General features: G+C 72.8%; 87 protein-coding genes, 4 pseudogenes and 1 riboswitch. Of the genes and pseudogenes, 62 read left to right on the forward strand and 29 right to left on the reverse strand.

The window, feature by feature from the left end; translation table 11 throughout:
• Positions 1-208: 208 nt before the first annotated feature.
• Positions 209-889, reverse strand: coding sequence for a TrkA family potassium uptake protein (locus ACFV9J_RS28615; RefSeq protein ID WP_087806775.1), 681 nt, complete (start codon positions 887-889; stop codon positions 209-211).
• Positions 889-1,560: a TrkA family potassium uptake protein gene (locus ACFV9J_RS28620; protein ID WP_109029875.1), complete on the reverse strand. Its 672-nt coding sequence runs from the start codon at positions 1,558-1,560 to the stop codon at positions 889-891. The genes ACFV9J_RS28615 and ACFV9J_RS28620 overlap by 1 nt, the downstream gene beginning before the upstream one ends.
• Before the next feature lie 524 nt (positions 1,561-2,084).
• Here ACFV9J_RS28620 and ACFV9J_RS28625 point away from each other — a divergent pair.
• The 4 genes from ACFV9J_RS28625 to ACFV9J_RS28640 are packed head-to-tail and all read left to right on the forward strand — an operon-like array spanning position 2,085 to position 7,401.
• Positions 2,085-2,882 (forward strand): BTAD domain-containing putative transcriptional regulator, encoded by a 798-nt coding sequence (locus tag ACFV9J_RS28625; RefSeq protein WP_385358678.1) that lies wholly within the window; start codon positions 2,085-2,087, stop codon positions 2,880-2,882.
• Between the two features lie 31 nt (positions 2,883-2,913).
• Complete coding sequence (locus ACFV9J_RS28630; protein ID WP_385358680.1) at positions 2,914-5,883, forward strand: polyketide synthase; 2,970 nt, start codon at positions 2,914-2,916, stop codon at positions 5,881-5,883.
• Entirely contained in the window at positions 5,880-7,055 is a 1,176-nt protein-coding gene (gene redW / locus ACFV9J_RS28635; protein WP_385358683.1) for an L-prolyl-[peptidyl-carrier protein] dehydrogenase, read from the forward strand. The genes ACFV9J_RS28630 and redW overlap by 4 nt, the downstream gene beginning before the upstream one ends.
• Before the next feature lie 25 nt (positions 7,056-7,080).
• Positions 7,081-7,401, forward strand: coding sequence for a RedY protein (locus tag ACFV9J_RS28640; RefSeq protein ID WP_385358685.1), 321 nt, complete (start codon positions 7,081-7,083; stop codon positions 7,399-7,401).
• A gap of 76 nt (positions 7,402-7,477) precedes the next feature.
• On the opposite strand, the gene ACFV9J_RS28645 is transcribed toward ACFV9J_RS28640, so the two are convergent.
• The 7 genes from ACFV9J_RS28645 to ACFV9J_RS28675 form a co-directional block, all read right to left on the reverse strand.
• Positions 7,478-8,131 carry a DNA-binding response regulator gene (locus ACFV9J_RS28645; protein WP_385358687.1) on the reverse strand — a complete coding sequence of 218 codons (654 nt, stop codon included), beginning with the start codon at positions 8,129-8,131 and terminating at the stop codon, positions 7,478-7,480.
• Positions 8,132-8,410: 279 nt separating this feature from the next.
• Positions 8,411-9,598: a RedV protein gene (locus ACFV9J_RS28650; RefSeq protein WP_385358690.1), complete on the reverse strand. Its 1,188-nt coding sequence runs from the start codon at positions 9,596-9,598 to the stop codon at positions 8,411-8,413.
• 103 nt (positions 9,599-9,701) lie between these two features.
• A complete protein-coding gene (locus ACFV9J_RS28655; protein ID WP_385358692.1) occupies positions 9,702-10,487 on the reverse strand; it encodes a 4'-phosphopantetheinyl transferase family protein in 786 nt (261 codons plus the stop codon).
• A complete protein-coding gene (locus tag ACFV9J_RS28660; RefSeq protein WP_385358694.1) occupies positions 10,474-11,364 on the reverse strand; it encodes a DUF6206 family protein in 891 nt (296 codons plus the stop codon). The genes ACFV9J_RS28655 and ACFV9J_RS28660 overlap by 14 nt, the downstream gene beginning before the upstream one ends.
• Before the next feature lie 7 nt (positions 11,365-11,371).
• The gene (locus ACFV9J_RS28665; RefSeq protein ID WP_385358696.1) at positions 11,372-11,812 is read right to left on the reverse strand and encodes a DUF6041 domain-containing protein; all 441 of its coding nucleotides are present in this window, start codon (positions 11,810-11,812) and stop codon (positions 11,372-11,374) included.
• 151 nt (positions 11,813-11,963) lie between these two features.
• Positions 11,964-13,187: a beta-ketoacyl-[acyl-carrier-protein] synthase family protein gene (locus ACFV9J_RS28670; RefSeq protein WP_385358699.1), complete on the reverse strand. Its 1,224-nt coding sequence runs from the start codon at positions 13,185-13,187 to the stop codon at positions 11,964-11,966.
• Positions 13,184-13,429, reverse strand: coding sequence for an acyl carrier protein (locus ACFV9J_RS28675; protein ID WP_385358701.1), 246 nt, complete (start codon positions 13,427-13,429; stop codon positions 13,184-13,186). The genes ACFV9J_RS28670 and ACFV9J_RS28675 overlap by 4 nt, the downstream gene beginning before the upstream one ends.
• 368 nt (positions 13,430-13,797) lie before the next feature.
• Between ACFV9J_RS28675 and ACFV9J_RS28680 the strand changes: the two genes are divergently transcribed.
• The 15 genes and pseudogenes from ACFV9J_RS28680 to ACFV9J_RS28750 form a co-directional block, all read left to right on the forward strand.
• Positions 13,798-14,805 carry a beta-ketoacyl-ACP synthase III gene (locus ACFV9J_RS28680; RefSeq protein ID WP_385358702.1) on the forward strand — a complete coding sequence of 336 codons (1,008 nt, stop codon included), beginning with the start codon at positions 13,798-13,800 and terminating at the stop codon, positions 14,803-14,805.
• 59 nt (positions 14,806-14,864) lie between these two features.
• The gene (locus ACFV9J_RS28685; protein ID WP_385358704.1) at positions 14,865-15,128 is read left to right on the forward strand and encodes an acyl carrier protein; all 264 of its coding nucleotides are present in this window, start codon (positions 14,865-14,867) and stop codon (positions 15,126-15,128) included.
• Positions 15,125-17,059 (forward strand): aminotransferase class I/II-fold pyridoxal phosphate-dependent enzyme, encoded by a 1,935-nt coding sequence (locus ACFV9J_RS28690; protein ID WP_385358706.1) that lies wholly within the window; start codon positions 15,125-15,127, stop codon positions 17,057-17,059. Before ACFV9J_RS28685 ends, ACFV9J_RS28690 begins: the two co-directional genes overlap by 4 nt.
• Before the next feature lie 115 nt (positions 17,060-17,174).
• Entirely contained in the window at positions 17,175-18,773 is a 1,599-nt protein-coding gene (gene redM, locus ACFV9J_RS28695) for an L-proline--[L-prolyl-carrier protein] ligase RedM (RefSeq protein WP_385358708.1), read from the forward strand.
• 27 nt (positions 18,774-18,800) lie between these two features.
• Complete coding sequence (locus ACFV9J_RS28700) at positions 18,801-25,691, forward strand: aminotransferase class I/II-fold pyridoxal phosphate-dependent enzyme (protein ID WP_385358710.1); 6,891 nt, start codon at positions 18,801-18,803, stop codon at positions 25,689-25,691.
• Positions 25,692-25,694: 3 nt separating this feature from the next.
• Entirely contained in the window at positions 25,695-26,738 is a 1,044-nt protein-coding gene (locus ACFV9J_RS28705) for an NAD-dependent epimerase/dehydratase family protein (protein ID WP_385358713.1), read from the forward strand.
• The gene (locus ACFV9J_RS28710) at positions 26,725-27,567 is read left to right on the forward strand and encodes a thioesterase II family protein (protein WP_385358716.1); all 843 of its coding nucleotides are present in this window, start codon (positions 26,725-26,727) and stop codon (positions 27,565-27,567) included. Before ACFV9J_RS28705 ends, ACFV9J_RS28710 begins: the two co-directional genes overlap by 14 nt.
• Positions 27,555-28,643 carry an SAM-dependent methyltransferase gene (locus tag ACFV9J_RS28715; RefSeq protein ID WP_385358718.1) on the forward strand — a complete coding sequence of 363 codons (1,089 nt, stop codon included), beginning with the start codon at positions 27,555-27,557 and terminating at the stop codon, positions 28,641-28,643. Before ACFV9J_RS28710 ends, ACFV9J_RS28715 begins: the two co-directional genes overlap by 13 nt.
• Positions 28,644-28,665: 22 nt before the next feature.
• On the forward strand, positions 28,666-31,467 hold the full coding sequence (locus ACFV9J_RS28720; protein WP_385358720.1) for a PEP/pyruvate-binding domain-containing protein: 2,802 nt from the start codon (positions 28,666-28,668) through the stop codon (positions 31,465-31,467).
• 77 nt (positions 31,468-31,544) lie between these two features.
• Positions 31,545-32,732, forward strand: a complete 1,188-nt coding sequence (locus ACFV9J_RS28725) for a Rieske 2Fe-2S domain-containing protein (protein WP_385358723.1) — start codon at positions 31,545-31,547, stop codon at positions 32,730-32,732.
• Between the two features lie 41 nt (positions 32,733-32,773).
• A complete protein-coding gene (locus tag ACFV9J_RS28730) occupies positions 32,774-33,454 on the forward strand; it encodes a DUF1295 domain-containing protein (RefSeq protein ID WP_385358726.1) in 681 nt (226 codons plus the stop codon).
• Between the two features lie 100 nt (positions 33,455-33,554).
• Positions 33,555-34,442 (forward strand): lysophospholipid acyltransferase family protein, encoded by an 888-nt coding sequence (locus ACFV9J_RS28735; protein WP_385358729.1) that lies wholly within the window; start codon positions 33,555-33,557, stop codon positions 34,440-34,442.
• A 342-nt stretch (positions 34,443-34,784) separates the two neighbouring features.
• On the forward strand, positions 34,785-36,857 hold the full coding sequence (locus ACFV9J_RS28740) for an APC family permease (RefSeq protein WP_385358732.1): 2,073 nt from the start codon (positions 34,785-34,787) through the stop codon (positions 36,855-36,857).
• A gap of 51 nt (positions 36,858-36,908) precedes the next feature.
• Positions 36,909-38,285: a class I SAM-dependent RNA methyltransferase gene (locus tag ACFV9J_RS28745; protein ID WP_385358734.1), complete on the forward strand. Its 1,377-nt coding sequence runs from the start codon at positions 36,909-36,911 to the stop codon at positions 38,283-38,285.
• A 12-nt stretch (positions 38,286-38,297) separates the two neighbouring features.
• Positions 38,298-38,426 (forward strand): annotated as a pseudogene (locus ACFV9J_RS28750) (ribbon-helix-helix protein, CopG family); the annotation flags it as partial.
• 47 nt (positions 38,427-38,473) lie between these two features.
• Here ACFV9J_RS28750 and ACFV9J_RS28755 read toward each other — a convergent pair.
• On the reverse strand, positions 38,474-39,202 hold the full coding sequence (locus tag ACFV9J_RS28755) for an SDR family oxidoreductase (RefSeq protein ID WP_385358736.1): 729 nt from the start codon (positions 39,200-39,202) through the stop codon (positions 38,474-38,476).
• Between the two features lie 69 nt (positions 39,203-39,271).
• On the opposite strand from ACFV9J_RS28755, the pseudogene ACFV9J_RS28760 reads away from it, so the two are divergent.
• Positions 39,272-39,697, forward strand: a pseudogene (locus tag ACFV9J_RS28760) (NUDIX hydrolase); the annotation flags it as partial.
• A 39-nt stretch (positions 39,698-39,736) separates the two neighbouring features.
• Positions 39,737-40,420: an MSMEG_1061 family FMN-dependent PPOX-type flavoprotein gene (locus tag ACFV9J_RS28765; RefSeq protein ID WP_385358889.1), complete on the forward strand. Its 684-nt coding sequence runs from the start codon at positions 39,737-39,739 to the stop codon at positions 40,418-40,420.
• 86 nt (positions 40,421-40,506) lie between these two features.
• On the opposite strand, the pseudogene ACFV9J_RS28770 reads toward ACFV9J_RS28765, so the two are convergent.
• Positions 40,507-41,026 (reverse strand): annotated as a pseudogene (locus tag ACFV9J_RS28770) (endo-1,4-beta-xylanase); the annotation flags it as partial.
• Here ACFV9J_RS28770 and ACFV9J_RS28775 point away from each other — a divergent pair.
• Positions 40,946-41,169, forward strand: a pseudogene (locus ACFV9J_RS28775) (non-reducing end alpha-L-arabinofuranosidase family hydrolase); the annotation flags it as partial. The pseudogenes ACFV9J_RS28770 and ACFV9J_RS28775 overlap by 81 nt on opposite strands.
• Here ACFV9J_RS28775 and ACFV9J_RS28780 read toward each other — a convergent pair.
• From ACFV9J_RS28780 to ACFV9J_RS28790, 3 genes are all read right to left on the reverse strand, one after another.
• Positions 41,153-42,328, reverse strand: a complete 1,176-nt coding sequence (locus tag ACFV9J_RS28780) for a PP2C family protein-serine/threonine phosphatase (RefSeq protein ID WP_385358738.1) — start codon at positions 42,326-42,328, stop codon at positions 41,153-41,155. The pseudogene ACFV9J_RS28775 and the gene ACFV9J_RS28780 sit on opposite strands and share 17 nt — an antisense overlap.
• 259 nt (positions 42,329-42,587) lie before the next feature.
• Positions 42,588-45,977 (reverse strand): S8 family serine peptidase, encoded by a 3,390-nt coding sequence (locus ACFV9J_RS28785; RefSeq protein ID WP_385358741.1) that lies wholly within the window; start codon positions 45,975-45,977, stop codon positions 42,588-42,590.
• A 122-nt stretch (positions 45,978-46,099) separates the two neighbouring features.
• On the reverse strand, positions 46,100-47,128 hold the full coding sequence (locus ACFV9J_RS28790; protein WP_385358744.1) for a helix-turn-helix domain-containing protein: 1,029 nt from the start codon (positions 47,126-47,128) through the stop codon (positions 46,100-46,102).
• Between the two features lie 278 nt (positions 47,129-47,406).
• On the opposite strand from ACFV9J_RS28790, the gene ACFV9J_RS28795 reads away from it, so the two are divergent.
• The 18 genes from ACFV9J_RS28795 to ACFV9J_RS28880 all read left to right on the forward strand — a co-directional run bounded on the left by ACFV9J_RS28795 (position 47,407) and on the right by ACFV9J_RS28880 (position 69,583).
• Positions 47,407-48,060 carry an RNA polymerase sigma factor gene (locus ACFV9J_RS28795; protein WP_385358747.1) on the forward strand — a complete coding sequence of 218 codons (654 nt, stop codon included), beginning with the start codon at positions 47,407-47,409 and terminating at the stop codon, positions 48,058-48,060.
• Between the two features lie 77 nt (positions 48,061-48,137).
• Positions 48,138-48,965 carry a hypothetical protein gene (locus ACFV9J_RS28800; protein WP_385358749.1) on the forward strand — a complete coding sequence of 276 codons (828 nt, stop codon included), beginning with the start codon at positions 48,138-48,140 and terminating at the stop codon, positions 48,963-48,965.
• Between the two features lie 156 nt (positions 48,966-49,121).
• A complete protein-coding gene (locus ACFV9J_RS28805) occupies positions 49,122-49,781 on the forward strand; it encodes an RraA family protein (RefSeq protein WP_385358752.1) in 660 nt (219 codons plus the stop codon).
• Positions 49,778-50,926: a pyridoxal phosphate-dependent aminotransferase gene (locus ACFV9J_RS28810; protein ID WP_385358755.1), complete on the forward strand. Its 1,149-nt coding sequence runs from the start codon at positions 49,778-49,780 to the stop codon at positions 50,924-50,926. The genes ACFV9J_RS28805 and ACFV9J_RS28810 overlap by 4 nt, the downstream gene beginning before the upstream one ends.
• Before the next feature lie 82 nt (positions 50,927-51,008).
• Complete coding sequence (locus ACFV9J_RS28815) at positions 51,009-51,626, forward strand: TetR/AcrR family transcriptional regulator (RefSeq protein ID WP_385358758.1); 618 nt, start codon at positions 51,009-51,011, stop codon at positions 51,624-51,626.
• Positions 51,627-51,815: 189 nt separating this feature from the next.
• Complete coding sequence (locus ACFV9J_RS28820; protein ID WP_385358761.1) at positions 51,816-52,601, forward strand: alpha/beta fold hydrolase; 786 nt, start codon at positions 51,816-51,818, stop codon at positions 52,599-52,601.
• Positions 52,594-53,784 (forward strand): DUF3500 domain-containing protein, encoded by a 1,191-nt coding sequence (locus ACFV9J_RS28825; RefSeq protein ID WP_385358764.1) that lies wholly within the window; start codon positions 52,594-52,596, stop codon positions 53,782-53,784. The genes ACFV9J_RS28820 and ACFV9J_RS28825 overlap by 8 nt, the downstream gene beginning before the upstream one ends.
• A 5-nt stretch (positions 53,785-53,789) precedes the next feature.
• Positions 53,790-55,619, forward strand: coding sequence for a gamma-glutamyltransferase family protein (locus ACFV9J_RS28830; protein ID WP_385358766.1), 1,830 nt, complete (start codon positions 53,790-53,792; stop codon positions 55,617-55,619).
• Positions 55,620-55,651: 32 nt separating this feature from the next.
• A complete protein-coding gene (locus ACFV9J_RS28835) occupies positions 55,652-56,377 on the forward strand; it encodes a YoaK family protein (RefSeq protein WP_385358768.1) in 726 nt (241 codons plus the stop codon).
• A 14-nt stretch (positions 56,378-56,391) separates the two neighbouring features.
• Entirely contained in the window at positions 56,392-57,789 is a 1,398-nt protein-coding gene (locus tag ACFV9J_RS28840; protein ID WP_385358770.1) for an MFS transporter, read from the forward strand.
• A complete protein-coding gene (locus ACFV9J_RS28845) occupies positions 57,786-58,979 on the forward strand; it encodes an FAD-dependent monooxygenase (RefSeq protein WP_385358772.1) in 1,194 nt (397 codons plus the stop codon). The genes ACFV9J_RS28840 and ACFV9J_RS28845 overlap by 4 nt, the downstream gene beginning before the upstream one ends.
• A gap of 283 nt (positions 58,980-59,262) precedes the next feature.
• Positions 59,263-59,811 carry a DUF1062 domain-containing protein gene (locus tag ACFV9J_RS28850; protein ID WP_385358774.1) on the forward strand — a complete coding sequence of 183 codons (549 nt, stop codon included), beginning with the start codon at positions 59,263-59,265 and terminating at the stop codon, positions 59,809-59,811.
• A gap of 285 nt (positions 59,812-60,096) precedes the next feature.
• The gene (locus tag ACFV9J_RS28855) at positions 60,097-60,798 is read left to right on the forward strand and encodes a hypothetical protein (RefSeq protein ID WP_385358775.1); all 702 of its coding nucleotides are present in this window, start codon (positions 60,097-60,099) and stop codon (positions 60,796-60,798) included.
• Between the two features lie 2 nt (positions 60,799-60,800).
• Positions 60,801-63,542, forward strand: a complete 2,742-nt coding sequence (locus ACFV9J_RS28860; protein ID WP_385358778.1) for a TIR domain-containing protein — start codon at positions 60,801-60,803, stop codon at positions 63,540-63,542.
• Positions 63,543-63,640: 98 nt separating this feature from the next.
• Positions 63,641-65,938, forward strand: a complete 2,298-nt coding sequence (locus ACFV9J_RS28865; RefSeq protein ID WP_385358781.1) for a glycosyl hydrolase family 18 protein — start codon at positions 63,641-63,643, stop codon at positions 65,936-65,938.
• 166 nt (positions 65,939-66,104) lie between these two features.
• A complete protein-coding gene (locus ACFV9J_RS28870; RefSeq protein WP_385358783.1) occupies positions 66,105-66,752 on the forward strand; it encodes a TetR/AcrR family transcriptional regulator in 648 nt (215 codons plus the stop codon).
• A gap of 552 nt (positions 66,753-67,304) precedes the next feature.
• The gene (locus tag ACFV9J_RS28875; RefSeq protein WP_385358786.1) at positions 67,305-67,739 is read left to right on the forward strand and encodes a hypothetical protein; all 435 of its coding nucleotides are present in this window, start codon (positions 67,305-67,307) and stop codon (positions 67,737-67,739) included.
• Between the two features lie 239 nt (positions 67,740-67,978).
• Positions 67,979-69,583, forward strand: a complete 1,605-nt coding sequence (locus ACFV9J_RS28880) for an MFS transporter (RefSeq protein ID WP_385358789.1) — start codon at positions 67,979-67,981, stop codon at positions 69,581-69,583.
• 16 nt (positions 69,584-69,599) lie between these two features.
• On the opposite strand, the gene ACFV9J_RS28885 is transcribed toward ACFV9J_RS28880, so the two are convergent.
• From ACFV9J_RS28885 to ACFV9J_RS28915, 7 genes are all read right to left on the reverse strand, one after another.
• A complete protein-coding gene (locus tag ACFV9J_RS28885; protein ID WP_385358791.1) occupies positions 69,600-70,454 on the reverse strand; it encodes an ATP-binding cassette domain-containing protein in 855 nt (284 codons plus the stop codon).
• Positions 70,451-71,200 (reverse strand): cobalt ECF transporter T component CbiQ, encoded by a 750-nt coding sequence (cbiQ, locus tag ACFV9J_RS28890; protein WP_385358793.1) that lies wholly within the window; start codon positions 71,198-71,200, stop codon positions 70,451-70,453. The genes ACFV9J_RS28885 and cbiQ overlap by 4 nt, the downstream gene beginning before the upstream one ends.
• Positions 71,201-71,539: an energy-coupling factor ABC transporter substrate-binding protein gene (locus ACFV9J_RS28895; RefSeq protein ID WP_385358794.1), complete on the reverse strand. Its 339-nt coding sequence runs from the start codon at positions 71,537-71,539 to the stop codon at positions 71,201-71,203. It abuts the gene before it with no gap.
• Complete coding sequence (locus ACFV9J_RS28900; protein WP_385358796.1) at positions 71,536-72,243, reverse strand: energy-coupling factor ABC transporter permease; 708 nt, start codon at positions 72,241-72,243, stop codon at positions 71,536-71,538. Before ACFV9J_RS28900 ends, ACFV9J_RS28895 begins: the two co-directional genes overlap by 4 nt.
• A 29-nt stretch (positions 72,244-72,272) precedes the next feature.
• Positions 72,273-72,460: riboswitch (cobalamin riboswitch) on the reverse strand.
• A 70-nt stretch (positions 72,461-72,530) separates the two neighbouring features.
• Positions 72,531-73,124 (reverse strand): MerR family transcriptional regulator, encoded by a 594-nt coding sequence (locus tag ACFV9J_RS28905; RefSeq protein WP_385358798.1) that lies wholly within the window; start codon positions 73,122-73,124, stop codon positions 72,531-72,533.
• Between the two features lie 90 nt (positions 73,125-73,214).
• The gene (locus tag ACFV9J_RS28910; RefSeq protein WP_385358800.1) at positions 73,215-73,796 is read right to left on the reverse strand and encodes a potassium channel family protein; all 582 of its coding nucleotides are present in this window, start codon (positions 73,794-73,796) and stop codon (positions 73,215-73,217) included.
• On the reverse strand, positions 73,793-75,175 hold the full coding sequence (locus tag ACFV9J_RS28915) for a chloride channel protein (protein ID WP_385358802.1): 1,383 nt from the start codon (positions 75,173-75,175) through the stop codon (positions 73,793-73,795). The genes ACFV9J_RS28910 and ACFV9J_RS28915 overlap by 4 nt, the downstream gene beginning before the upstream one ends.
• 278 nt (positions 75,176-75,453) lie before the next feature.
• On the opposite strand from ACFV9J_RS28915, the gene ACFV9J_RS28920 reads away from it, so the two are divergent.
• Positions 75,454-75,921 (forward strand): hypothetical protein, encoded by a 468-nt coding sequence (locus tag ACFV9J_RS28920; RefSeq protein ID WP_385358804.1) that lies wholly within the window; start codon positions 75,454-75,456, stop codon positions 75,919-75,921.
• A 328-nt stretch (positions 75,922-76,249) separates the two neighbouring features.
• Here ACFV9J_RS28920 and ACFV9J_RS28925 read toward each other — a convergent pair whose 3' ends face one another.
• Positions 76,250-79,393: an FAD-binding and (Fe-S)-binding domain-containing protein gene (locus ACFV9J_RS28925; RefSeq protein ID WP_385358806.1), complete on the reverse strand. Its 3,144-nt coding sequence runs from the start codon at positions 79,391-79,393 to the stop codon at positions 76,250-76,252.
• Positions 79,394-79,617: 224 nt separating this feature from the next.
• Between ACFV9J_RS28925 and ACFV9J_RS28930 the strand changes: the two genes are divergently transcribed.
• From ACFV9J_RS28930 to ACFV9J_RS28960, 7 genes are all read left to right on the forward strand, one after another.
• Positions 79,618-80,010, forward strand: coding sequence for a cell division protein SepF (locus ACFV9J_RS28930; RefSeq protein ID WP_385358809.1), 393 nt, complete (start codon positions 79,618-79,620; stop codon positions 80,008-80,010).
• A gap of 95 nt (positions 80,011-80,105) precedes the next feature.
• Complete coding sequence (locus ACFV9J_RS28935) at positions 80,106-81,332, forward strand: ATP-binding protein (protein WP_385358810.1); 1,227 nt, start codon at positions 80,106-80,108, stop codon at positions 81,330-81,332.
• On the forward strand, positions 81,329-81,673 hold the full coding sequence (locus ACFV9J_RS28940; protein WP_385358812.1) for a nucleotide pyrophosphohydrolase: 345 nt from the start codon (positions 81,329-81,331) through the stop codon (positions 81,671-81,673). The genes ACFV9J_RS28935 and ACFV9J_RS28940 overlap by 4 nt, the downstream gene beginning before the upstream one ends.
• A 183-nt stretch (positions 81,674-81,856) precedes the next feature.
• On the forward strand, positions 81,857-82,327 hold the full coding sequence (locus ACFV9J_RS28945; RefSeq protein ID WP_385358815.1) for a DUF6099 family protein: 471 nt from the start codon (positions 81,857-81,859) through the stop codon (positions 82,325-82,327).
• Positions 82,328-82,410: 83 nt separating this feature from the next.
• The gene (locus tag ACFV9J_RS28950; protein ID WP_385358817.1) at positions 82,411-83,334 is read left to right on the forward strand and encodes an LLM class F420-dependent oxidoreductase; all 924 of its coding nucleotides are present in this window, start codon (positions 82,411-82,413) and stop codon (positions 83,332-83,334) included.
• 173 nt (positions 83,335-83,507) lie between these two features.
• The gene (locus ACFV9J_RS28955; RefSeq protein ID WP_385358819.1) at positions 83,508-84,998 is read left to right on the forward strand and encodes a 3' terminal RNA ribose 2'-O-methyltransferase Hen1; all 1,491 of its coding nucleotides are present in this window, start codon (positions 83,508-83,510) and stop codon (positions 84,996-84,998) included.
• Complete coding sequence (locus ACFV9J_RS28960; protein ID WP_385358821.1) at positions 84,995-87,547, forward strand: polynucleotide kinase-phosphatase; 2,553 nt, start codon at positions 84,995-84,997, stop codon at positions 87,545-87,547. The genes ACFV9J_RS28955 and ACFV9J_RS28960 overlap by 4 nt, the downstream gene beginning before the upstream one ends.
• Before the next feature lie 36 nt (positions 87,548-87,583).
• On the opposite strand, the gene ACFV9J_RS28965 is transcribed toward ACFV9J_RS28960, so the two are convergent.
• Positions 87,584-88,879 (reverse strand): cation:proton antiporter, encoded by a 1,296-nt coding sequence (locus ACFV9J_RS28965; protein ID WP_385358892.1) that lies wholly within the window; start codon positions 88,877-88,879, stop codon positions 87,584-87,586.
• A 225-nt stretch (positions 88,880-89,104) separates the two neighbouring features.
• On the opposite strand from ACFV9J_RS28965, the gene ACFV9J_RS28970 reads away from it, so the two are divergent.
• The 3 genes from ACFV9J_RS28970 to ACFV9J_RS28980 all read left to right on the forward strand — a co-directional run bounded on the left by ACFV9J_RS28970 (position 89,105) and on the right by ACFV9J_RS28980 (position 93,002).
• On the forward strand, positions 89,105-90,328 hold the full coding sequence (locus ACFV9J_RS28970) for an arginine deiminase (RefSeq protein WP_003973047.1): 1,224 nt from the start codon (positions 89,105-89,107) through the stop codon (positions 90,326-90,328).
• Positions 90,329-90,426: 98 nt separating this feature from the next.
• Positions 90,427-91,434 (forward strand): ornithine carbamoyltransferase, encoded by a 1,008-nt coding sequence (gene argF, locus ACFV9J_RS28975; RefSeq protein WP_385358823.1) that lies wholly within the window; start codon positions 90,427-90,429, stop codon positions 91,432-91,434.
• A 128-nt stretch (positions 91,435-91,562) separates the two neighbouring features.
• The gene (locus tag ACFV9J_RS28980) at positions 91,563-93,002 is read left to right on the forward strand and encodes an amino acid permease (RefSeq protein WP_385358827.1); all 1,440 of its coding nucleotides are present in this window, start codon (positions 91,563-91,565) and stop codon (positions 93,000-93,002) included.
• On the opposite strand, the gene ACFV9J_RS28985 is transcribed toward ACFV9J_RS28980, so the two are convergent.
• On the reverse strand, positions 92,962-93,402 hold the full coding sequence (locus ACFV9J_RS28985; protein ID WP_385358830.1) for an ATP-binding protein: 441 nt from the start codon (positions 93,400-93,402) through the stop codon (positions 92,962-92,964). The genes ACFV9J_RS28980 and ACFV9J_RS28985 overlap by 41 nt on opposite strands.
• A gap of 176 nt (positions 93,403-93,578) precedes the next feature.
• On the opposite strand from ACFV9J_RS28985, the gene ACFV9J_RS28990 reads away from it, so the two are divergent.
• Positions 93,579-94,406, forward strand: a complete 828-nt coding sequence (locus ACFV9J_RS28990; RefSeq protein ID WP_385358832.1) for an enoyl-CoA hydratase family protein — start codon at positions 93,579-93,581, stop codon at positions 94,404-94,406.
• A gap of 4 nt (positions 94,407-94,410) precedes the next feature.
• The gene (locus ACFV9J_RS28995) at positions 94,411-96,792 is read left to right on the forward strand and encodes a bifunctional salicylyl-CoA 5-hydroxylase/oxidoreductase (protein ID WP_385358833.1); all 2,382 of its coding nucleotides are present in this window, start codon (positions 94,411-94,413) and stop codon (positions 96,790-96,792) included.
• Here ACFV9J_RS28995 and ACFV9J_RS29000 read toward each other — a convergent pair.
• From ACFV9J_RS29000 to ambL, 3 genes are all read right to left on the reverse strand, one after another.
• Positions 96,780-97,691: a sulfotransferase family protein gene (locus ACFV9J_RS29000; RefSeq protein ID WP_385358836.1), complete on the reverse strand. Its 912-nt coding sequence runs from the start codon at positions 97,689-97,691 to the stop codon at positions 96,780-96,782. The two genes, ACFV9J_RS28995 and ACFV9J_RS29000, sit on opposite strands and share 13 nt — an antisense overlap.
• Before the next feature lie 83 nt (positions 97,692-97,774).
• Positions 97,775-98,620, reverse strand: coding sequence for a PaaX family transcriptional regulator C-terminal domain-containing protein (locus ACFV9J_RS29005; RefSeq protein WP_385358838.1), 846 nt, complete (start codon positions 98,618-98,620; stop codon positions 97,775-97,777).
• A 1-nt stretch (position 98,621) separates the two neighbouring features.
• Positions 98,622-100,376 carry an aminobenozate:CoA ligase AmbL gene (gene ambL / locus ACFV9J_RS29010; RefSeq protein ID WP_385358894.1) on the reverse strand — a complete coding sequence of 585 codons (1,755 nt, stop codon included), beginning with the start codon at positions 100,374-100,376 and terminating at the stop codon, positions 98,622-98,624.
• A gap of 101 nt (positions 100,377-100,477) precedes the next feature.
• On the opposite strand from ambL, the gene ACFV9J_RS29015 reads away from it, so the two are divergent.
• The 3 genes from ACFV9J_RS29015 to ACFV9J_RS29025 are packed head-to-tail and all read left to right on the forward strand — an operon-like array spanning position 100,478 to position 102,903.
• Positions 100,478-101,653 (forward strand): acyl-CoA dehydrogenase family protein, encoded by a 1,176-nt coding sequence (locus tag ACFV9J_RS29015; RefSeq protein WP_385358840.1) that lies wholly within the window; start codon positions 100,478-100,480, stop codon positions 101,651-101,653.
• The gene (locus tag ACFV9J_RS29020) at positions 101,650-102,048 is read left to right on the forward strand and encodes a RidA family protein (protein WP_127895884.1); all 399 of its coding nucleotides are present in this window, start codon (positions 101,650-101,652) and stop codon (positions 102,046-102,048) included. Before ACFV9J_RS29015 ends, ACFV9J_RS29020 begins: the two co-directional genes overlap by 4 nt.
• Positions 102,049-102,075: 27 nt before the next feature.
• A complete protein-coding gene (locus ACFV9J_RS29025; protein WP_385358843.1) occupies positions 102,076-102,903 on the forward strand; it encodes an alpha/beta fold hydrolase in 828 nt (275 codons plus the stop codon).
• Between the two features lie 16 nt (positions 102,904-102,919).
• Here the strand turns inward: ACFV9J_RS29025 and ACFV9J_RS29030 are convergent, their stop codons facing one another.
• Positions 102,920-103,129, reverse strand: a complete 210-nt coding sequence (locus ACFV9J_RS29030; protein WP_385358845.1) for a DUF5999 family protein — start codon at positions 103,127-103,129, stop codon at positions 102,920-102,922.
• A gap of 288 nt (positions 103,130-103,417) precedes the next feature.
• Between ACFV9J_RS29030 and ACFV9J_RS29035 the strand changes: the two genes are divergently transcribed.
• Positions 103,418-103,861: a DUF6299 family protein gene (locus tag ACFV9J_RS29035; protein WP_385358847.1), complete on the forward strand. Its 444-nt coding sequence runs from the start codon at positions 103,418-103,420 to the stop codon at positions 103,859-103,861.
• Positions 103,862-103,981: 120 nt separating this feature from the next.
• Here the strand turns inward: ACFV9J_RS29035 and ACFV9J_RS29040 are convergent, their stop codons facing one another.
• Positions 103,982-104,827 carry a DUF2637 domain-containing protein gene (locus ACFV9J_RS29040; RefSeq protein ID WP_385358849.1) on the reverse strand — a complete coding sequence of 282 codons (846 nt, stop codon included), beginning with the start codon at positions 104,825-104,827 and terminating at the stop codon, positions 103,982-103,984.
• Between the two features lie 520 nt (positions 104,828-105,347).
• Between ACFV9J_RS29040 and ACFV9J_RS29045 the strand changes: the two genes are divergently transcribed.
• From ACFV9J_RS29045 to ACFV9J_RS29065, 5 genes are all read left to right on the forward strand, one after another.
• Positions 105,348-105,731: a hypothetical protein gene (locus ACFV9J_RS29045; RefSeq protein WP_385358850.1), complete on the forward strand. Its 384-nt coding sequence runs from the start codon at positions 105,348-105,350 to the stop codon at positions 105,729-105,731.
• 51 nt (positions 105,732-105,782) lie between these two features.
• The gene (locus ACFV9J_RS29050; protein ID WP_385358852.1) at positions 105,783-106,277 is read left to right on the forward strand and encodes a hypothetical protein; all 495 of its coding nucleotides are present in this window, start codon (positions 105,783-105,785) and stop codon (positions 106,275-106,277) included.
• 70 nt (positions 106,278-106,347) lie between these two features.
• On the forward strand, positions 106,348-107,157 hold the full coding sequence (locus tag ACFV9J_RS29055) for a DsbA family protein (RefSeq protein ID WP_385358854.1): 810 nt from the start codon (positions 106,348-106,350) through the stop codon (positions 107,155-107,157).
• Positions 107,154-108,047 (forward strand): cytochrome c biogenesis CcdA family protein, encoded by an 894-nt coding sequence (locus ACFV9J_RS29060; protein WP_385358857.1) that lies wholly within the window; start codon positions 107,154-107,156, stop codon positions 108,045-108,047. Before ACFV9J_RS29055 ends, ACFV9J_RS29060 begins: the two co-directional genes overlap by 4 nt.
• A gap of 830 nt (positions 108,048-108,877) precedes the next feature.
• Positions 108,878-109,396, forward strand: a complete 519-nt coding sequence (locus ACFV9J_RS29065) for a transglycosylase SLT domain-containing protein (RefSeq protein WP_385358860.1) — start codon at positions 108,878-108,880, stop codon at positions 109,394-109,396.
• The last annotated feature ends 169 nt before the right edge of the window (positions 109,397-109,565 follow it).

Genomic DNA, 109,565 nt, shown 5'->3' on the forward strand with positions numbered 1-109,565 from the left:
CCAGGGGTTCCGCCCCGGCAGGCCAACGGGTGCGGACCCGGAACAGGATCACGTGGCCGCCGGAGCGGAACCGGTCGGCGACGCTCAAGACGGCGTTCAGGTGCTGCCCCTCGGCGTGGGGGGGGGGGGGCCCGCGCATTTGCCCGGCCCCCCCCACCACCGTAGGCCGTCCTGAGCCCCGTCGGACCGCCCCGTCGGACCGCGGCCGTCAGACCGCCCCGTCGGGCCGTCGGCGCGCCGACAGCAGGTCCTCCAGCTGCTCCTCACGGGCCTGCGCGGCGACGAAGAGCAGTTCGTCGCCCGCCTCCAGGGAGTCCTCCCGGGACGGCGTCAGCACCCGGGTGCCGCGGATGATCGTCACCAGTGAGGTGTCCTCGGGCCACTGGACGTCGCCGACCTGGGTACCGGCCAGGGCCGACTCCTCCGGCAGCGTCAGCTCGACCAGGTTCGCGTCGCCGTGGCTGAAGCGCAGCAGCCGGACCAGGTCGCCGACGCTCACCGCCTCCTCCACCAGGGCCGACATCAGCCGCGGGGTGGAGACGGCCACGTCCACGCCCCAGGACTCGTTGAAGAGCCACTCGTTCTTCGGGTTGTTCACCCGGGCGACGACGCGCGGAACGCCGTACTCCGTCTTGGCCAGCAGCGAGACGACGAGGTTGACCTTGTCGTCGCCGGTCGCGGCGATGACGACGTTGCAGCGCTGGAGCGCCGCCTCGTCCAGGGACGTGATCTCGCAGGCGTCGGCGAGCAGCCACTCCGCCATCGGGACGCGCTCGACCGAGATGGCGGTCGGCGCCTTGTCGATGAGCAGGACCTCGTGCCCGTTCTCCAGCAGCTCGCCCGCGATCGAACGGCCGACCGCGCCGGCTCCGGCAATGGCGACCCTCATCAGTGACCGCCCTCCTCTTCGGGACCCTTGGCGAACGCCGCCTCGACCTTGTGGACCTCGTCGGTGCGCATCATGACGTGCACGAGGTCACCCTCCTGAAGGACGGTCTGCGAGGACGGCAGGATCGCCTCCCCGAGCCGGGTGACGAAGGCCACCCGCACGCCCGTCTCCTCCTGGAGCCTGCTGATCTTGTGGCCCACCCAGGACGAGGACGTGTGCACCTCGGCCAGCTGGACGCCTCCGGTGGGGTCGCGCCACAGCGGCTCGGCGCCCGAGGGGAGCAGCCGGCGCAGCATCTGGTCGGCCGTCCAGCGGACGGTGGCCACGGTGGGGATGCCCAGGCGCTGGTAGACCTCGGCGCGGCGCGGGTCGTAGATGCGGGCGGCGACGTTCTCCACGCCGAACATCTCGCGGGCCACGCGGGCCGCGATGATGTTGGAGTTGTCGCCGCTGGAGACGGCGGCGAAGGCGCCGGCCTCCTCGATGCCCGCCTCGCGCAGGGTGTCCTGGTCGAAGCCGATGCCGGTGACCCGGCGGCCGCCGAAGGAGGAACCGAGGCGACGGAAGGAGGTGGGGTCCCGGTCGATCACGGCGACCGTGTGCCCCTGCTGCTCCAGGGTCTGGGCGAGCGCGGAGCCCACGCGCCCGCAGCCCATGATGACAATGTGCACGGCTTACACCACTCTTCTTCTCTGCCCTCTGACCGCGGTGAACATCCCGTTCATCTTCCTCTTTCGGCTCGACGGGCAAACATCTGCGGCCCCCACCGAGGGCCGCAGCCACCATCATGCCGGTCCACCGCCGTCGCATCCCGGTGGGGTGCTTCGTTTGCGTCGTTCACTTCCGTTGAACCGGAGCGCGGTACGGCCTCAACACATTGACGGTGGTGTCGGGAATCACCCGTCCTGTGTTGAGGGCGGAATCCGATCGTTCGGTGGATGACGGGTGGGGGAGTGCTTGCCACGATGGACCCGGTTCGAAAACTGGTCCGGAGCCAGCCAAAAGCCGGGCGGCACCCCGTCGGGGCCGGTCAGGACGGCCGCGACCGGCACCCCATCCGCTCATGGGAGTGCGGAGAACGCGCGCGAGGACGGCCCGGTCCGGCAGGACGGCCGGCCGCGCGGCCGGCTCCTCGGACCACGGACCCAGCCTGTACAACTTCGGGGGATGCGTGGAAATCAACATATTGGGACCCGTGTCGGTCAACACGTCGCACAGCGGCGGCGGCATCCGGGCCGGCAAGGTCCGTACGCTGGTGGCGACGCTCGCCATCGACGCGGGCCGGGCCGTGTCGCTCGCGGACCTGGTGGACGAACTGTGGGGCGCGACCCCGCCCGACAACGTCCTCAACGCCCTCCAGGCGCATGCCGCGCGGGCCCGGAAAGTGCTCAACGAGGGTGCCTGCCCCGAGCGGGCGGGCGGCATCCTGCGCTCCGTGCTCGGCGGCTACCTGCTGGAGATCGACCCGCAGTGCGTGGACGGCAACCGCTTCCTGCGACTCGTCTCGCAGGGCGCCGCCCTGCTCCCCGCCGACCCCGCGCGCGCCGTCGAACTGCTGGAGACCGGTCTGCGGCTGTGGCGCGGGCCCGCCCTCATCGACGCGGGTGAGGGCAGGCGCTGCCGGGGCGCCGCGGCCCTGTTCGAGGAACGCAGGCTCACGGCCCTGGAGGATCTGATGAGCGCGATGTGCCTGCACGGCGGCGAGGCCCAGGCGATCGCCATGCTCCAGCAGCTGGTGGCGCAGTACCCCCTGCGCGAGCGGTTCTGCGAGCTGCTGATGGTCGGCCTCTACCGGGTGGGACGTCAGGGAGACGCCCTGGAGTCGTACCGCCTGGCCAGGAAGCGGCTCGACGACGAACTGGGGGTCCAGCCGGGTGCGCTGCTGCGCCGGCGGCACGCCGAGATCCTCGCGCAGGACCCGGTCCTCAAGGTGCCCTCCGCGCTGTGGCGCGAGCCGTACGCGCCGGCCGACACCAGCCTGCTCACCGCCTGACGACCCGGGGCCGGCCGCGGGCGGTGCCCACGTGAACAGGAACGAGAAGTTGTCAGACAACGACACAGCCACAGCCACAGCCACGGACACACCCACACCCACACCCACACTCGCAGTCACGGAAACGGACACGGACACGGCGTCGGCTGCGCCGGACCCCGCTGAACCGATCGCCATCGTCGGGATGTCCGCCCTCTATCCGGGAGCCCACGGCGTCGAGGACCTGTGGCGGCTGCTGCTCGCCGACGGTTCGGCGCCCGCCGCCTCCGGCACCGGACCCGCGCCCGGCGGCCTCGGCGACATCGACATCGACGTGGCACGGTTCGGGATCCCGCCGGCCCAGGCCGCCTCCATGGCCCGCCTGCAACTGCTCATGGTGGAGGCGGCCCGCCAGTGCCTCGACGACGCCACCGGCTCCCGTGCCGACCGCGGGCGCACGGACGTCGTCGTGGGCACCTGCCTCGGCCTGGACCGGCAGTACGCCAACGCCCTGCGCGTCGACGGCGCCCGCTACGCCCGGGACCTGACGGAGGTCCTCGCGGACGGCGCCTGGCGCGACACCGGCATCGACGCGCGGGCCGCCGGGCAGGAACTCAACGACGCGCTGTCGCGCCGGCTGGGCGCCTCGCCGCACGACCGGGTGGGCGAGATGGCCAGTACGATCCCGGCCCGCATCGCGTCCGCCTTCAAGCTGCGCGGGCGTACCCTCGCCGTCGAGTCGGCGGACGCCACCTCGTACCTGGCTCTCGCGCACGCCGTGGACAGCCTGCGCGCGGGGCTCGCCGAGGCCGTCCTGGTCGTGGTGGGGCAGCGCGACGAGGGCCGTTTCGCGCGGCGGGCGCTGGCGGCCAAGGGGTTCGCCGCCCGGCCCTCCGAGGCGGGCCCCGGGGACGCTCCCGTCCTCACGGAGGGGCTCGGGGCGCTGCTGCTCAAGCGCCGGTCGACCGCGGAGCGGGACGGCGACCGCGTGTACGCGTCGGTCCTGGACTGCGCCCTGCGGCACGAGGCGCGGCCGGGGACCTTCCGCTACTCGCTGTCGGCCGCGCACCGCCGGGCCGCCGCCGAGGCCGCGCACCGTAGGGCGGACGTCGCGCCGGGGTCCGTACGGCTCGTCGAGTGCGCCGGATACGGCACGGCCGCCGTGGGGCGCGCCGAACAGGAGGCGATCGCCGGGATCCACGCCGGTGCGCCCCGGGGCTCGGTGGCCGTGACCACCGTGCGCGACCGGCTCGGCCACACCTTCGCCAACACCGGGCTCGCCGGTGTCACCAAGGCGGCGCTGGCCCTGCACCACCGCACCGTCCCCCCGGTGCTGCCCGGCACGGATCCCGCTCCGAGGACTGGTCCGTTCCGCGTCCCGCGCGCGGCCGAGCCCTGGGAGCCGTCCACCGACGGCACGCCCCGGCGCGCCGCGGTCCTGGGCGCCTCACTGACCGGCACCGTCTGCCACGTGCTCCTGGAGGAAGCCGCACCGGCCGGCTCCGTGCCCCAGGGGGCGGGCGCCGACGCGCACCTCGGCGGTGCGCGCGCCGCCGGTGCGGCCCGGCGGCGGTTCCCGGGCGGGGAGGCGTCCGCCGCGGGCCGGGAGACCGGGGCGTGGGAGGCGGAGCCCATCGCGATCGTCGGGTTCGGCGGTCGTTTCGCCGACTCGCCCGACGCGGACGGGTTCTGGCGGACCATGCTCTCCGGGCGGGACCGGATCGGGCCGTTGCCGGCCGAGTCGTTCGACCGGGACCTCTACCACGCTCCCGGCGCGCTCGCCCTCGGGCGCAGTTACACCGACCTGGGCGCGCCCGTCCCGGTGCCGACGCAGCCGCCCCCCGGGCTGCGCATCCCCCCGCACCGGTACGCGGCGACGGACGCGGCCCAGCGCCTCGGACTCGACGTGGCCGCCGAGATGTTCGCCCGCTACGGGCGTGGCCCGCACGCACTCGACGGCGCCGGGACCGTCGTCGTCGGCAGCAACCTGGGCCTGTCCAGGGAACGCCGGCTGCACACCGGTCTGTGCCTCGACGACCTGGAGGCGGACGTCCGCTCCCTGGCCGCGTTCGCCGCACTGGGGCCGGACGACGTCGAAGCGGTGACCAAGCTGGTGCGGGACCGGTTCGGCGAGCCCGGGCCCGACGACCTGCCGACCACCTGGGACGGCTGCGTCGCCAGCGGCATCGCGGCGCTCCTCGGCAACGAACACGGCCTGGACGCCGTACCGGTGGCGGTGGAGGCGGCCTGCGCCTCCTCGCTGGCCGCCGTCGACGTGGCCGTGGGACGGCTGCGCTCCGGCGGCGCCGACTACGCCGTGGCCGGTGGCGTGGAACTGCCCTGCAACGCGCGGGACATGGTGCTCTGCTCCTCGCTGGGCCTGCTGTCGCACAGCAGGATCACCCCCTTCGACGCCGGCGCCGACGGCTTCACTCCGGGCGACGGCTGCGCGCTCTTCCTGCTCAAGCGCCTGACGGACGCCCGCCGCGACGGTGACCGGGTGTTCGGCGTGCTCCGCGCGGTCGGCGCGTCCAACGACGCGAAGTCGCTGATCGCCCCCGACGCCGACGGCCAGGCACGGGCCGTACGGCAGGCCTTCGCCCAGGTCGACTTCGGCCCGGACGAGGTGGACTACCTGGAGGCCCACGGCACCGGCACCCGCCTGGGCGACCGCGTGGAGGTCGCCGCCGCCGCACAGGTCTACGGCACGGGACGGCGTACGGCACCGCTGCACATCGGATCCGCCAAGTCCTTCCTCGGCCACACCTTCGCGGCGGCCGGCGCGGCCGGACTGCTGCGCACACTCCAGGCGTTGCGGCAGGCCACCCTGCCGCCCAGCGTCAACCTGCACGAACTCAGCCCCGACCTCGCCCTGGACGCCATCCCCGCGCGGGTGGCCACCGAAGCCGGGCCCTGGCCCGCCGGGGCGGGCCGGCCGCGGCGCGCCGCGGTGAGCGCGTTCGGGACCGGCGGCATCAATTACCACCTGTTGATCGAGGAAGGCACGGACGCAACGCGATGAACTTCGACTTCGACGCCGGGTTCGACACCGAGACCAGGGAACTGCGCGACATGGTCGTGCGGTTCGCCCGGCGCGAGCTGGACTCCTCCGGCCGTTTCGACGATGCCGAGGACTTCCGGCGGCGCTGGCTGCTGGCCGGCAAGCAGGGCCTGACGGGCACCACCGTGCCCGGCGAGTACGGCGGCAGCGGTCTGGACGCGGTGTCCGCGGCCGCCACGATGGAGGCGCTCGGCTACGGCTGCGCGGACACCGGCTTCGCCTTCTCGGTCGCCGCGCACCTGTTCGCCGCCGTCATGCCGATCGTCGAGTTCGGCACCGCGGAACAGCGCGCCGCGTGGTTGCCGGCCCTGTGCTCCGGCGAGCGGATCGCCGCGCACGCCATCACCGAGCCGGAGGCCGGTTCGGACGCGCTGCACCTGCGCACCCGCGCCCGCGCCGTCGACGACGGCCATGTGCTCAGCGGCTCCAAGTGCTTCATCACCAACGCCCCCGTGGCCGACGTGTTCGTGGTGCAGGCCGCCACCGATCCACGGGGCGGCTACTTCGGACTGACCACCTTCCTGGTCGAGGCCTCCACCCCGGGACTCACGGTGGGCCGTCCGTACGACAAGGTGGGCCTGCGCGGCTCCCCCACCGCCGACGTCCACTTCGACGACTGCTTCGTCCCGGCCGGCGCGGTGCTGGGCGCGGAGGGCTCCGGGGCGAGCATCTTCTCCTCCTCGATGAAGTGGGAGCGCACCTGCCTCTTCGCGGCCTACCTCGGAGCGATGCGCCGGGTGCTGGAGTCCACGGTGGACCACGTCCGGGACCGCGAGCAGTTCGGCTCGCCCATCGGGGGCTTCCAGGCGGTCAGCCACCGCATCGTCGACATGCTGGGCCGCTACGAGGGGGCCCGGCTGCTCCTGTACCGCGCTGCCCGTTCCCTGTCCGACGGCACGGCGGACGAGATCGGCCCGGCTCTCGCGAAGATCGCGGTCAGTGAGGCGGCCGTGCAACTCGGTCTGGACGCCGTCCAGTTGAGAGGGGCGCTGGGCGTCATGGACGGGGAGGCGGAGACCCTGCTGCGGGACGCGCTGCCCGCCCGGATCTTCTCCGGCACCAACGAGATCCAGAAGAACAACGTCGCGCGAGCGCTGGGCCTCGGGCGCCGGCGTCCCGCGGCCCGCCGCTGAACGCACCGTCAGGGAGACCCGAGAGATGGACGTCATCATCCACCGCATTCGTCTGCACGACGGAGTGGACCCGGCCCGCTTCGAGGCCTGGGTCCGGGACGTCGACTACGCGACCTGTCCCCGGCTGCCGAGTGTGCGCGCCTTCGCCGTGCACCGGGTGAGCACCGAACAGGACGCTCCATTCCACTACTTCGAGAGCATCTCGGTGACCGGGCCGGACGAATTCTCCCGGGACATGAAAACGGAGGCCTTTCAGGACCTGGTCACCGTGTTCGACACGATGGCGACGGTCGTCGAGGAGATGAGCGGCGAACTCCTGGAACCCGGCTACCGGGCACGGCCCTGACAAAGGGCTGTGGTGCGGGATGCCCGGCCGGGCCGCCGCACGGAACGCGAAGCGGCACGGCCGGACGGGGGGGCATTCAGTGGGCCGGAGTGCCGTAACCCGAGCAGGTGCCCAGGAAACCCGACTCGTAGGCGATGGCGACGGCCTGCGCACGGGTCGCCGCGCCCAGTTTTCGCAGGATCCGGTGTACGTGGGACCTGACGGTGGTGGGCGAGACGGAGAGGGTCGCGGCCATCTCGGTGTTTGTCTTGCCCTGGGTCAGTAAGAGGAGAACTTCCGTTTCCCGAGGGGTCAGTTCGGGGCGGAGGTTCTTCGGGGCCTTGCTGCGCCAATAGCGCGTCAGGGCTTCCTGCGCCTCTTCCGGGGCGATTATGGCATTGACTTCGGTGATGGTTCTGATGACGTGCACCAGTTCTTCGACCGACGTTTCGGCCGACAATACGGCGCGTACTCCGACGCGGAGCGCCTCGAATGCGCGGTGGGTATTCTCGGGCTTGGTCAGCAAAATGGTCTTGCCGAGTCGCGCGAGTTCCGTGAGCTTGTCGATGCTGTCCATGGTGAACAGTGGGGCGACGCCGACCAGAATGTCGGGCCCGGTCTCCGCAGCCGTGGCCAGCGAGCCGCGCAGGGTCGTCTCCACCTGCACCTTCATGTCGTGGCGCTCCAGCAATGCGCGAATTCCCTCGCCCAGGATGACGCGGTCGCAGCACACCAGGACACGGGTCGTCATGCGCTGACTTTCGTCCAGGAAGGATGAGGACCGTACATGGCGTGCGGGTCGGCGCCGGCGGTGGCAAGTCGGTGCCGGACGCCTTTCTTTGCGATTCCCCCGATATGCGTCATGCGGCCAAACTTAGCACGCGTGTGCACCCGTGGAGAGGGACTTGCGAGGCCCTGGTGAGAGACTGATACGAAGTGGTTTCCACCTCAAGAAGATCTTGTCGCGAAACGTGTGAATGCCGCCGCTCTCGTACCAGCCCCTCGTACCCGCTCCTCGTACCCGCCCCGCTCAGAAGGACACGTGCCCGGCGGCGTCCGCGCGCCGGTGGGAGCGCGGCGCGGGCGAGCCGGCCACACCGACCCGGCTCACGAAGAAGGTGCGGCCGGGCAGGGAGAGTTCCCGCTCCAGCCGGCCGCGCAGGTCGTCGTGCTGGAGGACGATGCTGATGGGGTGCAGGGACAGACCGTGGCGGGTCGCCCGCCACCAGTAGTCGGCCAGTCGCGCCCCGCCCCCGAGCTGCTCCGCCCGCGTGGGCGCCTGCCCGGCGAAGCCCATGGTCACCACGGCCGGAGTGCGGCGCACGACGTCGGCGAGTCCGGCGGCCAGCACCCGGTGGTAGCCGACCTTGCCCAGCAGGTACATCGTCGTCGGGGCCAGCGCGAGGCGCATCGCCGCCCGGCGCGGCCGGGACATGGGCCCGAAGAGCTGCTCCAGCGTGAACCCGTCGCCCCGCGCGGTCGCGTCCGCGGTGTCCCGGCGGACGAAGGAGTGGGTCTCCCGCCAGGCGGCCCGGTGCCCGAAGTCGCGTCCCGCGTGCCGGGCCACGAACGCCGCGAAGGCCCGCAGGTCGCGCCGCTCGGTCAGGTGCCGGAGATGGACCGGGTGCGCCGCGGCTTCGGGTGTGGCGGGCTCCTCCAGGTCGCGCAGCAGCCCGGGGGCCACCGGCTCCCGCCCGTAGGGCCCGCGGTGGGTGCGGCGGGCCAGCGCGCTCTCGTGCAGGTCGGCCGGCCGTTCCCCGGAGAGCGGCCCGGGGCGCAGCGCCACCACGCACAGTGGCGTCCACGCCGTCGGCCATCCGGCACCGAACGGGCGGTCGCCGCCGGGCAGCCCCGCCGCACCGGGGTCCGCGTCGCCGTCCAGGACGCGCACCGCCGCCGTCGTCCAGCCCTGGGCCGCCAGAGTGCGGAGCAGGATCCGCCAGTAGACGCCGCAGCTGACCTCCATCTCCACCGCGTGCGCGGCCAGCGCCGTCAGCTCCCGCTCGCGGTCGAGGGCCAGGACCAGGTACTCGTCCGCCTCCGCACCGGTCAGGTCCGCCGCCGCCCGGCGGGCCGTCGTGCTCGTGGCACGGCCCAGGCCCCACGGCTGGCAGTTGTGGGAGGAGGGACTCAGCGCCGCCGCTTCGGCCGCCGTCTCCAGCGCCTGGGCGAACGTGGACACGGCTGCGGCCGTGCGGTCTGTCCTGCGGTCCGTCATGACGGTCTCCTCTTCCTCCTCTTCGCATGCCGTGCACGCGGTGAACCACCGGGGACGGTGCGCACGCCCGAAACGCCCGCAGCACCCGGAAGGCGGGCGCGGCTCAGCCGCCCAACGGCCTTTCCACCAGCGCCAGGTGGTGGCCGGCGACCACGCCGGCCCACCCGGCCGGCCGCCGCGTCTCGGCGACGGGGGCGTGGCGCAGCAGCCCGCCCCCGGGCCGCCAGGTGAAGCGGCCGTCCGGCAGCCAGCCGGTCAGCGCGACCTCACCGGCGTCGATCCGCAGTCCGAAGCCGTAGTACTTGAGCACGGCCTCCTTGCACGTCCAGCGCAGCGTGGCGGGCATGGCCGCCAGGCGCCGGGCGTCGGCGGACGGCGCCCCCGGGTCGCACTCCTCGTCGAGCACCCTGGCGAGGGTCGGCGGCATGGGACGGTCGTGTTCCAGGTCGACGCCGACCGCGTGCGGTCCGCACACGGCGACCGCGAAGTCCCCCGAGTGCGTCAGGCCCACCTCGACCGGTGCGTCCACGACCGGCCGGCCGCCCTGCAGCCCCCCGCTCACGGCGCGCACCTCGACGGTGCCGGGTTCCCGGGCCAGGCCCCAGTGCCGTCTGCCGTGGGCACTGACGGCGTGTTTGAGGGCGAGCCGTCCGGCCAGCCACTCGACGCGCCGGCGGGGGGCGCGCAGGGTCGCGGCCTGCTCCGTCTCGGCGACCGTCAGATACCGGGCCCGCAGGGCGGCAAGGCCGTGCGGGCCGCGCTCGCGCAGCCGGGCGATGGACACCACCGCGAGGGTGAGCCGCCGTGAGTGGGGCCTCAGGTGCGTGATCCACAGCGGACGCGACGCGTCGAGAACGACTTGGTCCGTCAGGGTCTCAACGCGCGACATGGCGGGGCAGCAGGAACGGATACGGGCGGCGCAGGATCTTGTTGTGCACGAAACGGTCCGCCTTGCGCAGCCGCTGGATGAGTTCCCACATCCGTGCGTCGTCCCGGTAGTAGGCCCCGACCTCCTCGGCGTCCAGCGGCCGGTCCAGGCGGGCGTTGGCCTGCTCCAGGAAACGGGGGACCAGGTGTTCCAGCCGCTCCTTGTGCAGGTTGCCGAGGAAGTCGAGGACCACACCGCGCGGCGTGTAGAACTTGTCGAAGATCGACTTCGTCATCGCCATCCGCACCACGTCCCGCACCAGCCACGGCAGCGAGGTGAAGAACAGCGGCACGTCGAGGAGTTCGCGCTCGCGCTCGTCGCGGATGAGCGGTGTCGTCACGTCCAGGTAGACCAACTCGCCGTCCACGTCGATCCAGTTGGAGGCCTGTCCGTCGAGCCCCAGACGCGGGGTGACGGTCGCCTCGACGCGGTCCAGGAACCGGGCGAAGAACCCCTCGCACCACGCCTCGTCCGCCGTGTGCAGCAACCGTGAGCACAGCCGGCTCTCGGGCAGCGCCTCCTGGACGCAGTAGGCGACGGCCCGGCCGCCCGGCAGCCGCCGGTGCCACATCCGGGTCTCGGCGACGGCCACGCCGCCCTTGTCCAGCCGCGTGATGTAGTCGTCGACCAGCGCGGAGTGCCGGTCCAGCCGTTCCCGGGAGGGGAAGACCGGCAGCCGCTTGCACGCGAACGCGCCCGCGTCGGTCTCCAGCCGCAGAACCAGCGTCACCTCGCCGTACCCGAGGATGGTCAGGGCCCGGTCGTCGGTGGTCCGCAGCGCCCGTACGACCTCGTCCTCCAGGGCGTCGAGCGCGTCGGCGGGTATCGAGAAGGTCATGTCCGGGTCACCGGCCTTCCGGGGCCGGGCCCGAGGGCGCGGCGGTCCGCGCGCCCGGTGACGTGTGGTACCGGTACAGGAGGTAGATCGCGGCGGCGAAGAAGGCCGCGTCCATCACCAGGATCTCGGGGACACTGCTCACGAGGATCACCACGAACAGCACCAGCATCAGCAACTGGCCGTAGAGGGCGGCGATCACGAGCCCCCGGCGGTTCCAGAGCAGGGCGAGGCCCGCCGCGACCATGGCCACGGCGACGAACCACATCACGCCGGTGGGGTGGCGGTCCAGCCAGTCGACGGGACCGGAGATCACGGTCCCGTCGTTGGCTTCCGAGGCGTCGTCGAGGCGCCCTTCCACCGACTCCAGCTGCGGGAAGAACTTGCCTATCCCCGCGAGGATGTACAGCGCGCCGACGACGCGCTGGAGGATCAGGTTTCGTCCGGTCACGAGCCAGCTTCTTCCGGAGGTCGACGGGAGGTGCCGCGAGCGGGGACGCCCGGGGCCGGGGGTGGAGCAGGGGTTTGAGGAGAGGCCGGGGGAGGGGCCAGGGGCCGCCGACGGGCCGTCAGCGGGCCGGGGCCGTCAACGGCCGGGGCCGTCACGGGGAGGCGAAGACCAGGACCGCGTTCTGCCCGCCGAAGCCGAAGGAGTTGCTCATCGCCAGCTCCACCTTCTGCTCCCGCGGAGCGTCGGCGACCACGTCCAGGTCGACGGCCGGGTCCCGCCGCCGCAGGTTCGCGGTCGGGGGAACGGTGGAGCGCTCGATGCTGAGCACGGTCAGCGCCGCCTCGATCGCACCGGCGGCGCCCAGCGTGTGCCCGAGGACGCCCTTGGCCGAGGTCACGGTCGCCCGGTCGCCCACCAGCCGGCCCAGCACCGCGGCCTCCACCGCGTCGTTGAGCGGGGTCGAGGTGCCGTGCGCGTTCACGTGGTCGATGTCGCGGCCGGTGACGCCCGCCTGGGCGAGGGCCGCCTCCATCGCCCGCAGGGCGCCGGCGCCCTCCGGGTCGGGCGCGGTGACGTGGTGGGCGTCCGCCGACGCGCCGTGGCCCACCAGCCGCGCGCGCACCGTCGCGCCGCGCGCCTCGGCGTCCGCCGCGCGCTCCAGGACGAGCATGCCGCTGCCCTCGCCGATCACGAAGCCGTCCCGGTCGGCGTCGAAGGGCCTGGACGCCGCCGCCGGATCGTCGACCCGGCGCGAGAGCGCACCCATCTGCGCGAAACCGGTGACCATGAGAGGACTGACGCCCGCCTCGGTGCCACCGGCCACGACGATGTCGCACGTCCCGTCCCGCAGCAGCCGGGCCGCGATGCCCAGCGCGGTGCCGCCCGAGGCGCAAGCGGTCGCCGTCACCAGGTTCGGGCCCAGCGCACGCAGGTCCATCGCGAGGTGCCCGGCCGCCATGTTGGGCACCAGCATCGGCACCAGGAGCGCGGACACCGCTTCGGGGCCGCGCTCCAGCAGACGCCGGTGCTGGGTCTCCCACGTCGTCACCCCGCCGAGCCCGCAGCCGACGACCACGCCCACCCGGGCGCCGTCCCAGGTCAGCGGATCGAGTCCGGCGTCGGCCACGGCCTCCCGGGCGGCCACGATCGCCAGCTGGACGAAGCGGTCGTGGATCAGGACGCTGCGCCGGTCCACGTGACGCGCCGGTTGCAGGCCCGGCACCGCACAGGCGATGTCCACGGGCAGTCCGGCGAGCCGCTCGTCCCTGGCGCCCGCCGACCGGCCGCGCAACACCCCCTCCCAGGTGGCGTCGACGCCCATGCCGGCCGCGGTCACCAGACCCAGCCCGGTCACGGCGAGGGAGGGGTCGGTCATGACGCGGTGGCCGCGATCTCGTTGTCGACCAGGGCCACCGCGTGGGCGATGGTGTCCGTGGGGACCGCGGCGTCGTCGTTGATCTTCACGCCGAACTCGGACTGGATGACGAGCAGCAGTTCCACGAGGAACAGCGAGTCCATCTCCAGCTCTTCGAAGGTCACATCCGGACGGATCGCAGCGCGGTCCACCGCGAAACCGTCGACCAGCAGATCAACGAGCTTGTCGTAGGTGGTGCTCATCAGTGTGGTCCGCCTTTCCTGGGTGGATCGTTCGCCCAACGCCGCCCCGGCCCGACGGTGTCGGTGTCGGTCAGGGGCGCGGCGGCGTTACGACGCTCCGCCAAGTCTGGGGCGGTGCGCTGACCGCCCGCTGACCGCTGGCTGACCCCAGGGGCCGGGCGCCCGCCGGGCGGGGCCGCGGTCAGTGAGCGGTCAGCGCCCGGTCAGGGGCCCCGGCCAGACTCGGTCCGGCCGGAGGGCCGGACTTAACTCCCCACGCCCACCGGCCGGCAAACCGTCCACCACGCGAGGAGCACACACGTGGTTTCCCGTCTCCGCCGCCGCACCAGGCCCACCGCACACCGCGGCCGCTCCGCGGGGGGTGCCCGGTGACCCGGTCGTCCGTGCTGGCCGGCCTCGGTTCCTGTCTGCCGTCCCGGTGCGTCACCAACGCGGAGCTGGAGCGGACGATGGACACCTCGGACGAGTGGATCCGGGCCCGTACGGGGATCGCCCAGCGCTACGTGGCCGAAGAGGGCACCCACACCTCCGACCTGGCGGTGGGCGCGGCCGAGCGGGCGCTGAAGTCCGCCCGCCTGACACCGGACGAGGTGGACGCGGTCATCGTGGCCACCACCACCCCGGACCGGCCCTGCCCGGCGACCGCGCCGACGGTGGCGGCCCGGCTGGGCACCGGCCCGGTCCCGGCGTTCGACGTGTCCGCGGTGTGCTCCGGCTTCCTCTACGGGCTCGCCACGGGGTCCGGTCTGATCGCGTCCGGAGCGGCGGAACGGGTCCTGGTCATCGGCGCGGAGACGTTCTCCCGCATCCTCAACCCGCAGGACCGCTCCACCTCGGTGATCTTCGGTGACGGCGCCGGCGCCGTGGTGCTGCGCGCCGGTGAGCCGGGGGAGACCGGTGCCCTCGGCCCGCTGCGGCTGGGCAGCGACGGCACCGGCGTGGACCTGATCACCGTGCCGGCCGGCGGACCGCCGCGGCCGGGCGCGGTGGCACCGGACGATCTCGCCGACCGCTACTTCACCATGGAGGGCAAGCGGGTCTTCTGGCTCGCCGTCCAGCGCATGGGCGAGTGCGCGGAGAGCGTGCTCGACCGGGCGGGCTGGCGGGTGGAGGACGTGGACTGGCTGGTCAGCCACCAGGCCAACCACCGCATCACCGCCCGGCTCGCCGACGAGATCGGCATCCCCCGCGAGCGCAGCGTCAGCAACATCGCCGAGGTGGGCAACACCGCCGCCGCCTCCATCCCCCTCGCGCTCGACCACGCGCACGCCCGGGGCACCCTCCGGCCCGGCGACCGGGTGCTCCTCACCGCCTTCGGCGGCGGCCTCACCTGGGGTGCCGCCGCCCTGACCTGGCCCGCCGTAGATCCGGTCTGAGGGCGGCCGGCCGGGCCCGGCCGAAGCGCGCGCAGACGACCGATGAACCAAGGACGACCATGACTCCTCGGAAACTGATCACCGACTACATCGCCGACGCCTGGATGGGCGGCGACGCCGAAGGCCTGGAGCCGGACACCCCCATCGCGGAGCTGAACATCATCGACTCCGCCGCCATCTTCGACCTCGTCCACTACCTGCAGGGCGAGTTCCGCGTCACGGTGCCGCTGCCGGAGGTCACCCTGCAGAACTTCAGGTCCGTCAACGCGATCTGCGCCCTGGTCGACCGGCTCAAGCAGAACGAGGGGGGAACCGCGGCATGACCGACTCCGTCGACGCACTCCCCGACACCGCGCGGATCCGCGAACGCGTCGTGCACGTCATCGCCGCCCGCACCCTGTACGACGAGAGCCACCTGCGGCCGGAGAGCCACTTCGAGGCCGACCTCGGCATCGACTCCGTCATCATGGAGTCCGTCCTGGTCTCCGTCCGTGAGCACTTCGGCCTGTCCGCCGCGCTGCCCACCGGCCCCACCACCATCGGCGAACTCGTCGACGCCGTGGGCGCCGCACTGGCCGGCACCGGCGACGACCGGCCCGCACCGGCCGCCGGCCCCCTGCCGGCGGCCGGTGCGGAAGGGACCGGCGACCCCGTCACCGAGGCCGTGGTCGCGGCAGCCATGCGGCAGACCCAGTACCAGCGCCACCAGCTCGACCTCGACGCCGACCTGGAGGGCGAACTGGGCGTCGACTCGGTCGTCCTGACCTCCGTCGTCGCCGAGGCCACCGAGCGGCTCGGGCTCACCGGCGCCGACCCGGACGCGGCCGGCGCCACGACCCTGCGCGCCCTGGCCGACGCCCTGCGCGGCCTCGTCGTCGCGGCCCCCGGGACGGCGGCCCCGGAGGCGGCACCGGCGACGGCACCGGCGACGGGCCCGGCGGCCCCGGCCCCCGGCCGGAGCGGGACGGCGCCCGCGCCCGGCGCGGACGGCTGGGACCACCGCTCCATGAAGGACTTCACCGAACAGCGCGACCCCGACCTGTTCGCCAAGACCCGCAGCTTCGCCGGCTATCTGCGCTCCCGCGAGAAGGACCGCCTGTACTGGTACGGCATGCCGCTGCACTCCCGGTGCGGGAGCCGCGCCGTCATCTTCGACGAACTGGAGGGCCGCAAGCGCGAGTTCCTCATGTTCGCCTCGAACAACTACCTCGGCCTCGCCAACCACCCCAGCGTGATCGAGGCCGTCGTCGACGCCACCCGCACCTACGGTGCCACCCACACCGGCTCCCGCTTCATCGGCGGCACCAACATGCTGCACAAGGAACTGGAGCGCCGCCTGGCGGCCTTCAAGCAGCGGCCCGCCTGCATCGTCTATCCCGGCGGCTACTCCGCGAACCTCGGTGCCATCTCGGCCCTGGTCAAGAGCTACGACACCCTCGTCGTCGACCGCCTCAACCACATGAGCATCGTCGACGGGGCACGGCTCTCCGGCGCCGTGCGCAAGATCTACCGGCACAACGACATGGCCGACCTGGAGCGGATCCTCAGCCGCAGCGCGGCGGAGGGCACCGGCGGCAGGCTCATCGTCGCGGACGGCGTCTTCAGCATGCACGGCGACGTGTGCGACCTGCCCGAGATCGTCCGGCTGGCCAAGGAGTACGACGCCCGCGTGATGATCGACGACGCCCACGCCACCGGTGTCCTCGGCGTACGCGGCTCCGGCACCGCCGAGCACTTCGGGCTCAAGGGCGAGGTCGACCTGGAGCTGGGCACCATGAGCAAGACGCTGGCCGGCATGGGCGGGTTCGTGGTCGGCGAGGAGGAGGTCGTCGAGTACCTGCGCTACTACTCCAACTCCTACGTCTTCGCCGCGAACATCCCCGCCGGGGTCGCGGCCGGACTGATCGCCTCCATCGACGTCATCGAGTCCGAGCCGGAACGCCTCAAGCGGCTGTGGACCAACATCGGCACGCTGCGGGACCGGCTCCTGGACGCCGGGTTCGATCTGGAGCACTCCGAGAGCGCCATCCTGCCCATCGTCATCGGCGACGAACGCCGGGCGATGGAGCTGGGCCGGGCGGTGCGCGCCCGCGGCCTGTTCTGCCAGACCGTGGTCTACCCCGGCGTGCCCCTCGGCGACGCCCGGCTGCGGGTCAGCGTCACCTGCGAACACACGCCGCAGGACCTGGAGCTGGCCGCGGAGATCTTCGTCGACGCCGCCCGCGAGACCGGCGTACTGCCGGGCACGCCCTGACCGCCCTCTGAGCCCCGCACCGTTTCGCGCCCGCACACCCCGGCCGGGCAGGCCCCCTCCCTGCCCGGCCGGACCCGAGCAACCCACGCACGTCAAGGAGAAGGGCCTGTACACCATGAGCGCCGCCACTCCCTCCGTGATACGCCTGCCACGGGACACGTCCGCGCAGCACGCGGCCCGGCCCGCCTTCGTAGGCGCCGACCCCCTGACGTACGGGGAGTTCACCGCCCGGGTCGAGGCCGTGGCCGCCCGCCTGCTCAGCCTGGGGACACGCACCGGCGACCGGATCGCCGTCTGGATGGACAAGCAGCCGCGCTACGCCGAGGCGATCGTCGCCGCCCTGGAGGCCGGGTGCGCCTACGTCCCCCTGGACGGCGGCCAGCCGGTGAGCAGGGTGCGGACCATCCTGGCGGACGCCGAACCCGTGGTCCTGTTCACCGACGCGCACCACGCCGCCCTGCTCGGGGACGAGGACCTGCCGGCGTCCGTCACCACGGTCGTGGCCCTCGGCGACGCACTGCCCGACACGGTGGGCGGCACCCCGGTCGCCCGCTGGGAGAGCTGGGAGCAGGGCCGCGCCGGGCGGGTCACCCTGCTTCCCTCCCTCACCCCCGGCGACCTCGCCGCCATCCTCTACACCTCGGGGTCCACCGGCACGCCCAAGGGGGTGCAGATCTCGCACGGCGCACTGGCCAACTTCGTGGCCTGGGCCCGCGACGAGCTGGACGTCGGCCCCGACGACGTGTTCGCGGGCCACGCCTCCTTCAACTTCGACCTGAGCACCTTCGACCTCTTCACCGCGCTGTCCTGCGGGGCCGCGGTGTGGATCGTCCCCGACGCCGCGACCAAGGACGTGACCGCGCTGGCCGAGGGCATCCGCCGGCACCGGATCACCGTCTGGTACTCCGTCCCCTCGGTCCTGCACCTGCTGACCACCTCCGCGGCGCTCACCCCCGAGCACGCCGCGAGCCTGCGCTACGTCCTGTTCGCCGGCGAGGTCTTCCCCGTCCCGCAGCTGCGCGCGCTCGGTGAACTGCTCCCGCCCGGCACCCCGCTCTACAACCTCTACGGCCCCACCGAGACCAACGTCTGCACCTACCACCGGGTGCGTCCCGAGGACCTGCACCGGGCCACCCCCGTGCCGATCGGACTCCCCATCACCGGCGCCGGGACCACCGTCGTGGACGACGCCGGACGCACCGTCCGGGAGCCCGGCGCGATCGGCGAACTCCACGTCTCCGGCGTGTGCGTGACCCCCGGCTACTGGCGGCGCGCCGAGGAGCCGGTCTCCACCGCCCACTGCCGGGGCGTGCACCCCACCGGCGACCTGGTCAGCTACGAGGAGGACGGCCGGCTGGTCTACCGGGGGCGCAAGGACCGCATGGTGAAGCTCTCCGGCTACCGGGTCGAGCTGGGGGAGATCGAGGCCGCCGCGCTGCGCCACCCCGGCATCGCCGAAGCCGCCGTCCTGCTCGACGGCTCGGGACCCAAGGCACGGCTGCGGCTCTACTACACCCTGTGCGAGGGCGCCGACCGGATCGGCCTGGTGGAGCTCAAGCAGCACTGCGCACGGCACCTGCCGACCTACATGGTGCCGCACGGCGCCGTCCGGCTGGACCGGATGCCGCTCAACCCCAACGGCAAGACCGACTACCGCCGCCTCGGTCTCGACGCCGCGCCCCGCCCGGCGGCGCCGCTCGGAACGGCCCGGTAGATGGCCCGGAACCGCAGGGAGAAGAACGTGAGTCACGGGCCGACGAGTCACGGGCCGACGGACCCGCTGCACGAGCACTGGCAGGGACCCGAACCGGAGACGGTCACGGCCCTGCTGCGGCACCGGGCGGAACACACCCCGGACGCCCTCGCCCACCGCTTCCTCACCGACACCGACGGCACCTCCGTCGCCTGGACCTACCGCGAACTCGACCTGCACGCCCGCGAGGTGGCCGCCCACCTGCGGGACGCCGGGGCGGGGCAGGGCCCGGTGCTGCTGCTGCACCCGCCGGGCCTCGACTACCTCGCCGCGTTCTTCGGCTGCCTGTACGCCGGTGCCGTGGCCGTCCCCGCCTACCCGCCGGACAACGCCCGGTTCGGCCAGACGGTGCCCCGGCTCGCGGCCATCGCCCGGGACTGCGCCGCCACCCACGCCCTCACCACCCGCCGGGTCCGCGAGGCCGTCGCCGCCGGCGGCACCGGCCGGGTCGGCACCGAACTCGACGGCGTGCGCTGGCTGGTGACCGAGGACCTCTACACCGGCGAGTCCACCGCCGCCTGGGAGGACCCCGCAGCCACGGCGCGGTCGCTGGCCTTCCTCCAGTACACCTCGGGTTCCACCGCCGCGCCCAAGGGCGTGATGGTCGAACACGGCAACCTGGTGCGCAACCTGCGCTCCATCCACCTCAGGCTCGGGCACGACGCGGACTCCGGCATGGTCTCCTGGCTGCCGCCGTACCACGACATGGGTCTCATCGGCGGCATCCTCACCCCGGTGTACGGCGGCTTCCCCGCGCACCTCATGGCGCCGATGACCTTCGTGCAGCGCCCGCTGCTGTGGCTGGAGACCCTCTCCCGCACCGGCGCCTCCACCAGCGTGGCACCCAACTTCGGCTTCGAGCAGTGCCTGCGCCGGATCACCCCCGGGCAGCGGGCCGGCCTGGACCTGAGCCGCTGGCGCCTGGCGCTGAACGGTGCCGAGCCGATCCGCCCCGACACCCTGGACCGGTTCGCCGAGTACTTCGCCCCGGCCGGCTTCGACCGCACCGCGCTGCTGCCCTGCTACGGCCTCGCCGAGGCGACCCTCATGGTCACCGGCGTGCAGCCGGCCGACCCGCCGGTGGTGGAGTCCTTCGACGCGGCGGCCCTGGAGGCGGGCACCGCGCGTCCCGCGGACCCCGGCAGCGTCCGCACCACCCGCGTCGTCGGCTGCGGAGCACCCGTCGCCGACGTCGAGGTCGCGGTGGTCGACGCCGCCACCGGCCGCCGGGTCCCCGACGGCACCGTCGCCGAGATCCGGGTCAGTGGACCCGGCGTCGCCCGCGGCTACTGGGGACGCCCCGAGGCCGCCGCCGAGGTCTTCGGCACCCCGGTCGACGGCGAACCGGGCAACGCCTGGCTGCGCACCGGCGACGTCGGGTTCCGCCACGACGGCCAGCTCTACGTGGTCGGCAGGACCAAGGACGTGATCATCGTCCAGGGCCGCAACATCCACCCCCAGGACGTGGAGCAGACGGCCGAACGGGTCGGCGCGGGACTGCGCGCCGGGTACGGCGCGGCGTTCGCCATCCCCACCGCCGACGGCGAACAACTCGCGCTCGCCTACGAGATCGGCGGCCCCGGCGCCGGGGACCCGCACGCCCTGCTCGCCCGGCTGCGCACCGCCATCGCCGACGAGCACCAGGTGACACCGCACACCGTCGTGCTGCTCAAACGCTCCTCGGTGCCGCGCACCACCAGCGGCAAGATCCAGCGCGGCGCCTGCCGGCAGCGCCTGCTCGACCTGGAACTGCCCGTGGTGGCCGCGAGCGTCGTCCAGGACGGTGCCCTGCCGGACGCCCCCGCCCCGCACGCCCCCGCCTCCCCGGACCGTACGGCCGCCCTCGTCGCCGACGCCCTCGACCGCGCCGCGACCCACGCGCCCGACGGCACCACCTCGCGCTACCCGCGGCTGCTGACCGCCGTACGGACGCTGTCCGAGCGCCTCGGCGTCGCCCTCGACGTCGGTGAACTCCTGTCCGGCCCCGAGCCGGACGGCGCCCCGTCCCTCACCGGGCTGTGCCGCGCCGCGCTCACCGACGCCGCACCCGCGCCCGCGGCCGCGCCGGAGCGGAGCAGGTCCCAGGCCGTGGACTGGCTGCGGCGGGCCGTCGCCGCCCGGCTGGGGCTGCGCCCCTCGGTGATCGACACGACGGCCCCCTTCACCTCACTGGGCCTGGACTCCAAGCAGGCAGTGGCCCTCACCGACCCGTTCGGCGACTGGCTCGGCACCCCCGTGACCCCGGCCACCCTCTACGACCACCCGACGGTCGAGTCCCTCGCGGCCCACGTCACCGGACCCGGCGCCGACGGCACCCCGCGTCCGCGCCCGCGGCGTCCCGCCCCCGAGCCCGCCCGCGGGCGCGCCGACGAGCCCGTCGCCGTGATCGGTATCGGCTGCCGGTTCCCCGGCGCACCCGACCCCGACAGCTACTGGCGGCTGCTGCGCGACGGCCGCGACGCCGTGGGCGAGGCACCCGCCGACCGCCACGGCGACTCCGGCGGCCGGCCGGGCGGCTTCCTGGAGCACGTGTACGACTTCGACGCCCGCTTCTTCGGCATCTCCGCCCGCGAGACCGAACGCATGGACCCCCAGCAGCGGCTGCTCCTGGAGGTCGCCTGGCAGACCTTCGAGGACGCGGGCATCGCGCCCTCCTCCCTGGCCGGCACGGACACCGGTGTCTTCGTCGGCATCAGCGGGCACGACTACGCCGATCTCCAGATGCCCCACCCCGACGTCGTCGACATGTACTCCGCCACCGGCAACGCCCAGTCCGTGGCGGCCGGCCGGCTCTCGTACTTCTTCGACCTGACCGGGCCCAGCCTCGCCCTCGACACCGCCTGCTCCTCCTCGCTCGCCGCCGTGCACACCGCGCTGCGCAGCCTGCGGGACGGCGAGTGCTCAGTCGCCCTCGCGGGCGGCGTCAACCTGATGCTGACACCGGGGCTCTCGCAGGCCCTGGCCCGGGGTGGCATGCTCGGCCCCGGCGGACGCTGCCGCACCTTCGACGACGGCGCCGACGGCTACGTCCGCGGCGAGGGCGCGGGTCTGGTGTGCCTCAAGCCGCTGTCCGCCGCGCTGGCCGACGGGGACCGCGTGCACGCCGTGCTCACCGGCTCCGCGCTCGGTCACGGCGGCCGGGCCAACGGCCTGACCGCCCCCCGCGGCACGGCCCAGCGTGCCGTGATGACCGGGGCACTCGAGCGGGCCGGAGTGGAGCCCGGACAGATCGACTACGTCGAGGCGCACGGCACCGGCACCGCCCTCGGCGACCCCATCGAGTGGGAGGCCCTGGCCGGCGTCTACGGCCGCGGCCGCCCAGCCGACGCCCCCTGCCCGGTCGGCTCGGTGAAGACCGGCATCGGCCACCTGGAGGCGGCCGCCGGCATCGCCGGGCTGATCAAGGCCGTGCTCGTGCTGCGGCAGCGGGAGGTACCGCCGCTGCTGCACCTGACCACCCCCAACCGCCACCTGGACTGGACGGGTTCGGGCCTGACCGTGCCCACCACCCGCCGGGCCCTGCCCGCCGAGGGCACCCTGCGCGCGGGCGTCAGCTCATTCGGTTTCGGCGGCACCAACGCCCACGTGATCGTCGAGTCCGCGCCCGAACCCCCGGCGCCCGCCGCCGGGTCCGGCGCCCCCGACGGCACGGTGCACGCCCTGTCCCTGTCCGCGCACACCGAGACCGCCCTGGCCACCCTGGCCGGCCGCTACCGCACCCACCTCGCGGCCCACCCCGGCGTGCCGCTCGCCGCCCTGTGCCACTCGGCCGGCGCGGGCCGTTCCCGGTTGTCCCACCGGGCGGTCCTCACCGCCGCGACCCGGGACGAACTGGACGCCGCGCTGGAGGCGCTGATCCGCCGCGAGCCCGCCGTCGACGTGGCCCGCGGCCAACCCGCGGACGGCACCGCGCCCACCGTCGCCTTCCTCTTCGGCGGCCAGGGAACCCAGTACCCGGGCATGGGCCGCGAGCTGTACGACGCCCACCCCGTCTTCGCCCGCACCCTGCGGCGCGCCGACGCGGTGCTGCGCGGCCTGGGGGAGATCCCGCTGCTCGACCTGCTCTTCGACCCGGACCGCGCCGAGGACCTGGCCCGCACCCGGTACTGCCAGCCCGCCCTGGTCGCCCTCGAAGTCGCCCTCGCCGACCTGTGGACGAGCTGCGGAGTACGTCCGGCGGCCGTGCTCGGGCACAGCGTCGGCGCCCTCGCCGCCGCGTGCGTCGCCGGTGTCCTCTCCCTGGAGGACGCCCTCACGCTGGCGGTCGTCCGCGGGCGTGCCATGGACGAACAGCCCGGCGAGGGCGCGATGATCGCCTGCGCCGGCGATCCGGAGACGGTGCGCGAGATCGCGGCCGGCCACGACCGGGTGGCCCTCGCCGCCGTCAACGCGCCCCGCAACCTGGTGTTCTCCGGCGCGGTCGACCGGATCGCGGCGCTCCGCGGCGACCTGGAGCGCGACGGGGTCACCGTCCGGCCGCTCGCCGTCTCGCACGCCTTCCACTCACCGCTGATGGCGGGCGCCGCCGAGCCGCTGCTGGAGGCCGCGCGCGCCGTCGAGTTCCACCCCCCGGCCATCCCGTGGATCTCCGACGCCACCGGCGAAGCCGTGACCCGGGTGGACGCCGAGTACTGGGTCCGCCACCTGCTCGGCACCGTGCGCTTCGCCGACGGCTTCGCCCGCCTGCGCGCGGGGGACGCCGAAGGCGGGCCGGGCTGCGACGCGTTCGTCGAGATCGGCCCGCACCCCACCCTGCTGAACCTCGGCCGGTCCGCCGTCGCCGACGGCCCCGAGAACGACGGACGCCCCACGCTGTGGCTGCCCTCACTGCGCCGCGGCGCACCCGACCGCCGCACCCTGCTGCGGTCGCTGGGCGGCTACCACTGCGCGGGCGGAAACGTCGACTGGTCCGCCCTGGACGGCGAACACCCGCCCGCCCGGGTCCCGTTGCCGCACACGCCCTTCGAACGCCGGACCTACCGGTTCCAGGCCCCCACTCCCGATCAGGAAGGCGATCCCATGCCGTCCCAGCCCACGGTGCCGGGCACCGCCCCGACGGGCCCCGCGGGCGAGGTCTCCCGCACCGTGCTCGACACCGTCGCCCGCGTCTGCGGCTTCCCCGTGGCCGACCTGCCGGTGCACGCCCGGCTCGGTCTCGAGCTGGGATTCGACTCCCTGATGCGGACCGACCTCCAGCGCCGTCTCACCGACCGCTTCCCCCAACGGATGCACACGCTCCAGGACCTGCCGGAGGACCCCACGGTGCAGGACATCATCGGCCGGCTCGCCGCCGGCGACGACCTCGACGGCGACCTCGCCGGCGGCGCACGTACCGCCCCGGCGGGCACCGTCGGCACCGGCCCGGGCGCGCCGCCGGTCCACCCCGCGGCCGTACCGGCGGCCCCGCCCGTCCCGGCCCCGCAGTACGGCCCGTACGGAGCCTTCCCGGCCCCGCCCCACGGCTACGCCGTCGCCGCCCCGGTCCCGCAGCCCGGAGTGCCGTACCCGTACCCGTACGGCTACCCGCCGCACGGTGCTCCCGCGTACGCCTACTACGTCCCCCAGCCGTACCCGGCGCAGGCGTTCCCGCCCCCGGCACCCCCCTCCCCGGTGCGGGCGGCCCCCGCCCCGATACCCGCCGCAGCCCCCGCCCCCGACCCCGTTCCCGACCCGGTTCCGGCGCCCGCCGCCGCCGTACGCCAGGAGCGCGCCTTCGAGGACTGGGCGGAGTACGCGGAACTCCAGGGCAGGCTCCGCCAGACCCGGACCAGCGGTTCGAACCCCTACGGCCGTACGCACGAGGGCTTCAACTCCGCGCTCGCCACCGTCGACGGCACCAAGGTCGTCAACTTCGCGGCCTTCAACTACCTGGCGCTCTCCCACCACCCCCGCGTGCGCCAGGCGGCCAAGGACGCCGTGGACCGCTACGGCACCTCCGCCTCCGCCACCCCGCTGCTGTTCGGCGAGACCCCGCTGCACCACGAACTCGAAGCCGAGATCGCCCAGTTCATCGGTGCCGAGGCGGCCATCGTGTTCGCCGGCGGCCACGCCACCAACGTCGCCACCGTCGGCCATCTGTTCGGCCCGGAGGACCTGGTCGTGCACGACGCCTGGATCCACGACAGCACCGTGCGCGGCTGCATCCTCTCGGGCGCCCGGCGCCGGTCCTTCCCGCACAACGACTGGGCCGCCCTCGACCGCATCCTGACCGGAGCACGGGCCTCGCACCGCAGGGCGCTCGTCGTCATCGAGGGCGCCTACAGCCAGGACGGCGACATCCCCGACCTGCCGCGCTTCATCGAGGTCAAGAAGCGCCACGGCGCCATGCTGATGATCGACGAGGCGCACTCCATCGGCGTCCTGGGCCGCACCGGCCGCGGCGTGGGCGAGCACTACGGCACCGACCCGGCCGACGTCGACCTGTGGATGGGCACCCTCAGCAAGGCGCTGGGCAGCCTCGGCGGGTACATCGCCGCCCGCCGCCCGATCATCGAGTACCTCAAGTTCACCGCGCCGCTGCACATCTTCTCCACCGGCATCTCCCCGGCCAACGCCGCCGCCGCGCTGGAGGCGCTGCGCGTCGTCCAGGACGAGCCCGAGCGGGTCGCACGGGTGCGGGAGCTGGCCGAGTTCTTCCGCGCAGGCGCCCGCTCCCGAGGCCTCGACGTCGGCGTCTCCCGCCTCTCCGCGGTGATCCCCGTGATCACCGGTGACTGGGAGAAGACGATGGCGCTCTCCAACTCGCTCCTTGAGCGCGGCGTCAACGTCATGCCGATCGGCTACCCCGCCGTCCCGCGCGACCAGTGCCGGCTCCGCTTCTTCATCAACGCGGACCACAGCGAAGCAGACCTCGAACACTCCCTCGACCTCCTGGTGTGATCCATGTCCTCACTCAGCCAAGACAGCCCGTCCGCCGCCGCCCCCGACATCCTGGTCACCGGCGCCAGCGGCTTCATCGGCGGTCACCTGGTGCACCGCCTGGCCGAGCGCGGGCACCGCGTCCGCGTCCTGGCGCGCTCCACGAGCGACCGTGCGGCCTTCGCCGGGGCCGCCGCCCAGATCACCGTCGGCGACCTCGGTGACACCGACAGCCTGCGCCGGGCCACCACGGGCATCCGCCACGTCTACAACTGCGCCGGACTCTCGGCCGACTGGGGCCCCTGGGACCGGTTCCGCGCGGTCAACGTGGACGGCGCGCGGAACCTCGTCGAGGCGGCCCACGAGGCCGGGACGGTCGAGCGCCTGGTCCACCTCAGCACCACCGACGTCTACGGCTACCCCGAGCGGCCCTGCGACGAGAGAACCGCCCCGCGCGACATCGGCCTGCCCTACAACCGCAGCAAGATGCTCGGCGAGGCCGCCGTGTGGGCCGCCGCCGAACGCACCGGCCAGCCGGTCACGGTGGTCCGTCCGGTCTCCGTCTACGGCCCCGGCAGCAAGGACTTCGTGATCGAGATCGCGAACCTGCTGCTGGGCAAGCAGATGGTCTACATCCGCGGCGGCCGGGTGCCGGCCGGGCTGCTCTACGTCTCCAACGCCGTGGACGGCATCATCGCCGCCGCGACCGGCGAGCACACCGCGGGCCGCGCCTACAACCTGCGCGACCCGCACGACACCACCTGGCGCGAGTACGTCGAGGCACTCGCCGACGGCATGGGCGTCAAGGCCCCCTGGCTGAGCCTGCCCACGCCCGTCGCCACCGCCGTCGCCACCGTCTCCGAGAAGCTGTGGGGCGCCCTGCGCGTCAACTCCCGGCCCGTGCTGACCCGGCACGCCGTCCACCTCTTCGACCGCGACCAGTCCTACCCGATCGGGCGGGCCCAGGAGGAGCTGGGCTTCAAGGGCGAGGTCGACTTCCAGGAGGGCATGCGGCGCACCGTCGCCTGGCTCGACTCGCCCGAGGGGCGCGCCCATGTCGCCCGCTGACCTGCTCTCCCAGCGGTCCGCCTGGTTCCCCCGCCCCGTCGCGGCACCGGCCGCCGAGCCGCCCGACCCGGCGGCCGCCCCGCTGCGCCTGGTCTGCTTCCCCTACGCCGGGGGGACGGTCTCCGCGTTCCGCGGCTGGCAGGAGCACCTGGGCGACGCCGTCGCCGTCATACCCGTACAACTGCCCGGCCGCGGACTGCGCCTGCGCGAGCGGCCGTACGACACCATGGAACCCCTGGCCGAAGCGGTCGCGGACGCCCTGGACGAGCACCGGCTCACCCACGACTACGCGCTGTTCGGGCACAGCATGGGTGCCCTGCTCGCCTACGAGGTGGCCTGCGTGCTGCGCCGGCGCGGGGCGCCGCGGCCCCGGCACCTGTTCGTCTCCGGCAGCCGGGCCCCGCACCTGTACGGCGACCGCGCCGACCACACCCTGTCCGACACCGCCCTGCGCGAGGTCATCCGGGACCTGGGCGGCCTCGACGACGCGGACACCCTGGGCGCCGCCTACTTCGACCGCAGGCTCCCGGTGCTCCGCGCCGACCTGCGCGCCTGCGAGCGCTACGACTGGCACCCACGGCCGCCGCTGGACTGCCCGACGACCGCGTTCTCCGCCGCCGCCGACCCCATCGCCACCCCGGAGATGGTCGAGGCCTGGCGGCCCTACACCACCGGCTCGTTCCTGCGGCGCCACCTGCCGGGCAACCACTTCTTCCTGAACGGCGGCCCGTCCCGCGACCGGCTGCTCGCCCACCTGGGCACCGAACTCGACGTCCTCGGCACCACCCCGCACAGGAAGGCAACTAGGGAAGCAACATGGACATTCTGAGCCTGGCCAAGAGCGTCGGCAGTCGCGTCGAGGCGCCGCTGACCGACCTGCGCACCGTGACCAAGGTGCTCGGCAACCCGCACATGCCGCTGCTCCTGGCCCTGTCCAAGGGCTTCGTCGAGCCGGTGTACCGGGCCGCCTTCCTGGCCTCGGCGGCGAGTTCGGGCGTGCTCGCCGCCCTCGCCGTACGCCCCTGCGACCTTCAGTCGCTGGCGGAACGGCTCGACATCGCCGACGAGGACCTGCCGCGCCTCAAGGAGTGGCTGGACATGGGCATCCGCCTCGGCGACCTCACCAGGCGCGAGGGCTGCTACAAGCTGCGCAGCCTGCCCGCCAAGGCGCTCGCCCAGCCCGGCAACGACGCGATCGCCGCCGCGCTGGAGGAGGTCCTGCGCTTCCACGTGCCCGCACTGCTGAACGGCCCCCGCATGCTGCGCGAGGGCCGCCGCTTCTCCCTGGACGACCAGGACGGCCTGGTCATCGCACGCTCCACCCGGGTGATCCAGCCGCTGGTCGAGGAGGCCATCGCCCGCACCCTGGACCGGAACGCGCCCGTACGGCTCCTGGAGGTCGGCTGCGGCAGCGGCACCTACGTCCGCTACGCCGCCGAGCTGAATCCCCGCCTGTCGGCGCTCGCCGTCGACCTCCAGCAGGACGTGGCCGACAGCGCCGCGGCGAACATGGCCGAGTGGGGGCTGACCGACCGGGTCGAGACCCGGCAGGCCGACCTGCGCACCCTCGACGCGCAGCCCCAGTTCGACCTGGTCACCCTGCACAACAACATCTACTACTTCCCCGAGGCCGAGCGGGTCGACGCCCTGCGCCGGGCCCACGACCTGCTGGCACCCGGGGGCAGGCTGCTGCTCACCACCTCGTGCAAGGGCGGGAACGTCGGCCTTGAGGCGCTCAACCTCTGGTTCACCTACGCCGACTTCGGCGGCCCGCTGCCGCAGGCCGACGCACTGGCGGACCAGCTCCGCCAGGCGGGGTTCGACGACGTCGAGGCCACCCGGATCGTCCCGGGCGAGCAGTTCCACGCCTTCACGGGCACCAGCAAGCGCGTCGCGCACGCCTGACCGCCGAGGAGACACACCCGCCATGGACACGCACGTCAGCGACTCGACGACCGCCGCCGGAGCAGGCGAACGCCCCGCGGGCCCGGTCGCCGGCCCGGCCGGACACGCCGCCTGTGTCGTCACCCTGGGCGCGGGCGGCCCGGCCGGAGACCACCGGGGGGAACTGGGCGGCAAGGGCACCCGCCTCGCCGAGCTCTTTGCGGCCGGGCTGCCCGTCCCGCCCGCCTTCTGCCTGACCACCGCCCTCTTCGACGCCTACCTGCGGGAGACCGGGATCGCCGCCGAGGCGGCGGGCGCCGACCCCGCCACCATGCGCGAACGCATCCTGGGTACCCGGATGCCCGCCGCGATCGCGGACGCCGTCCTCGACGCCTACGGCAGCATGGGCCGCCCCCGCGTGGCCGTGCGCTCCTCCGGACTGCGGGAGGACTCCGCCGCACAGTCCTTCGCCGGCCAGCACGACACGGTCCTCGACGTCAGCGGCGACGAGGACGTGCTGGACGCGGTGCTGCGCTGCTGGGCCTCCCTGTGGTCCGACCGCGCCACCGTCTACCGGGACACCGACGCCCCCGACTCCCTCGCCGTGGTCGTCCAGGAGATGATCCACACCGACGTCAGCGGCGTGATGTTCACCGTCGACCCGGTCAACCCCCGCCCGCACCGCCTCGTCGTGGAGGCCTGCCAGGGCCTGGGCGAAGGGCTGGTCTCCGGGCAGGTCTCCAGCGACTTCTTCGTCGTCGACGACGAGAAACTGGAGGTCGTCGAGGAACGGGTGCGCTACAAGGTCACCAAGTGCGCGCCGCTGGAGCCCGGCCGCATCGGCATGACGAAGGTCGACGCCGCATCCCGCAGCGTCCCCTGCCTCACCCACGACCAGCTGCGCGAACTCGGCGCCCTCGCCGTCCGCATCCGCGACCTGTACGGCAGCGAGCAGGACATCGAGTGGGGCGTGCGCGACGGCGTCTTCCACCTGTTCCAGACCCGGCCGATCACCACCCGGCCCGCCGCCCCCGCGGCCCCGTCCGGCGCGCTCAGCCCCTACGTCGCCCCGCAGCCGGAGCCGATCCTGAACGGCACCCTGTGGTCGCGCATGGACATCGGGGAGATCTTCGTCGGCCTGATGACCCCGCTCGGCCTCAGCTTCGCCCGCTACTACCAGCGCAACGTCCACACCGACTGCGCGGGCGCCCTCGGCGTGCGCGACACCGGCGACGCGGACCTGCACATGGGCTTCTACCAGGGCCACGTCTACCTCAACATCTCCTACAGCTCCTACCTGCTGGCCCAGTGCCTGCCCACCCGCGACCAGCGCCACTTCACCAGCCGCTTCGTCAGCGAGGAGGTCGACCTCGCCGACTACGAGAACCCGTTCGGCACCTTCCCCGGCGGCATGGAGGACCTGCTCTCCACCGTCCACTGGCTGCAGCACACGGCCCGTGAGATGACGCAGATGAAGTCCCGCTCCCAGCAGATGGTCGACGCCCGGCTCTACGAGTTCGACCGGGCCCGCGGCCTCGACCTGACCCGGATGAGCAGGCGCGAACTGCACGGCGAACTCCACCGCGACCTCGCCTGGTTCCACGACATGCACATCGGCTACATGCCGTACTACATCAACGCGTTCGCCTTCTACGGCCTGCTCACCGAGCTGTGCGCCCGCTGGCTCGGCAGCGACGGGGTGGGCCTGCAGAACCGCGTCAAGACCGACATGTCCAGCCTGCGCACCGTCGAGTCGGCCAAGGAGGTCTGGTCGGTCGCCCAGGCCGCCAAGAACGACCCGGCCGTCCTGCGGATCATCAAGGACGAACCGCTGGAGGACATCGCCCGGCTGCTGCGCGAGGACCCCGCGGGACAGCGCTTCTGGGACCGGCACATGGAGCCGTTCCTGCGCGCCAACGGCACCCGCGGCCACCAGGAGATGGAGATCACCCACCCGAGGTGGATCGACGACCCCTCCTACATCTTCCAGATGATCCGGCGCTACGTCGCCGACGGCTTCTCCATCGACGACATCCTCCGCCGCAGCAGCGGCTGGTCCGACGACTCCCGCGAGGTGCTGGACCGGCTGCCGATGCCCAAGCGCCAGGTCCTGGACACCGTCATCTCCCTGTACGCCCTGTGCAGCGAACTGCGGGAGACCACCCGGATGTCCATGATCACGTCCATCTGGCTGGTGCGGAACGTGGTCTACGAGGTCGGCCGGCGCCTGGTCGCCGACGGTGTCCTGCACTCCGCGGACGAGATAGCCCACCTGGACTTCGAGGACGTGCGCCGCTACCTCGCCGGCGACGAGGCCGCCGTACGGGTCTTCGACCGGGCCCGCATCGACGCCGCCCGCCGGCTGCACGAGCACAACAAGCGGCTCCCGGAACCTCCGTTGACCTTCGTCGGCGTGCACGACATCACCGCCTCGGTCCGGCCCGCCGCCGACGGCGCCCGGCTGGACGGTCTCGCCGCCAGCCCCGGACGGATCCTGGGCCGCGCCCGCATCGTCGAGGACCTGGTGTGGCAGGCCGACGAGTTCGAGGCCGGGGAGATCCTCGTGACCCGGTACACCGACGCCTCCTGGACGCCGCTGTTCGCCATCGCGGGCGGGGTCGTCACCGACATCGGGTCGATGCTCTCGCACAGTTCCATCGTGGCCCGCGAGTTCCACGTCCCGTCGGTGGTGAACACCAAGGACGCCACCCAGCGCATCAACACCGGCGACCTGATCGTGGTGGACGGCGACGCGGGCACGGTCGAGGTCGTCGAGAGCGCGGACACCGACCCGCAGGGCCCGCCCGGGGCCGCCGAGACCCCGGCCGCAGCCACCACCGACTGAGCCGGCCACCGCCGCAACACCGGACCGCGACCGCCCCCGCCGAGGGGCGGACCACACCCCAGACGGGAGACGACCCGATGATCCCCAACCAGTGGTATCCCATCGTCGAGGCGCAGGAGGTGGGCAACGACAAACCGCTCGGCCTGCGCCGCATGGGCCAGGACCTCGTGCTCTGGCGCGACATCGACGGCAACCTCGTCTGCCAGGGCGCCCGCTGCCCGCACAAGGGCGCCAACCTCGGCGACGGCCGCATGAAGGGCAACACCATCGAATGCCCGTACCACGGCTTCCGCTACGGAGCCGACGGTGCCTGCCGGGTGATCCCGGCGATGGGCTCCGAGGCCCGCATCCCCGGCTCGCTGCGGGTGCCCGCCTACCCGGTCCGGGAGCAGTTCGGCCTGGTGTGGATGTGGTGGGGCGACGAGCGCCCGGCGGCCGACCTGCCGCCGGTGGCGGCCCCGGCCGAGGTGACGGACAACCGCAAGCTGTACGCCACCAAGCGCTGGACCCGCCCGGTGCACTACACCCGTTACATCGAGAGCCTGCTCGAGTTCTACCACGTGACCTACGTGCACCGGGACCACTGGTTCAACTACATCGACTACCTGCTCCTGTACGGCACCCCGAGCAAGTTCGGCCTCGACGGCCGCGAGCGGTACCTGGCCGCCACCCGGATCACCAACCACCGGGTGGAGACGGAGGCGGAGGGGCAGACCATCCGCTACTCCTTCGACCACTGCCAGGAGGACGACCCCGCCAACACCACCCACTACGTCATCACGTTCACCTTCCCGTGCATGGTGCACGTGCAGACCGAGCAGTTCGAGACCACCTCCTGGCTGGTGCCCATCGACGACCAGAACACCGAGCACATCCTGCGCTGGTACGAGTACGAACAGGTCAAGCCCGTCCTGAGGTTCGAACCGCTGCGCCGTCTGCTGCCCTGGGCGTCCCTCTACATGGAGAAGTGGGTGCAGGACCCCCAGGACGTCCGCATCATGGAACACCAGGAACCCAAGATCAGCGCCGGTGGCGTGAACAAGTTCATCCCCGTCGACGAGATGAACGCCAAGTACATCTCGATGCGCGCCAAGCTGATCGCGGACGCCTCCGCCGCGCCCTCGTCACCGGCACGGGAGGCGGAGCCCGAGCCGGAGACGGCGGGGCGGGGCGGAACACCGGCCCGTGCCACGGGCAACGGCAGGGGCGCGGGCGGCACCCGACGCGGCACCAAGCCCAAGGAGGACGCCGCCGCGCGCCCGTAGGACCGAAGACGGGGGACGGACAAAGAGAGCGAGAGTGAGAGATGTACGGCGGATACGACGCGTCGACCGGACCCAAGGCCCTGGTGACGGCCTTCAACACCGTCGCCGTGGCCGGCGCCGTGTGGTTCCTGTTCGGCGGTGCGGACACCGTGGCCGACTGGTTCGGCACCGACTTCGACGAGGCGGCGACCCTGCGCCGGGTCCTGCTGGCGACCCTGTCGGTGCTCTACCTGCTGCGCTTCATCGCCACGAACTTCGTGATGCTCCAGCGCAAGATGGAGTGGTCGGAGTCGGCCACCATCGGGATCTGGGTCCTGGTGATCCACGGCACGATGGCGTACTTCGGCGGCACCAACGACGCCGGCGTGAGCGTGTTCACCTGGCTGGGCGTCGTGCTGTACTTCCTCGGGTCCTACCTGAACACGGGGTCGGAGTACCAGCGCAAACTCTGGAAGAAGCGCCCGGAGAACAAGGGCAAGCTCTACACCGAAGGCCTGTTCAAGCACTCGATGCACATCAACTACTTCGGTGACGCCGTGCTCTTCTCCGGGTTCGCGCTGGTCACGGGCACCCCGTGGGCCTTCGCCATCCCCCTGATCATGGTCTGCATGTTCGTCTTCCTGAACATCCCCATGCTCGACAAGTACCTCGCCGAGCGATACGGCGAGGCCTTCGACGAGTACGCGTCCCGGACGGCGAAGTTCGTCCCCTACGTGTACTGACCCAGCCCGCCACGCGCGTACGGCGGCCGCCCCGGGCGAGGGCGCCGCCGTACCGCGCGGCACCCACAGACCCCCTCCACAGATCCGAGACGAGGCACGTATGACCGGAGACATCCCCTTCGGAGAGGCCGAGGCGTCCCTGACCGCCGAGGTGCTGCGCGAGGTCCTGGCCGGCGGCGCCGAGGCGTTCGCCCGGCTGACCTCCGACGAGGGCGCCGTCGACGACTTCGGCTTCGACCCGGAGCTGACCGACGACTACCTGCTCCCCGCCCTGCGCCTGCTGTACGAGAGGTACTTCCGGGTCGACCTGGAGGGCCTGGAGAACGTGCCGGCCGAGGGGGGCGCACTGCTGGTCGCCAACCACTCCGGCACCCTGCCGCTCGACGCCCTGATGCTCCAGGTGGCGCTGCACGACCACCACAGCACGCACCGCAGGCTCCGGCTGCTCGCCGCCGACCTGGCCTTCGACCTCCCCGTCGTCCGCGACCTCGCCCGCAAGGCCGGCCACGTACGCGCCTGCCCCGAGAACGCGCTGCGGCTGCTCGGCTCCGGTGAACTGGTCGGCGTGATGCCGGAGGGCTACAAGGGGCTCGGCAAGCCCTTCGAGGAGCGCTACCGGCTGCAGCGCTTCGGCCGGGGAGGCTTCGCGGCGGTGGCGCTGCGGTCGCGGCGCCCCATGGTGCCGTGCTCGATCGTCGGCGCCGAGGAGATCTACCCGATGATCGGCTCGGCCCCCACCCTGGCCCGGATGCTGAAGCTGCCGTACTTCCCGATCACCCCGACCTTCCCGCTGCTGGGCGCGCTGGGCCTGATCCCGATGCCGACCAAGTGGACCATCCGCTTCGGTGCCCCGATCCACACGGACGGCTTCCCCGAGGACGCCGCGGAGGACCCGCTGGTGGTCGAGAAGCTCGCCGGCGAGGTGAAGGACACCATCCAGCACACGCTCAACGAGATGCTGGAGGGCCGCGGCTCCCCGTTCGTCTGAGGACCGCGGCTCCCGGTTCGCCCGAGGCCTGTCCCTCGCGTCCGGGGCCCGGCTCAGCCCCCCGCCGACGATCCCCGGCGGCAGATGCTGCGAACGCTGGCGAAGGCCAGAACGGCGAGGCCGACGAGCGTGACGCCGCCGCCGACCAGCTCCGCGGACAGATGCATGGGATCTCCCTCAGGGGGACGACGGACGGTGATGGTCATATAGCCATGCGAACCCCGCCGTCCGGGCGATCCGCAGCCGCACCGCCCCGCGAATTCACCCGTAGAGCAGACCGGGGAGGCCCGGGAGGGGTGGCGATTGGGTGGTCGCGCGTTCGAACGCTTACGATCCTCTGTTGTGTCCAAACTGACCGACGTGCCCAAGCGGATCCTCATCGGGCGCGCACTGCGCAGCGACCGGCTGGGCGAAACGCTCCTGCCGAAGCGCATCGCGCTTCCCGTGTTCGCGTCCGACCCGCTGTCCTCCGTGGCGTACGCGCCCGGCGAGGTGCTGCTCGTCCTGTCCATCGCGGGCGTGTCGGCCTACCACTTCAGCCCGTGGATCGCGGTCGCGGTCGTGGTCCTGATGTTCACCGTGGTCGCCTCCTACCGGCAGAACGTGCACGCCTACCCGAGCGGCGGCGGCGACTACGAGGTGGCCACCACGAACCTCGGGCCCAAGGCCGGTCTGACCGTCGCCAGCGCCCTGCTGGTCGACTACGTCCTGACCGTCGCGGTCTCCATCTCCTCCGGCATCGAGAACCTGGGCTCGGCGATCCCCTTCGTCGTCGAGCACAAGGTCCTGTGCGCGGTCGCCGTGATCCTGCTGCTCACGCTGATGAACCTGCGCGGGGTCAGGGAGTCGGGCACCCTGTTCGCGATTCCGACGTACGTCTTCGTCGCGGGCGTCTTCATCATGATCGTGTGGGGGGCGTTCCGCGGACTGGTCCTGGACGACACCATGCGCGCCCCGACCGCGGACTACCAGATCAAACCCGAGCACGGCGGCCTGGCCGGCTTCGCCCTGATCTTCCTGCTCCTGCGGGCCTTCTCCTCCGGCTGCGCCGCGCTCACCGGCGTCGAGGCGATCTCCAACGGCGTCCCGGCCTTCCGCAAGCCCAAGTCCAAGAACGCGGGGAACACCCTCGCGATGATGGGCCTGCTGGCCGTCACCATGTTCTGCGGCATCATCGCGCTGGCCTCCGCGACCGACGTGCGGATGTCGGAGAACCCGGCCACCGAGCTCTTCCACAACGGCGTCGCGGTCGGCGCGGACTACGTCCAGCACCCGGTGATCTCGCAGGTCGCCGAGGCGGTCTTCGGCGAGGGCAGCTTCCTGTTCATCGTGCTGGCCGCCGCCACCGCGCTGGTCCTCTTCCTCGCCGCCAACACCGCGTACAACGGCTTCCCGCTGCTCGGCTCGATCCTCGCCCAGGACCGCTACCTGCCGCGCCAGCTGCACACCCGCGGCGACCGCCTGGCCTTCTCCAACGGCATCGTGCTCCTGGCCGGGGCCGCCATGCTCCTGGTCGTCGTCTACGGCGCCGACTCGACCCGGCTGATCCAGCTCTACATCGTCGGCGTCTTCGTGTCCTTCACGCTCAGCCAGATCGGCATGGTCCGCCACTGGAACCGCAACCTGGCCGCCGAGCGCGACCAGGCCGCCCGGCGCCGCATGATCCGCTCCCGCGCGATCAACACCTTCGGCGCCTTCTTCACCGGCCTCGTCCTGGTGGTGGTCCTGGCGACCAAGTTCACGCACGGCGCCTGGGTCGCGCTGCTCGGCATGTGCATCTTCTTCGCGACGATGACGGCGATCCGCAAGCACTACGACCGGGTCGCCGAGGAGATCGCGGCCCCGGAGGACCCCGAGGAGGCACAGAGCGACGACATGGTGCGCCCCTCACGCGTCCACTCGGTGGTCCTGATCTCCAAGATCCACCGCCCCACGCTCCGTGCCCTCGCCTACGCCAAGCTCATGCGCTCCGACAGCCTGGAGGCGCTCAGCGTCAACGTCGACCCGGCCGAGACGAAGGCGCTGCGCGAGGAGTGGGAGCGCCGGGGCATCGCCGTACCGCTGAAGGTCCTGGACTCGCCGTACCGCGAGATCACGCGGCCGGTCATCGAGTACGTCAAGAGCCTGCGCAAGGAGTCCCCGCGCGACGCGGTCGCGGTGATCATACCCGAGTACGTGGTCGGCCACTGGTACGAGCACCTGCTGCACAACCAGAGCGCCCTGCGCCTCAAGGGCCGCCTGCTGTTCACCCCCGGCGTCATGGTCACCTCCGTCCCCTACCAGCTGGAGTCCTCCGAGGCCGCCAGGCGCCGGGCCCGCAAGCGCCAGGACTGGAGCGCGCCGGGTGCGGTGCGGCGCGGACCGGCCCAGCACCCCCACCAGGACCGTCCGAAGGACTCCTCCTCGTCCACGTAGACTGGTCGGCTGTTGTCCTTTGTCGCCCCCGTTCTCTGGAGTCACCCCGCCATGCAGGCAGAACCGAAGAAGTCGCAGGCGGAGTCGCGAGCGGGCGGGCAGCCGGCCCCCCAGGCGGTCTCGCTGGTGGGCGAGGAGTACGAGGTCGAGGTCGGCCCCGTCGCCCACGGCGGCCACTGCATCGCCCGCACGTCCGAGGGCCAGGTGCTGTTCGTCCGGCACACGCTGCCGGGCGAGCGGGTCGTGGCCCGGGTGACGGAGGGCGAGGAGGGTGCCCGCTTCCTGCGGGCGGACGCGGTCGAGATCCTGGACCCCTCCAAGGACCGCATCGAGGCCCCCTGCCCCTTCGCCGGCCCCGGCCGCTGCGGCGGCTGCGACTGGCAGCACGCCAAGCCGGGCGCCCAGCGCCGTCTGAAGGGCGAGGTCGTCGCCGAGCAGCTGCAGCGCCTGGCGGGCCTCACTCCGGAGGAGGCCGGCTGGGACGGCACGGTGATGCCGGCCGAGGGCGACAAGCTGCCCGCCGGCCAGGTCCCGTCGTGGCGCACGCGGGTGCAGTACGCGGTGGACGCCGACGGTCGCGCCGGTCTGCGCCGCCACCGCTCCCACGAGGTCGAGCCGATCGACCACTGCATGATCGCGGCGGAGGGCGTCAGCGAGCTGGGCATCGAGGCGCGTGACTGGCCCGGCATGGCGTCCATCGAGGCGATCGCGGCGACGGGCTCCCAGGACCGCCAGGTCATCCTGACCCCGCGCCCCGGCGCCCGCCTCCCCATCGTCGAGCTGGACCGCCCGGTCTCGGTCATGCGCGTCGGCGAGAAGGACGGCGGCGTCCACCGCGTCCACGGCCGCCCCTTCGTCCGCGAGCGCGCCGACGACCGCACCTACCGCGTCGGCTCCGGCGGCTTCTGGCAGGTCCACCCGAAGGCCGCCGACACCCTGGTGACCGCGGTCATGCAGGGCCTGCTGCCCCGCAAGGGCGACATGGCCCTGGACCTCTACTGCGGCGTCGGCCTCTTCGCCGGCGCCCTGGCCGACCGCGTCGGGGACCAGGGAGCGGTCCTCGGCATCGAGTCGGGCAAGCGCGCCGTCGAGGACGCCCGCCACAACCTCGCCGCCTTCGACCGCGTCCGCATCGAGCAGGGCAAGGTCGAGTCCGTCCTCCCCCGCACGGGCATCGACGAGGTCGACCTGATCGTCCTGGACCCGCCCCGCGCGGGGGCGGGCCGCAAGACGGTCCAGCACCTCGCGTCCCTGGGGGCGCGACGCATCGCCTACGTGGCGTGCGACCCGGCGGCGCTGGCCCGGGACCTGGGGTACTTCCGGGACGGGGGGTACCGGGTGCGGATGCTGCGGGTGTTCGATCTGTTTCCGATGACCCATCATGTGGAGTGCGTGGCGATCCTGGAGCCTGCGGGCAAGGGTGCCTGACCGGCGGAATCGATGACACCTCGACTTCCCGACGACCTCGACGCGAAGCTCACCGAGCGGGCTCGCCGGGAGGGGCGGAGCAAGCAGGAACTCGCCATTGAGGCCATCCGTGACGCGCAGCAGCGTACGTACTGCTCGGTGCTCGGAGCGCGTAGCTCCGTGCCCGGCGCCTCGCTCGCGAAGGTCGGTCAGAGCTGTTCGAATTGGAATGCCTTGATGAAGCAGTCCCGAGGTTGGGCGACGGCGAAGAGGACGCACTCCACGAGCGACTGCGCGGTGAGGGCGTCCTCGGCTCCGCGCGAAGTCGTCTCCCACTCCGCGGAGAGCGGGTCGGCGTTGTCGAAGTCGGGCGGGTAGAGCGAGATCACCCGGACTCCTTGGGAGCGCAGGCGCTTGGAGAGGATCTCGGTGAACCCTGCCTGGGCGCTCTTGGCCGCGTAGAAGGCGTCGTGCGCGTCCGAGCGGTGGTGGCCCGGTGCTCCGCAGGCGGAGACCATCGTCACGACGTCGGGTGTGTCCGAGTTGCGCAGGAGGGGGAGGAAGCTCCTCGTGGTCAGGACCGTGCCGGTGGCGCCGGAGGCGATGGTGTCGACGACGTCGGCGTCGGTTGCCGACAGCAGGTCCGGACCCGTGAGGTAGCGGGAGCCGTTGTTGACGAGTACGTCGACGCGGTCGGTGTGTTCCGCGACGCCGGAGGCGAAGTCGCGGATCGAGGCGGGATCGGTCAGGTCGCAGGCGAAGGCGTGCACCCGCTGGTGTCCGCGGTCGCGGATCTCGTCGCGGACCCGTTGGGCGGCGGCGAGTTGGCGTGCCGAGAGGAAGACCTCGGCGCCGAGGTCCGCGAGGCGGATGGCCAGGGTTCGTCCGAAGTCCCGGCCGGCGGCCGTGATGACGACGCGGTGGTTGTCCCATCTCATGGTGTCGTTCCCCAGTCGCCGGTTCGTGGATCGGGTGGTGCGGTCCGTCGCGGCTCTACGCTATCGGTCATGCTCGCTCACGAACGGTCGTTCACGGTCAATGATGATGTTGAGGTGCCCAGCCCCGGTGCGGACGAGGTCTGGACCGTCGGCGCTGTCATCCTCAATCGGAAGGGTCACGCCTTTGCGCAGAAGCGGAGCCGGGACCGTCGCCTGTTCCCCGGGGCCTGGGACATCGTGGGCGGTCATGTCGAGGAGGGCGAAACGCTTCTGGAGGCACTCGCACGTGAAGTCGAGGAGGAGACCGGCTGGCGCCTGACCCACGTGCGGCGGTTCCTCGGCACCACGACCTGGACGGGGGACGACGGCGGCGGCCTGCGCCACGAGGCCGACTACCTGGTCGAGGTGGACGGCGACCTGGACCACCCGAGGCTGGAATGGTCCAAGCACTCCGCCTACGACTGGTTCGGCCCCGGCGATCTCGCCCGCCTCAAGGAGAACCGCGGACCGGGGGAGTACCTGATCCACGACCTCATCGCGCGGGCCGTCGAAGACCGCCCGGACGACGCTGCCGCCGGCTCGCTCTTCGACTTCCTCCGGGCGGACGCCCTCACCGGCCCGGACCAGCTGCGTGAGCTCTACCCGCAGCCGAACCCGAACGCGCTGCGCAAGGAGACCGACCGCCTGACCGAGGAGACCCGGGCACTGATCGGCTGCTCCTCACTGGTGTTCATCGGCAGTGCGGACCGCGAGGGCCGGGCCGACGTGACGCCACGTGGCGGCCCGGCCGGGTTCGTCTCGGTGCTGGACGAGCAGACCCTGGTGATCCCCGACGCGACCGGCAACAAACGGCTCGACGCCATGCGCAACGTGCTGGAGACCGGGCGCCTTGGGCTGCTCTTCCTCGTCCCCGGGCGCCCGACCACACTGCGGGTCAACGGACTCGCCTGTGTTTCGGCACGCCCGGAACTGCTCGCCCGCCTCACTCCCGTAGGAAAGCCGCCGGTCACCGTGCTGGTGGTGCGGGTCGAGCAAGTCTATCCGCACTGTCCGAAGTCACTGATGCGCGCCGACGCCTGGCGACCGGAACGGTGGGCGTCCGCCGACGCCCAGCCGTCCAGCGCCGAGGTGGCCCTGGCGCAGCTGAACCTGCCCGGCCTGACCCTGGACCAGATCGAGGAGGCCGAACGGGAGTCACTGCGCCTGCGATACGAATGACGACCACGAGTCGATGAGCGCCGACGAGCGCCGATGAGCCCATGGCCGCGGCGGCGACCCCGGGGATCGTCGGCGCCGTCCCGTCAGGTGCGGGTCCAGTGTTGGTTGGCGCCGTTCGAGCAGGAGTAGAGCTGGATCAGGGTTCCGTTGGCGGTGCCGGCTCCGACGGCGTCGAGGCAGCGGCCCGAACCGACGCCCTTGATCTGTCCCCCGTCCGCGGGGGGCTCCGAGGAGTCGCCGTCGCGCACACCTCAGACGGTGATGCCGAGGCAGCGTGGGACGGCCAGGCAGTCGTTGGTCACGTCGGCGTAGGTCGAGGCCGGGGCGCCCTGGATGTCGAGTTCGGTGACGGCCACGTCGACGCCGAGGGCGGCGCAGTTCTGCAGGGTGGTGCGGAAGTTGCTGTTGTAGGGGCTGCCGCTGTTGAAGTGCGACTGGAAGCCGACGCAGTCGATCGGCACGCCGCGCTGCTTGAAGTCACGCACCATCACGCACCATGTTGTACATGGCCTGGGTCTTGGCCCAGGTCCAGTCGTTGCCGCTGCGTTGCAGGTTGGAGTCCCGCCGCGCTCCCCCGTTGATGTGGTCGATCATCGCTTGGCGCACCTGTTCGAAGGCGTACAGGTATACAAGGTTCAGGGCCAGAACCAGTACCTCGTGATCGTCGAGGCGATGGGCGTCCCCCGAACGCGGGCGGGGACTACAACTCGCTGCCGTGGCGGCCGGGAGTCCTCACCCTGCGGCGCTGACCTTCCCGACGGACGGTGACGGCATGCGGTGCGGTGAGCGGCGTACGGCCAGTACCGCCAAGTCGTCCTGCTGCGCGCCCTCGGTGAAAGCATGGACATCGTCGACGAGTGCGTCGGTGAGCCGGCCCGCGGTGATGTCGACGTGGCCGTCGAGGCGTGTCTCCAGCGGGTAGAAGGCGCCTGTGGGGGAGCGGGCCTCGGTGAGACCGTCGGTGCACAGCAGCAGCGTCGCCCCGGCGGGGAAGGGGAACCAGGAGACCGTGCGCGGCTCGTCGACGAGGTCTGCCAGGCCGAGCGGCGCATGCTCCGTCCCCGCGCCCACGGCGGTGACGGTCCCGTCGTGCAGCAGGTAGGGCGGGATGTGGCCGCAGGTGACGAGCTGGGTCTCGGTACCGGCGTCCACGCCCAGGACGACGGCGGTGACGAACCGTTCCGGGTCACCGCGCTGTTCCGCGTAACCGTTGTGGCGGACCACCGCCGCCTCGAGCGAGTCCACGAGCGCGGTGACCGTGGGTTCGCGGTGGGCGGCCTCACGGAAGGCGCCGACCACGTCGATGGCCATGCCGATGGCCGGCAGCCCCTTGCCCTGGACGTCGCCGATCAGGACCCGGGTGCCCCAGGGGGTGGCCGCCACGTCGTAGATGTCGCCCCCGACGAGCTTGTCCTGCTGCACCGGCTCGTACACGCCGTCCACCAGCACGTCGTCGGTGAGCAGCGGCAGCGGACGCAGGATCTGCCGCTGCATCGCGGCGGCGGTCGACCGCAGACGCACCAGTGCCCCCTCGCGCGTGATGCGCAGCCAGGATCCGTAGACGGCCAGCGCGCCGAAGCCGAGGGCGAACAGGGCCAGGGTCACCCGGTCGGCGAGCTGCTCGGTGGACAGGGCCACGGGCACGATGACGACGACGCTCACCCAGGCGGAGACGAGCGCCGTCTGACGTGGGGTGCACAGCGCGGAGGCGAACGCCGGGAGGAACACCAGCAGCCCGATCAGCAGCACGGCGGTCTCGGTCACCGCGCCCAGGACGACCGTCACCACCGTCGCCGCGACCGTCACCAGTGCGACAGCACGCGTGGGGGGCGTGCGGATCGAAATGCCGTCGTCCGGGTCCGCACGGCTCCCCGCGGGGACCGGCGCCGCACGCAACGAACGGAACATGCGGGCATCCTCCAGTGGCGGTGTGATCGGACGGGCGAATGCCGCCTGTCGCGACAGACGGGCGGCCTCGATCATCCAATCTGCTGGACATGCCGGAGGGAGGCTGGCCGTACCGCACCGAAGTGCGTCCAACCGGGTGATTCGGGAATCGCTGCCACCCGGGACCGCTCACGTGCCACCGCCGCGCAGCCGAGGGTATGCGTCCGGCCGGGCGGCAACCCCTTGCGGGAGACCGTCCGGCCGGACTGGGTGGGTGAGGTTACCGGACGTCGTAGGCGCGGGTGATGGTCTGGGTGACCGCGTTGCCGTTGGCGTCGGTGAGGGCGGCCTTGGTCATGACCTGCTTGCCGGTGGCGCCGGTGTGGTCGAGGACGGCCGTCCACCTGCCGTTTCGCTGCTCGGTCGGCGCCTTGGTCCAGGTGTCGCCGCCGTCGTAGGAGTAGGACAGCGAGGCGGCCCTGATCGCGCCCGGGGTGTATCCGGCGTGGCCCTCGACCGACAGGCCGATCTCGATGCCGCTCTTGGCCGGCAGGGTGTTCATGCCGTCCACCGGCACGTCGTACCTCGGGAAGAGGATCGGCAGTCCGCGCGAGTAGACGTCGGGCTCTCGGTGGGAGCGGAAGCTCCACGTGGTGGCGACGGCCGTGGAGCGCAGCCAGTTCCTGTCCGAGGACGCGATCTTCTGCAGGCGCTGCGTGAGCTCGTACGCGGAGTCCTCGTCCGGCACCTTGAACGCGTCGTAGGGCCAGGCGCTGGTGGCGATCTGCTCGCCGTTGCGCTTCAGAGTCAGGTTGCCGAGGTCGCCGAACGATCCGCCGAAGGACCAGTGGGCGTCGGATCCGTCGGCCCAGAGCGCCGTCTGGATGCCGATCATGTCGCCCTGCCGTTCGGCGGCCAGCACCGGCTTGCCCGCGTCGTCCCGGGGGGCGACCGGGCTCATCGGGCCGCCGTACCACTCCTCGCTGCTCCGCTGTCCGGCCCGGTAGGTGCGCGGCTGGTCGCTCATGAATGCGGCGAACGGGAAGCTGGTCATCGCGCCGTGCAGCCAGGCGTCGTCGCCGGTGGTGTAGTAGGCGGTCCGGGTGGTGGGCACGTGGATCTCGCCGTACGGGCTGACGGGGATGTGGGAGGCGGGGCTCCCGGAGGGCCGCAGGAACATGGCGTCGAGGTAGTCGCCCTCCTTGCCCATGGCCTTCCACGTCTCGCGGACCTGGGCCAGCCGGGAGTCCTTCGGCCGGTAGACCCGGTCGGAGCCGAGCGGGCCCGCGGTCGGGAACGACAGGTTGTAGACGTACGGCGAGCCGTCCCCGGAGCCGGCCGCACGCCAGGTGGGCCGGAACTCGAAGGTGCCGTCCTTCGCTCGTCCGTCGACGTCCGCGTAGAACTCGTGGACGGACTCGTCCGCCGTGATCGATCCCGAGAGCTGCCAGGTGTCGTCCCACGTGCGGGCGTAGCTGAACGTGGTGTTCTCCACCGTCGAGGGACGGTCGGTGCGCAGGCTCAGCCGGTGCGCCTCGCGGGCGTCGAGGACGACGGTGGTGTCGTCGGTGATCCGCAGCTGCGGCTTGGCCAGGTAGCTGACCGATTCGGGTGCGTTGTCCGCGTCGTACGACGCCACGAAGGCGCTGAGGCTGTAGTCGCCCGGGCGGACGCGGTACGTCTGGTCGGTCGCCCCCGAGTTGCTCCGGCGCTCGCCCGTGTCGGCGTCGAGGCTGACCAGGTCCAGGGAGGAAGGGCCTGCCGCGGGTTCGCCGTCGCGGTCGACGACCTTGACCCGGAGGGTGACCGTCTCCGGCTGGACGTAGAGCGTGACGGGCACGGAGACGTGCACTCCGCGGCCGGTGGCCATGATCCGGCCGGTGACCGCGCCGTACTGGGCGTCCTTGAGGCGGGCGGTGGGGTCGATCCGGAGCGGCACTTCGACGGTGGCCCCGGCGGGGACTCTCACCTTGCCGTTCGCCGGCCTGATCACACCGGAGCGGACATCGCTGCCGTCGTTGCCGTGCACGCCGCTGACCTTCAGCTTCAGGGTGATGTCACGGTCGCCGGTGTTGGTGAAGGGCACCTTCACGGTGGTGCGGTCCGAGGTGTCCTGCGGCCAGTTGTAGCTGCCGGCCTGGACGGCGGGCGCGGAGAGCACCTCCTGGTTCACCGCGCCGAACACGTCGAGGACTCCGGCGCCGGTCTCGTCGGCGCCGGCGACCTTGCCGCCGGTGCGGGCGGACGCGACCAGGGCGGCCTTGATCTGCTGCGCGGTCCAGTCCGGGTGGGCCTGGCGGACGACGGCGGCGGCGCCCGCGACGTGCGGGGTGGCCATGGAGGTGCCGGACATGGTCCGGTAGGCGTAGACGCCGCGACCGCCCGCGCTGGCCGCCGAGATGTCGACGCCGGGGGCGGCGATCTCGGGCTTGAGGGTGTGGGTGACGGCCACGGGACCGCGGCTGGAGAAGGACGCGGTGGTGTCGTCGCGGTCGACGGCGCCGACCGTCAGTACGCCCGGCACGCAGCCGGGGGACGAGACGGTCTCGCTCTTCGGCCCCGTGTTGCCGGCGGCGACGACGAACAGCGTGTGCTTGTTCCGCGCGAGCTGCGCGGTGGCCTGGGCCACCGGGTCGGTGCAGTCGCCCACCGCGGGGTTGCCCAGACTCATGGAGACGACGTCGGCCTTCTGGTCCACGGCCCACTGCATACCCGCGATGATCCAGGAATCCAGGCCGTAGCCCTGGTCGTTGAGGACCTTGCCGACGAGCAGGGAAGCCCCGGGTGCGACCCCCCTGTTGCGGCCGTCGCTGGCCGCTCCGGTCCCGCCGGCCGTCGAGGCGGTGTGGGTGCCGTGGCCCACCAGGTCGTTCGTGCTCGCCGCGTCCGTGAAGTTCTTGGTCGCCGCGATCTGCTTCACCAGGTCCGGGTGTTCGGCGTCGACGCCCGTGTCCAGCACGGCGACCTTGGTGCCCTCGCCGTCGTAGCCGGCCGCCCATGCCTCCGGCGCGTGCACCTGGGCGGTGGACCGGTCCAGCGTGGCCTCGACCTTGCCGTCCAGCCACAGCTTCTCGAGCGCGGAACCGGAACGTGAGCGGGGGTTGCTGATGTCCTGCCAGAAGCCGGCCGCCGTGTCCTTGTCCGCCTTCAGCGCGACGCCGTCCACCGCGGGAAGGCTCAGGCCCCGTTCGGAACCGCGAGGGGCCGCCGGTGCGCCGTCGGCGACGTTCACCCGCTCGTCGTAGGTGGCGATGAGCGGCAGCGAGTCGGTGTGTGCGTCGTCGTAGCCCTGGCGGATGAGGCCCGTGACGTTGAACAGCTGTTCGTCGACCTTGCCCTCGGCGATCGCCCCGGAGGCGGACTCGGGGTAGACGTAGAGGTCCTCGCCCAGCTGCCGGGTCTGGAACATCGGCCGGGTGCCGTCCTCGCGGGGCAGCACGGCCGCCGAGCTGCGGCCCGAGGAGTCCGTGATCACCATCACCTTGTCACCGGTGACGAGGGTGACCGTGGTGCGCTTGCCGTCCTTCGCGGCGGCCTCGCTGCCGACGAGGGGGCGTTGGTCCGAGGTACCGTCGGGCGGCGCGTCCGCTGCCCCGGAAGGTGTCACCGCGGTGACGGCCAGGGCGGCGGCGCTCGCCGCTCCCCAGGCCATACGCGTTATGGAACGCATGAATCTCCCCATCTGATCCCGTGGACAGGCTGTGCTGCGCCGCAGCCTGGCAGACACGTGGACGTCGCAGGGGCGCCGAGCGTGGCGGGTTCGCCGCATGGCGGATACCCGTCACGCGGACTTCAGAGCCAGCCCGCGCGTGCCGCGTGCCAGCCGAGTTGGAGGCGGGAGTCCGCTCCCGCGAGATCCATCAGACGGCGTGTCCGACGCTCCACGGTGCGTATGGAGAGGCCGAGTTGAGAGGCGGCGCGACGGTCCGAGATCCCTGCCAGGAGCAGCGAGAGGACCTCCAGTTCGCCCTGGGTCGGCTGCGGATCGGCTGCCGCCTCGACGCGCACACCCGTGGGCGTCGCGTACAGCGGCCTGGCGTGGACCCATTCCCTCTCGAAGAGATGAACCAGCGCCGTCAGCAACCCGCTGCGGTGCACCACGATGGCGCTCGGCTCGCCGTCGGAGTCCGCCACGTCCAGTGGCACCATGGCACGGTCCCGGTCCGACACGACCATCTTCAGCGGCAACGAGTCGATCACGCGAAGCCGGAGGCCCGCCGAGATGGCCCCCCGCAGGTCCCTTGCCACGTCGAGGTCGTCCAGGTAGTCCTTGGCGGCCACGACGCGGAAGTCGACGTCGCGGTCCAGTGCGGAGCTCTCCGACGGGTCGGCGTCCTCGCGAGGCACCGCGGTGGGCGCGCCCTTGAGAAGGACGAGCAACTCCTGCTGGGCGCCCCGCTGCAGTTGGTGGAACCGGTGCGCGACCTGCTCCACGCCGACGACCACCTCCACGACGCTGCCCGCGGCATGCGCCGCCGTACTGCGGTACTGCTCCGTCAGCATCGAATACGCGGCCTCGGCCCGGTGCAGCGCGTTGCGTTGCTCGACGAGGAACGGGGCCAGGGCCACCGAGGGAGGCGTGAGCCGGTAGCGTTCGGACGGGTGTCCGGCCGCGCAGCCGGACGGTTCGCAGGTCCCGCTCTCGGCCTCGGTGACCGGCGCGACCAGGCCACGTGCCGTCAGGTCGAGCAGGATGCGGGTGCTCTCTGCCTGCTCCAGCCCGGTCTGCCGCGCGAGATCCTGCGCGGAGGCCGTGGGGCGGGCCAGAAGCGCACTGTAGACGGCCTCCTCGGCCGGCCCGAGTCCCAGTACCTCCAGCATTCGGTTCCCCCTCGATCGACCGCCGGGATCCGTCCCGCCCGTTCGGCGGTCTCAGCGATCCGGGGTCTGTTCGTTCCGACCTGAGTTCGATCGATGCAGGATAGGAGCCGCAGGCAGGTCCGTGGGGCTGCGGGCCGCGTCGACTCCGTTCGCCGGCCCGGGAGACGGCGACCCAGGAGACGGAGACCCGGGAGACCGAGACCCGGGAGACGGCGACCCGGGAGACGGAGACCCGGGTCGCCGGGAACCTTCGGCCGGCTGCCGGACACGGACAGGGTATGGAACTGAACGACGCCGGTCCCGCCGTACCGGTCGGCGGGGCGTCCGACCGGGAGCTGTGGGCGAGGGCCGTCGACGGCGATCGCGAGGCCTTCGGCCGGATCTTCGACCGTCACGGGAAGGCCGTCTACAACCATCTCTTCCGGCGGACGGCCGACTGGTCCGAGGCCGAGGACCTCACGTCCGCGGTGTTCCTGCACGCCTGGCGGCGGCGGTCACAGACGGTGCTCGACCGCGACTCGGCGCTGCCGTGGCTGCTGGGCATCGCCAACGGCCAGTTGTCGAACACCAGGCGGCGGTTGAGACGGGCCGAGGCGCTGCTGCACCGGCTCGTCTCGCACGAGGAGCACGAGGAGTCGGTGGGCGACCACGCGGACCGCGTCGCCGGGCTGGTCGACGACGAGCGCCGTATGTCCGAGATCCACCGGGCGCTGGCCCGGCTGCCGCGGCACGAACGCGAGGTCGTCGAACTCTGTGTCTGGTCGGGCCTCGACCAGCAGGCGGCCGCGGCGGTGCTGAAGGTGGCGGTGGGAACCGTGAAGTCCCGACTGCACCGGGCGCGGCGCAGGCTCGGGGCGGACCTCGGCTCAGCCGCGGCCCCGCCGCCGTTCGGTTCCAGGAATCCCGTCAACGAGAAGGAGGTCGCACGATGAACGACCCGAAGGGCGTTCCCGCGGCTCCTTGCGATCGTGATCTGCCGAACCACCGGCGGACCCGAGAGGAACTACTGATGAAGATCGGTCCGGAGAACAACGGGGCCCCGTCGCCGCGCAGATGGGGACTCCGGTGGGGTGTGCCGCTCGGTGTCGCCACCGGCGTGACGGCGGTGAGCGTCGCGGCCGTGGTCGTCCTCGGCGGATCGGGGAGCACCGGACCGAGTGCCGCCGACCCCGCGCACGGCGGCACGGGCCCGGCCAACTCCACTCCGGCACCGAGTCCGAGCGCGTCGTCCTCGCCCGGAGGGACCTCGCCCGGCGGGACCTCGCCCGAGGCCGGCTTCACCGTCACCGACGCGACCACGACCCCGATCGACGCCGGTACCGCCACCCGGATCCTCTCCTCCTGCCTCGGGGCGGACGCGTCGAGGTACCACGCCGCCGTCGCGGTCCGTACGCCCCTCGCCACCGAGGACTGGGACGGCGTGGTCGTCGCCGTCGACTCCGCCGGCCAGTACGTGCAGTGCCAGTCGAAGGGCGACAAGGGCACCAGCCAGGACTCCCCGCCCACCTTCATCAACGACCGCCTGTGGGGCACCGGCCGGATCGTCGAGTACTTCGACTCCATGCTCGTGCCCGCCGGGGAGGGGAAGTACCTCACGCTGGGCGCCGGGCACTACTCGTCCGACGTCGCCAGGATCACCATCAGCTACGGGGAGGACCCGAAGCAGTACCCCGCCCGCATGGCCGACGGCGCGTTCGTCTACGGGGCCGCGCTCTCCCCGGACACGCCCCCCGGCCCGCGCTACACGGGCCCGAGCCCCTACGTCCACGCCTACGACGCGTCGGGCCGGGAGATCTACAACCAGGCCGAGGACCCGAAGTTCACCGACGAGCAGTAGGTCCCCCGTCTCGGGGGGCGCCGGGATCGACGACCAGAGCACACTCCGACGGCGCCGACCATTGTGGCCGGGCGTCGGGGCGGCTATGGTCCCCCTTATGTGAGAGAGCTACCTCATTTAAGAGGTGGATCAGCATCAGGGGAATGGAGTGTCATCATGTTCATTGCTGCGGCGACGGACGGCGTGTCCGTCGCTCCGAGCTGGGACCGCGCTGCCGCGGCCGACACGCGCCGACTGGGGGAGGTGCCGGCCGCCCACGTCGGCGACGCGCTGGAGCGGATGACCGTCATGGACGGCGGCATCCGGCTGCTCACCGGGCGCGCCGTCCTCCTGGGGAACGCCCTCACGGTGGACGTGCGCTCCGGCGACAACCTCGCCGTCCACCGGGCGCTCGACGAGGCCGGGCCGGGCGACGTCCTGGTCGTCAACGGCCACGGGGACACGACCCGCGCGCTGGTCGGCGACCTCATCGGCGAGATCATGGTGAACACCGGTGTCACCGGCGCCGTGGTCGACGGCGCGGTCCGTGACGTACAGGCACTGTCCGGGATGGGGCTGGCCGTCTACGCCCGGGCGATCACCCCCGCCGGGCCCTTCAAGGACGGGCCCGGCGCCGTCGGATGCCCGGTGGCGGTCGGCGGCATGGTCGTGGCGCCGGGTGACGTGCTCGTCGGTGACGCCGACGGCGTCGTCGTCGTTCCCCGGCGGCGGGTGGCGGAGGTCGTGGCCGCGGTCGACGGGATCGCCGAGAAGGAGGACGCGCTGCGCGGGCGCATCCTCGCCGCCCGCCCCGACCGCGCGGTGGTGGCCCGATGACCGCCGCGTCGCCCGCCGCCCGGATCGCGGAACTGCGCCGCCTCTCGCGCCGCCCGGCCCTCGCTCCGGCCCCGCCGGGGGCCGTCTCCCTGGCCATGGGGGAGCCGGACTTCCCGACCCCGCCGACGGTGGTCCAGGCCGCGGTGTCCGCCCTGCGCGAGGGGCACACCCACTACGCCGACCAGCGGGGCCTGCGGGAGCTGCGCGCCGCGCTCGCGGCGGGACTGCCGGAGCGTCCCGGCCGGGCGTGGGACGCGGACGACGTCCTGGTCACCCACGGCGCCACCGCCGCGCTGGCGGCGGTGGTGCTCGCGACGATCGGCCCCGGCGACCGGGTGGTGGTCCCGGAGCCCGCCTACTCGCTCTACGCCGACCTGGTCGTCCTCGCCGGCGGCACCGTGGACTTCGTCCCGCTCGCCCCGGACCTGCACTGGGACCTCGACGCACTGGCCGCCGCGCTCCCCGGCGCCGCGATGATGATCTTCTCGAACCCGTCGAACCCGACCGGCATCGTGCACCGCGGGGAGGAACTCGAGGCGCTCGGCAAGCTCCTCGACGGCACCGACGTCCTGGTCGTCAGCGACGAGGCGTACCACCGGCTGACCCACCCGGGCCACGAACCGGTCTCGGCGCTGGAGATCGAGTCGCTGCGCGACCGGACGGTGTACGTGCAGACGTTCTCCAAGACGTACGCGATGACCGGCTGGCGGGTGGGGTACGCGACCGGGCCGCGGGCGGTGCTGGACGCGGCGGCCCAGGTGCACCGGACCTGGAACGGCTCGCTGAACACGGCGGTCCAGCACGCCGCCCTGGCCGCCCTGGAACTGCCGGACGGCGTCGTCGAGGCGATGGCCGACCGGTACCGGCAGCGCCGCGACCTGGTCGTCGGGCGGCTGTCCGGCGTGCCCGGTCTGCACCTGGTGCCGCCGGAGGGGGCCTTCTACGGGTTCCTGCGCTACGACTCGGGCCTGCCCTCGGAGGTGGTCGCGCGCGAACTCGCCGCGCGCCAGGTGCTCGTCCGGGCCGGTGCCGAATACGGGCCCTCGGGCGAGGGGCACCTGCGGATCTCGTTCGCGGCCTCCGAGGACGACCTGTGGGTCGGGCTGGAACGGCTCGTCCGCTACTTCGGCGAGGCGCGCTCCTGAGGGCCCCGCACGGCACCTCGGCCGGGGCCGCCACCCCAAGGCGATACCCTTTGCCTGCACTTCTGTGAGGCGGAGGACGCCCGTGACCGATCAGCAGGCCGCCCCGCGCGGGCGGCGCAAGCCGCGCAGCGACACCCGGCGCAACCACCGCCGCCTCCTCCAGGCCGTCGGCGAGCTGGCCCGGGAGGCGCCCGACCGGCTGACCATGCAGGCGGTCGCGTCCCGCGCGGAGATCGGTCCGGCCACCGCGTACCGCTACTACTCCTCGGTGGACGACGTGCTGGCGGCCTATGTGCTCAGCGTCGTCGAGCAGCTGCGCGACTTCAGCCTCGCCTGTGCCGCGCAGGGGCGGCCCCTGTTCGACGCCCTCGTGGACAAGTGGGTGGACCTGCTCGCCGAGCACGGCCCGGCGCTGGTGCAGCTGCGGTCCCGCCGGGGCTACCTGGAGCGGCTGCACGACGGCAACGAGATCATCGTCGCGCTGCGGGACGCCTGGAGCGAGCCCGTACGCGGACTGCTCGACGACATCGGCGTGCCGGACGGGATGCTCGAACACGCCCTGTTCCTCAGCAACATGATCTTCGACCCCCGGGAGATCCAGGACCTGCTGCGCGAGACGGGTCTGTCCCGCCGTGAGGTCATCGCCCGGCTGACCGAGGCGTACTGCGGCGCGCTGCGCGGGTGGGTGCGCGCGGGCTGACCGCCCCACCCCCTACCCCGGTATCACTCCACATCGGCTCCCGGGTATGACGCCCGGCGCACAGCCGTCCGCCCACTCTGGACCTCGTCGTCAGGCACCACCGCACCCGCGTTGGAGCCTTCCTTCAGGCGGCCCATGAAGTGATAGAAGAATCTCAAATAAGATGACTCTACCCAATGGAGGTCAGTGATGACCAAGCACCGGCAAGAGACCGTACGAGCGGGCGAACTCGACGTCGGGTTTCTCGACAGCGGCGACGGCGTGCCGCTCCTGCTCGTCCACGGCGGGGAGAGCGACCGCACCCAGTTCGCCACGCTCCGCGCGGGGCTCGGCACGGGGATCAGGGCGATCTCGTACGACCAGCGCGACTCCGGGATCACCGTGAACCCGCCGGTCCCCTACACGCCCGAGGTCCTCGCCGACGACCTCGTCGCCCTGCTCGACGCGCTGGGGCTCGCGCGGGCGCACCTGCTGGGCACCTCCTTCGGCGGCGCCGTCGCCCAGCACGCCGCACGCCGGCACCCCGAACGGGTGGCGTCCCTCGTCCTGGTCGCCACCACGCCGAGCTACGCGATGGGCAGCGCGGCGATCGACGAACTCCTGGAGATGTCCCACGAGGACCGGCAGAAGGCGGCCGCGGACTTCTTCTTCACGCCCGAGGGCCAGGCCGAGCAGCGTGCCCGGCCGGCCCGGACGCTCACCCGCCGCACCCCCGAGCAGAGCGTCCGCCGCCACGACGCCGCCCGCCGGCACGAGATACGGGAAGGCCTCGGGGAGATCACCGCACCCACCCTGATCGTGCACGGCACGCAGGACCGGCTGGCGCCCTACGAAGGCGCCCTCCTGATGGAACGACGCATCCCGAACGCCGAGCTGCGCCCGATCGAGGGCGGACGCCACGGGATCGCGGTGGAGTTCGCGGACACGGTCGCCCACCGGGTGCGCGAGTTCCTCGGGGTCAACGGACATGGCTGACGCCGCCCGCGAGGTCGCGGACCGGATGGCCGAGGCCGCCCGGGCGTGGCTGGACTCCCTGGACTGCCTGGACTCCCTGGACGACGGGCGGCGCGGGGCCGCGGTCGGACCGGCACCGGCCCCGGGCACCCCGGGCGAGGCCGAGGACGAACGCACCCGCTGGTACTACACGCCCACGGACCACGGCGGCCTGACCCTCCACCAGCAGCGCCCGGCCCAGCAGCGCCTGGCCATGCGACTGGTCGCCAGCGGGCTGTCCGAGGCCGGATACGTCACCGTCGCCACCGTGCTCGGCCTGGAGAACGTGCTCGACCACGTCGAGGGCTTCTCGGTGAACTGGGGCCGGGAGCGGACCCGCGACCCCGGCATGTACTACCTGCGCGTCTTCGGCGAGCCCGGCGGGCCGCGGCCGTGGGGCTGGCGGTTCGGCGGCCACCACGTCTCGCTCAACAACCTCGTCGTGGACGGGCGCGTCGTCGCCACCACCCCCTGCTTCCTGGGCGCCGACCCCGCCGCCTCGCCCCTGCTGGGCGGCTCGACGCTGCGCCCGCTGGGGACGGCCGAGGACCTGGCGCGCGAACTGGTCCGTTCCCTGCGCCCCGAGGCCGCCGCCCGCGCGGTCCTGCTGCCCCGCGCCCCGAACGACATCGTGGCGGGCAACAGCGCCCGCCTAGGCGACCGCGTGATCAGACGCGGCGAACTCTGGCGCCCCGGCACCCACACCCCGGACCGCGCCGAGCAGCCGTCCACCGCACTCGACGGTGACGAACGGCGGGCGCTGGCCCTCACCCCGGCGCCCAGGGGTGTGCCGGGCGCGGAACTCGACGCGGCGCAGCGGGAGTTGCTGCGCTCCCTGCTCGGCGCCTATCTCGGCCGCGTCCCGGACGGGGTGTCGCCCCTGCCCCGCTACGACGACCCCGCGGCACTGGACGCCGTACACCTCGCCTGGGCGGGTCCGACCGCGCCGGGCGAGCCGCACTACTACCGGCTGCAGGGCCCCCGGCTGCTCATCGAGTGGACCAACGTCCACCGCGGCGTCAACCACGCGCACGCCGTGTGGCGGGACCCGGAAACCGACTTCGGCGGCGACGTCCTGGCCGCCCACCACGCGGCCCACCATGCCGCCCATCACGCAGCCGACCACGCCGCCCACCACGCCGCCCACCACCCGAACGGAAGGTGACTGACATGGCCGGTCGACCGCCGTCACCGTCCGACGCCCCTGCGCACACCACCCGCCCCACCCTCCGCGGCTCCTTCGGCATGTGCGCGTCGACGCACTGGCTGGCGACCGCGACCGCCCAGTCCGTACTGGAGCGGGGCGGCAACGCCTTCGACGCCGCCGTGGCCGGTGGCTTCGTGCTGCACGTCGCCGAACCCCACCTCAACGGCCCAGGCGGTGACCTCGTCGCCGTGCTCGCGACCGCCGCGGACCCGTCGCCGCGGGTGCTGGCGGGCCAGGGACACGCGCCGCGCGGAGCCACGATCGAGCACTTCCGGGCCGAGGGGCTCGACCACGTCCCGGGCGCGGGAGCGCTCGCCGCCGCCGTCCCGGGCGCCGTCGACTCCTGGCTCTGGCTGCTCGCCGAGTTCGGCACCTGGGAACTCGCCGACGTCCTGGCCCACGCCATCGACTACGCGGAGCACGGGGTGCCGGTCGTACCGCAGTTGGCACGCGTCCTGGCCACGGTCGAGGAGCTCTTCCGCACGCACTGGCCGACGTCGTACGCGCTGTGGATGCCCGAGGGCCGCGTCCCCGCGCCGTACGCCACTCTCGTCAACCCCGTCTACGCCCGCACCCTGCGCCGGCTGGCCACGGCGGCCACGGCGGCCACGGCGGCTTCCGGCGGGACGCGGACCGCCCGGATCGACGCCGCGCGGCGCGCCTGGCGCACCGGGTTCGTGGCGGCGGCCGTCGCCGAGTTCGCGGCCGTGCCGCACCGGCACTCCTCGGGCGGCGACCACGCCGGAGTCATCACCGCGGCCGACTTCACCGACTTCCACCCGTCCCTGGAACCCGCGGTCACCGCACGCTTCAGGGGGACCACGGTGGCCAAGGCGGGCCTGTGGTCCCAGGGACCGGTGCTGCTGCAGGCCCTCACCATGCTGGACCACTTCGACGACGCGCGGCTCGACCCGTCGACCGCCGAGGGCGTCCACACCCTCACCGAGGCCCTGAAGCTGGCCATGGCCGACCGGGAGGCGTACTACGGCCACCTCGACCCGGCGGAGGCGGAGGCCGTGCTGCGCCGGCTGCTGTCCCCCCGCTACGGCAAGGAGCGCGCGAGTCTGATCCGGCCGATCGCCTCCACCGCCTTCCGGCCCGGCCGCATCGGCGTCCCGCCGTACACCCCGCCGCTCGTCACCCGGGGGACCGCCCAGCAGGCCGACGGCGTGGGTGAACCCACCGTGCAGCAGACCGGGGAGACCCGGGGCGACACCTGCCACATCGACGTCGTCGACCGCTGGGGGAACATCGTCTCCGCCACACCGTCGGGAGGGTGGCTCCAGTCCTCGCCCGCCGTGCCGGAACTGGGCTTCGCGCTCGGCACCCGGCTCCAGATGACCTGGCTGGACCCGGCCGCCCCCTCCCGTCTGACCCCGGGCCGACGGCCGCGTACGACGCTGACACCGACCCTGCTGCTCCGCGACGGCAACCCGGTGGCCGCCCTCGGCACACCCGGCGGCGACCAGCAGGACCAGTGGCAACTGATCTACCTGGTACGCACGCTGGCCCTGGGCATGGACCCGCAGGAGGCGATCGACGCACCCGCCTTCCACACCACCGCCGTACCGAGTTCGTTCTGGCCGCGGACCTGGACGCCCGGGGGACTGGTGATCGAGGAGCGCGCGGGCGGGGCGGTCGTCGAGGAACTGCGCGCACGCGGCCACCAGGTGACCGTCTCCGGGCCCTGGAGCCAGGGCCGGCTGTCCGTCGTCACACGTGATCCGGACAGCGGCGTACTCCGGGCGGCCGCGAACCCGCGCGGCGCCCAGGGCTACGCGGCCGGACGATGAACGTGCGGCGGCGGGCGACACAACCCGCTCTGATGCTCGCCCTCACCTTCGCGACCGGCGTCGTCGACGCCGTCGGCTACCTGCGCCTCGACCAGGTGTTCGCGGGCAACATGACGGGCAACGTGGTCATCCTCGGCATGGCGGCCACGGGCGGCGGTACGGGACTGCCGGTGCTCGGACCGGTCGTGGCGCTCGCCTCCTTCCTCGCCGGCGCGGCGACGGCCGGGCGGGCCCTGCGCACCGCCGCCCCGGGCTGGACCAGCCGGTGCGCGGCGCTGCTGGGCGGCGTCGGACTGGTCCTGACCGCGACGGCTCTCGGCCTGGCCGTCGTCGGCGCCGACACCTCCGGCGCCCGCGCGGGCATGGCGTCGTCACTCGCCCTGGCCATGGGGGCGCAGGCGGCGACCGCCCGTCACCTGGCCGTCAAGGACGTCACCACCGTGGTCGTGACCTCCACGCTGACCGGCCTCGCGGCCGACTCCCGGCTGGGCGCGGCCCGCGGCCGGGGCGCCCGGCGCCGGACCGCCGCCGTCGCGCTCATCGTCGCCGGAGCGGCGGCCGGCGCGCTGCTGTGCCAGGTGCACGAGGGCCTCGCGGTGGCGGCGGCGGCCTGCGTCGTCCTGGCCGTGCCGGCTCTCGGCAGCCGGGCGGCACCGGCCACGACCGGAACTCCCTCGACCGCTCCCTCCACCGCTCCACCGACCGCTTCCGCAACGGCTCCTTCGACCGCTCCATCAACGGCCCTCCTGAGGCCATGACGGAAAGGACGCTCATGACCACGACCCTGGCTCCCCCGGTCCCCATCGGGAAGGCCGCCGTCGGCGCCCTCGGCATACTGGCACTGTCCACCGGTGCCCTGGAGTCGGTGGTGTCACCGACGATCCCGCTCCTGGAACGCGAACTGGACATGAGCCAGTCCGAGGGAGCACTGCTCAGCATCGTCCTCCTCATCACCGGCGCGCTCATCACCCCGCTGGCGGGCAAGTTCGGCGACCGCTACGGCGGGAAGAAGGTCCTGATCCGCCTGATGGCGGTGGTCTCGCTCGGCGGCACGGTGTCCGCCCTGGCGCCGAACCTGCCCGTGCTGCTGGTCGGACAGGTGTTGCAGGGCGCGATGATCGGCGCGCTGCCCCTGTCGTTCATCGTGGTCCGCAAACACCTGCCCGCCGGCGAGTCCAAGGTGGCCATCGGGGTGGTCAGCGGACTCTTCGTCGGCGGGTCGATGGTCGGCATGCTGTCGGCCGGCCCGGTGGCGGAACAGCTCTCCCGGCACTGGATGTTCGCGCTGCCGACGCTCGCGGTCGTCGGGTCCACCCTGCTCGTCAACAGGCTGATGCCGGCCGATCCGCCGGGCCGGTCGGACGACGCCGGGATCGACTGGCCCGGCCTGCTGCTCCTGAGCGGCACGCTGGTCACCCTCATGCTCGTCCTCGCGCTGGCGCCCGAAGCCGGCTCGGCGCCACTGGTGCTCCTCGCCCTGGTCGTACTGCTGGCCGTCTTCGTCACCGGATGGGTGCGGGTCGAACGGCGGGCGGCCGCGCCGATGATCGACCTGAACATGCTGGCACGGCCCGCGATATGGAAGGCGTGCGTGCTGACCTTCGTGATCTGCCTCGGCACCACGATGGCGGTCTACCTCGTTCCGCAACTGCTCGACGAGCGCGGCGACGGCTACGGATTCCGGGCCAGCGCCACCGAGATCGGGTTCTACCTGCTGCCCGGCGCCATCGCCGCGACGCTGGCCGGGCCGCTCGGCGGGCTCGGGGACCGGCGCTTCGGTTCGCGCGCCGTGGTCAACACCGGCGTCGTCATGATGGCCGTCGGACTGCTCGCCGTGGCGGCCGTCCACACCGAGATCTGGCACCTCGTCGTCGGCAAGGTGCTGATCGCGCTGGCCAACGGCCTGTGCGTCACGGCGATGATGACCAGCACCGCCACCGCCGTCGACCCGAACGACACCGGCATCGCCACCAGTCTGATCCTGGTGAGCCGCGTGCTCGGCTCCGCGGTCGGCGGCCAGCTCGGCGGTGCTCTCCTCACCGCCGGAACCCCCTCCGGGTCGGAGGTCGCGGCCGAATCGGCCTACGTCACCGGCTTCGTCATCGCCGGCGTCGTCGTGTCGCTGGCCCTGTTCGTCACCCGCACCATGAGCAAAGGAGTCAAAGCATGACCCGCACCGCACCGAGGCGCAGCGTCCTGATCTCCGGGGCCAGCATCGCCGGTCCCGCCCTGGCCTTCTGGCTCAACCGCCACGGATACGAGGTCACCGTGGTGGAGAAGGCCGGGACCCTCCGCAGCGGCGGCTACCCCATCGACGTACGCGGCACCGCACTCGACGTCGTGGAGCGGATGGGGATCCTGCCGCGACTGCGCGACGCGCACATCGACCTGCGCCGGATCACCTTCCTCGACGGGGACGGCGACGAGGTGACCTCGCTCCACCCGCACGCCGTCACCGGCGGGGTGACCGGACGGGACCTGGAGATACGGCGCGGGGACCTGACCGACGCGCTGTACACGGCGGTCAGGGACGACGTGGAGTTCCTCTTCAACGACTCCATAGACACCCTCGACCAGTCCGGGCCCGGAGTCGACGTCACCTTCCACGGCGGCAGCAGTCGTCGGTTCGACATGGTCTTCGGCGCGGACGGCATGCACTCGCGCACCCGCGAGACGCTGTTCGGCCCCGAGGAGCAGTTCCACCGCCATCTCGGCTACTGCTTCGCCGTGTTCACCATGCCCAACACCCTCGGCCTCTCCCACGAGACGGTGATGTGGAACACCCCCGGCAGGGCGGCGGCCGTCTACGCCGTGGGCGACGACGAGGAGGTGCACGCCTTCCTCAACTTCGCCCAGCCCCACCCGCCCTACGACGCCTTCGGCGACCCGAAGGCCCAACGGGCCCTGCTCGCCGACGTCTTCGCCGACGCCGGCTGGGAGGTCCCCGGCATCCTGGGCGCCCTCCACGACGCGGACGACGTGTTCTTCGACGCGGTCGGCCAGATCCGGATGCCGCGCTGGACCGAGGGCAGGGTCGCGCTGCTGGGCGACGCCGCGTACGCGCCCTCGTTCCTCACCGGCCAGGGCACCAGCCTCGCCCTCGTCGGCGCCTACATGCTCGCCGGGTCCCTCGCCGACCGGGACCACGCCGAGGGCTTCGCAGCGTACGAGCAGGCCACCCGTGACTTCGTGACCCTGAACCAGGACCTGGTCGGCGAGGGCGGCGCCACCCTCTTCCCGACCACCGCCCAGGCCCTGGCGCAGCGCAACGCCCGACTGCGCGCCCTCAGCGCCATGCCCGCCCCGGAACCCCGGCCGGCCCACTCGGCCCTGACGCTGCCGTCCTTCGGCACCCGCTGACTCCGCTCGGTTCCACAGCGCCGTTGCCCGAGCGGAAGGGCCCCGGTCACCCCACGAGGATGGCCGGGGCCGCCCCGACGGACCCGGCCCGCGGTGAGGCGCGCGAAAACCGCTGGAACAGCGCCGCCGTGTGTCACTACCGTGCTGCCGGACCAAGTCGCCCAGGCAAGGACGTGCCGTTGTACACCCTGTGAGACCTCCCGAGTGCTGATCTGTCGCGCGTCGCACATGTGCCACGCGCTCCTTTCCGCTGCGGTCTTCTCACTGGAACCGGTGTACCTCTGTGCTCGACAACTGGGTCGTCATGCCCACCTGCCTGCCTCTCGTCCTGCGCCGTTGCCACACGTGTGCGTCCGGGCACTTCCGGGCGAACGGCAAGTTCCGCGTCAACGCGCACCACAAGCTCCTCGACGCCTGGCTCCTCGTGCTCTGCACCGCTTGCGGGGACACGGCGAAGCTCACGGTCCTGGAGCGGATGAACGTGCGCTCCGTACGGCCCGAGCTGCTGGACCGCCTGCACGCGAACGATCCCGGCCTGGCGGCCGAGTTGCTGCAGGATCCGGTCGTGCGGCGCCGCAATCGCATCGCCCTCGACTGGGCCGACGCCTGGCGCCTCGACACCGGCGGATCGGATCACCTGGACCGCGAGGTGATCGACGTCTCGGTCCGCTTCGCGGCGCGGATTCCGGTCCGGCCGGTGCGACTGATCGCTGAAGGGTGCGGTCTTTCGCGGGCCGGGGCCGAGAGGCTGATCACCGAGGGCAGACTCGTTTCGGCAGTCCGGCTGAGCGACAAGCTGTCCGGCGACTTCACCTTCACGCTCAAGCGCTGAGCCCTCCTCGGCACCAGGGGCCTGAAGAGCGCGGCGACGCTCCTACGCCGTACGCGTCGGAGGAGCCTGAGAATTGAGTTCGCGTCAAGTATGCGGACACGAAGGGGCGTTGCCGTAACACGTCCGGTCCGCCGCGATCGGGCCGGAATCCCGTGTTCGACTTCGCCCGGCCGCTCCGGGGCGATATCTTCTCCCCGTCCGGACATTCGAGGGGGGCGGGTGAGGAAGCTGTCTGTGCGGCCTGGTGACCGACCGCGCTGGGAGGTCAGAGTCGTCCGCCGGGCGGTGCTCCGCCTGTTGCTGGCCTCGGCCACCGGCGGGATCGCCGGTCTGGTCCTCTACAGCCTCACCCGGGTGACCAGCCGCAGCCTGTTCGCCGTCACCGGGGCCCTCGCGGCCGTGGTGGCGCTGCTGGCCAGCGAGTGGTACCGGAAGGCGGCGCGCCTGACCGAGGTGAAGGTCACCATCCCGCAGTTGAGCGAGCTGACCTTCGCGGTCAACAACGACTCGCGTCAGGTCGCCTGGCACATGTTCGTCGAGACGGTGACGCGGGTGTCCACCCAGCCTCTCGCCGACGACGAGGGCGTCGTACGCGAGGCCCTCACCTCGATGTACGGGCTGTTCGCCACGACCCGGGAGACGCTGAAGGTGACCCGTCCCTCGCCCGTCGTGCCCAGTGGCCAGACGGTGGAGTACCTGGCGATCACCATGCTCAACCGCGAGTTGAGGCCGTTCCTGTCCAAGTGGCACCCCCGGCTGCGCGAGTTCGAACTGGCCTATCCGGACGGCTCGGAGTCCACCTGGTCGGACAACGCGGCCTGCCGCGCCGAACTCCAGCGTGTGCAGCAGCACATCCACGGCTACGCGGCCGGCTTCGCCCGCCTGGCCGGCGTCCGCGAGGCCGACGCGCTGATCGGGCAGGTGCCCGGGCCCCGCGACGAGTCCGGCGACCTGCGGAGCGACGCCGGGCGGACGGCCCGCCCGTAGGGATGGGCGGCGGCGACGGCAGGCGGATCGACGCCTTCGTGTCGTACAGCCGGGCAGCCGACTCCCGGCTCGCGCCGTCGATCCAACGCGGACTCACCCGGCTCGCCAGGAAGTGGTACCGCATCCGGGCGCTGCACGTCTTCCGGGACCAGACGGACCTGTCCGCGTCCCACGCCCTCGGCGCCTCGATCGAGCGGGCGCTCGCCGACGCGCGATTCTTCGTGCTGCTCGCCTCGCCGGCCGCCGCGGAGTCGAAGTGGGTGGCCAAGGAGATCGAGTTCTGGCAGCGCAACAGGACGAGCGACACCTTCCTCATCGCACTGACCGACGGGACCATCAGGTGGGACGACGCGGCGGGGGACTTCGACTGGTCGGCGACCGATGCCCTGCCGCGGAGTCTGTCGGGGTACTTCGAGGCGGAACCGCTGTGGCAGGACCTCACCTGGTCCCGTGACGCGGACCGCCTCTCCCTGTGGCACGCGGGTTTCCGCGACGCGGTGGCGACACTGGCGGCTCCGATCCACGGATCCACGAAACGTGACCTGGACAACGCCGAGGTCAAGGAGCACCGGGCACTGCTGCTCGTGGGCGCGCTGGCCACGGCACTGATCCTCACCCTGGCCGTTTCCTTCGGGATCCAGTACTGGTTCGCGACGGCCGAAAGGGACCGGGCGAACGCGAACGCCCGTGACGCCACGGTGATGAGCGCGATCCAGCGGGCACAGGTCGAGTTGGCCAACGCCGAGACGGGCTACGACGTCAGAGCCTATGGACGGCTGATGGCGGCACGCTCCCTCGCCGGGAAACCGTCGGTGGAGGGCGCCGCCTACGACGCCGCGCTCGACGCCGCCTACTCCCGCCCCAACCTGCTGCGGGTCACCGAAGTCGACAGCGGTGCCGACAGCCGAGCCGCCATGACGGTCGACGGCGGGCGGGTCGCCTTCGGGGGAAAGGAGCAGCCGACGCTCTGGAGTCCCGGCACCGGCCGCCCTTCCGGACCCGACCTGGAAGCCGCGGACACCACGGATTCCAGGGTGCTCGCCCTCGCGTTCTCGCGCGACGGGAAACGTCTTGCCGCGGCCTATCAAACGGCCGTCGTGCTCTGGGACATGGCGTCCGGGAAGAAGATCAACGAATTCGCCAAGGACCGCCGCACCACCGCATCCCTTGCGCTCAGTCCCGACGGGACGACCGTCGCCGTGGCCGGGGGAGGCCTGCGGATCTGGGACGCCGACAGCGGAAGGAGCCTCGGAGAACCCCTGGGCGTGACGGGCGACCGGGTCGTCTTCAGCCCCGACGGCCGAAAGCTCGCCTTCGACGCGCTCAACAACGGGGGTTCCGAGGTCCACGTCCGGGGTCTCGACGCGGAGGGTGCCGATGAGGTCGTCATTCCGTACCCGCACGACATGATCAGCACCATCGCCTTCGCGCCGGACGGAGATTCCCTCGCCGTCGGTACCGAGGACGGCCGACTGCAACTCCGGGACCCGGACTCCGGTGAGGCGGCGGGCCGGGCCGTGTCCGGTCACCAAGGCGCGATCCGGGCCGTCGCCTTCGCCGCCGACGGCTCCCGCATCGCCACGGCGGGGGCCGACAGGACGATCCGCCAGTGGAACGCGCAGACCGGGTCCCCGATCGGCTTTCCGCTCACCGGCCACGCGGGTCCCGTCGACTTCGTCGCGTTCTCGCGCGACGGAAGTGAACTGGTCTCGCTCGGGGAGGACGCGACACTGCGTCGCTGGGACGCGCGGAACGCTCTCCTGCGAACCGGGCCCGACGACGCGAGCGCCCCGGACGCCCTCGCCGTCGACCCTCGCGGGCAGAAGGTGGCGGTCGGCAGCCGAGAAGGGGTGCGCGTCTTCGACCAGGAGACCGGCGCCCAAGTGGCGGCACTGGACCTCCCGCAGGGTGCCCGAAGCCTGTCCTACTCGCCCGACGGCACCTCCCTGCTGATCGTGAGCGCCGACGGTCTCCGGCTGTGGGAGGAGGGGGCCGAGCCACGCACGGTCACCCTCGACTCCTCCGTCGGCCCGGTCGCCGGCGCGGCCTTCATGCCCTACGGCCGGCAGATCGTGGTCGGCTCGTACGCGGGGAAGCTCCTCTTCGAAGACCTCGACGCCAAGGCCGCCGGTACGCCCAGCGCCTCGATCGACATCACGTGCGCGGCGGGGCACCTCGCCGTCAGCAAGGACGGGATGCAGGTCGCGTACGCCTGCGACGACACAGGAGGTGTCGCCGACGCCGAGGCCGGAAAGGTGCGGACCTTCGAGGCCCAGGACCGGGTCACCGCCCTGGCGATCAGCCCGGACGGGCGCACCCTGATCCTCGGAACCCTGGACGGCACGGTCTGGCGGCTGGAGCACGGTGCCGAAGCCCTCGTAGGAGTCGGGGTGCACCGGGGGGCGGTGCATTCGGTCGCCTACGGTCCCGACGGCCGCTGGTTCGCCTCGGCGGGCGAGGACGGCTCCGTCGTCGTCCATCCGCACGGAGCCAGAGAGATCTCCGCCCGCATCCCCGCCCACACCGGTCCCGTCGAGGCCGTCGCCTTCAGCCGGGACGGCGGTCGTCTCATCTCCCTGGGGGCCGACAAGACGGCCCGGGTCTGGCACACGTTCCGGGACCCGGCGGGCGCTCTGTGCGAGCGGATCACCTACAACATGTCCGAGTCCGACTGGAAGAAGTGGATCTCGGACAGCTTCGGCTACCGGGACCAGTGCGCGGGCAAGCCCCGAGCGCACGGTTGACGCATTGGTCCAGACCTTCTACGTTGTGGGCGCTCGACTCCCTCACGCGCGCACGGTTCACCTCACCCCTGTACCACCCCACCACCACAGGGAGAGCCATGTTCCACAGGCGCAGACCACCGAACAGGATCAGAGCGCGGATCGCCGCACTGGTGACCGCGTTGCTGCTGCCGCTCGCGGCGCTCACCGCGCTCGCGGCACCCGCCCAGGCGGCCGGAACGCTGACGGCGACCTTCACCTCCCAGAGCAACGGGTCCGGATGGACGGGCAAATACGTCGTCCACAACAACGGCACGGCTGCCTCCGACGGCTGGACCCTGGAGTTCGACCTGCCACCGGGCGTGTCCGTGAGCGGGCACCTCTACGGCGAAGCCACGGTCTCCGGCCGGCACGTGACCGTCGAGAACGCCTACTACAACGGCAGGGTCCCGGCGGGCGGCACCACCGAGCCCTACAGCTACCAGTTCTCGGCGACCGGCCCGGTCGGCACCCCGACCGGCTGCACCGTCAACGGCGACAAGTGCGACGGCACCCCCGACGTGCCGCCGGCCGCCCCCGGCACGCCGGAGGCGACCGCGGTCACCGCGCACACGGTGGCCTTGAGCTGGGCCGCGGCCGAGCCCGGTGACCACCCCGTCACCTCCTACGAGGTGGTGCAGGGCACCGAGACGGTCGCCACCACCAGCGGCACCTCCGCGACCGTCACCGACCTGACCCCGGCGACGAGTTACACCTTCACCGTCCGGGCCACCGACAAGCGCGGCAACGTCGGACCGGCCAGTGAACCGCTCACCGTCGAGACGGTGGACCCGGCGACCGACCCGACGCCGCCGACCGCGCCGGGCAACCCGCGCGCCACCGGCAAGACGGCCACCACCGTAGGCCTGGCCTGGGCCAAGTCCACCGACAACGTGGCCGTGGCCGCCTACGACGTCTACCGCGGCGACACTCTGGCAAAGACGGTCGGCGCGGACACCACCACGACGACGGTGGACGGCCTCTCCCCGGCCACCGCCTACACCTTCACCGTCAAGGCCCGGGACACCGCCGACAACTCCTCGGCGCCCTCCGCGGCCGTGCAGGTGACCACCGACGACGTGGCCGGCGAGGGCAAGCAGCTCAAGGTCGGGTACTTCGTGCAGTGGGGCATCTACGGACGCCAGTACTTCGTGAAGAACCTCGACACCTCCGGCGCCGCCAAGCAACTGGACGTCATCAACTACGCGTTCGAGAACCTCGACCCGACCAACCTCACCTGCCAGGCGGGCGTCACCAAGGGCACCTCCGGCAACCCGCAGGACCCGGACGAGGGCACCGGCGCCGGTGACGCGGACGCCGACTACGCGCGGCCCATGTCCGCCGCCCAGTCCGTCGACGGGGTCGCCGACGACGGCTGGGGCAAGCTGCGCGGCAACCTCAACCAGCTCAAGAAGCTCAAGGCCAAGTACCCGCACCTCAAGGTCGTCGTGTCGCTCGGCGGCTGGACGTACTCCAAGTTCTTCTCGGACGCCGCCGCCACGCCCGAGTCCCGGCAGAAGTTCGTCGAGTCCTGCATCGACGTGTGGATCAAGGGCAACCTGCCCGTCTACAACGGCGCGGGCGGACCGGGCACGGGGGCCGGCATCTTCGACGGCATCGACATCGACTGGGAGTGGCCGGGCTCCGAGGGCCACCCGGGCAACCACTACGGCGCCCAGGACAAGGACAACCTGACCGCCCTGCTCGCCGAGTTCCGCAAGCAGCTCGACGCGCTCGGCGGCGAGCACAAGCTGCTCACCGCGTTCACCCCGGCCGACCCGGCGAAGATCGAGGCAGGCTGGGACCTGACCAGGATCTTCGACTCCCTCGACTACGCCAACGTCCAGGGGTACGACTTCCACGGCTCGGGCAGCGACAACTCCTGGGAGCCCAACCGCACCGGGCACGCCTCCAACCTCTACACCGACGCGGAGGACCCCTACCCCTTCCACTTCAGCATCGAGAACGCGATCCAGACGTATCTCGACGCCGGCGTCAACCCGCGCAAACTGACGGTCGGCTTCCCCTTCTACGGGCGCGGCTGGCAGGGCGTCACCGAGGGCGGCGTCGCCGGTGAGTGGCAGGACGCGAACGGCGCGGCACCCGGCCAGTTCCCCGCCGAGGCCGGGGTCCGCGGCTACAGCAACCTGATCAGCAGCTACCCGTCCATGACCGTCCACCACGACGAGGAGTCGGTGTCCACCTTCGGCTACACCGGTCCGGGCGGCCAGTGGTGGTCCTTCGACGACACCTGGTCGATCGGGAAGAAGACCGACTGGGTCAAGTCCAAGGGCCTGCTGGGCGGCTTCGTCTGGGAGATGTCCGGTGACACGGCCGACGGCCGCCTCATGACCGCGCTGGACAACGGACTGGAGTGACGCCGGGCGACGGATTGGAGTGACGCAGGGCGTGCCCGCCCTCCCTGCCCCCCTCGCCGGGACGGCAGAGAGGGCGGGCGCGGTCGGCCCTCGCGCCCTCCGTCCCAGACCCTCCGTGCCAGAATGGACACCCCGCACCCGCACGCCGTACCGCCCCGAGGTTCCCGTGACCAAGCCCGTCGCCCGTGAGCCGCAGCGCCGCAACGCGCGGTCGAACCGGGCGCGCATCCTGGCCACCGCCCGCCGGGAGCTGGGGCGGGACCCGGACACCACGCTGGAGGAGCTGGCCCGCGCCGCCGGTGTCGTACGGCGGACCCTCTTCGGCCACTTCCCGGGGCGCGCGGCGCTGCTCGAGGCCCTCGCCGAGGAGGCGTCCGAGGTGCTGCGCGGCGCGATGGCCGATGCGGCGGGACCGGACGAACCGGCCGACCGGGCGCTCGCCCACTTCACGCTGCTGATGTGGTCCGTGGGCGACCGCTACCGCATGCTGCTGGCCCTGGCCCGGCACGACCTGGGCGTGGAGCGCGTGGCCGAGATCCTGGCCCCGGCCCGCGCCGAGGTCACCGCCATCCTGGAGCGCGGCCGGCACGACGGCTCCTTCCCGGCCCACCTGCCGCCCGCCGCGCTGAGCGCCGGGCTTGAGGCGATGATCGTCGCCTTGCTGGAGCAGGTCAACGAAGGCGCCCTGAAGGACGACGGCACCCGAGCCACGGTCGCCACCCTCATCGCGGCCGGCGTACCGGAGCACCGGGCCCGGACCGTGGTCGAGGACGTGGGCCGGGCGACGCCCGGAAGGCCCGTCGGGGCCGAGTAGACCCCGCGATCCCTCGGGACGAGTCTGCGGCTTCTGCCCGACCGCACAACCCGCGGCAGCGACGTCGCGCCGCCCGGCTTCGCACGGTCCGTGCCGGATCTTTGGCCGGAGACGTCCTGGTGGCGCAGGGCACTAGGTACGGATACTCAGGGGCGGTTTGAGTGATCACGCGGACGTGAGGCAGCGCGCCCGATCCATAGGGTTCGTCGAGGCAGCCTCATCGACTACCGCGGGGAACCGCAATTTTCCTCAGGCAATGCCTGTGCAAGGGGGAGGACACGCGCATGGCGTGGGACGAGTGGGAACAGCTGAAGACGGATGTGGCCACGCGTGGTGGTCCGGCACATATGCAGATCAATCACGTCGCCGAGGCGACGGGGGATGCCTGACCGTCGGTGCTCAGCAGGAGGTGTACGGCTCCTGGGACCGCTACGTAAAGTCGGTCAACAAGGTATGGAGATGTCAAGCTGGAATAGGTGGCTCGGTGTGCAGCGAGGCTGGATGGTTACTGCATCCGTGACATCACTACTTCTTCTCATTGCAGGGTGCTCAATGGACAAGGAAAACGGCAAGCCTCTCCCCTCTCGCGCGTCGTCCGCAGTGGAAGACGAGGTGTCGTCACTCTCCAGTCGAGTGTTGGACATGCTCAAAGTGAAGGGAAAAGTGACAGAGCCCGGGGCGTACACCTCCTCCTGTGCCGAAGATGGCAGCAAGGGTGTCTGGGTGAGGCACCCCTGGTCCATGTATGGAATTGACAACAGTGAACTCGGTGAGGGATTCGCCAATCTGAAGCGTTCGCTTCCCGGTGACGGTTGGGAAATCGTGAAGGAAGGCGACGACGGCAGTCGGGACAAGAATCCTGAAATTCGGGCCGTCCACCAAAGGACGCACAGTCAGCTCGAGGCCAGATGGCTCAAGGGCCTCGACGGCAACACGCCCCTGATTGACGTGACTCTCTACTCGCAGTGCTTCAAGGAGGCTGAGTAGTCAATTCGCCGACGGCGAGGTTGCCCCATGATGCAGTAGGGCCGGCTCCCGGCGCGAGCGCCCCATGCAGTCGCTCAGCCTGCGCACGAGCGTCGCCTGTGTCTGCTGCAACCCGCGCAGCGTCGTGCTCACCGGACGTCGAGGCACCTTATTTGCACGTCCATGTGCAACAAACTACGCTGCTCTTGTCTGCTCGCCCATGGGCAATTAACTCGCCCTCGCTTGTCTCCGGAGCCCCCATGCCCCTACTGGCCACCACCCCCGTCGAGAAGATGCCGGGGCCCTACGCCCGGCGCTGGTGGGCTCTGCTGGTGCTCTGCCTGAGTCTGCTGATCGTCGTCATGGCCAACACGTCCCTGATCGTGGCCGCCCCGGACATGACCACCGACCTGGGCCTGAGCAGCAGCGACCTGCAGTGGGTCATCGACGGCTACGCCGTCCCGTACGCCGCGCTGATGCTGGTGCTCGGCGCGATCGGCGACAAGTACAGCCGGCGCGGCGCCCTGGTCACCGGTCTGGTGATCTTCGCGGGCGGTTCGGTGATGGGCAGCCTGGTGCACGAGACGGGGCTGGTCGTCGCGGCCCGGGCGGTCATGGGCGTCGGTGCCGCCGTCGTCATGCCGGCTACGCTGTCCCTGCTGGTCGCGGTCTTTCCGAAGGGGGAGCGGGCCCGTGCCATCACGGCCTGGACCGCCACCTCGGGACTCGCCATCGCGGTCGGGCCGCTGGTCGCCGGGTGGCTTCTGGAGGACCACGCCTGGGGGTCGACCTTCCTGGTCAACGTCCCCGTCGCGGTCCTCGCCGTCGTCGGCGCGCTGATCCTCGTACCGCCGTCCAGGGCGGCCGGCGCGGGTCGCGTCGACTACGTCGGCGGGCTGCTCTCCATCGTCTCCGTCGGCAGCCTGGTCTACGCGACCATCGAGGGCCCGCACTTCGGCTGGGGCGCCGGGCCGGTTGCCGCGGCCGTCGTCGCCGGGGCCGGTCTGATCGCCTTCGTGGCCTGGGAGCTGCGCCATCCGCACCCCATGCTGGACGTGCGCAGGTTCCTGCTGCGGCCCTTCAGCGGCTCGATGCTCGCGGTGCTGTTCTTCTTCTTCGGCACCTACGGCGCCATCTACTACGCCACGCAGTTCCTGCAGTTCGTGCTCGGCTACGGCGCGCTGGAGACCGGCGTACGGCTGCTGCCGCTGGCCGGGGCCGTGTTCGTCGGCGCGGCGGCGACCGGGCGGCTGACCCCGAAGCTGGGCGTGCGGGTCACGGTCGGCTCCGGCATGGCGATCGGCACGGTCGGTGTCTTCCTGCTCGTCCTGATCGACCAGGGCTCCACCTACGCCGACTTCCTCGCCCCGATGCTGCTGCTCGGTCTCGCCATCGGCCTCAGCGTCTCCCCGGCCACCGACACCATCATGGGCTCCTTCCCGGAGAGCGAACTGGGCGTCGGCGGCGGCGCCAACGACACCGCGCTGGAGCTGGGCGGTTCGCTGGGCATCGCCGTCCTGGGCTCCCTGCTCGGCACCTCCTATCGGGACGAACTGGCCGGCCTGGTGGGCGACCGGCTCCCGGCCGCCGCACTGGACACCGCCCAGGACTCGGTGGGCGGCGGACTCGCCGTCGCCGAGCGGCTCGCCACCAACCCGGCCGCCGGACCCGAGCAGGCGCAGGCCCTCGCCGACGCCGTGAACCGGGCCTTCGCCCACGGCGTCGCCACGACCAGCCTCGTCGGCGGCGTCATCATGGCGGCCGGCACCCTGATCGTCCTCGCCGTCCTGCCCGGCCGCCGCGCCCGCGCCGCCCAGCAGGCGGAGGAAGCCCGGGAACCGGAGTACAGCGGCTCGGCGAGCTGACCCCGGGCAGCCCCCGTCACTCGGCCAGCGCCGCCAGCTCCTCCGCCGTACGCGGGCCCGACGCCGAGTCCGCGAGCAGCCCCCGCGCCCGCAGCAGTCCGGTCGCCGCGACGCCCCAGGGGAGCCGCAGCCCGGCCTGCCGCAGCAGCTCGGTGCGGGCCAGCGTCGGGGCGGCCGGGCCGGTGCGCACACCGTCCGGGGTGAGCAGGGCGGCGTCGTCGGACCAGCGCAGGGCGAGGTCGACGTCGTGGGTGGCCATCACCACGGTGGTGCCGCCCGCGCGCAGCCCGTCCAGGGTGGCGAGCAGCCGCTCCTGCCCGTCCGGGTCGAGCCCGGCGGTCGGCTCGTCGAGGATCAGCACCCGGGGCCGCATCGCGACCGCCCCCGCGATCGCGGTCCGCTTGCGCTGCCCGTACGACAGCAGGTGCGTGGGCCGCTCGGCCAGCGCCGCGATGTCCAGCGCGGCGAGTGCCTCCGCGACCCGGGTCCTGACCTCCGCGTCGGGCAGTCCGAGGTTCAGCGGACCGAAGGACACGTCCTGGCCGACCGAGGCCGCGAAGAGCTGGTCGTCCGGGTCCTGGACCACCAACTGCACGGTGGTCCGCAGCCGGGTCAGCCCCCTGCGGTCGTACGTCACCGGCTCCCCGTCGACCGTCAACGCCCCCGCGCGCGGCCTCAGTCCGCCGCTGAGCAGCCGCATCAGCGTGGTCTTGCCGCTGCCGTTGCGGCCCAGCAGCGCCAGCGCGCGCCCCTCGCGCACCGCGAAGTCCAGGCCCGTCAGCACGTCCGGGCCCTCCTCGTACGCGAACGACGCGCCCCGCAGGGCGACCAGGTCCGGGGTCGGTTCGGGTGACCGCACCGGTTCGCTCACGACAGGGGTCCTTCCAGTACGAGGGTGAGGCCGGCCAGCGCCGCAAGGAGCGCGACGCTCGCCGCCGTGAACGGCACCGAGACGCGCGCCTCGGGCACCAGTACGCGCAGGGTGCCGTCGTAACCGCGCCCGGCGAGCCCCGACTGGAGCCGCGCCGCCCGGTCGAAGGCCCGCACGAACGCGGTGGCGCCGAGCCCGCCGAGCGAACGCCAGGTCGCGGCCCGGGTGGTGTGGCCGAGCCGCGCCGCCTGCGCCTGACGGATCCGGCGTACGGAGTCCAGCAGCAGGAAACTCATCCGGTACGTCACCAGCGCCACGTCCACCACCGGCGCGGGCACCCCGGCCCGCACCAGGCGCGGCAACAGGTCCGACATCGGCGTGGTGAACGCGAACAGCAGCACCCCCAGCGAGGCCGCCGAGGTGCGCAGCAGCAGCTCACCGGCGCGCGCCGCGCCGCCGTCGGCCGCCGACAGGAACCCGTCGGGACCCCCGACCTGCACCAGCAGCGGCAGCGCGCCCGTCACACAGAATCCCAGCGGCACCCGGTAGGCCCGCCACAGCCGCCGCCCCGGCACGCCCGCCGGGCCCAGCAGTACCGTCAGCGCCGCCACCAGCACCAGCGCCGCACCCGGCCAGGGCGGCAGCGAGATCGCGAGCACGGTCAGGCCGAGACCAAGCACCGCCTTGTCCACGGGATGACGGCGGCGCCAGCGGCTGCTGTGCGCCGCCGCGTCGATCGGCAGCACTCAGTCGCCCGCGGGGGCGTCCCGCAGCGCCGCCGCCGTCCGCTCCTCGCCCTGCCGCCGCCCCCGGCGCAGACCGAAGTAGTACGCCAGCACCCCCGCGCCGAGCGCGGCCTGCACCGCGAACAGCGCCGACTCGATCTCCCCGGACGGCGGTTCGTACAGCGGCGAGAACCACGGCTCGTAGTCCGGCTCGATCTCGGTGATCGCCGTCTCGGCCTCCGCGTCGGCACCGGCGAACGGCTCCTCCTTGTGGTCGCCGAGCCCCAGCACCAGCGGCAGCGCCGCGAGCGCGGCCACGGCGAGCAGCAGCAGAGCGTTGATCTTCGCGTTGCGGGTCATCGGGCCACCGCCTCCGGCTCGTCGGACGTGGTCTTCCCGGACCGGGTCAGCAGCACGCCCAGCCGGGTCAGTTCGCCCTTGCTGGACTGCACGAGCAGCCGCATCACGATCACCGTGAGCAGGCCCTCGCTCACCGCGAGCGGGATCTGGGTCACCGCGAAGATGGACCCGAACTTGCCGAGCGCGCCCAGGAATCCGCTGCTCGGGTCCGGGAAGGCCAGCGCCAGCTGCACGCTGGTGACGCAGTAGGTGGACAGGTCGGCGACGAACGCGCCGAAGAACACGGTGACCATGAGCGGCACGTCGAAGCGGCGCAGCAGTCTGTAGACCCCGTACCCGGCCCAGGGACCGACGATCGCCATCGAGAAGACGTTGGCGCCGAGCGTGGTCAGCCCGCCGTGGGCGAGCAGCAGCGCCTGGAAGAGCAGGGTGATGGTCCCCAGGACCGCCATGATCGGCGGCCGGAACAGGATGGCGCCCAGCCCGGTGCCGGTCGGGTGCGAACAACTCCCGGTGACGGACGGCAGTTTCAGGGCCGACAGCACGAACGTGAAGGCTCCGGAGGCGCCGAGGAGCAGCGTGCTCTCCGGGTGCTCCCTGACCTCACGGGTGAGTGACCGGACTCCGTGGACGACGAACGGCGCGGACGCGACACCCCAGGCGATCGCGTGCGCCGGTGGCAGAAAGCCCTCGGCTATGTGCATGGCTCAGCAGACCCTCTCCAGCACCTCGTGGATGGACGACGCGCCTTGGCCGGTCTCCTGGCTTACGGGTACCACCGCCCGTGCTCCGCCTTCCCGGATCGCAAGCGATCCAGTGGCTGCCCGTGAGGGCCGGAGCCGGACTTTCCCGATTCACAGTGGCGAGGGCCGCACCGGCATCACACCGGATTTCCCGTTCACCAAGGCGTGGCGACAGTAGTGCTCCCACGGGGGTGGGCACAAGCAGGCCTCGGGCCCGGCACCCGCCCCGCCGGACCGCCGCACACGCCTCAGGGCTGCGCAAACGCCCGGCGCCGCCGCTCCGTCAGCCGCCGCCGCTCGTCCTCGCCCAGCGTGGCGAAGATCTCCGCGCGCCTGTGGTGCAGGGCACGCAACTCCTCCTCGCCGAGCGACTCGGCCCAGCGGCGGCGCGCCTCGCTCAGGCGGGCGACTTCTTCCGGCGTCAGGGGACGTTCCATGGCGGTCATCTCCTCGATCACGTTCAGATAGGTCTCGGTCGAGCCGTCGGCCGAGGCGTCCAGCGCGTCCAGCACGCCGAGCAGCCGGATCCGCAGCTCGGCCGTCTGCCGCAGCCGCTCCTCGACGACGCCGAGCTGCCGCCGGATCAGCTCCGCCGGATCGTGGTCCGGCTCGGCGTCCAGCAGCGCGCGGATCTGCGCCAGGGGGAGCCCGAAGCTGCGCAGCGCCAGCACGCGGTGCAGGCGCCGGACGTCGTCGGCGTCGTAGCAGCGGTGGCCGCCCTCGGTGCGGGCGGACGGGGTGAGCAGACCGAGCCGGTCGTAGTAGCGCAGGGTGCGGATGCTCAGCCCGGTCTCCCGCGCGAGTTCGCCGATGCGCCGGGTGCCGTCGGTCGCGTACGTCATGGGGCTCCTCCTCGGTGTGCGACCGAGGCTAGAAGGTGACGCGGCGGCAGTTTCAAACCCCGTCCGGGACGGGACGTGAAACCGCCGCCGTCAGCGCGAGCGGCCGCGCTGGGGCCGCCGGGCCACCATGTCCCGCATGCGGGTGGTCAGCGCGGTGGCGGCGGCGGTGAGGAAGACGAAGCTGTACGTGATCTGCAGGATGGTCACGACCCGCGCGGCCTGGCCCCGCGGGGTGATGTCCCCGTACCCGACGGTGGCCAGCGTCACCACGGTGAAGTACAGCGCGTCGATCCGGGTGTGCAGCCCGCTGAACTGGCCCGGCGCCTTGGCCAGGGCGTAGTACGTCGCCGAGAAGACGTGCACCGACAGCACGATCAGCAGCGAGATGACCACCCCGGGGCGGCTGTCCGGATGGTCGAGGAGGACGTGCCGGATCTGCCGGAGCAGCAGCACGGCCACGACGGTCAGCAGCACCGCGAACAGCGTCCAGCTCAGCACCGGCCGCTGCGGGCCGAGGTGGTCGAGGGGGAGCAGGAAGTAGGCCACCACCACGGCGGCCGCGATCCCGACCCGTACGAGCCAGGGCCGGACGGCGTCCCAGCCGGTGCGGGTGCGGGTGCGGGTGCGGGGGCGTGGGCTCGGGCGCGGGTCTGCGGTCCGGCGGGTCCTCACCGTGCCGCTCCCGTCGTCGGCGCCCCGCCCGTCTCTCCGCCCGACTCCCCGCCGGGTGCCCGGCCCGCCTCCGGCCCGCTCCCGCGCACCAGCTGGGCGACGATGAACGCGACGACCGAGGCCGTCACGATCAGCGGCATCTGGTCGTGGGCGTCCCGGCCCAACAGCAGCACCGCCAGGACCGCGCTGGCCAGTGGCAGCCCCGTCACCGCGGCCGCCGCGGCGGCGATGCCGAGGGCGAGCGCCGGGGTGGCGCCGAAGCCGGGCAGCCCGGAGCAGGCCAGGCCCGTCGCCGCGCCCAGCAGGACGGCCGGGAAGATCGGGCCGCCGCGCAGCGCGCCCAGCGCGATGCCCCAGGCCAGTCCCTTGCACGCGACCAGCGCCACCAGCGCGCCCACGGACCAGGCGTGCGGCTGCGCGGCGAGCTGGGCGAGGGCGGCCTGACCGGACAGCGCCGCCTCGGCCGGGGAGCGGCCGGTGATCAGCGCGTACGCGGCGACACAGACGCCGACCGCGGTGGCGCAGGCGACGGTGCGCGCGGCCGTGTGGCGCCGGGTCCAGGTGACCGTGCGGCGGCCCAGCTCGCGGGCCAGCGTGACCAGTACGGCGATCAGGGCCGCGGTGGGCAGGCCCCACAGGAAGTCGCCCGCGTCCGGATTGGCCTGCGGCGGCAGGTCGGGCAGGCTCAGCGCGCCGATCTCCAGCCCCGTCCACTGCCCGAAGCCGGTGAAGACCAGGGCGCCGGTCGCGCTGGCCAGCAGGCAGGGCAGCAGCAGGGCGACCAGCTGGGTGCCGGCCAGCCCCGCCCCCTCGATGAGCAGGACCGCCGCCGCGATCGGGCCGCCGAGGATGGTGGAGATCGCGGCGGTGGAGCCGGCCGTGGCGAGGATCGCGCTCGCCCGCTGGTCGCCGCCCGCGCCCGCCCGCCGCACCGCCAGCAGGGCCAGCCCGCTGCCGACGGCCATGAGCGGGGCCTCGGGACCCAGCACCACGCCGAGCGGCAGCGTGGCCAGCGCGGCCAGCACCGCGCCGGGCAGCGCCCGGGGGCCCACGGGTGCGCCGCCCAGGCCGTTCACCGGCAGATGGCCGCCGCCGCCCGGCATCCGGGTCACGATCGGCGCCAGGATCAGCCCGGCGAGCACCAGCGCGGGCAGTGGCCACCACCAGGGCGGGGTGTCGTATCCGGCCGCCTCGGGCAGCGACGTCCACACCCAGTGCTGCACCTCGTGCTGCAGTCCGACGAAGAAGAAGCAGGCCAGCGCGATGGGCACGCCCAGCAGCACGCACAGCAGCAACAGCCGCCGGTAGCCGGGGCTGAGCAGGGTCTGCCGCAGGGACCGCTCCGCCCGGTCCGGGACGGCGTTCGCCGGCGCGGTCACGGAACCCGTCCGCGCGGACCCCGCCGGGGCAGCGGCCGACTCGTCACACGCCCTCCTTCGTCCCGCCCGGGTCCGTCGGTCGCCGGGGCCGCGGGTGCCGCTCAGTTAACGCGAGGCCGGGGGCGTCCGCATGCGCACGCCCGGCGCGCGATTCACCCGTCCGGCGGACCCGCCTGGCCGGGGAGCGCGGCCACCCGCAGGCTCTGAATGACCTGTCGGTGCCGTCGGGCACCGGTGGGCAGCTGCCCCGTACGGGGGACACAGAAAGGACTCCGCTCATGAGCCAGCACGCCGAACCCACCCCCGGCCGGCCGTCCCACGGCGGCGACGCCTCCTGGGCCCAGCGCTCGGGCGACCGCACCAGCGGCTGGGTGACCGGCGGTGTCGTCTTCGCGGGCGTACTGCTGCTGCTGAACGGCGCGCTCGCCGTTCTCCAGGGCATCGCGGCCATCGCCGAGGACGACGTGTACGCCCGTATCGGCACCTACGTCTACGAGATGAGCCTGACCGGCTGGGGGATCGTGCACGTCATCCTGGGCGCCCTCGTGTTCGTCACCGGGTTCGGTCTGCTCAAGGACATGGCCTGGGCGCGGGTGGCGGGCATCGTCCTCGCCTCGCTGAGCCTGATCGCCCAGTTCCTGTTCCTGCCGTACGCGCCCGTCTGGTCCGTGATCATGATGGCGATCGACGTGTTCGTGATCTGGGCCCTGGCGAGCCGCCAGGACGCCGCCTCGTCCCGGGCCTGAGACTCCACGCCCGGGCACAGACTCCACGCCCGGACACCACCTCCCTCCACGCCCGGAACGACGGACGGTCACCCCGCACCCTCGGGGGTGACCGTCCGTCGTGTCCGGGCTCAGTGTCGGCGCAGGCTCCGGGCCAGGGCCGTTGCCGCCGCCGCGGTGCCCAGGGCGGCGGCCGTCGTGGCTGTCGGGGCCAGGGCCAGGGCCAGGGCCGGGGCCGGGGCCTGTGCGCGGGGTGCGGGGGCGGCCGGGCGTCCGCCGGGCGTCCGCCGGGTGGGGTGCCGTATGTGCTGCTCCGGGGCTGGCAGGGAGGGGGCGAGGTCCGTCGGGTTCAGTGTCGGCGCAGGCTCCGGGCCAGGGCCGTTGCCGCCGCCGCGGTGCCCAGGGCGGCGGCCGTCGTGGCCGCCAGGGCCAGGGTCCGGGCGCGGGGGCCGGGGGCGGACGGACGGGCGCCCGGGGCGGTGCCGTACGCGCTGCCCGGAGTCCCCGGGTCGGTCGCGGGGCCGGGCGGCAGGGCCGAGGCCAGCAGTTCCGCCAGGTGCACGCCCTCGTGGCCGCCGCTGTCGAACTCGTGGATCTGGGTGCGGCAGCTGAAGCCGTCGGCGAGGACGACGGTCGACTCGTCCTCCTCCCGCAGCCGCGGCAGCAGCACCCGCTCCGCGCACGCCTCGCTGACGTCCAGGTGACCGCGCTCGAAGCCGAAGTTGCCGGCCAGCCCGCAGCAGCCGGAGTCCAGTCGTTCCGCGTCCACCCCGGCCCGGCGCAGCAGTTCCTGGTCGGCCTCCCAGCCCAGTACCGCGTGCTGGTGGCAGTGCACCTGGGCCAGCGCACGCGCGGAGCGGTCGGGCACCCGCGGCGGCTCGTAGCCGGGGGAGTGCCCGGTGAGCAGCTCCGACAGCGTCACCGTCTGCTCGGCCAGCCGCCGCACGTCCTGGTCGCCGGGGAACAGCTCGGCCGCGTCCGCCCGGAAGACGGCCGTGCAGCTCGGCTCCAGCGCCACGACCAGGCCGCCCGCCCGGACATGCTTGGCCAGGGCGCGCACCGTACGGGTGAGGACCTTCTCTGCCGTGCCGAGCTGCCCGGTGGAGATCCAGGTCAGCCCGCAGCACAGCGGCTCGCGCGGCAGCTCCACCCGCCAGCCGGCGTGTTCGAGGACCCGTACCGCCGCCCGGCCGATGTGCGGGTGGAAGTGGTTGGTGAAGGTGTCCGGCCACAGCAGCACGGACCCGCGGTGCCCGTCGCCCTCCGGCTCGCGCTCCGCGAACCACTGTTCGAAGGTCCGTTCCGCGAACAGCGGCACCTCCCGGTCCGCCACCCCCGCCACCCGCACCGCCGCCCTCGACAGCAGCGGCGCGTGGGTGAGCGCGTTGACGACCGGCGCGAGCCGGGTGCGGCCCACCACCCGCGCGAGCGCCGGGAGCCAGCCCATCGACCAGTCCGAGCGCGGCCGGCGCCACGGCCGGCCCTCGTAGTGGTGGGAGAGGAACTCCGCCTTGTACGTGGCCATGTCCACGTCCGCCGGACAGTCCTTCTTGCAGCCCTTGCAGGCCAGGCAGAGATCGAGGGCGTCCTTGACCTCCTCCGAGCGCCAGCCGTCCCGGATCGCGCCGTCCCCGTGCCCGTCGAGCATCTCGAACAGCAGCCGGGCCCGGCCCCGCGTCGAGTGCTCCTCCTCCCGGGTCACCTGGTACGACGGGCACATCACCGTGCCGTCGCTGGTGTGCTGCCGGCACTTGCCGACGCCGACGCAGCGGTTCGCCGCCTGGGAGAACGAACCCCCGTCGTGCGGGAAGCGGAAGTGCAGGTCGCGGGGCTCGAACGGGGCCCAGCCACCGCCGAGCCGCAGGTTGTCGTCCAGCCCGTACGGCGCGACGACCTTCCCCGGGTTCATCCGGTCCAGCGGGTCGAACACGGCCTTCAGCCGCCCGAACGCCTCCACCAGCCGGTCCCCGAACATCCGCCCCAGCAGCTCGCCCCGGCTCTGCCCGTCCCCGTGCTCCCCGGACAGCGAGCCGCCGAACTCGACCACGAGATCGGCCGCCCGCTCCATGAACCTCCGGTACGCCGCCACCCCGTCCGCGGTGTACAGGTCGAACGGGATCCGGGTGTGCACGCAGCCCTGCCCGAAGTGGCCGTACAGGCTCGGACCCGTGTCGCTCAGGTACCCGAACTCCTCGAACAGCCCGCGCAGCCGCCGCAGGTAGTCGCCCAGCTTCTCGGGGGAGACCGCCGAGTCCTCCCAGCCCTCGAAGGTGTCGGGCTTGCCGGGGATGTGCGCGGTGGCGCCGAGCCCGGCCTCGCGGACCTGCCACAGGTCCTCCTCGTGCGACGGGTCGTCCAGGAACGCGCAGTCGGCGTCGCGTTCGGAGCGGTGCACGGCCTGGAGCATCCGGTGCGCCCGTGCGTCGGCCTCCTCGACGGTGTCCCCGCCGAACTGCACCATCAGGTAGGCGTTGCCCTCGGGCATCTCGGCCAGCGCCTCGGGGTTCAGGTGCTTGATCCGCTCGTCGCGCACCAGCCGGGCGTCGACGCCCTCCAGGGCGATCGGCTCGTGCGGCAGGATGCCGGGCACCGCGTCGGCGGCCTTGTCGATGCTGTCGAACCCGAGCACGAGCAGGGAGCGTTCCTTCACCACCGGCACCAGCTTCAGCTCCGCCCGCACCACCGTGACCAGCGTCGACTCGCTGCCCACCAGCAGCCCCGCCACGTCGAAGCCGAACTCCGGCAGCAGGGAGTCCAGGTTGTAGCCGGAGACCCGGCGCGGGACGTCCGGAAACCGGCGGCGGACCTCGTCCCCGTAGGTGTCCCGCAGCGCCCGCAGCCGCCGGTAGACGGTCGCCCGCAGATCGCCCTGCCGCTCGATCTCGGCGAACTCCTCGTCGTCCGTCCGGCCGCACCAGAAGCGGGTGCCGTCGTACAGCAGCACCTCCAGGCGGGCGATGTTGTCCACGACCTTGCCGTGCGCCTGCGCGGTGGCGCCGCAGGAGTTGTTGCCGATCATGCCGCCGATGGTGCAGTTGGGGTGGGTGGCGGGCTCGGGTCCGTAGCGCAGGCCGTGCGGCGCGAGTTGCCGGTTGAGGTCGTCGAGCACGATCCCGGGCTGGACGACGCAGGTGCGGGCGCCGGGGTCCACCGACTCCACCCGGGTGCAGTACTTCGACCAGTCGAGGACCACGCCCGCGTTGGTGCACTGCCCGGCCAGGCTGGTCCCGCCACCGCGCGAGAGCACGGGCGCGCCGAACTCCCGGGCCACGGCCACCGCCTCCACCCCGGCCTCCGGGGTACGTGGGACGACCACGCCGAGGGGGGTCTGCCGGAAGTTCGACGCGTCCGTGGAGTAGGCGGCCCGGCTCCCGGCGTCGAAGCGGACCTCACCGTCCACCCGCTCGCACAGGGCGTCCCGGAGGGCGTCGGTGTCGACCTTCGGCGGTGCCCCCTCGCGTGTGACGGGATCGGGCAGGTCCAGCGCACCCATGGGCACTCCTTCGTGTGACGGCGTACGTCCGTCGGCGCGGCGGCGGCTTTCCCGCTCGCGGGCTCCCGCCCGGGCGCGACGGCTGTCGCTGAGTACCCGGCCCGGCGCCGGACAATCACCGGACACGGAGCGTCGCCAACCGTGTCGCTGTTGGGCCGAACGGGTGACTTGGCGTAAGAATTGGCTGGTGCAGGCAATGAAGGCGAGTGAAATCGGGGGAGCCGGTGAACAGCCACGACGTCACCGATGAACAGTGGGAAGGGCTCGCCCAGGTAGTTCCGCTGCGGGGGCGCGACGCCTGGCCGTCCGCGGTCGGTCACCGGGCGATGCCCGAGGCGGAGACGGAGCGGCGCCGCCGTTTCGTGGTCCTGAGGATCAACGTGTTCGCGGACGCCCGCGAGGTCGCCGAGACGCTGATGGCGGGGATCCCGGTGCTCCTGGACCTGACCAGCGCCGAGGGCGACGTCGCCAAGCGGGTCCTGGACTTCAGTACCGGCGTCGTCTTCGGCCTGGCCAGCGGGATGCACCGGGTGGACCGCAACGTCTTCCTGCTGACCCCGGCGGGCACCGAGGTGAACGGGCTGATGGAGAGTGCGGCTGGGGTGCCGGGAGTGTGACGGTCCGCTGCGGCCCTGACCGTCCGGTCCCCCGATCGTAGGAAAGCCGTCCGGGCAAAACGGTTCGCCGTCCGGCGGAGTCCTACGGTCCGCATATGGCAGCGTCACCTGCGTCCTCCGCGTCACCTGCGTCCTCCGCGTTACCGGCGTCCGTCGCGCCGGCTCCCGACCGCCCCCGCGTCACCCAGCTGCGGCTGTCCGCCTTCGCCGGGCACCGGCGCGCCGTGCTGCGGCTCGGGCCGCTCACCGTGCTCGCCGGGCCCAGCGGCAGCGGCAAGACCAGTGCGCTCAGGGCGTACGACGCCCTGGCCCGGCTCGGCGGCGGCGCGGAACTCGGCGCGGTGTTCCCGGACCCGGGCGCCTGCGTGCCCGAGCGGGCCCGGCCCGACGCGCAGCACCGCCGGGGCTTTCGCATCGGCTGCACGGCCGACGGCGCGGAGGGACCGGTGCACCTGGACGTCGCCGTGCAGGCCGAGCCCGAACTGCGCATCGTCGGGGAGCGGCTGACGGCGGACGGCGTCGTGCTGCTGGAAACGGCCCTGCGCGATCCCGGCCGCCGTGCCGTGCAGGCGGCCTGGCACACGGCCGGGTCGGCGCCCGTGACCCGTGCTCCGCTGCCCGACGACCGGCTCGGCACCCCGCTGCTGCCGCTGCGGGTGGCCGGCAAGACGGACGGGCAGCGCAGGGTGCTCGCGGCGGCCGAACAGATGGTGGTCGCGCTGCGCTCCGTCTTCGCCTGCGATCCGCGGCCGGGCCGGATGCGGGAGCCCGTACCCACCGGCTCGGGGCGCCTGCTCGGCGGCTGCGACAACCTCGCCGACGTGCTGTGGCGCACCCGCGCCGAGTGCGGTCGGCGGCACGCGCAGTTCGTCGCGGCGGTACGGGCCGGCTGCGCGGGCCCGGTCGAGGACGTCCTGGCCGAACCGGCCCTCGGCGGTGTGGTCCGCGCGCTGCTCGACCGGGGCGACGGGGTCCGCACCGGCCTCGGCCGCCTCGGCTACGGCGAGCTGCGCTACCTCGCCCTCGCCCTGGTGCTGTTCACCGGACCCGGCGTCCTGGAGGTCGACCCGGCCGGCGAGGTGCCCGCCGCGCTGCAGACGCTCACCGTCCTCGCCGACGGCTTCGACCGCGGCCTGGACGTGCGCCAGCGCGCCGAACTGCTCCGGCTGGCGGCGCGGATGTGCGACCGGGGACACATCCGCCTCGTCGGAGCGGTCGCCGACGCGTCGTGGGCGGTCGAGGCGGTCGAGGCGGTGGGGGAGGCGGGGCGGGCAGGGGTGGCCGCGGCGGGCGGCCTCACGGTGGTACACCTGAACCCGTGACCGATCACCCCCGTGACCTGGCGGCACTGCGGCGCAGGCTGGCCGAGTTCGCCGCCGCGCGCGACTGGCAGCCCTACCACACCCCCAAGAACCTGGCCGCCGCGCTGAGCGTGGAGGCCTCCGAACTCCTCGAGATCTTCCAGTGGCTGACGCCCGAGCAGTCGGCCCGCGTCATGACCGACCCGGACACCGCCCACCGGGTCCGGGACGAGGTCGCCGACGTCCTGGCGTACCTCCTCCAGTTCTGCGAGGTGCTCGGAGTCGACCCGCTGGCCGCGCTGGAGGAGAAGATCGAGCGCAACGAGTCGCGGTTCCCGGTGGCGGGCGCACCGGAAGACTGAACTCGGGGGAGTCAACTACTCCGTTATCACTCTCCGCAGTCAAATTCCGGCCAGAAATCGTGATGGTGTCCGAAGATTTCCGCCTTCCTCTGGCTTTTCGTCCCACACGCCTTCACTCTGGGTAGTGAACAACGGAGTTCGGGCGGACGCGCCGCGAGCGCGTCGGACAGACGGGGGCAGCGCATGGACGCTGTGCGGCTCATCGTGACGAGTGGGCGTGCCCTGGCCGCCGGCGGCGAGGTGCCGGAGGTCCTGACGGAGGTGTGGCAGGTGCAGGCCCTGGCCCAGGCGATCGGCAGCCGGCTGGCGGTCCACGGACCACCCGAACTGCGCGGCGAGGCCATCGGGTTGACCGAACTGGCGGGCCGCGGCTGCGGAGTGCTGCACACTCCGGAGCTGGCCCCGGACGAGCTGCGCGCCGCCCAGCTCACCGAACTGGGCGACGCCCGGCAGGCCCTGATGCGCCTGGGCACCCTGCTCGGCGAGACCGGCATCGCCCTCGTGGGCGTCGCCTGCGCCGCCGACGACGAGGCGACGTACTGGCAGTGCATGGAGGCCATCGACGCGGCGGACGAGTCGCGCGACCGGGTCCTGGAGATGCTGCGCAAACTGGCGGACCGCGACGCACACTTACCCGAGCGGGAGGCGGGCTAGGACGGCCACCGGGCCCGTGCTCCCGCGCGCCGCGGCGTGGAGCCTGTGCCGTACCCCCGTGCCGAGCAGGCAGGATGGAAGACATGGATCTCCGTATCTTCACCGAGCCCCAGCAGGGGGCCACCTACGACACCTTGCTCACCGTGGCCAAGGCCACCGAGGACCTCGGCTTTGACGCCTTCTTCCGCAGCGACCACTACCTGCGCATGGGCGCCGTGGACGGACTCCCCGGGCCCACCGACGCCTGGATCACCCTCGCCGGACTCGCCCGGGAGACGAAGCGCATCCGCCTCGGCACCCTCATGACCGCCGGCACCTTCCGCCTGCCCGGCGTCCTCGCCATCCAGGTCGCCCAGGTCGACCAGATGTCGGGCGGCCGCGTCGAGCTGGGCCTGGGCGCCGGCTGGTTCGAGGAGGAGCACAAGGCTTACGGCATCCCCTTCCCGAAGGAGAAGATCGGCCGCCTGGAGGAGCAGTTGGCCGTCGTCACCGGTCTGTGGGCCACCGAGACCGGCAAGACCTTCGACTTCCACGGAAAGTTCTACGACCTCACCGACTCGCCCGCGCTGCCCAAGCCCGCGCAGGCCAAGGTGCCCGTGCTCATCGGCGGGCACGGCGCCACCCGCACCCCGCGGCTGGCCGGTCAGTACGCCGACGAGTTCAACATGCCGTTCGCCTCGATCGAGGACACCGAGCGCCAGTTCGGCCGGGTGCGGGCCGCCGCCGAGGCGGCCGGCCGCGGCGCGGACGCGCTCGTCTACTCCAACGCCCTCGTCGCCTGCGTCGGCAAGGACGACGCCGAGGTCGCCCGGCGCGCCGCCGTCATCGGCCGCGAGGTGGAGGAGCTGAAGGCCAACGGCCTCGCGGGCTCCCCGGCCGAGGTGGTCGAGAAGATCGGCCGCTACGCCGAGGCCGGCGCCCAGCGGATCTACCTCCAGATCCTCGACCTCGACGACCTGGACCACCTGGAGCTGATCTCCTCCCAGGTCCAGTCGCAGCTGTCCTGAGACCCACCCGAGCGGTACATCAAACCGTCGAATAACCGAAGGCGCCGGTCACCCGCCCTGTGGGATCGTGTGACCGTCGTCCTGCCGGAGCCCTCGGGGTACCGCCCCGGGGGCTCCCGCACGTACGGCGCCACCATTGATCCCTTGCACCGTCGACCCGGCCGGAGAGGCCCATGTTCCTGACCCTCACCACCACAGGCACCCCCGAGCGCCCCGCCACCGACCTCGGTTTCCTGCTGCACAAGCATCCCGAGAAGGCGCAGGCGTTCTCCACCTCCTTCGGCACGGCCCACGTGCTCTACCCGGAGGCGGAGGAACAGCGCTGTACGGCGGCGCTGCTGCTGGAGGTCGACGCGGTGGCGCTGGTCAGGCGCGGCAAGGGCAAGGGCCGTGGCGGCGCCCCCGACGCGGCCCTCGCCCAGTACGTCAACGACCGCCCGTACGCGGCCTCGTCCCTGCTCGCCGTCGCGCTGAGCAACGTCTTCTCCAGCGCGATGCGCGGCGTGTGCAAGGCCCGCCCCGAGCGCGCCACCGAGCCGCTGCCGCTGCGCGTCGAGATCCCGGCGCTGCCCGCCCGCGGCGGACCCGACCTGGTACGGCGCCTGTTCGAGCCGCTGGGCTGGGCGGTCGAGGTCGAGGCGGTGCCGCTGGACACCGCGTTCCCCGAGTGGGGCGACTCGCGCTACGTCCGGCTCGTGCTGGAGTCCGAGACCCTCACCCTCTCGAACGCCCTGCGCCACCTGTACGTCCTCCTCCCGGTGCTCGACGACGCCAAGCACTACTGGGTCTCCCCGGACGAGGTCGACAAGCTGATGCGGGCCGGCGGCGCCTGGCTGTACCACCACCCCGAAGTGAAGCTGATCACCAGCCGGTACCTCTCCCGCCGCTGGTCCCTCACCCGCGAGGCCATGGACCGGCTGGAGCTGATCCGGCTGGCCGAGACCGACGACAGCGAGGTCGAGGAGATCGACAACGCGGTCGAGGCGGAGGCCGAGCAGGAGCCGAAGCCGACCCCGCTCGCCGTGCACCGCCGCGAGGCGATCCTCACCGCGCTGCGCGACCGCGCCGCCGCCCGCGTCCTCGACCTGGGCTGCGGCGAGGGTCACCTGGTGCGCGAGCTGCTCAAGGAGCCGCGGTTCACCGAGATCGTCGGCGTGGACGTGTCGGTGCGCGCCCTCACCATCGCCTCCCGGCGGCTCAAGCTGGACCGCATGGGCGAGCGGCAGGCCGCACGCGTCCGGCTCCTCCAGGGCTCCCTCGCCTACACCGACAAGCGCCTCAAGGGGTACGACGCCGCCGTGCTCAGCGAGGTGATCGAGCACCTCGACCTGCCGAGGCTGCCCGCCCTGGAGTACGCGGTCTTCGGCTCGGCCCGCCCCCGCACCGTCGTCGTCACCACCCCCAACGTCGAGTACAACGTGCGCTGGGAGACCCTGCCCGCCGGTCACGTCCGCCACCGCGACCACCGCTTCGAGTGGACCCGCGAGGAGTTCCGCGCCTGGGCCGGGACGGTCGCCGAACGGCACGGCTACGACGTGGAGTTCCGCCCCGTCGGACCCGACGACCCCGAGGTGGGCCCGCCCACCCAGCTGGCCCTGTTCACCCTGACCGCTACCGCTACCGCTACCGCTACCGTCACCGGGAAGGAGGCGAAGGCCGCATGAGCACCACCGAAGACACCTCCGTGCGGGCCCGCGCCCTGCCCGTCACCGACCTCTCCCTCGTCGTGCTGATCGGCGCCTCCGGCTCCGGCAAGTCCACCTTCGCGCGGCGCCACTTCAAGCCGACCGAGGTCATCTCCTCCGACTTCTGCCGGGGCCTGGTCGCCGACGACGAGAACGACCAGAGCGCCAGCCGCGACGCCTTCGACGTCCTGCACTACATCGCGGGCAAGCGGCTCGCCGCCGGCCGCCGCACCGTCGTCGACGCCACCAACGTCCAGCAGGACGCCCGCCGTCAGCTGATCGAGCTGGCCAGGAAGCACGACGTGCTGCCCATCGCCATCGTCCTCGACGTGCCCGAGCAGGTGTGCGCCGAGCGCAACGCCACCCGCACCGACCGCGCCGACCTGCCCCGCCGGGTCATCCAGCGCCACACCCGCGAACTCCGCCGCTCCCTGCGCCACCTGGAGCGCGAGGGCTTCCGCAAGGTGCACGTGCTGCGCGGTACCGCGGAGGCCGAGCACGCCACCGTCGTCACCGAGAAGCGCTTCAACGACCTCACCCACCTCACCGGCCCCTTCGACATCGTCGGCGACGTCCACGGCTGCGCCGCCGAGCTGGAGACCCTGCTCGGCAAGCTCGGCTACACCGACGGCGTCCACCCCGACGGCCGCACCGCCGTCTTCGTCGGCGACCTCGTCGACCGCGGCCCGGACAGCCCCGGCGTGCTGCGCCGCGTGATGTCCATGGTCGAGTCGGGCAGCGCCCTGTGCGTGCCCGGCAACCACGAGAACAAGTACGGCCGCTTCCTCAAGGGCCGCAAGGTCCAGCACACCCACGGACTCGCCGAGACGATCGAGCAGATGGACGGCGAGAGCGAGGAGTTCCGCGCCGAGGTACGGGAGTTCATCGACGGCCTGGTCAGCCACTACGTCCTCGACGGCGGCCGGCTCGTGGTCTGCCACGCGGGTCTGCCCGAGAAGTACCACGGCCGCACCTCCGGCCGGGTCCGCAGCCACGCCCTGTACGGCGACACCACCGGCGAGACCGACCAGTTCGGCCTGCCGGTGCGCTATCCGTGGGCCGAGGACTACCGGGGCCGGGCGGCCGTCGTCTACGGCCACACCCCGGTCCCGGAGGCCACCTGGCTGAACAACACCATCTGCCTGGACACCGGCGCCGTCTTCGGCGGCAAGCTCACCGCGCTGCGCTGGCCGGAGCGGGAGACCGTCGACGTACCCGCCGAGCGGGTCTGGTACGAGCCGGCCAAGCCGCTGCGCACCGAGGCGCCCGGCGGACACGACGGCCGTCCGCTGGACCTGGCCGACGTCCAGGGCCGCCGCGTGGTGGAGACCCGGCACGCCGGACGGATCACCGTGCGCGAGGAGAACGGCGCGGCCGCGCTGGAGGTCATGAGCCGCTTCGCCACCGACCCCCGGCTGCTCCCGTACCTCCCGCCGACCATGGCACCGACCGCCACCTCGGGCGTGGACGGCTACCTGGAGCACCCCAAGGAGGCCTTCGCGCAGTACGCGGCGGACGGCGTCGAGCGGGTCGTGTGCGAGGAGAAGCACATGGGCTCCCGGGCGGTGGTCCTGGTCTGCCGCGACGCGGACGCGGCCCGCGCCCGCTTCGGGGTCGACGGCCCCACCGGGTCCCTCTACACCCGTACCGGCCGCCCCTTCCTCGACGACGCGTCGCTCACCGGGGAGATCCTGGACCGGCTGCGCACCGCGGTCGGCGAGGCCGGCCTGTGGGACGAACTGGCCACCGACTGGCTGCTCCTCGACACCGAGCTGATGCCCTGGTCGCTCAAGGCCTCCGGGCTGCTGCGCTCCCAGTACGCCGCCGTGGGCGCCGCCTCCGGCGCGGTGTTCCCGGGCGTGCTGAGCGCGCTGGAGGGCGCCGCGGCGCGCGGCGTCGGGGTGCAGGACCTCCTCGACCGCCAGCGCGCCCGAGCCGCCGACGCGGCCGCCTTCACCGACGCCTACCGCCGCTACTGCTGGCCCACCGAGGGCCTGGACGGCGTCCGCCTGGCCCCGTTCCAGATCCTGGCCGTCCAGGGCCGCAGCCTGGCCGCGCTGCCGCACGACGAGCAGCTCGCCCTCCTCGACCGGCTCGTCGAGCACGACGGCAGCGGCCTGCTGCAGACCACCCGGCGGCTGTACGTCGACACCGGCGACCCCGAGTCGGTGGCGGCGGGCGTCGACTGGTGGCTGGAGATGACCGGCCGCGGCGGCGAGGGCATGGTCGTCAAGCCCGTCGGCGCCCTGGTCCGCGACGACAAGGGCCGCCTGGTGCAGCCCGGCATCAAGTGCCGCGGCCGCGAGTACCTGCGGATCATCTACGGCCCCGAGTACACCCGCCCCGACCACCTCGCCCGGCTCAGGCACCGGTTCCTGAACCACAAGCGGTCCCTGGCGATCCGCGAGTACGCCCTCGGCCTGGAGGCCCTGGACCGCCTCGCGGACGGCGAGCCGCTGTGGCGCGTGCACGAGGCGGTGTTCGGGGTGCTGGCCCTGGAGTCGGAGCCGGTGGACCCGCGGCTGTGATCCGGCCCGCGGCGGTGGGACGTGCGCCGGCCGGTGTTACCCGGCGTACGGCTTCACCGCCGTGGACCGGGCCGACTCCGGACGGCGCTCGCGCGTGGCGAAGCGCGCGTTCAGCAGCAGGAGCGGCTGGGCCAGCAGCGTCGTGGCGAGGGCCATGAAGACCAGGACCGTGTAGAGCGGGCCGCTCAGCAGGCCCGCGTCCAGGCCCGCGTTGAGGGCGATCAGCTCGGTCAGCCCCCGGGTGTTGAGCAGGATGCCGACGGTCCAGGCGTCGTGCCGGTCCAGGCCGCCCAGACCGGCCGCCACCGCCCCGCTGCCGATCTTCGTCACGACCGCGAGCAGCGTGACCACCGCCACGGCGGCCCAGCCCGTGCCCGTCATGCTGTTCAGCGCCACGGACTGGCCCGACAGCACGAAGAAGAACGGCAGCAGCAGCGAGGCCACGGACAGCAGCGGCCGCAGCAGGTCGGGGTCGAGCGTGCCGCCCGCCTCCCGCGGGACGACCACCCCGGCGAGCAGCGCACCGAAGATCACATGCAGTCCCAGCGCGTGCGTGACCCACGCCGAGCCGAGCGCGAAGCCGATGAGCAGCGCCATCCGGAGCGAGGGCTCCAGCCGGGTCCGCCACAGCAGCAGACGCAGCAGCGGACGCGCCGCGCACGCCATCAGGGCGACGTAGCCGACCGTGAGCAGCACCCGCCACGGCCAGTCGAGCCCCCCTCCGGCGCCGTCCCCGCCCCGCGATTCCAGCAGTGCGCCCGCCAGCACCGTCCAGCAGACCGCGTCCAGCACCCCGGCGGCGGAGACGGCCACTACTCCGGGCACCGTGCGGGACAGCCCGTTCTCGCGCACGATGGCCGTCAGCACCGGTACCGCCGTCGTCGCCAGGGCGACCCCCGCGAAGACCACCATGCCGGGCGAGAGGTCCCTGGGCATGCCCAGGTCGTGCAGGGCGTCCCCGAACAGCAGGGCGCAGCCGCTGCCCACGGCCATCGGCACGGCGAACGAGGCCAGCGCCACGTTCACCGAGCTGCGCGCCCGGACACCGAGCATCTTCAGGTCCAGTTCGTAGCCCACTGCGAACAGGAACACCACCAGCGAGAACTGCGCGAGCCCGGTCAGCGCCGGACCGATCGCCGCCGGGAACAGGACCGCGTACGCGTCCGGGGCGGTGCTGCCGAGCAGCGAGGGGCCGAGGGCGATCCCGGTCGCCAACTGGCCCACGATGTACGGCTGCCCCAGCCGCCGGGCCAGCCACCCACCGCTGTGGGCGGCCACCAGGATCAGCGCCGAGGCACCCACGAAGTGGGTGATCAGGGCATCGGGACTCAGGGCACCGGAACTCAGCGTGTCGGTACTCAGCGGGTCGGTACTCAGCGTGTCAGAAATCAACGGGCCTCCCCCTGACGTGCGGCCGGGCACTCCGGCCGTCGCCACGCTTTACGCGGCGGCGCCGCGGGGCCCCGCCGTCGCACAGGGGCACCCGGAGGGCGCACTGTGGTCACGGGCACGCGAAAGCAGGGGGTGAACGGGCGCCGGAGTGGTCAGGATGGAGGCATGGGATTCCAAGTCGACTCCGAAGCCGGGCGGCTCACCCGCGTCATCCTGCACCGGCCGGATCTCGAGCTCAAAAGGCTCACCCCCAGCAACAAGGACGCCCTTCTCTTCGACGACGTGCTGTGGGTGCGCCGGGCGCGCGCCGAGCACGACGGGTTCGCCGACGTGCTCCGCGACCGCGGGGTGGCGGTGCACCTCTTCGGCGACCTGCTCACCGAGACCCTGGACGTCCCGGCCGCGCGGCGGCTCGTCCTGGACCGGGTCTTCGACGAGAAGGAGTACGGAGTGCTGGCCACGGACCATCTCCGGGCCGCCTTCGAGACCCTGCCCGCCCACGAGCTGGCCGAGTGGCTGGTCGGCGGCATGACCAAGCGGGAGTTCCTGGACGCGCACCCGGAGCCGACCTCCGTGCGCTTCCACGCCATGGAGCTGGACGACTTTCTGCTCGGCCCGCTGCCCAACCACCTCTTCACCCGCGACACCTCGGCCTGGATCTACGACGGGGTCTCCATCAACGCCATGCGCTGGCCCGCCCGGCAGCGCGAGACGGTCCACTTCGAGGCGATCTACCGCCACCACCCGCTGTTCCGCGACGAGAGCTTCCACCTCTGGTCCGAGGGGCAGGCCGACTACCCCTCCACCATCGAGGGCGGCGACGTCCTGGTCATCGGCAACGGCGCCGTGCTCATCGGCATGAGCGAGCGCACCACGCCCCAGGCCGTCGAGATGCTCGCGCACAAGCTGTTCGCCGCCGGGTCCGCCCGGACCATCGTGGCCCTCGACATGCCGAAGCGGCGCGCCTTCATGCACCTGGACACGGTGATGACGATGGTCGACGGCGACACCTTCACCCAGTACGCCGGGCTCGGCATGCTCCGCTCCTACACCATCGAGCCGGGCGCCGGGGAGAAGGACCTGAAGGTCACCGACCACCCGCCGGAGCACATGCACCGCGCGATGGCCGCCGCCCTCGGCCTCGGCGAGATCCGGGTCCTCACCGCCACCCAGGACGTGCACGCGGCCGAGCGCGAGCAGTGGGACGACGGCTGCAACGTCCTGGCCGTCGAGCCGGGCGTCGTCGTCGCCTACGAACGCAACGCCACCACCAACACCCACCTGCGCAAACAGGGCATCGAGGTGATCGAGATCCCGGGCAGCGAACTGGGCCGGGGCAGGGGCGGCCCGCGCTGCATGAGCTGCCCGGTGGAGCGAGGGCCGGTATGAGGACTCGGCCCTGTGAGCACTCGGCCCTGTATAGAAATTCAGAAGTTCGTATAGACTTCCAGAAGTCAGTCCCCGACCTGCACCTCTGGAGCGCCCCCATGGCGACAGTCCCGACCGCCCTCGCCGGCCGCCACTTCCTCAAGGAGCTGGATCTCACCGAGGAGGAGTTCCGCGGCCTGATCGAGCTGGCCGCGGAACTGAAGGCCGCGAAGCGGGCCGGGACGGAGACGCGGTACCTCCAGGGCAAGAACATCGCGCTGATCTTCGAGAAGACCTCGACGCGCACCCGCTGCGCGTTCGAGGTCGCCGCCGCCGACCAGGGCGCGTCCACGACGTACCTCGACCCGGCCGGGTCGCAGATCGGCCACAAGGAGTCCGTGAAGGACACCGCCCGCGTCCTCGGCCGCATGTTCGACGGTATCGAGTACCGCGGCGACAGCCAGACCAAGGTCGAGGAACTGGCGGCCTTCGCTGGCGTCCCCGTCTACAACGGCCTGACCGACGACTGGCACCCCACCCAGATGCTCGCCGACGTGCTCACGATGACCGAGCACAGCGACCGCCCCCTGCGGGAGACCACCTTCGCCTACCTCGGCGACGCCCGCTTCAACATGGGCAACTCCTACCTGGTCACCGGCGCCCTGCTCGGCATGGACGTGCGCATCGTCGCCCCGAAGTCCTACTGGCCCGCCCAGGAGGTCGTCGACCGGGCGCACCGGCTCGCCGAGACCAGCGGGGCCCGCATCACCCTCACCGAGGACGTGGCCGAGGGGGTGCGGGGCGCCGGGTTCGTCGTCACGGACGTCTGGGTCTCCATGGGGGAGCCCAAGGAGGTCTGGGCGGAACGCATCAAGGCCCTCGCGCCCTACGCCGTGACCATGGACGTGCTGCGCGCCACCGGCAACCCGGACGTCAGGTTCCTGCACTGCCTGCCCGCCTTCCACGACCTGGGCACCAAGGTGGGCCAGGAGATCTTCGAGGCCCACGGGCTCGACTCCCTGGAGGTCACCGGCGAGGTCTTCGAGTCGGAGCACTCGGTCGTCTTCGACGAGGCGGAGAACCGCCTGCACACCATCAAGGCCGTACTCGTCGCCACCCTCGCCTGACTCTTCCCCGCAGCCTCCCCCCCACCAGGCCCTATGCTGACCGACGGCTCCGGAGCCACCCCTTCCGGTGCCGTCGGCCGCGACCACCGTCGCGCCCCCCGCACCACCAGAAACGAGCACCACCCGCAATGCCCGCTTCCCGCGTCAAGTCCCCCCACCTCCTCGTCGCCGAATCCGGCGCGGACCGCGAAGGCCACGGCCTCAAGCGCACGATGGGGCTGTTCCAGCTCGTCTGCTTCGGCGTCGGCGCGATCGTCGGCACCGGCATCTTCGTCGGCCTGTCCGACTCCGTCGCCGAGGCCGGCCCTGCCGTCGTCGTCTCCTTCGTCCTGGCCGCGATCACCTGCGTGTTCACCGCGTTCGCCTTCGCCGAGCTGGGCGGCGCGATCCCGGTCTCCGGCTCCTCGTACTCCTTCGCCTACGCCGGGCTCGGCGAGCGGACCGCCTTCCTCGTCGGCTGGTGCCTGCTCCTGGAGTACGGCGTGTCCGTCTCGGCGGTCGCGGTCGGCTGGAGCCAGTACGTCAACGAGCTGCTCGACAGCGTCCTCGGCGTCCAGCTCCCGCACGCCCTCTCCGCGGGCCCGGGCGACGGCGGCGCGGTCAACCTGCCCGCGGTGGTCGTCATCGCCCTGGCCTCGGTCCTGCTGGTGCGCGGCGTACGGGAGAGCGCCCGCGCCACGGCCGCCATGGCCGTCCTCAAGCTGGCCGTGCTGCTCGCCTTCTGCGCCATCGGCTTCTACGCCTTCCAGGACGGCAACCTCACCCCCTTCTCCCCGGCCGGCCTCGGCGGCATCGGCGCCGGCACCACCGCCGCCTTCTTCTCCTACATCGGCTTCGACGCGATCACCACGGCCGGCGAGGAGGCCAAGAACCCGCGCCGGGACATCCCCGTCGCCATCCTGGTCTGCATCGGCCTGGTCACCCTCCTCTACTGCGCGGTCGCCGTCGCCGCGATCGGCGCCGTGGGCGGCGACCAGGTCGGGAACCGGCCCGCCGCGCTCTCCTACATCGTCGACCGGGTCACCGGCTCGGCGATCGGCGGCGGCGTGGTCGCCTTCGGCGCGGTCGTCGCCATCGCCTCCGTGGTGCTCGCCGTGATGTACGGCCAGACCCGCATCCTGATGTCGATGTCCCGGGACGGACTGATCCCCCGGGTCTTCGAGAAGGTCTCCCCGCGCACCGCGACCCCCGTCGCCGGCACCCTGATCGTCGGCGCGGTCTTCGCCCTCCCGGCCGCCTTCGCCCCGCTCGACGCGGTGGTCAACCTGTGCACCATCGGCACCCTCGCCACCATGGCCGCCGTCAACGTCTCGGTGATCACCCTGCGGCGCCGCGAACCCGGCCTCGCCCGCACCTTCCGCGTGCCGCTCTACCCGGCGACGCCGCTGCTCGGGGTCGGCTTCTGCCTGTACCTGATGTACGAGACGGGCGGCGCCACCTGGCTCCAGTTCGCGGTGTTCCTCGCGGTGGGCCTGCTGGTCTACAGCGCCTACGGGCGCCGGCACTCCCGGCTGGCCCGGACCGCCGTCAGCGCGGACGACGCTGAGCGGGTACCGCAGGAAGCCTGAACCAGACCGCCTTGCCCGACCGGGTGGGCCGGTGACCGCAGGACGAGCTGAGGGCGCGGATCAGGAGCAGACCGCGCCCGTCCTCGCGCCACGGGTCGGGCGGCTCCACGTCCGGCCGGGTGAGGTCGGCCGGCGGCGACGGGTCGGGGTCGTGGACCTCCACCTGGCAGCCGGTCGGCATCAGCTCCACCACCAGCTCGATCGAGGTCGGGCCGACCGGGGTGTGCTCCACCGCGTTGGCGACCAGCTCCGCCGTGAGCAGCTCCGCGGTGTCCCCGTCGGCCGTGTGCTCCAGCTCGGCCAGGGCGTTGCGCACCAGGGCACGCGCCACCGGCACCGCCGCGGCGGAGTGCGGCAGTGCGATGCGCCAGGAGGCGGGGGCGGGGAAGTGATCGTGCACGGCAGGTCCGTTTCGTGGAGCAGGGGAGTCCTGTCCTGCTTTCAACCTTATGAATGGTACGGCGCCGCCCGGCAGAGCCGTTCGACGGGCACCCTCCGGGACCTTCGGCCCTCGACACGGACGGTATATCGCGCACCCGTGACGACAGTCACAGAAGGGTGATAACTTCGAGTGTCATGAGTCCCTTCACCGGCTCCGCCGCCCCCACCCCCGACTGGCGGCACCTGCGCGTCGAGGTGGCCGACGGCGTCGCGACCGTCACCCTCGCCCGCCCCGACAAGCTCAACGCCCTCACCTTCGAGGCCTACGCCGACCTGCGCGACCTGCTCGCCGAGCTGTCCCGTCAGCGGGCGGTACGGGCGCTGGTGCTGGCCGGGGAGGGACGCGGCTTCTGCTCGGGCGGCGACGTGGACGAGATCATCGGCGCCACCCTGTCCATGGACACCGCCCGGCTGCTGGACTTCAACAGGATGACCGGCCAGGTGGTGCGGGCGGTACGGGAGTGCCCGTTCCCGGTGATCGCCGCGCTGCACGGGGTCGCCGCGGGGGCCGGCGCGGTCCTCGCCCTGGCCGCCGACTTCCGCGTCGCCGACCCGTCCGCCCGGTTCGCCTTCCTCTTCACGCGCGTCGGCCTCTCCGGCGGCGACATGGGCGCCGCCTACCTGCTGCCCCGCGTCGTCGGCCTCGGCCACGCCACCCGGCTGCTGATGCTCGGCGACACGGTCCGCGCACCCGAGGCCGAGCGGATCGGCCTGATCAGCGAGCTGACCGAGGAGGGCCGCGCCGACGAGGCCGCCCGCACCCTGGCCCGGCGCCTCGCCGACGGCCCGGCCCTGGCCCACGCCCAGACCAAGGCCCTCCTCACGGCCGAGCTGGACATGCCGCTGGCGGCCGCGGTGGAACTGGACGCGTCGACTCAGGCCCTCCTGATGACAGGCGAGGACTACACCGAATTCCACGCAGCCTTCACAGAAAAACGCCCCCCGAAGTGGCAAGGGAGGTAAGGGGATGCTCTCGTCCCAGGGAAGTGGAGCCAACTCAGGGGCGCGGGGAACTGCGCGAGCAACCACAACGAACCCGCAGCCGCCCGCGAAGACAAGCCACCCCCTACGCGCCGCGATCATCGGCGGAGGCCCCGGCGGCCTCTACACCGCCGCCCTCCTCAAACGCCTCGCCCCCGACCGAGAGGTCACCGTCTACGAACGAGCCGCCCCCGACGACACCTTCGGCTTCGGCGTGGTCCTCTCCGACGAAACCCTCGGCGGCATCGAACACGCCGACCCCGCCGTCTACGAGGCCCTCAAGGCCCACTTCGTCCGCTGGGACGACATCGACATCGTCCACCGAGGCACCCGCCACACCTCCGGAGGACACCGCTTCGCCGCCCTCGGCCGACGTCGCCTCCTCGAAATCCTGCACGACCGCTGCCGCGACCTCGGAGTCGACCTGCGCCCGCGCACCGAGGCACCGCCCCCGGACCAACTCGCGCGCACCCACGACCTCGTCGTCGCCGCCGACGGCGTGCACAGCGCCACCCGCGAGGCGTACCGCGATGTCTTCCGGCCGCACCTGACCCCCCACCGCTGCCGCTACATCTGGCTCGCCGCCGACTTCGCCTTCGACGCCTTCCGCTTCGAGATCGCCGAGACCGAGCACGGCGTGATGCAACTGCACGGCTACCCCTACGCGCCGGACGCCTCCACCGTCATCGTCGAGATGCGCGAGGAGGTCTGGCGGGCGGCCGGCTTCGACGAACTGGACGAGACCGAGTCCACCGCCCGCTGCGCCAAGATCTTCGCCGACGCGCTCGGCGGCCGCCCGCTGAGGTCCAACAAGTCGGCGTGGACCACCTTCCGCACGGTCGTCAACGCACGCTGGTCGCACGGCAACGTCGTCCTGCTCGGCGACGCCGCCCACACCGCGCACTTCTCCATCGGCTCCGGCACCAAGCTCGCCGTCGAGGACGCCCTCGCGCTCGCCGCCTGCCTGGAGGAGCGGCCCACCCTCCAGGAGGCGCTGGCCGCGTACGAGGAGGAGCGGCGCCCCGTCGTCGCCTCCACGCAGCGGGCGGCCAAGGCCAGCCTGGAGTGGTTCGAGGACCTCGACCGGTACCTCGGCCAGCCGCCGCGCCAGTTCGCCTTCAACCTGCTCACCCGCAGCCGCCGGGTCACCCACGAGAACCTGCGTCTGCGCGACGCCGAGTTCACCGGCGCGGTGGAGCGGGAGTTCGGCTGCCCGCCGGACACGCCCCCGATGTTCACCCCGTTCCGGCTGCGCGGGCTGCCCCTGCGCAACCGCGTCGTCGTCTCCCCGATGGACATGTACTCCGCGACCGACGGCGTCCCCGGCGACTTCCACCTGGTCCACCTCGGCGCCCGGGCCCTCGGCGGTGCCGCCCTGGTGATGACCGAGATGGTGTGCGTCAGCGCCGAGGGCCGCATCACCCCCGGCTGCGCGGGCCTCTACACCAACCGGCAGGGCGAGGCGTGGCGGCGGATCACCGACTTCGTGCACGACGGCGCGCCCGGCACCGCGATCGGCGTACAGCTCGGCCACAGCGGCCGCAAGGGCTCGACCCGGCTGATGTGGGAGGGCATGGACGAACCGCTGCCCGACGGCAACTGGCCCCTCGTGGCGCCCTCCCCGCTGCCCTACCGGCCCGGCGGTCAGGTCCCGCGGGAGCTGTCCCGGGCGCAACTGCAGGACGTGCGGGAGCAGTTCAGGTCCGCCGCCGAACGGGCCGCCGGGGCCGGATTCGACCTGCTCGAACTGCACTGCGCCCACGGCTACCTGCTCTCCGGCTTCCTCTCCCCGCTCACCAACCACCGCACCGACGCCTACGGCGGCTCACCGGAGAACCGGCTGCGCTTCCCGCTGGAGGTCTTCGACGCCGTACGCGAGGTGTGGCCGGACGAACGGCCCATGACCGTACGGATCTCCGCCACCGACTGGGCCGAGGGCGGCACGAGCGGCGAGGAGGCGGTCGGGATCGCCCGCGCGTTCGCCGAGCACGGTGCCGACGCCATCGACGTGTCCACGGGCCAGGTCGTCGCCGGTGAACGGCCCGAGTTCGGGCGGTCGTACCAGACGCCGTACGCGGACCGCATCCGCCACGAGGCGGGCGTCCCGGTCATCGCGGTCGGCGCCATCTCCTCCTGGGACGACGTCAACTCGCTGATCCTGGCCGGGCGCACCGACCTGTGCGCCCTCGCGCGGCCCCACCTCTACGACCCGCACTGGACGCTGCACGCCGCAGCCGAGCAGGGCTACGACGGACCGGGCACCCGCTGGCCCGCGCCGTACCGGGCGGGCAGCCGCCCGCCGCGCACCGGACGCACCGACGCCCCCAGGCCGAGGCTCACGCTGCACGGCCCGCGTCAGGACGGGTAGCCCCAGGCCGCGCACATCGGGCGCAGCCGCTCGGTGATCTCGTCCCGGCCGGGCAGCGCGCGTCCGGGCTGCACGGTGCCGGTGCGGATGTTCTCACGCCAGTCGCCCAGGCCCCTGACCAGCTCCGCGCCGCTCTTCGCACCGTAGTTGAGCATGGCCGGCGCGTAGTCGACGCCGAGGTACGCGCACAGGCGGCGCATCTCGCGCTCGGGGTCGCCGGTGATGTCCTCGTAGCGCACGGTGAAAGCGTCGGCGTCCGCCGACCGGGCCTCCTCCACGGCCGTCATGTAGCGCAGCACGTCCGTGACGGCCGTGTCGTGCGGGCGCTTGACGGGGTCGCTCTCGTGCCAGGAGCGGGCGATCGACTCGGGGTGGCGCAGCAGGAAGACGAAGCGCGCGTCGGGCCAGCAGTCCCTGAGACGCGGGTACATGTAGGCGTTGGCCGGTGTCTTCTCGACCACGAAGTCCTTGCCGGACTTGGTGAGTTCACGGTGCAGGACGCGGTCCCACAACAGGTGCTCCAGGTCACCGCGCCGCAGGCCGAGTTCGCCCATCGCGCGCTCGGAGTGCCAGTTGGTGCAGGCGACCTCCAGCCTGCCGACGTGCAGTTCGTGCGGGGCGTGCAGCCGTGGGTGGGCGCCCATCATCATGCGCAGCAGGGTGGAGCCGGAACGGATGGACGAGATGATGAAGACGGGTCGTCGCAGCAACCGGTCGGTGGGCAGTTCCCCGGCCGACGGACATCGGTACGGGGCCGCCGGGCGCGCCGCGGGCTGCGTGGCGCCGGACTTCTTTCCCCGCCTCCCCTTCGGACTCCCGTCCGTCGCCCGTGGCGCTCTGCGTACCTGGAGGCCGGTGGTGACGGTGAGGGCCCGGTTCAAGTTGCGTGCGAGACTCATGCGTCCGCACGGTAGGTGAGAAACCTGAGAAGACGGTCTGAGGAGGCTGAGGGTTCGCTGATCCCCTCAGAATGTGATGTGGCTCACTGACCGGGAGGCGGAGTGGGCCCCATGGCCGCGTACCGCGCGCCCGCGTCGCGCAGCCGCTCGTGCAGCGCCCGGAAGACGACCGCCGAGCGCGTGCCGGGCCAGCCCCCGGGCAGCAGCCGGGCGGGCAGCCCGGGGTCCGTGTAGGGCAGGTGGCGCCAGGAGTCCAGGGCCAGGAGGTAGTCGCGGTACGCCTCCTCGGGCGGCGTGTCCGCCCGGCGCTCCCAGTCGTGCAGGACGCGCTCGTGGCGGTCGAGGAAGGCCTCGTGCTCCTTGGCGATCGCGGCCAGGTCCCACCAGCGGGCCACCGCCTCGGCGGTCGCCGTGAAGCCCAGGTGCTCACCGCGGAAGAAGTCCACGTAGGAGTCCAGGCCCAGGCGGCCCAGGGTGTGCCGGGTCTCCGCGTACAGCCGGGCCGGGGCGATCCACACGCCGGGAGCCGCGGTGCCGAAGCCGAGACCGGCCAGGCGCGAACGCAGGACGTGCCGCTTCTGCCGCTCCGACTCGGGCACGGAGAACACGGCGAGCACCCAGCCCTCGTCCCCGTGGGGCGTGGTGGCGTAGACGCGCCGGTCTCCGTCGTCGAGCAGCTGACGGGCCTCGGCGGAGAGCCCGTACCCCGCCGCGCCCTCGGCGGTACGGGCGGGCAGCAGCAGCCCGCGCCGTTTCAGCCGGGACACCGACGAACGCACCGAGGGCGCGTCCACCCCGACCGCGGCCAGCAGCCGGATCAGCTCGGCGACGGGCACCGGGCCCGGCGCGCAGCGGCCGTACGCGCCGTAGAGCGTGACGATGAGGGACCTCGGAGCGGGCTGTACGTGCAGGTCGGACACATTGATCATCTTATGTCGTCGGCGTTGCGCCCGGCCGCCCAGGGGATTCGGACGAGCCCCGGGAGAGGGGGGAGGGGCCCGGACCGGTCGGGTCGAGGAGGCGGTGGCGCTGGAGCTTGCCGGTCGCCGTGCGCGGCAACGCGTCCGGGAAGAGGATCTCCCGCGGACACTTGTACGGCGCCAGCTCCGAGCGCAGGAATTCGCGCAGCGCGTCCGCGTCCCGCGCGGCCCCGTCCCGCAGCACCGCGTGCGCCACCACGACCTGCCCCCGGCGCGGGTCGGGACGGCCCACCACCGCCGCCTCCACCACGTCCGGGTGGCGCAGCAGCGCGTCCTCCACCTCGGGCCCGGCGATGTTGTACCCGGCGGAGATGATCATGTCGTCGGCGCGTGCCACGTACCGGAAGTACCCGTCGGGCTCGCGGACGTAGGTGTCCCCGGTGACGTTCCAGCCGTCGCGCACGTACTCCCGCTGCCGCGGGTCGGCGAGGTACCGGCAGCCCACCGGACCGCGCACCGCCAGCAGTCCGGGCTCCCCGTCGGGCACGGGTGCGCCGTGCGCGTCCTGCACGCGCGCGTGCCACCCCGGCACCGGAACGCCCGTCGTCCCGGGCCTGATGTCGTCGTCCGCGGCGGACACGAAGATGTGCAGCAGCTCGGTGGCACCGATGCCGTTGATGACGCGCAGCCCCGTGCGCTCGTGCCAGGCCCGCCAGGTGGCCGCCGGCAGGTTCTCGCCCGCCGAGACGCAGCGCCTGAGGCTGCTCACGTCGTACCCGTCCAGCTCGTCGAGCATCGCGCGGTACGCCGTCGGCGCGGTGAACAGCACCGACACCCGGTGCTCCGCGAGCGCCGGCAACAGCTGCCGGGGGCCGGCCTGTTCCAGCAGCAGGGCGCTCGCCCCGGCCCGCATCGGGAAGACGACGAGACCGCCGAGCCCGAAGGTGAAACCGAGCGGCGGACTGCCCGCGAAGAGATCGTCGGAGCGCGGCTTGAGCACCCGCGCGGAGAAGGTGTCCGCGATCGCCAGCACATCGCGGTGGAAGTGCATGCACCCCTTGGGCCGCCCGGTGGTGCCGGACGTGAACGCGATCAGCGCCACGTCGTCGGCGGCGGTGTCGACGGCCCGGTACGGCGTCGGGGGCACCGTGTCCGACGCCGTGCGGCTGTGCAGGTCGTCCGGCGCGTCCCCGCCGTACGTCGTGATCCGCAGGCCGGCGATCTCCGCCTCGGCGAGGTCCTCGACGGCCCGGACGTCGCACAGCGCGTGCCGCACCCGGGCGATCTCGCAGATCGCGCGCAGCTCGTGCGGGCGCTGCTGGGCCAGCACGGTGACCGCCACCGCGCCCGCCTTCAGCACCGCCAGCCAGCACGCGGCCAGCCACGGGCCGGTGGGGCCGCGCAGCAGCACCCGGTTGCCCGGGACGACACCGAGGTCGCCGGTGAGCACGTGGGCGATCCGGTCGACGCGGTCCCGCAGCTCCCCGTAGGTCCAGGTGTCCCCGGACGCGGTGCGGAAGACCGGGCGGTCGCCGGGCGGGCCGGTGAGCAGCTCGGCGGCGCAGTTCAGCCGCTCCGGGTAGCGCAGCTCCGGCAGGTCGAAGAGCAGCTCGGGCCACTGCTCGGGGGGCGGCAGGTGGTCGCGCGCGAAGGTGTCGACGTGGGCGGAGTGGTGCGGGTCCGCGCGGCGAGGATCGGCCATGGCGGTTCGCCCCCTTTGTCGTGGTGGGCTCGCGCAACGAGCGTATCGTGTTGGTGACGGCAGTCAACGGGGCGCGATAACCTCGATCGCGGGCCGGACAGATCGTGGGCCGGACGGATCGTGGCCCGGACGGATCGTGGCCCGGGCAGGGGAAGGGACCGGCGATGACCGCATTCTCGCTCGAACCGGCACAACTCACCTGGTGCGACGAGCTGCGCGCCCTCGCCGCCGAACGGCTGCGCCCGCTCGCGGAGAAGGGCGAGCCGGGCCGCGTCAACCGCCCCCTGGTCGCCGAGCTGGGCTCCCTCGGCCTGCTGCCCCGCCTCTTCACCTCGGGCGCGCTCGACCTGTGCCTGATGCGCGAGTCCCTCGCCCACGCCTGCACGGAGGCCGAGACCGCCCTCGCCCTCCAGGGCCTCGGCGCCCACCCGGTGCACGCGCACGGCACCGGGTCCCAGCGCGCCCGCTGGCTCCCCCGCGTGAGCGACGGCACCGCGGTCGCCGCCTTCGCCCTCAGCGAGCCCGACGCGGGCTCGGACGCGGCGGCACTCTCGCTGCGGGCGGAACCGGAGGCCGGGTCCCGCGCGGGGGCCTCCGCCTGGCGGCTCACGGGGGAGAAGTGCTGGATCTCCAACGCCCCCGAGGCCGACTTCTACACGGTGTTCGCCCGCACCACCCCCGGCGCCGGAGCCCGCGGTGTGACCGCCTTCCTCGTGCCCGCCGACCGCCCCGGCCTCACCGGCACCCCGCTCGACATGCTCTCGCCGCACCCCCTGGGCGCCCTCACCTTCGACGCCGTGCCCGTCACCGCGGACGACGTGCTCGGCGAACCCGACCGCGGCTTCCGGGTGGCCATGGACACCCTCAACCTGTTCCGCCCCAGCGTCGGCGCCTTCGCCGTCGGCATGGCGCAGGCCGCCCTGGACGCGACCCTCGCCCACACCACCGCCCGCGAGGCCTTCGGCGGCAGGCTGCGCGACCTCCAGACCGTCGCCCACCAGGTCGCCGAGATGGCGCTGCGCACCGAGGCGGCCCGCCTGATGGTGTACGCGGCGGCCACGGCGTACGACGCGGGCGCCCCGGACGTCCCCAGGCGCGCCGCGATGGCGAAACTCCTCGCCACCGAGACCGCGCAGTACGTCGTCGACCACGCCGTCCAGCTGCACGGCGCCCGCGCCCTGCGCCGCGGCCACCTCCTCGAACACCTCTACCGCGAGGTGCGCGCCCCGCGCGTCTACGAGGGCGCGAGCGAGGTCCAGCGCGGCATCGTCGCCAAGGAGCTGTACCGGACGTACCGGACACACGAGACCGACGCCACGACCGAGGAGGCCGGAGCATGACCGCCGAACGGGTGAACCCGCCCGAACTGTCCCCGCCCACCGGCTTCTCCCACGCCGTCGTCGCCACCGGCACCCGCGTCGTGTTCCTGGCCGGCCAGACCGCCCTCGACACCGACGGCAAGGTCACCGGCGACACCCTCCCCGCCCAGTTCGAGCAGGCCCTCACCAACCTCCTCACCGCCCTGCGCGCCGCCGGGGGCACCCCCGCCGACCTCGCCCGTGTCACCGTCTACGCCACCGACGTCGCCGCGTACCGCACCCACGCCGCCGAACTCGGCCGCACCTGGCGCGAGCTGGCCGGCCGCGACTACCCGGCGATGGCGGTCGTGGAGGTCGTACGGCTGTGGGACGAACGGGCGTTGGTGGAACTGGACGGGTTCGCCGTACTGCCGTAACCGGCCCCCGCCCCCTAGCATTCCGGCATGCCGGACATCGAACTGAGCGCGGGAACCGTCGAGTACGAGGACACCGGCGGCGACGGCCCGGTCGTCGTCCTCCTCCACGGCCTCGTCCACGACGCGACCGTCTGGCGCAAGATCCTCGCCGACCTGCGCACCGACCACCGGGTGATCGCGCCGACCCTGCCCTACGGCGCCCACCGCCGTCCGATGCGCCGACCCCCCACACCCGACCTGGTCAACGAGATGGTCGCCGAGTTCCTCGACCGCCTCGACCTCACCGACGTCACCCTCGTCGAGAACGACTGCGGGCGCGCCCAGACGGTGGCCGCCCGGCACCCGGAGCGGCTCGCACGGCTGGCGCTCGTCGCGTGCGAGGCGTTCGACAACTACCCGCCGGGCCTGCCCGGGAAGCTGATCGGCATCGCCTGCCGGGCCCCCGGCGGCGTCTCCCTGCTGGTGCGCACCCTCGGCCTCAGACCGCTGCGGCGCCTCCCGGTCGGCATCGGCGCCCTCACCAAGCGGCCCGTGCCCGACGAGGTCGTCGACGGCTGGCTGCGCCCGCTGCGCACCGACCCGGCGATCCGGCGCGACTTCCGGCACTACGGCACGCACGTGCGCCGCGACGAACTGCTCGAAGCCGCCCAGGGCCTGCGGAGGTTCGACCGGCCCGCACTCGTCGTCTGGGCGACCGAGGACCTGATGATGCCCCGTGCCCACGGCCGGCGTCTGGCCGAACTCCTCCCGCAGGGACGGCTCGTGGAGGTCGAGGACACCCGGACGCTGATCCCCGAGGACCAGCCGGAGCTGCTCGCCTCCCTGCTGCGGGAGTTCGTCGCCGAGAAGGACTGAGCCGTGCCGGACGGATTCAGGCGGCCATCGCCAGGCGCCCGGCGGGCACCCGGCACGGGGCGACCACACGGCCGTCGGGGAGCAGTTCGCCGGTGTCGTCGAAGACGACCGTGCCGTCGCACAGCAGGTTCCACCCCTGCTCCGGGTGGGCGGCGACGACGTGCGCGGTGACGACGCGCGCCTCGGGGGAGTCGGAAGCGGGGCAGGAAGGCCGGTGGACACACATGGCGCACCTCCACGTCGGGAGACCGTCCCGTCCTCGGGACCGTCGCATGTACAGACGGTGCGCCCGCCGGGAAGTCATCGCCAAGGCCCGGGCGGCAAGCGTGACAACACCCGGACAACCCGGCGACGGTTCCACGACGGCCGACGCGGACCCGCCACCGACGGCCGACGCGGACCCGCCACCGACGGCCGAGGCGGACTCGCCACCGAAGGGGTGACGGTCACTGCCGACGGCCCCTCCGCCCGGTACCAGTGGAACCCCTCATTCCGACCGACCGGGAGGTTCCCCATGCCCGTACGCTCCGCCGCCCTCGCCACGGCCGCCGGCGCCGCCCTGCTCCTGCTCGCCGCCCCCGCCGCCACGGCCGCACCCCACGACGCCCGCCTCGTCGCCGAGTCGGTGACCGTCGACCCGACCGGCCGCATCGCCGCCGACGGCAGCGTCACCCTCTCCGGCACCTACCGCTGCACCGGCGGCAGCGGCCCGGTCTTCGTCAGCTCCACCGTGAGCCAGAGCGACCCGTCCGCCCGCTTCGGCGTCGGCGGCACCCGCGCGGTCTGCGACGGCCTGGAGCACCGCTGGGTCAACACCGGCACGCCCGACACGGTCGTCCTCGAGCCCGGCGCGGCCCACGTGGAGGCCACCCTGATGGAGTTGCGCCCCATGGGCATCGTGCCGCTCCCGAGCTTCCACGCCCGGCAGGCACAGGACGTGGTCCTTACGGCGGGCTGACCCGCGCGGTGCCCTCCCGCACCCTTCCGGGCGCGATCCGCAACGCATTCCGCATTTCCTTCTCTTCATATGCTGAGAAGGAGAATGGAAGGCTGTTACGACCGCCTTGTTCAGCCCCGGTCACGTTCGTTTCCCGGGCCCCGCTCCGGGCCGCGGCGAACGCACGGCATTCTTCCGCTGCTGCGGAAGGGACACCGGATCGGCGGCCGCCCTGCCCGACGGATCGTCACCCGGAGTGACCGCGGCGCGTTGCCGGTGGCGCGGCACCGCCCGCCGGGGCGGACGGGTGAGCGTGATCTGGCGGATGACCTGCTGGAAGCAGACCAGCGAGGCCAGGCCGGGCAGGGCGGCCGCCGCGCCGTCGCTGACCGTCCTGGGCGCCTCCGCGATGCAGAGCAGCATCGCGATGGCCGAGAACAGCAGGACGACGGCCCAGGAGTGCACCGCGCGGCGCTGGTGCAGCGCGGCCCGCAGCACCGCCAGCGAGGCCACCAGCCAGGGCCCGTAGACCAGCAGCGGCCACCAGGACACGACGCTGCCGCGAGTACGGGTCACGGCCGCCAGCCGCAACGGTTCGTAGGCCACCATCCCTCCGAACAGGCTCACGGAGGCGGCGATGACCGCGGCGAGCGCGGCGACGAACAGGCTCGCGGCACGCAGCCGGCTCACCTTTCTCCCTCTGCGGACCCTGCGGTGACTCGTCGGGGACTCCCTCAACGGGGGCAGCTCCGCCGTGATCTCCTGCAGATTGCTCAGCGGTGTGCCCGGGGCGGGTGCGAGCGCCGAGGTGTCCGTCGCGGAGGGTGTTCCGGTCTGCTGCTCCAACGCGTCCTGGAGCAGGAACGCGAGTTCCTCGGCGGGGTCCCACCCGGGTTCGGGCGGGACCAGGGTCTCCTGGGAGGCCGCCTCGGGTGCGCGGTGCCGACCGCTGCCCGTGGCACGGAACGGCCCTTCGCCGTACGGCATGCGGGGGTGAGTGTGTTCTCCGTAGTGTTCTTCGTACACGAGGCGCCGGTCACTCCGCCCGGGTGTACGTCAAGGAGCCCTGCGTCCGGCCCCACCGCTCGGCGAGGCCGGTCTCCAACTCGCTCATGACGTCCAGGAACCGCTGCAGCACGGGCTCGGTCACCCGGAGAGGGACGGGGTGCCTGCCTCTGGTCAGAGTTCCGTCGCTCGGTGACGGACAGTGATTTCTGCCCGGCCTGTAGGTGTACGGGCCAAGCGCCGTGAATTCCCCGCGTTCCTCGGTCATATCCGAAGTAACGTCTGCCTACTCCGTCGGATGCGCGGCAGTCGAGTGAACGATTTCTGCGATACTTACCCAATCTCGAATTCACACCGGTTCGGTCGCCGCCCGGTACGAAAAGCGTCGGAGAGCGCGCGAACGGGGGACGAAGCGCGGCCCGACGGAGCGTCCGGGCCCGGTACGGGTCCTGGCGGCGCGTGACCTAGGGTGGCCGTGACCACGGACAGCGCAGGAGCGGCGATGAGGCGAGCGGCACCCGGGCGGGCACCCGCCCACGTCCGCGGTGTGCTGGCCCTGCTCGTGGCCGTGGTGGGGCTGCTGTGCGTCTTCGCGCACGCGGAGAGCGGAGCACGGGGCACGCCCGCGCCCACCGCGGAGCGGGTGCACACCGCCGCCGCAGCAGCCGCAGCCGAACCGTCCGACGGTGCCGCGGCACCGTGCGGCAAGAAGGCGATCGGCGACTCCAGTGTCCAGCGGGCCGAGAACCCGCCGCCGTCCGCCGCCTTCCCGCGCGCGACGTCGCCGCACACCGATCCGGCGCCCCTCGTGCCACAGCACTTCGGCGCGTTCGCCGGCGGCCCCGATCCGCCCCCGTCGACCCTCCACTCCGTTCTGCGGATGTAGACCGGCCCGTTCGGCCGTGTCCCCGCATCCTCTGAAACGGAGTTCTTCGGCATGTCCTCCTCCCCGCGCTCCTGGCGGCGGGCGGGTACGGCACTGCGTGGTTGGCGGTCCCGGCAGTGGACCGTGGCGGGCGCGGGTGCGCTGGCCACGACGGTCCTGGTCGGCGCGCCCACCGACGTGGTGCCCAATCCGCTCTTCGGCCGGTCGGTACCCGTGCAGTGGTGGAACTACCCGGCCCTGGCCGTCACGGCCGTACTGGCCGGCATCGTCCTGACCACCTACGTGCGCCGGCCCTCGTCCTCCCCGGAGCCGCACGCCGCCCAAGGCGGCCGGCTCGGGGCGATCGGCGGGGTGCTCTCCTTCTTCGCCGTCGGCTGCCCGGTCTGCAACAAGCTCGTCCTCGTGCTCCTCGGAGCCTCCGGCGCCCTGAGCTACTGGGCTCCGCTGCAACCGCTGCTGGCCGTGCTGTCGGCGGGCCTGCTGGCGGAAGCCGCGCTGCGCCGCCTCTCCTCCGAGACCGAGTGCCCGGTCACGCCCGCCGCCTGACCCGCGGCCCGGTTCCGCACCACCCCTCACTCTTCCTCTTCCCTTCCCTCCTCACTGTCTGAGGTCCCCCATGACTGGATCCACCCCGTCCTCGTCCCCGTCCTCGTCCCCGTCCCCGTCGTCGTCCCGGTCCTCGTCCCGCCGCGGCCGCAGGCGGACCGTCGCTGCCGTGGCGGTGCTCGCCGCCGCTGCGGTGACCGCGGCCTTCGCCCTCACACTCGACGACACGGACACCCGCGAGGAGAAGACCGGCGAACCCGCGGCCGTCACCGGCTCCGCCGCCCCCGCGCCCGCCGACGAGGCCCTGCTCGCCCTCGCCCGCCGCGACGCGTCCGATCCCCTTGCGGTCGGGCGCGCGGACGCCCCGGTGGTGCTGATCGAGTACTCCGACTTCCAGTGCCCGTTCTGCGGCCGGTTCGCCCGCGAGACCAAGCCCGAACTGCTGCGCTCGTATGTGGACGAGGGAACCCTGCGCATCGAGTGGCGCAACTTCCCCATCTTCGGCGAGGAGTCCGAACAGGCGGCGCTGGCCGGCTGGGCGGCCGGGCGGCAGAAGAAGTTCTGGGAGTTCCACGACGTCGCCTACGGCAAGCCGCGCGAACGCAACACCGGCGCCTTCGACGCCGAGAACCTCCTCGCCATGGCCCGCGAGGCGGGAATCGCCGACATCGAGCGCTTCCAGGCCGACATGGCCTCCGACGAGGCCCGCGGCGCCGTGCGCGAGGACCAGGAGGAGGGCTACACCCTCGGCGTGACCAGTACCCCGGCGTTTCTGGTCAACGGCAGGCCGATCCTGGGCGCCCAGCCCACGGACACCTTCAAGGAAGCCGTCGAGACCGCGGCGAAGACGGCGAAGACGGCGAAGGCGGCCGGACGATGAGCGAGGCCGGCCTGGCGATGGCCTTCCTCGGCGGGCTGCTGGCCCTGCTCAGCCCGTGCAGCGCCCTGCTGCTGCCGGCCTTCTTCGCCTACTCCTTCACCAGCCGCACCCGGCTGCTGGGACGCACCGGCCTGTTCTACGTCGGACTGTGCACGACGCTGGTACCGCTCGGCGTGGCCGGTTCCTTCGCCAGCCGCCTCTTCTACGGGCACCGGGACGCCCTGGTGACGGCGGGCGGGTGGACGGTCATCGCCCTGGGCGCGGCCCAGATCGTCGGGCTGGGCTTCGGCTCCCGCCGGATGGCGCGGGCCGCGGGCGGACGCCGTTCGGGCTCGGCCCTGTCGGTGTTCGCCCTGGGCGCGGTGTACGGGCTGGCGGGATTCTGCGCGGGACCGATCCTCGGCTCCGTCCTCACCGTGGCGGCCGTGGACGGCGACCCGCTGCACGGCGGGGTGCTGCTCGCCGTCTACGCACTGGGAATGGCGGTCCCGATGTTCGTACTGGCGCTGCTCTGGGACCGGTTCGACCTGGGCCGCAGACGCTGGCTGCGCGGCCGGACCTTCCGGGCGGGCCCGTTGACCCTGCACAGCACCACCCTCCTCGGCGGCCTGTTCTTCATCGCGCTCGGAGTGGCCTTCCTGGCCTTCGACGGCACCTCCGCGCTGCCCTCGGTGCTGGACACCGACACCGAGTTCGCCCTGGAGGAACGACTGTCCGACATCGGCGCGGCGGTGTCCGACCGGGTCGTCCTCCTGGTCCTGGCCGGGGTGGCGGCGCTGACCGCCCTGCTCGTGCTGCTCAGGCCGGGCGGGAGGCGGGAAACACCGGCTCCGCCGGAATCCGGGCCGGGGGAGGGTGATTCAGCCGCGCACTCACGCATAAGGACGTAGTCCACTACTGTGTGTTGCCGCTGGACAGGGACCGTGATCCTGCCAGCCGCGGCTCGGTCGGCCCTGCTGATGTCGGCGCCGGCGGCGGTGTCCGTCGCCGGATGCACCGACGGGGGCGGTACGACCCGGAGCGGAACCCGTCGGCGAACCGCTGCTCGGCGCGGGCGACGTGGGCGCGCTGTCGCCGCCGCATCGGTGAGAGCCCGGGCGATCACACCGCGCAGATAGTGGCGCCGGCCTGGCCACCGGTGGCAACGACCGCACGGTCCGGCTCTGGGGCGTCGCCACGGAGCGCCGGATCGGCGCGCCACTGGAGGGACGCGACGCCACCGACCGCTGGCACGAGGACGTCCCCCCGGGGCCGGCGCCCCGAACGCTCTGCCCGAAGTGAGCGGGCTGCACGTCGGCCTTCCAGGCGACCCCGGTGGGTGACCGTGCTGCCTCATCGAGTGAGGTAGCCGTCTCCGCAGAGTGACGAGAGGAGACCGCCGGGTGACCGGCTCTGTGAGGGCGCGCACAGGGCCCACGTCACACGGGGCCGGGGTTAGTAGACGCCCGACGGCCGCTCGCCCGCGTAATCGTCGGCCGTCCGGGCGAGTCACGCGGGCGTCCTGCGAAGCGGCGTAGTAGGTCACACACTTGTCGCGACGCCGGTGCGTTCCGCAGTGTGTTCGGCGTACCGGGGAGCCGAGCGCCGGGACCGGACGGGAAGAGCCCGTCCGTGATCCAGACACCGGCCCTGATGACGCGAAGCCGCGTCCAACGCGGACACCGCGTCGCCGACCCCCCGTCGGCCTCCCCATCACGTTCCCGAATGGAGAGGTACACCCGTGCACGCCATCATGCGCCGCCCCAGCTTCCGCAAGTCCGCCGTGGCCTCCCTCGCCGCCGCGGGCGCCGCCGCCGTCACCCTCACCCTCGCCCCGAGCCCGGCACACGCCGCCGAGCCGGCCAAGGCGTCCACCGCGCAGACCCAGGCCCAGACCGACAAGATCAAGGCCATCGTCAAGGCCGGCGAGAAGAAGCACGGCGACGACCTCGAAGGCTGGATCCGCACCGCCCTGGACGTCATGGACGCCAAGAACATCCCGGGCACCTACGAAGGCCTGCACCGCAACATCATGCGCGAGTCGTCCGGCAACCCGAACGCGCAGAACAACTGGGACGTCAACGCCCAGAACGGCATCCCCTCGAAGGGCCTGCTCCAGACGATCCAGCCCACCTTCGACGCCTACCACGTCAAGGGCACGAAGGACTCCATCACCGACCCGGTCGCCAACATCGTCGCCGCCTGCAACTACGCGGCCGACAAGTACGGCTCCATGGACAACGTCGACTCCGCCTACTGACCGGCGGACCCACCGACCGCCTGAGCCCCCGGGACAACCGGTCCCGCGCGGAGGCCGGCGGGGCCCAGGCAGCACGGCGGGGGCGCCCGGCACCCCCAGACACCACGCCCCCCCGGCCGAGGCGCCCCCCACCCGCCGACGCGCGCCCGAAGAGAGAAACGCGACCTGA

It is taken from the genome of Streptomyces sp. NPDC059906, assembly GCF_042730645.1.
Classification (GTDB): Bacteria; Actinomycetota; Actinomycetes; order Streptomycetales; family Streptomycetaceae; genus Streptomyces; species Streptomyces rubrogriseus.

What these genes read in the sequence shown, in the direction of transcription:
- ACFV9J_RS28615 (WP_087806775.1), bottom strand. Translation starts at nt 889, where the DNA reads ATGAGGGTCGCCATTGCCGGAGCCGGCGCGGTCGGCCGTTCGATCGCG.
- redW (WP_385358683.1), top strand. Translation starts at nt 5,880, where the DNA reads ATGAACTTCGACTTCGACGCCGGGTTCGACACCGAGACCAGGGAACTG.
- ACFV9J_RS28640 (WP_385358685.1), top strand. Translation starts at nt 7,081, where the DNA reads ATGGACGTCATCATCCACCGCATTCGTCTGCACGACGGAGTGGACCCG.
- ACFV9J_RS28645 (WP_385358687.1), bottom strand. Translation starts at nt 8,131, where the DNA reads ATGACGACCCGTGTCCTGGTGTGCTGCGACCGCGTCATCCTGGGCGAG.
- ACFV9J_RS28650 (WP_385358690.1), bottom strand. Translation starts at nt 9,598, where the DNA reads ATGACGGACCGCAGGACAGACCGCACGGCCGCAGCCGTGTCCACGTTC.
- ACFV9J_RS28655 (WP_385358692.1), bottom strand. Translation starts at nt 10,487, where the DNA reads ATGTCGCGCGTTGAGACCCTGACGGACCAAGTCGTTCTCGACGCGTCG.
- ACFV9J_RS28660 (WP_385358694.1), bottom strand. Translation starts at nt 11,364, where the DNA reads ATGACCTTCTCGATACCCGCCGACGCGCTCGACGCCCTGGAGGACGAG.
- ACFV9J_RS28670 (WP_385358699.1), bottom strand. Translation starts at nt 13,187, where the DNA reads ATGACCGACCCCTCCCTCGCCGTGACCGGGCTGGGTCTGGTGACCGCG.
- ACFV9J_RS28675 (WP_385358701.1), bottom strand. Translation starts at nt 13,429, where the DNA reads ATGAGCACCACCTACGACAAGCTCGTTGATCTGCTGGTCGACGGTTTC.
- ACFV9J_RS28685 (WP_385358704.1), top strand. Translation starts at nt 14,865, where the DNA reads ATGACTCCTCGGAAACTGATCACCGACTACATCGCCGACGCCTGGATG.
- ACFV9J_RS28690 (WP_385358706.1), top strand. Translation starts at nt 15,125, where the DNA reads ATGACCGACTCCGTCGACGCACTCCCCGACACCGCGCGGATCCGCGAA.
- redM (WP_385358708.1), top strand. Translation starts at nt 17,175, where the DNA reads ATGAGCGCCGCCACTCCCTCCGTGATACGCCTGCCACGGGACACGTCC.
- ACFV9J_RS28705 (WP_385358713.1), top strand. Translation starts at nt 25,695, where the DNA reads ATGTCCTCACTCAGCCAAGACAGCCCGTCCGCCGCCGCCCCCGACATC.
- ACFV9J_RS28710 (WP_385358716.1), top strand. Translation starts at nt 26,725, where the DNA reads ATGTCGCCCGCTGACCTGCTCTCCCAGCGGTCCGCCTGGTTCCCCCGC.
- ACFV9J_RS28715 (WP_385358718.1), top strand. Translation starts at nt 27,555, where the DNA reads ATGGACATTCTGAGCCTGGCCAAGAGCGTCGGCAGTCGCGTCGAGGCG.
- ACFV9J_RS28720 (WP_385358720.1), top strand. Translation starts at nt 28,666, where the DNA reads ATGGACACGCACGTCAGCGACTCGACGACCGCCGCCGGAGCAGGCGAA.
- ACFV9J_RS28725 (WP_385358723.1), top strand. Translation starts at nt 31,545, where the DNA reads ATGATCCCCAACCAGTGGTATCCCATCGTCGAGGCGCAGGAGGTGGGC.
- ACFV9J_RS28730 (WP_385358726.1), top strand. Translation starts at nt 32,774, where the DNA reads ATGTACGGCGGATACGACGCGTCGACCGGACCCAAGGCCCTGGTGACG.
- ACFV9J_RS28735 (WP_385358729.1), top strand. Translation starts at nt 33,555, where the DNA reads ATGACCGGAGACATCCCCTTCGGAGAGGCCGAGGCGTCCCTGACCGCC.
- ACFV9J_RS28745 (WP_385358734.1), top strand. Translation starts at nt 36,909, where the DNA reads ATGCAGGCAGAACCGAAGAAGTCGCAGGCGGAGTCGCGAGCGGGCGGG.
- ACFV9J_RS28755 (WP_385358736.1), bottom strand. Translation starts at nt 39,202, where the DNA reads ATGAGATGGGACAACCACCGCGTCGTCATCACGGCCGCCGGCCGGGAC.
- ACFV9J_RS28780 (WP_385358738.1), bottom strand. Translation starts at nt 42,328, where the DNA reads ATGTTCCGTTCGTTGCGTGCGGCGCCGGTCCCCGCGGGGAGCCGTGCG.
- ACFV9J_RS28785 (WP_385358741.1), bottom strand. Translation starts at nt 45,977, where the DNA reads ATGCGTTCCATAACGCGTATGGCCTGGGGAGCGGCGAGCGCCGCCGCC.
- ACFV9J_RS28790 (WP_385358744.1), bottom strand. Translation starts at nt 47,128, where the DNA reads ATGCTGGAGGTACTGGGACTCGGGCCGGCCGAGGAGGCCGTCTACAGT.
- ACFV9J_RS28795 (WP_385358747.1), top strand. Translation starts at nt 47,407, where the DNA reads ATGGAACTGAACGACGCCGGTCCCGCCGTACCGGTCGGCGGGGCGTCC.
- ACFV9J_RS28800 (WP_385358749.1), top strand. Translation starts at nt 48,138, where the DNA reads ATGAAGATCGGTCCGGAGAACAACGGGGCCCCGTCGCCGCGCAGATGG.
- ACFV9J_RS28805 (WP_385358752.1), top strand. Translation starts at nt 49,122, where the DNA reads ATGTTCATTGCTGCGGCGACGGACGGCGTGTCCGTCGCTCCGAGCTGG.
- ACFV9J_RS28810 (WP_385358755.1), top strand. Translation starts at nt 49,778, where the DNA reads ATGACCGCCGCGTCGCCCGCCGCCCGGATCGCGGAACTGCGCCGCCTC.
- ACFV9J_RS28820 (WP_385358761.1), top strand. Translation starts at nt 51,816, where the DNA reads ATGACCAAGCACCGGCAAGAGACCGTACGAGCGGGCGAACTCGACGTC.
- ACFV9J_RS28825 (WP_385358764.1), top strand. Translation starts at nt 52,594, where the DNA reads ATGGCTGACGCCGCCCGCGAGGTCGCGGACCGGATGGCCGAGGCCGCC.
- ACFV9J_RS28830 (WP_385358766.1), top strand. Translation starts at nt 53,790, where the DNA reads ATGGCCGGTCGACCGCCGTCACCGTCCGACGCCCCTGCGCACACCACC.
- ACFV9J_RS28835 (WP_385358768.1), top strand. Translation starts at nt 55,652, where the DNA reads ATGCTCGCCCTCACCTTCGCGACCGGCGTCGTCGACGCCGTCGGCTAC.
- ACFV9J_RS28840 (WP_385358770.1), top strand. Translation starts at nt 56,392, where the DNA reads ATGACCACGACCCTGGCTCCCCCGGTCCCCATCGGGAAGGCCGCCGTC.
- ACFV9J_RS28845 (WP_385358772.1), top strand. Translation starts at nt 57,786, where the DNA reads ATGACCCGCACCGCACCGAGGCGCAGCGTCCTGATCTCCGGGGCCAGC.
- ACFV9J_RS28860 (WP_385358778.1), top strand. Translation starts at nt 60,801, where the DNA reads ATGGGCGGCGGCGACGGCAGGCGGATCGACGCCTTCGTGTCGTACAGC.
- ACFV9J_RS28865 (WP_385358781.1), top strand. Translation starts at nt 63,641, where the DNA reads ATGTTCCACAGGCGCAGACCACCGAACAGGATCAGAGCGCGGATCGCC.
- ACFV9J_RS28875 (WP_385358786.1), top strand. Translation starts at nt 67,305, where the DNA reads ATGGACAAGGAAAACGGCAAGCCTCTCCCCTCTCGCGCGTCGTCCGCA.
- ACFV9J_RS28880 (WP_385358789.1), top strand. Translation starts at nt 67,979, where the DNA reads ATGCCCCTACTGGCCACCACCCCCGTCGAGAAGATGCCGGGGCCCTAC.
- ACFV9J_RS28895 (WP_385358794.1), bottom strand. Translation starts at nt 71,539, where the DNA reads ATGACCCGCAACGCGAAGATCAACGCTCTGCTGCTGCTCGCCGTGGCC.
- ACFV9J_RS28900 (WP_385358796.1), bottom strand. Translation starts at nt 72,243, where the DNA reads ATGCACATAGCCGAGGGCTTTCTGCCACCGGCGCACGCGATCGCCTGG.
- ACFV9J_RS28905 (WP_385358798.1), bottom strand. Translation starts at nt 73,124, where the DNA reads ATGACGTACGCGACCGACGGCACCCGGCGCATCGGCGAACTCGCGCGG.
- ACFV9J_RS28920 (WP_385358804.1), top strand. Translation starts at nt 75,454, where the DNA reads ATGAGCCAGCACGCCGAACCCACCCCCGGCCGGCCGTCCCACGGCGGC.
- ACFV9J_RS28925 (WP_385358806.1), bottom strand. Translation starts at nt 79,393, where the DNA reads ATGGGTGCGCTGGACCTGCCCGATCCCGTCACACGCGAGGGGGCACCG.
- ACFV9J_RS28935 (WP_385358810.1), top strand. Translation starts at nt 80,106, where the DNA reads ATGGCAGCGTCACCTGCGTCCTCCGCGTCACCTGCGTCCTCCGCGTTA.
- ACFV9J_RS28945 (WP_385358815.1), top strand. Translation starts at nt 81,857, where the DNA reads ATGGACGCTGTGCGGCTCATCGTGACGAGTGGGCGTGCCCTGGCCGCC.
- ACFV9J_RS28950 (WP_385358817.1), top strand. Translation starts at nt 82,411, where the DNA reads ATGGATCTCCGTATCTTCACCGAGCCCCAGCAGGGGGCCACCTACGAC.
- ACFV9J_RS28955 (WP_385358819.1), top strand. Translation starts at nt 83,508, where the DNA reads ATGTTCCTGACCCTCACCACCACAGGCACCCCCGAGCGCCCCGCCACC.
- ACFV9J_RS28960 (WP_385358821.1), top strand. Translation starts at nt 84,995, where the DNA reads ATGAGCACCACCGAAGACACCTCCGTGCGGGCCCGCGCCCTGCCCGTC.
- ACFV9J_RS28970 (WP_003973047.1), top strand. Translation starts at nt 89,105, where the DNA reads ATGGGATTCCAAGTCGACTCCGAAGCCGGGCGGCTCACCCGCGTCATC.
- argF (WP_385358823.1), top strand. Translation starts at nt 90,427, where the DNA reads ATGGCGACAGTCCCGACCGCCCTCGCCGGCCGCCACTTCCTCAAGGAG.
- ACFV9J_RS28980 (WP_385358827.1), top strand. Translation starts at nt 91,563, where the DNA reads ATGCCCGCTTCCCGCGTCAAGTCCCCCCACCTCCTCGTCGCCGAATCC.
- ACFV9J_RS28990 (WP_385358832.1), top strand. Translation starts at nt 93,579, where the DNA reads ATGAGTCCCTTCACCGGCTCCGCCGCCCCCACCCCCGACTGGCGGCAC.
- ACFV9J_RS28995 (WP_385358833.1), top strand. Translation starts at nt 94,411, where the DNA reads ATGCTCTCGTCCCAGGGAAGTGGAGCCAACTCAGGGGCGCGGGGAACT.
- ACFV9J_RS29000 (WP_385358836.1), bottom strand. Translation starts at nt 97,691, where the DNA reads ATGAGTCTCGCACGCAACTTGAACCGGGCCCTCACCGTCACCACCGGC.
- ACFV9J_RS29005 (WP_385358838.1), bottom strand. Translation starts at nt 98,620, where the DNA reads ATGATCAATGTGTCCGACCTGCACGTACAGCCCGCTCCGAGGTCCCTC.
- ACFV9J_RS29015 (WP_385358840.1), top strand. Translation starts at nt 100,478, where the DNA reads ATGACCGCATTCTCGCTCGAACCGGCACAACTCACCTGGTGCGACGAG.
- ACFV9J_RS29020 (WP_127895884.1), top strand. Translation starts at nt 101,650, where the DNA reads ATGACCGCCGAACGGGTGAACCCGCCCGAACTGTCCCCGCCCACCGGC.
- ACFV9J_RS29025 (WP_385358843.1), top strand. Translation starts at nt 102,076, where the DNA reads ATGCCGGACATCGAACTGAGCGCGGGAACCGTCGAGTACGAGGACACC.
- ACFV9J_RS29030 (WP_385358845.1), bottom strand. Translation starts at nt 103,129, where the DNA reads ATGTGTGTCCACCGGCCTTCCTGCCCCGCTTCCGACTCCCCCGAGGCG.
- ACFV9J_RS29035 (WP_385358847.1), top strand. Translation starts at nt 103,418, where the DNA reads ATGCCCGTACGCTCCGCCGCCCTCGCCACGGCCGCCGGCGCCGCCCTG.
- ACFV9J_RS29040 (WP_385358849.1), bottom strand. Translation starts at nt 104,827, where the DNA reads ATGCCGTACGGCGAAGGGCCGTTCCGTGCCACGGGCAGCGGTCGGCAC.
- ACFV9J_RS29045 (WP_385358850.1), top strand. Translation starts at nt 105,348, where the DNA reads ATGAGGCGAGCGGCACCCGGGCGGGCACCCGCCCACGTCCGCGGTGTG.
- ACFV9J_RS29050 (WP_385358852.1), top strand. Translation starts at nt 105,783, where the DNA reads ATGTCCTCCTCCCCGCGCTCCTGGCGGCGGGCGGGTACGGCACTGCGT.
- ACFV9J_RS29055 (WP_385358854.1), top strand. Translation starts at nt 106,348, where the DNA reads ATGACTGGATCCACCCCGTCCTCGTCCCCGTCCTCGTCCCCGTCCCCG.
- ACFV9J_RS29060 (WP_385358857.1), top strand. Translation starts at nt 107,154, where the DNA reads ATGAGCGAGGCCGGCCTGGCGATGGCCTTCCTCGGCGGGCTGCTGGCC.